Genomic DNA, 92,843 nt, shown 5'->3' on the forward strand with positions numbered 1-92,843 from the left:
GATCGGCCCGAAGCGGGATGACCCCCGCGCCATTGGCCCGAAGCAGGATGACCCCCGGGCGATCGGCCCCAAGCAGGATGACCCCCGGGCCATCGGCGACCCAGCCGACGAAGGCATCATCGTGCAGGGCGGCATCATCGTGCAGGGCGGCCGGGTCGCCGGAGGCGGCGGTGGGGACGATCCTCGGGCCATCGGGCCCAAGCAGGACGACCCCCGGGCGGTGGGTCACGGGATCATCGTTCAGGGCGGGCGTACCGGCCACTCGAAGAAACCGCGACCGAGGAGGGCCGCGAAGCCGAAGCTCCTCGCGTTGATCATCGGCGGCGTGATGGTGGTTGCCGTCGGCGGCGTGGTCGTCGGGCAGCGGCTCGGCAACGACCCGGCCGCCACCACGCCACTGGGTGTGGCCAGCCCCTCCAGTGGCGTCTCAACCAGCCTGTCTGGCGCCTCTGCCGCCCCGGCCGCGAGCCCGGCGTCCACGCCCAGCGCGAGCGACTCGCCCAGCAGGGCGCACTCGCCCACGGCCGACCTCTCCACCCCGCCCGCCGAAAGCGACAGCCCCGATCAGGGGACCACCGAGTCGCCGAACCAGGCGCGGCTGCCGAGGCAATCGAACCCGCCTTCCCCGGCAGCCGTGGGGGTGCTGGCGCTTCGTTCGACCGACGTCCAGGAGTACTGCGCCAACGGCGAGTGGCCGAACAAGCTGGTCGTTCTCAACACCGGCAGCGGCAATCTCGACTGGACGGCCGGCGGGCTGCCCGCCGGGGTCACCCTCAGCCAGAGCGGAGGGTCCCTCGCCGGGAACGCCTCGCAGGAGATTGCGCTGGACGGCCGGACCGAGCAGCAGCCCGGGAACGGCCAGTTCACGATCAGCTTCTCCAGCAACGGCGGCAGCGCCCAGGTGACCGTCCACTGCTCCTGAACGGCATGCGGGGCTCGCGGTGCGGCTTCCTGCCACCACGAGCCCCTCGCGTCCGCTGGATGCCGTCGATGATCAGAGGGTTCGGCTACTTCTTGTTGATGCAGGAACCGGGTTGGTGGTCGAACAAGGCGTCCTCGATACGCGCGATGTGTTCCCCCCAAAGCCGGTTCGAAGCCAACCGTGTGATGGCCCGTGAGCATCTGCCGGTGCAGCTGGCCTGCCGGGTGCTGCATGTCGCCGAGTCCGGGTACTGCGCCTGGCGGGACCGGCCGCCGTCGAACCGCCTGGTCGAGCACACCTGGCTGACCGAGGCCATCGTGGGTGATTCCGGGCCTGTCTTTCGCGGAAACGAATCGAGATAATCTGAGCCGAAAGATGCGATTGGCTTTTCTCAGGCAACGAAAGGGTCGTGGAGGCCTAGGGCCTCATGCCACGGCGAAAGTAGTGCGGATGCCTGCGCCATGCTAAACTTGGCTGTAGTTGCAGTTGTGGTTCCCGAAACTTCAAGTGCCTTGGCGGCTGTATGTCGTCGGGCATTTTTGTATCTCCGGTGCTTATCCGGACGGGGTTCATTGTGGCAACGCAGGGGTTCACACGGCGTGGACCCGCGGGCACTGCCCCCAAGGAGATGTGACATGGCTACTGGCACCGTCAAGTGGTTCAACGCGGAAAAGGGCTTCGGCTTCATCGAGCAGGACGGTGGCGGCCCTGACGTCTTCGCCCACTACTCGAACATCGCCGCCCAGGGCTTCCGTGAGCTGCAGGAAGGCCAGAGGGTGAACTTCGACGTCGTGCAGGGCCAGAAGGGTCCGCAGGCGGAGAACATCACTCCCGCCTGACGCCGAGGCGTATGAGATAGCTGGAGCCCCGCCTTGCGGTGGGGCTCCAGCTTACTGTTTTTTGCATTCCGATGGAATTCTTTTAGTCTCACATCCGGCTCGTTCTTGCAATTCATCCGGCTCGTTCCTGTCGGGAATTCCTCGATGCGCGCCCTGTCGAGGAAGGTTCTCCATGAGCCGTTCAGCTCGCACGAACGACCGTTTCCGTCCACGAGGTCAGGGCCGCCCCGGCGCCGGTCCAGGTGGCACCGGGCGCCGTCCCTCCGCACCACAGGGGGAGTTCGCGCTGCCGGTCACCGTCACCCCGCCCCTCCCCGCGGCTGAGACCTTCGGTGAACTGGACATGCCGGTCGAGTTGCTGAAGATGCTCACCAGTCTCGGCCTGAACGAGCCGTTCCCGATCCAGGCCGCCACGTTGCCGAACTCCCTCGCAGGGCGCGATGTCCTGGGCCGCGGGCGCACCGGATCGGGCAAGACGCTCGCCTTCGGCCTGGCGCTCCTCGTGCGCACGGCCGGGCAGCGTGCCGAGTCGCGAAAGCCGCTGGCCCTGATCCTCGTCCCCACGCGCGAACTGGCCCAGCAGGTCACCGATGCGCTCGCCCCGTACGCCCGGTTGCTGAAGCTGCGGCTGGCCACTGTGGTCGGCGGCATGTCGATCGGCAGGCAGGCCGGCGCACTGCGTGCCGGGGCCGAGGTGGTCGTCGCGACCCCTGGCCGCCTCACGGATCTCATCGAGCGCAAGGACTGCCGTCTGGACCGGGTGAACATCACCGTCCTGGACGAGGCCGACCAGATGGCGGACATGGGCTTCATGCCGCAGGTCACCGAACTGCTGGACCAGGTACGCCCCGACGGCCAGCGCATGCTGTTCTCGGCCACGCTGGACCGCAACATCGACCTCCTGGTCCGTCGTTACCTCCATGACCCGGTGGTCCATTCGGTCGACCCCTCGGCGGGCGCGGTCACCACGATGGAGCATCACGTGCTGCAGGTGCACGGCGCCGACAAGTACGCCACCGCCACCGAGATCGCTGCCCGCGACGGGCGCGTGATCATGTTCCTGGACACCAAGCATGCCGTCGACCAGTTCACCAAGCACCTGCTGAGCAGCGGCGTGAAGGCCGCGGCGCTGCACGGCGGCAAGTCGCAGCCCCAGCGCACCCGCACCCTGGCACAGTTCAAGACCGGCGACGTCACGACGCTGGTGGCCACCAACGTCGCGGCTCGGGGCATCCACATCGACGACCTCGATCTCGTCGTCAACGTCGACCCGCCCACCGACCACAAGGACTACCTGCACCGCGGCGGCCGTACGGCCCGCGCCGGCGAGTCCGGCAGTGTCGTCACGCTGGTTCTCCCCAGCCAGCGCCGGGACCTGGCCCGTCTCCTGTCCGACGCAGGTATCAGGCCGCAGATCACGCAGGTCCGCTCCGGCGAGGCCGAGCTGAGCCGCATCACCGGCGCTCAGGCTCCCTCCGGTGTCCCCGTCAGCGGCAGCGGGACGGTCGCGGAGCGGCCGAAGCGCGGCGGTGCCCCCTTCCGCGGTCTGGGCACCCGGCCGGGGAGGGCCGGCGGCGGCGAGTCTCGCCGGTCTGCTGAGGCCCGCCAGATTGCCGAAGCCCGTAAGGCCGCCCGGGTCCGTCGTGGCGGATAGGTCGACAATGGCCTCCGTACAACCGCGAGCCCTGACCGTCACGTCGGCGGCCGTCACCACGTAGCCGATGGCCCAGCCTCCGACGCCCTTGCCGAGGCCGGCATCCGCTGGTCCTCATCCGCTGGGACCTCGAGGAAACGAGGCTCTGGAACGGGGAGTCCGAGGCGGGCCGGGGAGCGTCCGCGAACCTTGCCGCTGGCGCGCCGCACGCTCATAAACACCCATGAGCGCCAAGGAAGCCGGCGGCCATCGTTGTGTGCGTGACTCAGGCAGGCCTGCGCCACACGGCGATGTGCTTCGTGGAGTTCTGGGTGAACGGCGCCCCGTCCCAGTCCGCAACGCGCCGTTCCAGCTCGAGCCCCGCGATCCGTGCCATCAGGTCGCGCTCAGCCGGCCACGCGTACCGGTGACGGGAGTTGCCGCGGCGGTAGCGGCTGTCGTCGTCGCGGGTGAAATGGCGCGTGGATGTCGAGGTGGGACGCCAGTCTCCGTACCCGGAGAAGTTTCGGAAGGACGCTGTCGTACACCGCGGCGGTCGAGCGCTACCTCACCGGCGCGGGCATCGCGAAGTCCTTCGCGCGGATCTACCGGATCTCGCTGACGACTTGGGGATGGATGCTCGCCGGCGAACCCGCGCCGACCGGATCCGCCGGGGCGCAAAGCCGCCGTCTTCCCCGTCACCGTGATCGACGACCCGGCACTGCCGGAGGCCCTGGCCGAACTGGCGGCAGCGCGGGCGGACGAGATGGACGCCGACACCGTCAACCGTGAACTGTCCATCGCCCGCAAGGCGATGGGCTGGTGGCAGCGCCAGGGCTGGATCGACTGCGAGCCGACGATCGGCATCGAACGGCGGCCGGCACCGCCCGACCGCACCAAGGCCCTCGCCGAGAACCAGATCACCGAACGAGGTGCTGTGCCTGAACGTGGAAGACCTGTACCCGCTGGACAAACGCGGGAAGATCACCGCGAAGGGCGGGGCCACGGAGTGGATCCACTGGCAGTCTGGCACCGCCCAACTCCTGCCTCGCCTCATCGCCCCCGTACCCGCGGCCCGCTGTTCCTCACCGACGGCAAGGCTCCTGCCGGGACGCCGACATTGGACGTGTGCCCCGAGACCGGCCGTGCCCGGCTCTCCTACCGCCGGGCCGAAGAGATCTCCGAGGACCTCAAGAACTGCTCGGCCTCCGAGGTCGCCGCGATGATCGAGGGCGTGCTGCGGCACTGCACCGAGATGGTGGTGGACCGGCAGTACACCGACACCCACGGCGCGTCCATCGTCGGGTTCGCGTTCGCGCACATGCTCGGCTTCAACCTGCTGCCCCGGTTGAAGAACGTGGGCTCGGCCCGGCTGTACCGGCCGGCCGCCGGGGAGGGCGAGACGTGGCCGCACCTGGTGCCGGTGCTGTCCAGCAAGACGATCGACTGGGAGCTGATTCGCCAGCAGTACGACCAGATCGTCAAGTACACCACCGCGCTTCGCCTGGGCACGGCCGAGGCCGAGCAGGTGCTGCGACGGTTCACCCGCGGCGGCCCGAAGCACCCGACCTACCGGGCGATCGAGGACTGGGGCGGGCGGTGCGGACGGCGTTCGTCTGCGACTACCTGGCCGACCCGGAGCTGCGGCGGGAGATCCACGAGGGCCTGCAGGTGGTGGAGAACTGGAACTCCGCCAACCACGACCTGTTCTACGGCAAGGACGGGGATCTGACCGGCGCCGACCGGGAGAGCCAGGAGATCTCGATGCTCGCTCTGCACCTGCTGCAGGCCGCCCTGGTCCACGTGAACCCCCTGCTGCTGCAGGAGGTCCTGGCCGAGCCGAAGAGGGTCGAGCGCCTCGGCGACGCCGACCGGCCCGCGTTGTCCCCGCTGTTCCGGACACACGTCAACCCCTACGGCCGGTTCGACCGTGGTCATCCCCGGCCAGCGGGCGGACGCACGGCAGACGGCGCCCGCCCAGGAGAGCACCGGGCAGTGGTAGGACAGCGGTTCGGGGTCGAAGCCGTCTGCCGCGGCTTCGACCCCGAACCCCTTGGTCACGGCCGGGCGGTTGGAGGGCCGGGCCGACGCCGAGCCAGCGGCCGACGTCGATGGTCGGCTGGCGGGCCGGCCGCCCATCGACCAGGCGGTGTCGATTGAGGACCGGGGGCTCTTCAGGCTCCGTGCGGTGAGTCCGATGAGCGTTGTTCTTCTTGCAGGGGAGCCTCCCAGGTGGCGGTGATGTCGCGGGCGACATCACGTAGGAGGTCGATCAGCATGTCTGCGAGTGGTGTGAGGCTGGCGTCGGCTTTGGTCACGGCGTAGAGCTGGCGGTAGGGCCTGGGGTGGGCCAGTTCGCGATGGGTGGTGCCGGGCGCATGGGTCAGGGCCAGGCGCGATACCAGAGCCACGGCGCTGCCTGTGCCGACGAGGGCCTGGACAACGTCGTAGGACTCGGTCTCGAACCGCACGGTGGGGGTGAAGCCGGCCCCGCGGGCAGCGTCGTGGAACTGTTCGCGGGCGGCATGGCCAGCCAGGATGGAAACCCACGATTCGTCGCGCAGTTCTTCCAGGCGAAGTTCGCTGTCCACAGGCCGCCCCGTGGCCAGTGAGTGGTCATCGGGGAGAACCACGACCATCGGGTCCAGCAGGAGCGAGTGGGCGCGTAGGTGCGGGGGCGGCGCGAGCGGCGTGCCCCAGGACGCGACGATGGCGAGGTCCAGGCGCCCCGCGCTGATCTCGTCCGCTCCGCGTCCGGACACCACGTCTACGACGGAGACGTCGGCGTCCGGATGGCGGTGCCGCAGGGCCGTCAGGGCGGGCGGCAGCAGGTGCAGGGCAGCCGCCTGGAACGTTCCGATGCGCAGCCGTAGGGAGAGGTGACCGAGCAGCGCGGCCAGTTCCGCCTCAGCCTTGTCCGACGCCTCCTCCACGGTTCGACCGTGGGAGGCGAGCAGCGCACCAGCCGCGGTGAGCTTTGCTCCGCGAGGACCACGGATGACCAGGGGCACCTGCCAGTCGCGCTCGGCCTTGGCCACCTGCTGGGTGACCGCCGCGGGCGTGAGCTGGAGGGCGTGAGCCGCCGCCGTCAAGGAGCCGTGCCGCTCGATCAATGCAAGAAGCCGGAGCTGTCCCGGATCCACGAGCATTCAATAATGCTAACACTGCACCCTTCTTCTTTAACTTCTCTTATAAGTGCGGGAGAGGAAGCCTGGTGGTGCACCCATCGACGCGATCCCTGGAAGGGGTCTTTGCCCATGCCTACGCATGTGCCCGTTTTCATCGCCACCACCTTGCTCCTGGCGATGCTGCCAGGCGCGAGTCAAGCCATGATGATCCGGCAGGTCCTGGAAGGCGGGCAACGTACAGTCCGAGGCACGCTCGCGGGCAACGCCACCGGCTTCCTGCTGTGGTCCACGGCCGCTGCGGCCGGGCTGTCCGCTGTCCTGCTGGCCAGCCCGCGCGCGTACGCGATACTCCGGATCGCAGGCGGCATCGTGCTGATGATCCTCGGGGTGAACACGCTGCGGACCGCGCTCACCACCGCCTCCACCTGTCCGCCCCGCGAGGGCGGGCGCCGCACCGGCTTCGCGGGTGGATACCTCACCGGCCTGAGCACCAACCTCGGCAACCCGAAGGCCGGCGTGTTCGCCGTCTCGGTCCTGCCCCAATTCGTGACGGCGAAGGGCCCGGTGTTCCTGTCGACCGTCGCCCTGGGAGCCCTGTGGGCCCTCGTCAGTGCCTCCTGGTACCTGCTGCTCACCTGGGCCGTCGGACGAGGGCGCGCCTTGGTATCGCGGCCGACCGTCCTGCGGGGACTCAGCGTGACGACCGGCGTCGTCCTGCTTGGGCTGGGGGCCGCGGTGGCAGCCGGTGTCTGAGTGCCGGGCCGGTACTTCTTCCGGCAACCGACCGCGCGGGCCATCTACCGCCCTTGTGTACCGGCAGCCATGCAGTTGCCCTGCACGGCCGGTGGCGACGAAGCGCACCAAGACGGTCGCCCCGGCTTCACCGCCCACTCAGGCCCGGATAGATCCCACGCGGGAGCGAGGAAGCCGATGACGCACGCGATGACACCGGACGGAACCCGCATCGCCTACCAGCTCCAGGACCAGGGGACGCCGCTGGTCCTGCTGGCGGGCCAGGCCAACAACCACCACTGGTGGGACGCGATTCGCGCCGACTTCCATCCCGCTCGCAGCACCCTCACGATCGACTACCGCGGCACCGGCGACAGTGCCAAGCCCGACACCCCCTACAGCACCGAACTGTTCGCTGAGGACGTCATCGCCGTCCTCGACGAACTCGGCATCGACCGGGCCGACGTCTACGGCACGTCCATGGGCGGACGGGTGGCCCAGCAGCTTGCGGCCCGCCACCCCCATCGGGTAGGCGCCCTGGTCCTCGGCTGCACCTCACCCGGCGGCACGCACAGCGTCGAACGCGGCAACGACGTCCGCCAAGCCCTGACGCAACCTCAGCCCGGAGCCGCGAGACAGGCCCTGCTCGGGCTGATGTACACCCCCCAATGGCTCGCCTCCCACCCCGGCCCGCACCACACCCTCGGCGACCCCGGCATGCCTGCCCACGCCCGGCGCCACCACCTCGCGGCCAGCAACCGGCACGACGCCTGGGACCTCCTGCCGGACATCAGCGCACCCACCCTGGTCCTCCACGGAAGCGACGACCTGCTCAACCCCACCGCCAACGCACACCTGCTCGCCGACCGCATCCCCAACGCCCGACTCCATCTGATCCCCGAAGCCCGGCACGCCTACTTCGAGGAGTTCCGCACCCACGCCAGCCCCCTCGTCCTGGACTTCCTCACCACCGCGTACAAGCCGTAGAACAGCGCAGCCGATACTCGGACACCCTGCACCCGGGATACCTACCGTGCACCGGCGACACCCCGGCCGGACTCTCACAAACGGTCCTTTCCGGGAGCAAGATCGGAAACGGTCGTCGGGGCCGACGCGGATGCCCGATCGGTTCTCAGAACTCGTTCTCACGCAACTGGCGCCCGACCCCTGTTCTGGGAATAGTTTGTGAGGCATTTCGGGTGTGACGGGCCCTCAGGACACCATCGAGAGCGACGCCGACGACGTCGAGCGCCACGACTGCCCGCGCTGTGGCGTCCAGCCCGGTTCGCCCTGCGGCCCGCGCTCGGGTGCGGTCGCCGGGCTCTACCACACCGGCCGCTTCAAGAAGGTGGCCCGGCTCGCCAAGCTGCTGCGGGTGCCGACCCCGGTCGACCGCGGCCCCGGACAGCCCTGGCGGCCCGGCACCCCGCCGCCGGCCGCGCCCGAGACGGACACCCCGGGCGCGGAGATCCGCATCGGGTACGCCCGTTGCGGCCACCTCACGCAGGAGCTGCAGTCGCAGCCGAACGCGCTCAGCGCGCACGGCATCCGGCGCGACAAGATCTTTTCCGAGAAGATCAGCACCCGCGTCCGGGTCCGCCCCCAGTTCGAGGCCACCCTCGCCCTGGCCCGCGAGATCAAGGCCCATGCGCCGCACTGCCGGGTGCTGTTCACCGTCTACGAGATGAGGCGGCTCGGCCGCGACGCTGCCGAGCTCACCGCGCCGGCCGACCACCTGACCGCCCACGGCTTGGTCCTGGAGATGCCGGCCGGCCCGCTGCCCGGCATCTACGACCCCTCCGGCCCCGGCCGGATGCTCTTCGGGTTCTTCGCCGCGATGGCCGAGACTGAGCGCGAGAGCATCCCTGAAGCCACCCTCGAAGGACTCGACGCCGCCGCCCACAATGGCAAGCACGGCCGCCGGCCGCCCGTCATCAACGACGAGATGCTGCACACCGTGCTTCGGCGCCGGGCGGCGGGCGAGTCCGTCGAACAGATCCGCCCCGACCTGATCGTCCCCACCGGCAAGCGCAAGGGCCAGAATCCCGGCCTGGCCAGCATCTACCGGGCGCTCGCCGAGCACGAGAAGCGCCAGGCATGCCCCGAAGCCGTCGAAGCGGCCCACGCCGACTTCGCCGCCCTCCAGACCGAAGGCGCTGCCCGGTCACTCTGAGCTACTTGTCACTTCGCCGGAGCTACGGGAGGACAGGACCTTCTCACCGGCACCCCGACATCGCCGAGATTGTCCGCCAGTTGCAGGACGAAGGGCAGAAGGTCGACCCGGAGGGCCTGGCGCAGGTCTCGCCGTACCTGCCCGAGCGCATCCGCCGCTTCGGCGAATACTCCACCCACGAGCTCGCCGACAAACCCGACGCCTACGACCCGCACCTGGACGTCGACTCCACCCCGATCCGCGGCGACGGCCCGCCGGCCGACGGATTCAGCCAGGCCGCGTGAGCCGGCCAAGGGCCGGATGCCTGAGCTGGCCTGGCGCGTGTCGGCGAGCACCTCGGGGAGCCCTGGCACCGCGTCCGAGGGCTGATCGCGGGAACCGGGTTGAGGTCACAGCAATCGGTCGACCAGCCCGTCGACGTAGTCCGGGGTGAGCGGGACCATGCCGAACAAGACGCGGATATACATCGGGGCCAGGATGTGGTCCAGCACGTCGAACGCGTCGAGTGCGGGCTCGCCACGGTCGCGGGCGCGATCGAGCATGGACTGCAGTTGCCGGGTGCGTTCGGCGCGGAGGTCGGCACCAGCCTGCAGGCCCTGCTGACCGCTGCTCGACAGGGCGAAGGCCAGGTGCAGCACCGCCGGACCGTCGGGTCCGGTGATCTCGCGGGCCACTTGGGCCGCGTACGTGCGCAGGTCGCCGGCGAGGCTCCCGGTGTCGGGCATCGGCGACTGTGCATTGAGGCGGGTGAGCGCCACCTCGCTGAGCAGGGTCTCCAGGCTGCCCCACCGGCGGTAGATGCTGCTGTCGGCCACGCCCGCGCGGGCCGCCACCTCGCCGACGGTGAAGTTGCCGTAGCCGCGCTCGCTGATCAGTTCGGTGACGGCCTGGTGCACCTGCGCACCGACGCGGGCGCTGCGCCCGCCGGGCCGCCGGGCCCGCTCCTTCTCGTTCATACCCCCACCTTAACGCAGCCAATGCTTGCGTTTACGGGTGACGCCCCGTACAGTCGCCTAACGCAGTCACTGGCTGCTTTAAGGCGCTCAGGTGCACCACCGGCCCCGTCGGCCATGGCCGGGCGCGACCAACGATCGAGAGGAATCCCCATGGCGGCTTCGCCTGCGGCCGTAGGCAGTCGTTCACACCGGGCCGTGCTGCTCACGGTGACCTGCCTGGGCCAGTTCATGGTCCTGCTCGACAACACGATCGTCGGGGCGGCGCTGCCCGATATGCAGCACCGGCTGCACACTCAACTGACCGGTCTGCAATGGATCGTCGACGCGTACGTACTGCTGGTCGCCATGCTGCTGCTGTCCGGCGGTGTCTTCGCCGACCGGTTCGGCCGCAAGCGGGTGTACCTGACCGGTGTGGCGATGTTCACCGCCGCGTCGCTGCTGTGCAGCCTCGCGCCCTCGCTCGGCTGGCTGGTCACCGGCCGGGTGCTGCAGGGCATCGGGGCCGCGGCGCTGAGCCCGGCCTCGCTCGCCCTGCTCGCCGCCGCCTATCCCGTGCCGCAGGAACGCGTCAAGGCGATCGGGCTGTGGGCCGGACTCAGCGGAATCGGCCTGGCCGCGGGACCCGTGGCCGGCGGTGCGCTGACGGACGCTTTCGGCTGGCCCGCCATCTTCCTGGTCAATCTGCCCATCGGCGTGGTCCTGCTGCTGGCCGGTCTGCGCAGCCTCGAAGAGACCCGCAATCCCGGCGCCCCCGCGATCGACGTCCCGGGGACGGTGCTGTCCGTTCTGGGTGTGGGGACGATGACCTACGGGCTGATCGAGGGCGGTGCCCGCGGCTGGACCTCGCCGCTGATCCTGGGCAGCTTCACCGCCGCGGTGATCCTCCTCGCCGCCTTCGTCGTCGTCGAAGCGCGCCGGTCCGCGCCGATGCTGCCGCTGCGGCTGTTTGGGCAGCGCCTGTTCACCGTGTCCAACACCGCCATGGTCGTGGTCGGGTTCGCGCTCATGGGCTCGTCGTTCTTCTTCTCCCAGTTCTTCGTGTACGTCCAGGGCAGCTCGATCCTGCGCGCCGGCCTGCAGACCCTGCCGGTGTCCCTCGCCATGGTGATCGTCAGCCCGTACGCGGGCCGGCTCGCCGCCCGGTACGGCTACCGCATCGTGGTCACCACCGGCCTGGCCCTGGCCGGCCTGGGACTGCTGGCGCTCGGCACGGTGCACGCCGACACCGGCTACGGGAACGTGTGGTGGCGGCTGGCAATCGTCGGCACCGGCTTCGCCCTGACCATGTCTCCACTGACGGGAGCCGCCATCCAGGCAGTCAGCCCGCAGGAAGGCGGCCTCGCCTCAGGCATCAGCAGCACCACGCGGCAGATCGGCGCGGTGCTCGGCGTGGCGGTACTCGGAGCCATCGTCCGCACCCGGCAAGCCGACGGCGCCTCCTTCGAGACCGGCCTCGACAACGCCTTCCTCGCAGCCGGAGCCGTCACCCTGGCCACCGCCGTGTTCACCGGCCTGTGGCTCGCGAGGTCCAAGGTTGTGGAAGGCTCCACGGCCCCGCAACGGGCCACCGATCCAGGTGCGGTCACCACCTTGAACGAGGCATCCGCGAACAGCCCGCACTAGGCCAAGATCATCCCATGGCCCGTTTTCTGCCGTATCTGGGACACACCCCCACTGGAGAGGAACCGCCTCCACGATGCCGCCCACTCCCGCTGACCCCACCGTGCTCCACCCGATGCCCGAGCACCCGCGCGTGATTCTGCTCAAGCAACTGGTGAAGTCGCCGCTGATCGAGGTCGGTGACTTCACCTACTACGACGATCCGGACGACCCGACCGTGTTCGAGACGCGCAACGTCCTGTACCACTACGGGCCCGAGCGGCTCGTCATCGGCAAGTACTGCGCGCTGGGGACGGGCACCCGGTTCATCATGAACGGCGCCAACCACCGCATGGACGGTCCTTCCACCTTCCCGTTCCCCACCATGGGGGGCTCCTGGGCGGAGCACTTCGACCTGATCACCGACCTGCCCGGCCGGGGCGACACCATCGTCGGCAACGACGTGTGGTTCGGCCACGGCGCCACGGTCATGCCGGGCGTACGCATCGGGCACGGCGCGATCATCGCCGCCGGCGCCGTGGTCACCGGCGACGTCCCCGACTACGGCATCGTCGGCGGCAACCCCGCCCGGCTCATCCGCACCCGCTACGACGCTGCGGACATCGCCCGGCTCCTCGCCGTGGCGTGGTGGGACTGGCCGCTCCAGCACATCACCGAACACATCCGCACGATCATGTCCGGCAGCATCGACGACCTGGAGAACGCGGCGCCCGGGCACGTGGAAACGGAGCGTCTGGACCCAACAGCCCCCAGTGCCACGGACCGTTGAACGAACCCGGCCCAGGACGACCTGCGCGGTGACCCGCTCCCCTATCCGCGATCCACCATTCCAGCACCGAGAATCGAGCTGTCAGCATGCCTGCTTCGCCCCACCACAACCCGTTCGCCGACTGGCTTCGCACCCACGCCGTCCCCCTCGACCACCTCGACCCCGAGGCACCACTCGACGATCTGGAGCCGCTGCGCGCCATCATCGGCGACGCACGTGTCGTCGCGATCGGCGAAAGTTCCCACTTCATCAACGAGTTCGCATCCATGCGCGAGCGCATCCTGCGGTTCCTGACCGAGCGCTGCGGATTCACCGTCCTGGCCTTCGAGTACGGCTTCAGCGAAGGCTTCCCCCTTGACGCATGGGCCCAGGGTGAGGGGACGAACGACGACCTGTCGGCGCACCTTGCCGGGACGATCCCCGTGGGAGTCGACGAGCCGCTGCGCTGGATACGCCGGCACAACCAAACCGCCTCAACACCGGTGCGCTTCATAGGCATCGACATCCCGGCGGCCGGTGGTTCCTTGCTTCCCGCCCTGACCCCGGTCGCCGACTACCTTCGCCGGATCGATCCCGAAACCCTGCCGGTCGTCCAGGAGGCGATGCGGATCGCCGAATCGTTCGCCGGTGGCTCTGCGGCCGTCGCCGCGCCCGCGTGGGCACGCCTGGCCACCGCCGAACAGGACGCCCTCAGCGCGACCCTGACACGCCTGCTCATCCGGTTCCGCTCCGTCGAACCGCTGTATGTCTCCCGCGCCGACCAGCACAGCTACGACATCGCCTTGCGCCGACTCGAAGGCGCCTGCCACGCCGACTACACCTTCCGCGCCATGGCCGACCTCTTCGCCGGTAAAGGGCTGACCGCCGACACCTCAGCCCGCGACGTCTACATGGCCGAGTCGGTCCTGTGGCACCTGGACCGCTTCCCACCCGGCACCCGCGTCGTGCTGGCGGCTCACAACGCCCACATCCAGAAGACACCGGTGTCCTTCAACGGCCACCTCACGGGGCTCCCCATGGGACAGCACCTGCACCGCGCGCTCGGCGATGATTACTTCGCCCTCGGCCTGGCGAGCACCACCGGACATACCGCAGACATGCCCCGCGACGAGAACACACCCTTCGGCTTCACCATCGACGCCACCGCCCTGGAGCCGGCCGAGCCGGGAAGCATCGAAGCCGCCTTCGCCGACGCCGAACTCGGGCTCAGCATCGCCGATCTCCACCAGGCACGCCCGCAGGAGGCCCATGGAAACGCCGACCTTGCCCCGGGCCCCGACCGCATCCGGATCCAAAGCGCATACCTCCACACCCCCGTCCTTGAGGCGTTCGACGCCATCCTCCACACCCCGACCTCCACCGTTGCCGACAACCTCGAAAACATGTGAGACGGGCCAATGACCCGGGCGGTGAGGCCAAGCCAGGCTCCCGAGGCGGTTGGGCCTCCAGTGCGGCCGGGTCAGTGACCCGAGTGAACGCATAGAAGGGCACTTGCTCAGCCCCGTCAGAATCCGTGTCTGCCGGACCTCATTCGGGAAGGTGCGCCCTTCGCGCGCCCGGCCCGAGGCCGATCCACAAGTCATGAGCATTGCTGCGCACGACGGCGCCACTGTCAGTGGTGCGAACTAGTGTGCGGGAAGTGGTCGGAACTCTTCCCTCCACACCACAGACAAAGGGAGACTCGTATGCCCGCCGGTCGCTTGACCCGCAGAAGAGCACTGCCCGTCGTCCTCCTGTCCGCCGTCGCCCTGCTGGGCGCCGGGAGCGCCCCCGCTGTTGCGGACAGCAGCGTCCCGCTGCCGATCTCCTCGGCCTCGGACATCGTGGTGGACAGTGTCCATCAGCACCTTTTCATCAGCGACCCTGCTGACAACAGTGTCCTCGTCACCAACTACGACGGCTCCGTCGTCACCGAGATCCCTTCGCAGTCCGGCGCGGCAGGGCTCGCGTTGTCGGGGGATTCGCGGGATTTGATCTACGTCGCGTTGCCGGATGCCAACGCCATCTCGGTGATCAACACGTCCACACTTCAAGAGATAACCCGCCGTTCCACCGGCGTCGGCATCCAGCCTCGGCACCTGGCCTTCGTGGCCGGCAAACTGTGGTTCGGCTACGACACCTCACTTCAGGGCAAGCTCGGCTCCCTCGACCCCACCGACTGGTACGTGGCACTCAATCAGGACGGAACCCATTCGTGGAAGTCGGCGCCGCTCCTCGCGTCTTCTTCGGGGGCTCCAGGAACGTTGGCGGCTGGAGCCACCGGACCGAGCTCGACCGAGCTGCAGGTCTACGACGTCTCGTCCGGCACCGCGGTATCGACGGCATACGCCTCGGACCCCGGCGGTCAGGGCAGCGGCAACCTGTCGGACATGGCCCTCACCCTCGACGGCAAGCAACTCGTCACTGCCGGTACTTCGCCCCAGTCCGCCCCCGTTCTCCGAACCTCGGACCTGAGCGTGGACGGCACTTACGCAACCAGCGGCTCGCCGAACGCCGTGGCCCTTTCCCCGGAAGGCAGAGTCGCCACCGGCATGGCCGGGCCGGCGTCGCCGGACCTTTCCGTCTTCCTGCCCGGCAACTCCAGCGCCCTGCAGAACACCGATCTGTCCGACGACCTGGTGCCTGCCGGGCTCACGTGGGATCCGTTCAACAACCGCCTCTTCGCCCTCACCCAGCCCAGCGGCGGAGGCCCCGTCACGCTGCACGTGGAAACGCCCGCGAAGGCCGACACCACAATGGCGCTCCAGGTTCCCGCCACGGGCAAACGCGGCAGGCAGCTGACCCTGAACGGTACGCTCAGCTCGCCCATCGCCATTCCGGACGCAACTGATGTCAGCGTGACTCGCACGGACTCGGCCTCGCCCAACGGCGTCACGGTGGGCACGGCCAGCGTCAGCAGCCTGAACACCTTCACGATCACCGACACCCCGCCGGTGGCAGGGGTGGTCACCTACACCGTCACCTACACGGGTGACAACGCCCACAACGGAACAACCGCTACAGCTACGGTCCAGGTCTCCAAGTAAGCATGTACAGCACTCGCAAACCGATCAGGTAACCGGACGTCAGACGTGCTGCCCGGGTGTCATCGAGACCGGGCAGCACGCTTTCCGGATTCAGTTCTGGTTCACAGGCCAGACCGCTGCCGGGTCGCAGTGGGCCGGGCACGCCTGCAGGTAGACCTCGTTGCCAAGAAACAGTGAGTACGTGTCGGCGCCGACGCTGTAGGGCTGCTCTGGTTGGCCGGGGTGGACGGCGAACTCCATGTCCTCCGGCACCTGGCAGAGGTACACCAGCTCGGCGCCGCATGCGCACCTGTAGTACTCGGGATCCTGCGCCCAGGACGGCGTACCGCCCACCTTGAACGTCTGGGCTCCGAGCCCTCGCGAGTTGGGGGTGTCCGTGAATGGGTGCAGCGCAAGCGGCAGTGCGCGCAGGGACGGTTCGGCTTCCGCCGCCGGCAGCGCCGCGTGGCGCTGGAGCAGCGCGCGCCAGAAGGGGCGCGGGTAGGGCGGCTGCGGAGCGTCCCAGTACCGGGGTACGAGCCGGCCATTGGCCAACTCGGGGTTGGATGCGTCGTTGTGCGCACGGCAGTGGAAGACCAGCAGGTGGTCGCCACTGAAAAACTCCACGTCCTGGGGTATGTCGAGTTGGAAGAACAGAGCCATCCGCTCGCCGCAGAAGCACTCGGGCCATTCCTGGGTGTCGTCGAGGAAGGGCCAGCCGCCCACTGAGTTCCGCATCGGCCGGTCCAGCGGCTCGGTCCCGACCTCGACCACGTGGGCAGGCAGCACCGCACGCACCTTCCTCACATCACGTTCGACCACCCGCTCACCCTAAGGGCTGTCCAGCGCAGTGTCGGCAAGTTGGTGACCATGCTGCGGCGTGAAGGCTCGGACACGGTCCGGCGGGGCCGGCCATGGGGCCTGCCGCTGGAAGACCGGGTGCTACGGGTCGCGGCGTACTGGCGCACGAACCTCACACTGCGCCAGCTCGCCCTGCTCTTCAGGGTCTCGAAGTCCACGGCCGACCGCATCAGACGGTCGAGCATTCCAGAAGTCGCCCGTCGGTGGTGCCAATGAGCAGTCGGCCAGGTTCGGCGACGGTCAGCGCGGTCGCCACGACGGGTATTCCGGCAACAGCCAGGTGCCGACGCCAGCGGACGTTGCCGTCACGAAGATCGAGCCCGACGATCTCGCCGTCGTCGTACGTGACGTAGACGGTCTCCGTGTCGTGGTCGAGGGCCGTGGCCTTCCGGTCTGTCCGAAAGACCCAAGTCGGTTCTGTACGGGCCATCGCGCGCCGTACGACGAACGAGCCGCCGGGCTGCAACCCGTGGCCGTGATAGACGGTGCCGGCATAAATCAGGTCACCGTCGGAGGTCTCCACGCCGGGGCCGGCGAAGTGTGTCTCACCTGGCTGCCAGGAGTAGGGAAACAACTGATGGACCTCCGCCTCCCTTGGCTCACGCGGACGTTCGGCAACCGGTATGGACCCCAGTTCCGCTGCTGTAAGCCAGGCTTCACCTGGCCCAGGGTTCTGTCCGCCCTGGGTGCAAACGGTCTCCCGAAAGTAGATCCGGCTGCCACGCCGGATACGCAACCTGCTCCGCTCCCCGTTGCGCCCAGCAGGTGCGAGGGCGGGCAGGCCGTCAGCACATCGCACCAGGGACACCGAGCCGGAGGGAGTGAGGTGGTCGAGCTGCGCCCCGTCCTGGAGTGCGAGCCGGACCACGGCCTGAGCACGCTCCTCCCACGGAGGCCGCACCAGACCAACCCAGGCCGATCGCTCATCTGCGGCGATGACAATGTCACGGCCGCCGTCGCCGTCGTCCAGGACAGCCCACTGCCGTCGCCCCGAGGGCAGCCAGGACTCCAGCCGGATCCCGTCGAGCGTCGCCACGATCCTGCCGTCGGACAGCTTCTCGACCGCGCGGAGGTTGCGCCGCGGATCCCAGTTCGTACTCAGACCGGAGACCGTCCGGCGGGCATCCTCTCGACGGTCGGTTCGCGGGGCCGCCACCCGCGGTCCGGCCAGATCATGTCCGGTGATCGACCGGGGCGGTACGACCCTCCAATCGGGCCGATGCACCACCGCGACGTGCCCCGCGCTCCACGCACTTTTGTCCTGCCAGTCGTCCGGCGGTGCCATCAGCACGCGCAGTTCCTGTTCGCTGAGCCATTCCAGACCCAGGACCTGGCGGCCGAGCTCGTGTTCGATGAGGGACGTGGCGCTGCCCGTCTCCAAGTCCAGTAGGAGCAGTTCCCCTTCGAAGAAGTAGCCGCCGTCGTAGTCGCCCGTGCCGGCTGCCAGGAGGGGGAGCCTGGGGTGGAAAGCCATCGCGTGCACGGGATAGCGCGCACGGAGAAGGGCACGGCAGGCCAGATCATCGGTGCCGTAGACACCAACCGGCGCAGTACTGCCGAACTCTTGCACGCCCGCCACTGCCACGTGCGTGCCTGCCACTGCCAGCAGGCCGCGGCCCTCGTCGTCGACGGCGAGGACGGGATCACCGACCTCGGCGAAGGGACGGTCACCGAGGATTCGGTCGATGCGGAACGAGATGGTCATGGTGGTGATCTTCTCAGCGGCCAAAAGCTGCGTGAAGCTACGGACTTCAAGAAGCCGAACAGAAGAACTTGACGGGGAACGCAACGAACATCAGCCGCGATGCCAGGGCGCCGCTGGTCACCGCCGCCAAACGGCACGGCATGCCCGCCGTCGCCGTCTTGGAGGGCTTCACCCAGCAGCAGGTTCAGCCCGGCCAGGGTGTACTCGATGCCGAGCCGGCGGCGCACGACCTCGGCGATCCCCGCCGGCGTCCGGCACTGGTCACTTCAGCCGGACGTGGCCGGGCCTGCATCCAACACCGATGGCAGAAGGCGGAGTTGTCCCGCATTCGAGCTTGCACCGAGCACCGCCGGGGCCCTTGGAGGTCAGAGCCTGCCGACCGCCCGAAGCCAACGCCCGCCGCCAGCGGTTCGCCGACATCCGTGTCACCCTGAACCGCCGGGCCACCACCCGGTCAGTGGCCCCCGCTTCGATCAGGTCAGTAGCCGCGAGCCGGACTCGTTCACGTCGAGCCCGTTCCTCGGCCGTCATTCCACCGCCATCGGCACAGCGCGGCCGACACCAACCGTCAGATCTCTAGCTGTTGAGGGACAGGAGGTTGTTGACGTCCGAGCGGGACTTCACTTCGTCGTAGCAAGTACTGGAAGATCGCGGTGCGCCCAGACGTTGCCTCCAGATATGAAGATCAGCGAAGCCTCCAGAGTCAGCGGCGTGAGTGCGAGATCGTTGCGGCACTACGAGGATGAGGGCTTGATCGTCCCTGGCCGTTGCAGCAATGGGTTCCGCGACTACTGCCAGTCCACTATCGACCGGGTCTTCGTCATCCGCTCGCTGCTGGAGTCCGGGCTGCCCGTGCGGCTGATCAGGGAAGTTCTGCCCCACCTCACTGACGGCCCCGATGCCGGCACGGATGCGGTGTGCGCGGAGTTCCTGCACGAGGTGCAGAGCCATCGCGATCGGCTCGCTGCACGCATCGCCATTCTCAGCAATCAGCAGGCGGCACTCGACGCCTACCTGAGGGAGGCCCGCCGCTCTGATCTATAACCGCCACTTGACCTTGACGTAAGTGTCAGACTCCTACGTTCGGCGCATGGAGATCAACGAGCAGCAGCACACCGCTGAGCAGACGGTACGAGCACTGGTCCAGAGGTCGCACCGGGGACCGAAGGATCTGACCCTCACGACCGATCACCGCCACCCCACCCCAGGGCCCGGCGAGTACCTGATCCGCGTCGGCGCCGCCGGGGTCAACTTCGCAGACGTCATGCAAACCCATGGCATCTACGGAGGAGGCCCGCAGGCGCCCTACGTGGCAGGCTTCGAAGCCGCCGGCGCCATCGTGGGTGTCGGCGCGGGGATCGAACGCCCATTGCCAGTCGGCACGCACGTCGTCGGAGCCGGCCCGGGCGCCTTCGCGCAGTACATGACGATGCCGGCCGCGGGTGTACTTCCCGTGCCTTCCGGCTGGAGCGACGCCGAAGCCCTCGGCCTGGTGCTGAACTGGGCAACCGCATTGGCGGCGCTGAAGCCGTTGGGCGAGATCAAGACGGGTGATGTGGTGCTCGTTCATGCCGCGGCCGGAGGCGTGGGGCAGGCCGCCGTCCGACTCGCCCGCCACTACGGTGCGCGCGTGATCGCCACGGCGACACCGGCCAAGCACGACACCGTAAAAGCGCTCGGCGCTGAAGAGGTCCTGGACAGCCGACGCCCCGATCTGGCCGCGGAGATCACCCGCCTGACCGGCGGTGTCGACCTGGTGCTGGAATCGGTGGGACAGGCCACGTTCGAGGTCAGTCTTTCGGTCACGAAACCCTTCACCGGACGCATCGTCGTGTTCGGCGCCGCTTCCGGCGATGCCAGCCTCAGCACGCACGACCTGGTCTTCACCCACCAGGTCCAAGTCAAGGGCCTGCACATCGGTGCGCTGGCGGCCGCGGCCCCGTCCATCTATCGATCGTTGCTCGTCGAGATCGAGGCACTCATCGCTCACGGCGTGTACCCGCCCGGCACCCCCCAGGTTCACCCCCTGGCCGAGGGGCCAGCGGTGCTGCAGCAACTCGAAGCAGGCCATACCCGCGGCAAGCACGCACTCGATCCCTGGCGATAGGAACGCCTGTGACGCACCGCAATGCCCCACTGTCCCCCGAGGGTCGGCCGGGCCTCGTGCAACGTTGCCAGCACCGCGACCGGCGCTGACCTCGGGGCCAGGATCGAGGCACTCCGCCGTGCCGAGAAGTGGTCGGCGTCCCGGATCGCATTTGAACTCCAGGCCGAGGCCGGTTCCTCGACCCCGACGGCGACACGAACCAAGACCCGCGGAAGACCACCGCTCGTCGTCCCGGCCACGTGGTCCACATCGACGTGAAGAAGGTCGGCCGGATCCCAGACGGCGGTGGCCGGCCAGTCCACGGACGCGGAAGCCAACAGGCCATGAATGGCTGCGTTCACTTTCAGGGACAGCGTTTGTTGATGAGTTTCAGCAGCAGCTGGTGATCTTCGCCGAGATTGGATCTTCGGCACTTTCCGTGATGCCGGGCCCGGCGCTCGGCGCCGGGCCCGCGCCCCGGACTGCTTTGGCTCAGCCCAGCGGGTCCATCAGGGCGGTGACATAGGCATCCAGCCGCTCCTCCACGGCTCGCGTCGTCAGCTCTGCCCTCCCTGCCTGGCGCCATGCCTGCGCCACCGACTGCACTTCTTCTGAGCACGCCAGTCCGTCCCGCACCCACCAGTACAGCCGCTCGCTCGCGTCCGCGGCCAGCACCCCACCGGCCTCCTCATACGCCTCGGCGAACCGCAGACCCCACGCCGGGCCGTGCAGCAGCGCGAGATTGGTGGAGCAGTGCGCCACATCGAGATCCGCCGGGCCCCAGGAGGTAGCCGCCCAGTCGACGACGCCGGTGATCCGCGCACCCGCTGACCTTGAGGGCAGCACGTCGAACAGCACATTGCCGGGTTGGAAGTCCCGGTGCAGGAACCGCCCTTCATAGGGCGGCGCGGGCCCCCGGATCACGTCGATCGCCGCGGCCCATACCGCCGCGTCGGCACCCTTCGGAACCACGACGGTGTCGGCGGTCGTCAACGCCACATACTCCCGGGGCCGCTCGGCGGGCCGCAACGCGTGGATCGCCACGAGTTGACGGGCCAGCAGAGGGACGCGCGTCTCCAATCCCTCATCGTCGAGGACCGTCCGGCCCGCCAGATGTGTCATAAGGAGCGACGGATACTCGCAATGCGCGGCGGTCGGATCAACCGCGACCAGCCCCGGAGCCGGCACGCCAGTCCCCGCCAGCAGGTTCAGGGCGCCGGCCTCCCTGCTCAGCCAGTCCTCGGCGCGCGCCACGTAGAACGGGTCGACGAAGGTCCGCAGCACCAGGTCACGGGTACCTCCGTCCTGCGTGCCGATGGTCAGCCTCCGCATTTCGGCAGTGATGCCGCCGTGCAGCGCCTCGATTCTGACGATCCGTTCGCCGACCTCCAGATGCCGGCTCACCCAAGCCAGTGTCAACGGTCGGACGGCCGCCGCCCCATCGTGGTTGGTCACCGTGCCACCTCATCATCCGGACGGCAGCACGCGCAAAAGCTTTCAGCGGCATGACCAACACCTTTCCCTGGACCATCTTGATGCTGGCCGGTCAAGCACTCAGGTGCTGTCAAGACTCGTGGACGGCCCAGGGAGCCGTAGCGGCCGATGTGCAAGGTGAAGGGCGGCGGCCCGCTTCCAAGCTTCGCCCAGTCACCCGTGAAGACCGGCTACGTCGTCCAGCAGAACCAGCAGAACCAGCAGAAGGCAGCTCACGGCCGATACGCCGCACGAGACTCGGCCCACGTTCCGCCAGAAACTCGACCGTGACCACCGCGGGCGCGGCCATGTCGAAACGGAACGTGGCCCGCATCGGCAGCCGGGTGAATTCATCGAGCATCTGGACCAGGTCCAGACACAGCGACGGCACCTGCTCGGCAACCGAACACACCGGCAGTTGCGCCTGATCAGGATGCATGACGGGAGTTCCCTCTCCGTGGGACGAAGCCTGCGCCATCAACTCTTCGCCAGGTGTCCAGCCGCGCACATCGGTCACTTGATGGCCGAAGAAGGCAGGAAAGGAGGGAAGTTGACGGTGCGTTTGGCACCGCCGCGGGCCGTGCTCGTGCGAGCCGAAGATGAGGATTCCGCCACCGACTGGCACCGCGCGGAACGTGACGTAAGTCAGCAGGACATGACCTAAGTCAACAGCGAACCCTCATCCCGGAGCCACGAGCCGGTGCCCGTGATGGGCCGTTTTGCCGACGTCCAGGTGGAGGAAGACGCCCACGTCGTCGATGTTGTACAAACCGTTCTCCCGAACGAGGTTCGTGCGGTGCTGGCCGGGGCGATGGTGCCGTCCACGCGCATCCACGTTATGCAGACCTGCCGCCCGCAAGCGGCCGGGGGTTGCGCCAGGCCAGGCGGTAGTCGGACCTCTTATCAGCGTTTCAAACGGCGCCCCACGGGCCCGGTGACACCACCCTCCAGGACCGCGTCCGAATGGCCCACTGCACTGGCCCGCAACAGGCGCAGGCCGGCGGTAACGCCTACCGTCGCCAGGAGCAACAGTTGAAGCGCTGCAGACGGAGACAGGGCCGTAAGGAGACGGAGCATGGCGGAACGCCAGCCAGGGGCGCGCGGTGCTAAAAGAGGCCTGAGCCGCACCGCAGGGACCTGCGTGATCGCCGTGGGGTTCGCTTTCGCGAGCTGCCCACCCCCCGCCGCCGCGGGTTCACGACCGGACCGGGCGCACCTGTGCGCGACGAAGCCCGCGCCCCCGACCGGCAGTGCGACCACCCCGCGGCCGATCACTTCGGGCAGCCACGTATGGAGCTTCGTCTCCGAGCCAGGCCTTCACCCCCAGCGGGTCACGGTGACTGCGCACAAGCCCGGGACGGCTCGCGGCAAGATCTTCGTCGGCCCCTATGCCATCGGCACCGCGGTGGTCGGTCAGACGGGGGCACTGATCTCTGACAACTCCGGCGATCCGGTCTGGTTCCGCCCCCTGCGCTCCCCTGACCTTCAGAACGCGGACTTCAAGGTTCAGACCTATCACAATCCCAGGACCGGGAAGGCTCAGCCAGTGCTGACCTGGTGGCAGGGCTCCATCGCCATTCCGCCCACCTATACGAACCTGCCGGGTGGCGCTCCCGAGCCGGGCGGGTGCTACTACATCGTCGACAATCACTACCGCCTGCTCAAGACGGTCTTCGCGCATCACGGCTTCTATCCGGACGAGCACGAGTTCCTGCTGACCCGCAGGGGGACCGCACTGTTCATCGCGACCAAGCCGGTCCGCATGGATCTCACCCGCTACGGGGGGCCGAAGGACGGAGCCATCCTGGACAGCGAGATCCAGGAAGTCGACCTGGAAACGGGAAAGCTCGTCTTCTCATGGGACCTGCTGGATCACCTGAACCCTGCCGGTTCCGAGGTGTCGGCCTCCGACGCGGCAACGTCAGGCGGGGTCTGGGATGCCTACCACTTGAACTCGATCGACGAGGGACCCAGAGGGGAGCTATTGATCTCGCTTCGGAACTTTTGGGCGATCTATGGCATCTCCAAGAAGACCGGAAGGATCCGGTGGCAACTCGGCGGCAAGAAGAGCAACTTCACCTTCGGCCGCAACGCGCACTTCTACTGGCAGCACGACGCGCGGTTCGGGGGGGACAACAAGATCAGCTTGTTCGACGACGGCTGCTGCAACCAACCGGACGGCACACCGGAACAGGAGTCGCACGGCCTGATCCTGAACCTGGACTTCGACCACCGCCGCGCGACCGCCGCGCGGACCTACTACCACCAGCCACCGCTCTTCTCGGCGTCCCAAGGGAACACCCAGGCCTTGGACAACGGCAACAAGTTCATCGGATGGGGCCAGAGCTCGTACTACTCGGAATACGCCAACGGGGGAAACACGGAGGGCAGCGGCTCGAAGAACCTGCTCTACGACGCGAAGATGCCAGGCTCTAACATCTCGTACCGGGCCTTCCGGGACCAGTGGGTCGGCAAGCCCTACTATCCACCGAGCGCAGCGGCGAAGACCGACGCAGGGAACAGCGTCGTCTACGCTTCCTGGAACGGTTCGACGCAGGTCAGAGCGTGGCGGGTGCTCGCAGGACCAGACCCCAATTCTCTGTCGGTGGTCGTGCGACACGCAGGACGGACCGGGTTCGAGACGGCGATCCCGACGGGCGATCCAGGACCGTACTTCCAGGTCAAGGCGTTGGACGAAGAGGGTCACGTCCTCAAGTCCTCCGATGTCGTGACCCTGTCCCACTGAAGGCCGGCCCATGACCGAGCCCATGACCGAGCCCATGACAGAACCACGTCCCGATCCCGACCGTCGGACCCACCTGGGAATGCGGCCTGGCGAACTCGACGGCAAGTGGTATGCGAAGTACTGGAACCCGGTGATGGCTCCACTGCCGGAGCACATCAAGGAGGCGATCGATCTCGGTCCGCAGGCGCCCCCTCTGTGTCTGAACCTGGACGACGCGGGAACACTGAGCGAGTCCGGCCATCAGGATCTCGAGAACGGATACAGCCTCTTCGACGACGGCTCCATGCACATCGCCGTATCAACTCATATGCCGAGGGTGTCCCCGGACATGATGGACTGGTGGTTCTGGTGGCACACCAGGGAGACCGAGCGGTACAAGCTGTGGTACCCACGTGCCCACCTGTACGCGGAATGGTCCGGCGGCACCGCGGACCGGAGCGCTTCCTACCGTGAGAGGTATGTCGGCGGCACGTCGTTCGTCGACGAGTACGTCGGTAACGTGCTGGGTGAGCTCGCTATTCGCTTCGTCCGTCCCAGCAGTCCGGGATTCAGCGAGGACAGGCTCGATCCGGAGAAGGCGACTGCGATCTGCGCGAGAGTCGGATTCTCGCATGTCCCACTCGACTGGGGCCATCTGGTCCATTACGTGCGCCGGGTGAACGATGGCGCCGAGATGCGTTCGCGCTTCTGGATGGGCGGGAATCACGTCGCCTGCCGCGGAGGAGCCTCCCTGACCGGTGAACTCGAAAAGGCCGCGGAAGCCGTGAGAAATCTCGGAGACGGGCAGGCCCGCGCCATGGTCGTGCACTGCTCGCAGGAGATGAACCACCTCGCCGTGTTCCTGCCGGACATCTTCGACGAGTTCAAACGCCGTGAACAGGTGTGAAAAATGGCTAATCATATCGAGGGCAGGGTGCTGCGACGCGGTGACTACCGCTACGAGAGCCTGCGCCGTGAAGCTTGCTGGCACTCGGGGGTCCCGGACCGCTGTCCCGAGGTGATCGTGCTGGCGAACAACGAGGACGACGTCGTCGGAGCGGTGAAGCTGGCCAGGGAGGAAGGCCTGCAGATCGCGGTGCGTTCCGGCGGCCACAGCTGGTCCGGGTCGCACCTGCGCGACGGCACGGTGCTGATCGACCTCTCGAATCTGCGCCATGTGACCGTCGACATGGAGGCGATGACCGGCACTGCCCAGCCCGGCGTCAAGGGGTCGGAGCTCAACTCGCTGCTGGCGGAGAAGGACCTGTTCTTCCCCACGGGTCACTGCACGGGCGTCGCCATCGGCGGTTATCTGCTGCAGGGCGGATTCGCCTGGGCCGGGCGGGACTACGGACCGGCCTGCATGTCGGTCATCGGCATCGACGCGGTCACTGCCGACGGGGAGCGGATCCACGCCGACGAGTCCCGGAACGCCGACCTGCTCTGGGCCGCCCGAGGCGCTGGTCCGGGCTTCTTCGCCGTCGTCACCCGGTTCTACGTCAAGCTCCACCCGCGCAAGCGGATCACGATGAACAGCGGCTACTTCTGGCCTGCCTCGGCCGCGCGTGACGTCTACGGCTTCGTGCACGAGATCGGCCGTCGGGCGCCTGCAGAGATCAATCTCATGTGCAACCGCGATCCGATGACGAACGACGAGCCGCTCATCTCCCTCAACGTCACCGCCTTCACCGACACCGAGGAGGAGGCCAGGGAGCAGCTGTCGGTCTTCGAGTCCTGCCCGTCACGCGCTCAGGTGCTGACCACGCGGCTCAACGAGGTGACGGACACCGGCACCTTGAGTCGTTTCGGCACCGATCCGCACTACGACGAGACCAAGCGCTATCTGGCCGACAACATGTGGACCCATGCCTCCTTCGACGACCTCTGGCCCAACTTCGAGGCCATGCTGAAGTCCTGGCCTCCGGCACCCTCGCACATGGTGCTGTACAACTGGGGAGGATATGAGGGACAGCCCGAACGCCCGCCGATGGCCTTCTCGGTGGAAGACGAGCTGTACTACGGGCTGTACGCGGCCTGGTCCGATCCGGCCGACGACCGGAAGTACACGGACTGGGTGACCGAGCACATGCGAGTCTGGGAGCCGTACGCCAGCGGCATCCAGCTGGCCGACGAGAACCTGATCAACCGCCCCTACCGCTTCGTGACCGACGAGAACCTCCGACGCCTCGACGACCTCCGCGCCACCTGGGATCCGGACGGCCTCTTCATCTCCTGGCTCGGCCGCCCCGAGCCGGGCACCAACGCTCTTGGCTGAACTGGTCGAGGCGGAGGCCGTGTTGGAGCGGCGGGCCATCGCGGTGTCGGAGACTCATGTCATCACTCTGCCGAGATGGCCGTACGAGAGCCATCCACCCACGGCATGGCGTGGTCTTCCCCCCAACGGGGGACCGGCCGCCGCCTTCGCGGACCTTCTGGGTCAGCGCATCCACCCGGACAAACGCGTCCGGCGCGTCCTGGCAACGCTGTCGCACGCACTACGCCCGCAACCTGCTGAGCTTTGGGAAACCCCGCAGCAGCGAGGCCACCCAGGGCTGGGCCGATTTCGATGACCAGCTGGAGGGTGGTCAGGCCGCGGGCGACGAGCGAGCGCAGGAAGGCGAGCCAGCCGGCCCCGTCCTCGGCGGTGGCGGTGGCGACGTCGATGCCGAGGATCTTGCTGCCCGGGCACTCACCTCGCCCAGATCGCCGGCTGCGGAACCAGCAGACCTCGCTCCACTCCCACACCATCGGGCGACAACAGATCCGGCCGAACGCTCACGAACCGCCCTGTCAGACCTGCCTGGCATCCTTCGGGTATGGAGATGACGCTGCAACTGGTGATCGACTGTGCTGACCCGCAGAGGCTGGTGAGCTTCTGGGCCGAGGCTCTGGGGTACGTTCCAGAGCCTCCGCCGGGCGGGCACTCCACGTGGCGGGAGTATTGGGCCGGGATGGGGGTGCCCGAGGAGGAGTTGCCCGCCGGTGCCGGGGAGGTGCCGGAGTCGATCATCGATCCTGCGGGACAGGGGCCGCGGGTGTGGTTCCAGCAGGTCCCCGAGCCGAAGGTCACCAAGAACCGGGTGCACCTTGACCTGAAGGTGGGCGGAGGGCGTGAGGTCCCGTTGGCGGTCCGCGCTCAGCGGGTCACCGCCATGGTGGAACGGCTCACCAAGGCCGGTGCCACCGTGCTGCGGATCATGGATGAGCCGGACATGGAGCACTACGCCGTCGTTCTGCAGGACCCCGAGGGCAACGAATTCTGCGTCGTCTAGAACCCCGTGACGCGAGTTTGTCATAGCGGGGCGCCACGGCGTGGTGCCGCCTCAGACGGTTGATCCCGACGTCCTGCACCGACCCTCAAGAACGCCGTCTGTGCCGGCATCACCACCCTGCAGGTCACCGGAATCGGTTAGGCACCTGGCCGAAGCCATCGTGCGATACGAGCGCGCTGGCCGAGGACAGAGGGCGGGACGCCAATCCTGGCGCCCCGCCCTGGGCGGGACAATACGCTCTTTCAGAAGGAGTTGGTCCGGTAGCGGCTGCGGAATTCGGCCAGCAACTCCTCCGTGGCCTCGGCTCCGGCGCTCACCGCGGCGTGGACGTCACGGAAGTAGTCTTCGTAGCCGGCCGGGGTGTAGAGGCACAGGGCGCGCGCCGGGGCCGTGCCGGCGTTGCGAAAGCCGTGCGGAGTACGCCGGGTCGCCGCCAGCAGATGCCCGGCGCCTGCCGTCACCTCTCCGTCTCCGGTGTGGAGGGTCAACTCGCCCTCCAGGACGTAGAAGTACTCGTCGTGTCCTTCGTGCACGTGCGGTCTGGCACCGATGGTGCCGGGGGCGAGGACGAACTCCTCGAACGCGAAGCGCCCGTCCGTGTGCTCGCCGGTGAGCCGGAAGAAGTGTGCGACACCGGCAACGTCTATCAGCTCACCGTCCTCGGGACGGCGCAGCAGCGGACGGGTGCGTATGAGGGACTGATCATCGGTCATGGACGCATTGTCCCTGTGTGCAATGCCAGGTGGCCCGGAATGCCGCGGTCAGCGCGGAGGCACCGGCGGTCTTCCCAACCGGCGGCGTAATGCGCCATGCCTGCCTCATCCGTATAAGGAGGCATCCTGGTGGCCAAGGATCGCAACCAGCACGCATCGGGTGCGCCACGCAGATGACCCGCTTCGACGACATCTAGAGCCGGCCGAACCCGCGGTTGTACTCCGGCTCGTGAAGAAGTTCATCGGTGCAGTGCTGGCTGCCGCGTTCGCTGTCACCGCGCTCGTCGCCGTGGGGGCGGCTATCACGGGCGGTGAGACCGGCGTCCAGGCCGGCACCATCATCAACCGCCTGTAACCGAGGGCGCGCAGGCGCGGGTACATTCAATGTGACTGAGCCCCACAGTTGGCTGCTTTCGCCAACTGAATGCTCAAGAGGGCCTGGTACAGAGGAAACACCCGTCCCAGTACGGGAGCGCGCCAAGGATCCGATGCCGTGAGCATGCGGCCACCGCACGTTCCTCAGGTCCGGGGAAGCCTCCCGCGCGGCGAGGGGTGCCGACCGGTACGAATCCCGCACATCATTAGCAAGATCAGATACAGCCAGCATCAGCACGTCGATGAACACCTCCGTGCCGCCGTCGGACAGGTACAGACTTTGTTCCCCACAACCGAATACGCTGCCGCTCACATCCGCCAGGCGAAGCGCTCGGCCGCCAACTGCAGGGCTCACTCACGTCCAACCGCCGCAACCCCTCCGGTCTCGTCACGACGCGGCTGCGCGCGAGGCCCTCCTCTGACGGAGCAGGGCCCGTCGGTGCCGTCCGGCACCCTCGCCGTGTTACGCCCCTGTGACACCGAACGAACCGTTCCAAGATCGAGGCGTGACAGGCTCTGCTTGCGAACAGAGCGGCAGGCTGCTGTGTGGCCCTCACGGCCCCGGGGGAATGGCGGATCGGCTCTGGCGTTGATGGACCGACCCACTGTCGACGTTCCTGGGGGAATCAGTCATGACCACACGCACCCGTACCACCGCTGCTGCGATCGCCGTGGCCGCGGCCGTCACCGGCACCGCCCTGCTGGGCACCTCCGGTGCCGCCTCGGCCGCCACCGGCGCCTCGCACGGCACCCTGACCATCAGCAACGGCACCAAGTACGTGCTGATCAACGGTCACAAGGTCAACTTCGGGGTACCCGTCCGGGACCTCGCCTGGTCTCCGAGCGGTACCAAGGCCGCCTTCGTCGACGGCTCCGGCAACCTGGACGTCGCCAACCCCGACGGCAGCGGTCGTGTGGTCGTCGCCAAGAACCCCGGCGACCAGAACTGGTCCCACCCCACCTGGCAGGTGACCGCGAAGGACACGCAGACCGGCATCCCTGCCAAGAACAACCTCATCTTCGCGGCGCGCGCCAACGGCGTGTCCCGCCTGAAGTACGTCTCCGCCAAGGCCGTCCACGGCACGCCCAAGCTGCTGCCCCTGTCGGCCGAGCTCGACTCGCCGGCGCTGCCGCAGACCGGCAACGTCTGGCCGAACGCCGCCGGCCACTACGGCACCTCGGTCTACGCCAACACCAACACCGGCGACGTCTACATCCGTGACGACTACATCCGCCAGCAGGGCGGCAAGCTGACCAAGGGCTCCCAGCCGGCCCTGTCGCCCAACGAGGAGGAGATCGTCTTCGTCCGCTCGGTCGCCGGCCACGACCACCTCTTCGTCGAGAACTTCGACAACGGCGCCCACATCAAGGACCTCACCCCGCACGCCACCACCGACTACACCGAGCCGGCCTGGTCCCCCGATGGTAAGACGCTCGCGGCGCGCACCCCCGCCGGGACGGTGACCCTGCCCTCCGACGGCACGGGCCACCCGACGAAGGTCACGACGACTGTCGGCCTGGCGGCGTACCGACCCTGACCTCGGCCGACAGGGTGGGCCGAGCGAGTCCGCGCAGCGCGGTGCGAGTCACCGCGCCGTGCGGGCAAGCTCGGCCCGCAGTTCTTCCAGGTGCGCGTCGGCCGTGTCGTGCGGCAGGAACTCGATGACGTCGAGGAACCGGAACAGCACCTGGCTGCTGGTGATGGCGTACTCGTACTCCGCGAACCCCACCACCGCGCCCATGGATCCCCGGGCGGCACCCCGCACCACATGCGAGGTCAGCTCGTCCGGCCGGTCCGCCGACAGCCCGCGCCGGGCGTTGGGCCGGGCCAGGTACGGGCACACCATCGAGGCGTACAGCATGCACGCGCGGTGCCCCGGACCCTCCAGAGTCGGCGCGAGATTGCGATACGGCTGCCCGGCAGCCAAGGCCTCGCCGATCGCCGCACTCTCCGCGGCCCCCAGCACACGCCACACCGGCCCCTGCGGCATGCCCTGGTTGCACACCGAGCACAACCGCTTCCCCGCGCACTGGGCGCTGCGCTCGTAGTCGGTCAGCGCGAACTGTGGCTCGTCCCCCTCCCACGGAGTGATCGCCGGCACCGGATACCCCCGTATGTCCCTTGGCCGCGCCGCAACCCCCGCCGGCATGGGAACACTCTCGAATCGCACAACCCATCCCTACCAGGCCCTGCTTCATGGCACCACAACGGGGTCGTTCCCGCGGCGGGTCGACTGCCGTCGGGCACGCCGTAGTCCCCACCCGCGCAGCCGGGCCAGGACGCGATCCGCGACGGCGCGTCGGCTTCGGGTAGTCGCGTGATTTCTGTTTGGTCATCACGTGAGCCCAAGCAGTGCGGGTGGGCGGTGTAAGTTGCGGGCGCTGCGGCGGAGACGGGAGGCGACGTTCGTGGCGCCGGCGAGCTTGAGGGCGCCGAGGGCCAGGTGGCCACAGGTGGTCTTGGCGCACGCCGGAAGCGCTCCAGCGCAAGGGGCAGTCGGCCGCGGACTGCGTCGATGCGGTCGTGATCTGAGCTCGCGACCCCGTGGGACGCGGACCGCCCCACGATGTACTGCGAGACCGGATGGCGGGTGTAGCGGTCCGCCTCGCACAGCCGCCGGAGACGGTTGTCGAGCTTGCGCACGACTTTCGTGGCCATCCGTTTCATGAACAGCCTGGAGGACGACGCTGCGTCGTGTGTGCTTGAAGACCTTGACGAACGAGATCCAGTCGGGGTCCAGATCCTCGCCGCCGGCCAGTCGCATGATGATCCGGTTCAGACGGTGATGGGCGCAACCAGAACGCCGAGCCGCTCCCCGCCAAAGGCGACGCCGGCACCCCTCACCGGCTCTGTCCGCAGCATGCGGGCCCGCTGACGCCGCCGGGCCGTGCGTGCCGCCGGGTGTAGAGCTGCTGAGGCACTCGACGTTGCTGCTCCATGTCGGCTGCATCACCGCCCGAGGTCCGTTACGTTGGTAAAGCACCTGGCCAGAGGGGGGCAACAAGCCGTAATCCACCGAGGACGCTCCATGACCGGCTTGATCGTCGTCTTGCTGCTGGTGGTCGTGGCCACAGCCGTGGCGACCGGTGCCCGGCGCTGGAGCCTGCCCGCCCCCTCGCTCCTTGTGGTGGTGGGTCTGGTCGTGGGGCTGATGCCCTGGGTTCCCGAGGTGCGCCTGCCGCCTCACGTGATCAACGTGCTGGTGCTGCCACCGCTGCTCTACGCCTCGGCCGGCGAAATCTCCGTCCGCGACCTGCGCACCGTGTGGCGGCCTGTGACCGGCCTGGTCTTCGGCCTGGTCCTCGCCTCGGCCATCGCCGTCGGGTACGTGGCCCGCGCGATCACCCCGCTCACGGCCGCGACCGCGTTCATCCTCGGCTCTGTGCTGGCCAGCACCGACCCCGTGGCCGTGACCGCGCTCGGCCGACGCCTGTCTCTCCCACCGCGCGTGCAGGCCATGGTGCAGGCGGAAAGCCTGTTCAACGATGCCACCTCACTGGTCCTGTACAAGGTCGCCGTGGCCACCGCGGTGTCCGGCAGCGCCATCAGTGTGCCCGGGACCGTTGAGGAGTTCCTGGTCCTTGCAGGCGGGGGAGCCCTCATCGGGGCGGCGGTCGCCGCAGTGGTGACCCTGATCCACAGACGGACCGACGACCCCATGCTGGAGACCGTGATCGCGTTGGTCGCTCCGTACGCCTCCTACGTCATTGCGGAGCAATCGCACACCTCCGGCGTGACCGCCGTCATCGTGGCCGGGGTCGTCCTCGGCAGCACCGGCCACAAGCTCAGCAACGCCCGCGTCCGCCTCCAGGTCCACGCCGTCTACGACACCTTGACCTTTCTGCTGGAGAGCGTCGTCTTCGCCCTGATCGGCCTCGAGCTCCCTTGGGCGGTCCGTCATCTCGCGCGCGACGAGCACGGCTGGCCGCTGTGGGTGCCGGTGATCGCCTTCACTCTGCTGGCGATCCGCCTGCTGTGGATCTTCCCGCTGTCCGCCCTGATCCACCACCGGCACATGGAGGGTGACAACCGCCTGTCCTGGCGCGTTCCGGCCGTCCTGTCCTGGGCGGGCACCCGAGGCGTCATGCCGCTGGCAGCCGCGCTCTCCATCCCCCTGGTCACCCACACAGGGGCGCCGCTGCCGCACCGGGCACTCGTTCTCACACTCACCACGGGGACCGTCGCGCTCACTCTCATCTTCCAGGGTTTCACCCTGGCCCCTGTCGTCCGCCGCTCCGGCATCGCTCTGGAACCGGAGCACACCGCCCGCGAGGAGGCCCGGACCCGCCGACACATCGCCAAGGCCGCTCTGGACGAGCTCAAACTGCTGGGCGATCTGGATCAGCTCGCCGATCTGGGTACCGCCGCCGAGGCCGCCTTGATACAGGCCCGTCGTCATCTGGAAGCGCGCATCCACCAGGTTGAGGACGCCCACTACAGCGACCCGGACGCTCGTCCTGCCGACGCCTACCGCGAGATACGCCGGACACTCATCGCCATCGAGCTGGCCGAGCTCCAGCGCCTCTACGAAGCGAACAAGATCAGCAACGCCACCCGGCGCCGGATCCAACACGAACTCGACCTCGAAGAAGCCAGCCTCCGCCCCCGAGACTGACTGCCGGCTTCAGTAACCGCATCCATACACTGACGGGGGCCACCATGCACCTCATGTGCTGAACTCGCTGACACTGCTCCTCGTAGCGAAGATCATGCGGGCGTACTCCAGCCGACGATGAATGGACCGGCGCACCGGTCACCCTCGCCCAGGCCCAGTCCGGCGTCTACAAACTTGCCGTCCGGATGGACGAGCACCGGCACCGCATCGACGGGGCAGCGACCACCGTCGGCGAGCTCGCCGCGGTCGAGCCAATCCTCGACATCCCCGGTCAGCACCCCCTGGCCGGACGAGCGAGGGCCGTGTGGACGGGCTGACGGCAGACTGGCGGTGCAACGGGGCCTCGGAGGGTCCCGCCTGACTTCGCGGCCTTGATGACACGACCTCTAACGGCGGCGCATGGGCGGCTTGCCGGTGGCCAGGAGCGGTCCTGCCATTTTGAGCGTGCGCAGCACGGGCGCGGTCTCCAGGGTCCGGATCGCCTCCAGGGTGCCCAGGCGTTCGGTCAGGTAGCGGTGCAGCGCCGCCGGGTCGGGGCACAGGGCATGGGCGGTGAGATTGTGGGGGCCGGTGACGGCGGCCACGTAGGCCAGCTCGGGGTGCCGGGCCAGGGCGCGGGCGACCTGGTCGAGGTGAGCGGGGGCGACGGCCATCCACAGGAGCGCCTGCGTGGCGACGCCCAGCAGGGTGGAGTCGAGTTCCACGTCGAAGAAGAGCTGGCCGTCGGCCCGCAGTTGCTCCAGCCGGCGCGCGACGGTGGCGGGCGACCAGCCGGTGGCCGCGGCCAGGCTGCTCAGGCTTGCCCGACCGTCGCGCTGGAGGGCAGCGAGCAGGTCGGAATCGGCATCGGTAAGAGCCGCCCGCACCCCAGAAGCGGCGGTGACAGGAGCCGTATCAGCTACGGCGGTGCGCAGGCGGCACTGCTGCGTGGCGTCGAGGGCTTGTTGATGGCCGGACCAGGCGGTGGGCCCACCGAGGTAGGTGTGCAGCACGCAGTGTGCGGAGACCGCGGTGATGCCGGCCGTGCGCGGGATGTCGTGCAACAGCAGCGCGTGTCCGGCGGGCCCGTCGGCGGTGGAGGTGTGCACGATCGCGACGATCTCGGTGCCGCCCGAGGCGAGCTTGACCCAGGAGGTGTCGGCGCGGCGGGCCAGCGCGTCGGCAAGGTCCTGGGCGGCGCGCGGGCCCGTGGTCAGCCGCAGCAGCCACTGGGTGAGGCCGCTGCGCTGCGGCTCGGCCAGGCCGACCACCCGCAGCGCAGCGTCTGCACACAGCCGCCGGTATCGGCGGGAGGCCGTCTGCGCCGAGACGCCGAGGACGTCGGCGATCGCGCTGAACGGCGCCCGCCCGTCGATGCGCAGGGCGTGGATGAGACCACGGTCGATGTCGTCCAACATGTGAAAATCATGCATGAGAGACGTTCCAATGGAATGATTCAGCAATCCAGCCGCCCAAAGTGGAGGTGCCCCGGCGGCAGCGCGCACTCTCGGGCGCATGTCGTACTCCACCACCACCCCGTCCCCGCAGCGGCGCTGGGCCGCACTCGCCGTGCTGCTGGTCGCCGAGGCCATGAACCTCCTCGACGCCACCATCATGACCGTCGCCGCCCCCGTGATCCGCGCCGGTTTGGGCGGCCCTGCCGCCAGCATCCAGTGGTTCAGTGCCGCGTATACCTTGCCGTTCGCCGTCTTCTTGATCACCGGCGGGCGGCTGGGTGACATCGTCGGCCGGCGGCGGGTGTTCCGCCTCGGCATGGCCGGCTTCATCCTGGCCTCACTGGGGTGCGCGCTCGCACCGTCCACGGCGGCGCTGATCGCGCTGCGGGCGGTGCAGGGCTCGGCGGCAGCGCTGATCATCCCGCAGACCATCGGCATGATCCGTGCCATGTTCGCCGGCCCAGAACTGGCGCGGGCCATGGGCACCATCGGCCCGGTCATGGGGCTTGCCGCGGTCACCGGCCCGGTGGTCGGCGGCGCGCTGACCCAAGCGGATGTGCTGGGTTCCTCCTGGCGCGCGGTCTTCCTCGTCAACGTTCCGCTGGGTGCCGCCGTGCTGGCGGCCAGCCCGTTGCTGCACGAGGACCGTGCCGCGCTCCGGCCGCGGCTGGACCACACTGGCACGGTGCTGGCGGTCCTGGGCAGCAGCCTGCTGGTCTATCCGCTCATCCAGGGCGGCGCATATGGCTGGCCGGGCTGGTCTTGGGCCATGCTCGCCGCTGGCGGCGCGGTGCTGGCGGGCTTCGCCGCACATCAACGGCGGCGGGCCCGCAGGGGCCGCAGCCCGCTCATCGAGCCGGGCCTGTTCGTCGACCGCGGCTTCACCGCCGCGCTGGTGTCCAGCGTGCTGTTCTTCTCTGTGGTGGGCGGTCTGATGCTGGTGGCCGTGATGCAGATGCAGCTGGGCCTGCACCGCGACGTCCTCTCGGCCGGCTTCACGCTGCTGCCCTGGTCCGCGGCGATGGCGCTGTCTTCCTGGGCCGCCGGCGCCTGGCTCATACCCCGGTACGGGGCCCGGGTCATGAGCGCCGGCCTGCTGGCCCTGCTCGCCGGAGTCGTATCGGCCGCCGCGGTGTACGCCACCAGCCCGCCCGCCTCCTACCCCTGGCTGCTGCTGCCCGCGCTGGCCATGGCCGGGATCGGTCAGGGCCTGTACGCCGTGCCGTTCTTCACCACCGCCCTACATCGAGTCCGCCCACACGAGACGGGCTCCGCCGCCGGCCTGCTCAACGCGGTGCAGCAACTCGGCGGCACTCTCGGCGTCGCCCTGCTCGGCAGCCTCTTCTTCCATGACGCCGCGCCCGGCGACCCCACCCCGGCCGCCGCCGCGCTCACCGGCGCCCGCAACGCCTTCTGCCTCGCCGCCGCGCTCATCCTCGCCACCGCAGTGACCACGGCCATGATGCTCCCGCGGCGGCGCCCATCGCCCACGAGCCCGGATCAGCCCGTCGTTCCCGATGCCACGGCCAGGTGACAGCTTTGGAGCGGAGGGCCGTAACCCCATCAGGGCTTCGTGACCACGACCTTCTTGGGCTGACGGGGGACGGTCTTGGCCTTGTCGAGGCGCCCGTACACCGTCGATCGCGGGACGCCGAACATGTCGGCGATCTGTTGGACGGTCTTCTCCCGCTCGGCGTAGAGCCGTTGGGCGAGCGCGGCTTGCTCCTCGGTGAGCTTCGGGCGGCGCCCGCCGACCCGCCCCGGGCCCGCGCGGAGGTGAGCCCGTCCTTGTCGACGGCGGTTTCTTCGCCGAAGTGCCTGGACAGGGCCGCGTCGACATCCGGGGTGCAGGCTGCGAAGAAGCCGTGCAGCTCGGACAGCAAGCGCGTAGTTGACCTTGGTCGACAGGTCGGTGGCGTGTGCGCGGTCGATCGGCCCGAGGTAGTCGATGCCGGTCGTCGGCTTGGGCAGTTCGGCCGGGACCTCGGACTTGGCCTTGGGGGTGGTTGTTGCGCCTGATCCGGAGCGGCAGCGCGGTGCCGGCGTCGGCGCCGTCGACGCGGACCTGGAGGAAGGTCAGGTCGAACGGGTCGAAGACCAACTCGACCTTGCGGCCGACCAGTTGCGGGTCGACCTGGTAGCGGTTGCCGTGCAGGGAGACCGTGCCGGTCTTGGCGACCGTGCGGTGCTCGGACCAGCGGAAAGCCTCCACCAGATCGGACGGGTGTTTCCGGCGGTGGTAGCCGTTCTCTGTCTTCGGCGAAGCCCCAGCGGTGGCCGACCACCGCCCGGGAATGGTCGTCGATGAAGGCGAAGAGGTAGGTCTTGAGGCCGTCGATCCGCGGCCCGTGCAGGGCATCGCCCGTATAGAGCTCGTTGGGGCGGTCGGCCTCGAACCGGCCGCCTGACGGCCTGGCTATCGGACTTCTCCGGGAGCGTGTGCCGGATGCCCCGGCGCCGCAGGTACTCGCGGCACGGGCCAGGCCGTTGCTGTATTCCTTGTCGGCCGCGATGCTGTCGGGCTTCGTGCGGGGCCGGCCCGGACCGACCCGCGGCACGCGGATCTTCGCCAGCACCGTCTGAAACTGTGTGCAGTCCGCCCGCTGTCCGCCGGTGCCGACCAGGGACAGCGGGCGCAGCGGCCGTTCGCGCTCAGGTGGAGTTTGCTGATGAACCCGCCTCGCGAGCGGCCCAGGCCCTCACCTCCTGCACCACCTCCACCACCCGGGCGAGCAGGCTTTGCCACGGTGTTTCGCCCAGTCGACCTCGCCCGCGACGTCGGCAGCGGCCTGGACCTGCTGCAGCAGACGCTCCCACGTGACGTCGGCCGACCACAGCCGGTGGCGTTGATAGACGGTCTTCCAGGGGCCGAACCGCTCGGGAAGATCCCGCCGATGCACCCCACTTCACACCCGGTGCAGGATCCCATCGATCACCTGTCGATGATCCCGCCATCGGCCACAACGGCCATTGCTCACCGGCAGGAACGGCCGCAACCGTTCCCACTCGGCATCTGTCAGATCGCCGCGCCCCATGCGCACAACAACGACCGCGGCACGGGGCGGTCACGGTGATCGCCCGGACAGGTCCCAGCAGTCCGCCACGGGGCTTGCCCAATACGGCCTTGCGCGGGCCGCACACCCCGTCGGCAGCCCGTCACAGTCCCGGCCCGCTTGCTGAACACGGGCCGCTCCACAGGGATCCCCGACCTGGTCGGCAGACTCTCTTCCGGCGCCCCGAAGCATCACAGTCCCCCAGGGGGACAAGACGTCGGCCATTAAGAAAGGATCTTGCACAGCGGGTTCCCCTTCCGCTTGCGCGTTGCTGACTTGGGATGCGTGCCTTGGATGCGGTACGGCAGTCAAGCGAAGCGGTCCCGAGGGAGGCAAGCGTGTGCGACGGGCACGCGCGAGGCGTCGGTTCCCACCCCATGCCCTCCGTACGCGCCCCCCTGTGAACCGCGCACACGGGTGCGGCGTCGGCCGGAACGCTGGAGTCCGCAGCGAGTCGGCGTGCCCGTCCACCGAGGGCCGGTCGGCCGCAGGCAGCCGGTGCACCCCAACCGGCATCGGGACCACCGTCGCGCGTGGCTCGCTCGCCGTGTCCGGGCGGGACGGGGATCGCCTTCGAGCGGGTTGGGAGAGCCCTCGGTAGCGTCCTCAAGGCTCCGGGCTACCGAATTTCACAGGCTCACAATCTTGCTCCTTGTGCATGTGACTGCCCGCCTCGTTCCTCTCGACGGCGCTGCGCCAGCCTGGTGTTCTTGGGGCGCGGTCGAAAACCTCTGACCTGATCGCTCATGCAACGGAACAGGTCATGGCGCCCATGCCGCCCCTGCACCGGTGCGCCAGTTCGACGGCACTGCCACCGACGGACACGCCACCGTGCTGCTGCACGCCGGCGCAGGCTCGGTGCACCTGGCATCTCCATCGGACGGCGCTCATGGAGGTGCCGCTCGATTCCACACGAATGGCGGAGCATGATGAGTAACCTGATCGAATTTCCCGCAGACATCGCTCAGCACGCCGACCCCTATGGGTTCATGAGCGACCTGAGGGAACAGGCGCCCGTGGTACCCGTGTTGTGGCGCGGCACCCTCCAGACCTGGCTGGTGACGCGTTACGACGACTGCTGCGAAGCCCTCGCCAACCCCGTACTCAGCCACGAGACGCGCTTCGTGCAGACCGAACTGTCGGCACACTTCGGCAACGATGTTGCCCCGTTTCTCAAGCTGGAGAGCAACGATCCGCCGGAACACACACGTCTACGTCGGGCTGTCTCCAAGTTCTTCGCGGCTCGCTGCACCGAGGGCCTCGCACCGGCCGTCGAGCGGATCGTCACCGACCGGATCGACAGCATCGATGAGGATGAGGTCGACCTGATCGGCATCCTGGAGAAGCCACCGTTGTTCGTGCTCGGTGATCTGTTCGGCGTGCCCGTGGAGGACCGCGGAGAGCTGTACGAACTGACAGCGTCCTTCTTCCAGCCCTTCGACGATCCCGAATCAGGACATGCTGCAGCCGACGCGGCCCGCCGGATGACCGACTACCTCTCGGAGTTGGCCGATCGCTACCAGCGGGAACCGGATGACAACCTGTTCAGCGCCATGGTGAACGACACCGACGTCATGGCTCGGTTGTCCTTGGGCGAACTCGCCGAAATCTGTACGGAGCTGATAACGGCGGGAATTCATGGCGCGATTTCCATGATCGGGAACGGCGTGCTGGCACTGCTGCGCAATCCTGACCAGATGGCGGTGTTGCGTCGTCGCCCCGAACTTCTTCCGCCCGCGATAGACGAGCTCATCCGCTACGACGGCTCCCTGCTGGAGAAGTACAAGTTCACCAAGGAAGCCGTCGACATCGCCGGCACCCGCATACCGGCCGGACGGGTCATACTGCTATGTCTCGGAAGCGCCAACCGCGATCCAAGGAAATTCGATCACCCTGATCGGCTGGATGTCGAACGAGGCGAGGTCAGCCATCTTGGATTCGGGTACGGAATCCACCACTGTCTGGGTTACCGGATGGGCAAACTCATCGGTGAAGTCGTATTCCGCACTCTGCTCGACCGCTACTCGGAAATCACACTGCAGGAGTCTTCGCAGCAACTTCGCCACAGCAGGACCACGCTGCGTCGCCTTGCGGAACTGCCGGTGAGGTTGCAGCGGCGATAGTCCGTGTTCTGCGACGAACAGAAAAGCCCCTGGGCGAAAGCGTCTATCGGAGGACGGTGGAGAATCATGCGCCGCAGTGGACTCGTGAGTAGTCGACGCAAGGAGATCGACACTGCGGCCACTCTGGTCAGAGACCGCCCGACCTGGCTGTTCTACGGCCAGTTTGCGGTTTGGGGATATTTCGGGTATGGATTCGGTCCGGCAGTGCCGATGATCCGCGACGAATTTCACCTCAACCGAGCCGCCGCCGGGTTGCATGGAAGCGCCATGGCAATCGGCACACTCGCCAGCGGTGCCGCGTTGCCGTACCTGGTCCGGCGCCTCGGACGGGGGCGTACATTGTGGCTGGCATTCGCCGGCATCGCCGTTTCCGTCATCGTGCTGAGTTTGGCACCCAATCTTGCCGGCACGTTGTCAGGTGCGGCTCTGGCGGCTCTGGCGGGCTCGACCCTGAGCGGGTGTGTCATCGCCTTCCTCGCCGACCACCACGGCAAGGCCGGCCCCGCGGCGATCAGCGAGGCGATGGCGGCGAACGTCGGCATGGGACTGCTCGCGCCGCTCATGCTCGCCGCCGTCGGATGGCGGGCGGGCCTTGGCGTCACCGCCGCACTGGTGGTCGTGGTCGCTGTGCTGGCGAAGGCCGGGGGAGGGGCACGCACCCCTGCGACGTCTGTGACGTCTCAGGGCGCGCGTGCTCACGGGAGGCTGCCCAAGCAGTACTGGTTGGCCTGGTCGGTGATCGTCCTGTGCATCAGCACCGAAGTGTGCTTGTCGCTGTGGATGTCCGATGAGTTGCGCGTGCAGACTGGTATGTCGGCAAGCTCTGCGGCGGCCGCTGCGTCAGCGTTGTTCGGCGGGATTCTCGTCGGCCGATTGATCGGTGGTCAGATGGCCGGCCGGTACGGCCGCAGGCGACTCCTGCTCGCCGTCATGGCCGTAGCCGCTGTGGGGTTCGTGGTTTTCTGGGCCCCGAGCGTTTCCTGGTTGGCGGTGAGCGGGCTGGGGATTACCGGCCTCGGTATCGCACTCCAGTACCCGCTGGCCGTGGACCTGGCGGTTGAGGCCTCGGCTGGCCGTCCCGACCTCGCTGCCGCCCGGACGCAATACGCCTTTGGGCTCTCTTTCGGTGTTGCGCCCCTGGCCCTTGGCGTAATCGCCGAGAAAATCGGCATGCATCACGCCTTCCTGCTGGTACCGACGCTCTTGGCGGCGGCAGCGAGCGGCGTAGTGCTACTGGGAACTACGGGCAGGACCACGGCGCTTGGGGCGCCGGGACATACACGTGAGGCTGACACCGCCGCTTCGCCTTCCCCTTCTTCGGCTCGGCGGTCTTCCGTCATCAGGGAGGCCGCGGGAACTGACGTGCAATCTGATGAAGCGCACTGACAGCGGATCCCGGCAGAGACGCATGAGGCAGAGCGGCGGAGGTGGTCATGAGGGGCCATCGATCACGGCTGGCGCCGCCCGCTCCGGCCTCTTCATCCGCCCGCCTCCTCCTCGCCACCGCCACACGCCGGCTCACGCCGGCTGCGGCCCCACCGCAGCCGCCGGCCTCGACCTCGCCGGATCGCGGGTGACTGCATGCACCGCCGCCGACCGCTCCCGGCGGCCCGTCGCACGGCCTGCACCGTGCCGGCCGCACGGCCCCGACCAACCAGCCCGGCCCAGTGTGCACACCGGGCTTCCGGACCCCGGCCGCACCCTTGCGGGTGTCACGACCGGCAGTCGGACCGACGCCGCGGCCACGTGCGTGGCCCGCACCCACCATCCGTACAACGCCGGTGTACCACGCGCTGTCTTCACCATGGGCAGCCGAGCAGCCGAGCAGCCGGCATCACCCACCGCCGCGCCAGACCGCAGTATGCCTCCCGTTGCTCCTACGACCTTCGCACTCGTCCGGCCGCCGTGGCTATGACGGTCGCGGTCCCGCCGGCACGCGCGCGCTAATCCGCGCAGGAGTGGCGACCTGATGGCACGCCATCACTACGGCTGACACCCAGCGCTCCTTCTACCGGCGCGGTACTACCGGACCCGCTGACTCCGATCTGTGCCGACGGCCGTACCACACAAGACTCCGACAGGGCATGACCATGACATTTCGCGAAAGAATCCATCTGATCTGGGACTGGAACGGGACGCTCCTCCAGGATCAGCAAGCCAGGCTTGTGGCATGCAACGAATCCCTCGCCGCCGCCGGACTGCCCGCCATCGACATGGACACCTACCGGCGAACCTACCGCGTCCCCGTACCCGACTTCTACGCCGTCCTGATGGGGCGTCGGCCTACCGCAGTGGAATGGCAACTCCTCGACAGCGTGTACCAGGAGAGCTACGCCCGCCAGCTGCCGCACTACCGCCGCCTGATGCCCGGCGCACGTCAGGCCCTGCTCAACTGGCAAACCGCAGGCGGCACCCAGAGCCTGTTGAGCCTGCACACACACGACCTTCTCCTCGCCGAGATCACCGCTCTCGGCGTCGGCAGCTTCTTCCGTCCCGCCGAAGGCCGCCTCGGCCCCACCGGCGGAACCAAGGCACGCGCCATGCGACGGCACCTCCAGCGCCTTGGTGTCGAACCGGCGGACGCCATCGCGATCGGCGACACCCTCGACGACGCGTACGCCGCTCAATCCTGCCAACTTGCCGGTGTCATCCTGTTCACCGGAGGCTCACAGCACTCGGAGAACCTGAAAGCCGCCGGCGTTCCGCTGGCCGGCACACTGCCCGAGGCTGTCAGCATGGCCCTGGAACTCCGGGCCACCCACAGCGTGAGCGAGCCACACGCCGCGACCTCCACGGGGCCGACAACCGTCGAATGGACTCCGAGACACCCCCACTCAAGTTGACGACGCCGTCGATTGCCTCTCTCGGCTGTTTCTGAGCGCATCCCATGCCGTCGGCACATCGGCGGGGTCGAGCTCGCGCCAGAATCGGTGAGCCACGATCTTCCCGACGAGTTCGGCTGCCCGCGCCCGCAGCCGGGCGACCGTGGCGGCGTCGTCTGTGTTCCTTGGTTCGACTGGCCCTGGAGGACTGCCGAAGCAGTTCTTCAAGGCGTCGTGGACCTCATCCAGTTCCGTCTGGGCATCGATCAGATCTTGAGGGTATTTGTACGAGATCACCCCTCGAACAGTTGTGCATGGTTGCCGTAGATCAACAGTACGTCCGCCCTCTTGGGTCATCCTTCGTGACCTCTCCTGCTGTCGACCGTCACGGCCACCACGTCGATGCAGGCGGCAACCGCGCCTATCGGCACCCTGCCCCGACGGCGAGCCCTTATGCATCTTTTTCGGCTCTGACCGTTCTTCAACCTGCCCTGCATGTAATGGGGGGACGGCGGGACGAGTTCGTGCAGACCGAGGCGGGCCGTGCCCCGGCGAGCGAAATACCCCTTCTTCGCTGGTTGTGTCCTGGTGCGGATGCGAATGTTTTGTGGATTATGTAGAGATGCAAGATCCTTTTGATGTTACGGAGTCCTTATCTGGACGGAAGATCGGGGCGGCGCCGCCTGGTGACCGGGTGTCAGATGAGGAGCGTCGACTCGGCCAGGAGTGCGGCGACCTGGGGGTGCCGCTGATGGGGCCGCAACTGCTCACGAAGCGTGTGGAGATGGCGGGTGGCGCGGGCGGAGTGGAGGGTGGGGTAGGCGGTGAGGAATGTCCCCCAGTGGGGGAGGGCTTGATCGAGGTGCCCGAGACGGAGGTGGGTTTCGGCGAGGTACGCCCGGGTCAGGATGGTGGCGCGATGTTCGGCTGGTGTGCGCAGGCGCAGGGAAGTGGCGAGGGCGCGGACGGCGCCTGCGGGGTCGCCGAGGGCTGTGAGGGTCCGGGCGCGCTGATAGTGCAGGGCACCGGGCGGGTAGGCGGTGAAGGGGCCGGGTGCCGCGTCGGCCCGGGAGAATAAGGATTCCGCCCGAGCCAGGGCGGCCAGGGCGGCATAGCGGTCGTAGTGGGCTTGCACTACCGCCAGATGGGCTTGGGCGTAGGCCTGGACGGCGGGCGCGGCGCGGCGGGCATAGACAGCGGCCTGGTCGGCAAGGTTGAGAACTGCCGTGCTGTGGTGGCCGAGGTCGTAGGCGTGGGTGGCCATAGCACGCAGGATGATGGCGAATGTGGCGGAATCGCCGGCATCGGCGGCTAGCTGGGCCGCGACCTGGTGGTAGTGCTGCGCGGTGCGGTCGTGCCCGCTGTCGGCGCACATCGTGGCGAGCAGCAGGGTCAGCTGAGCGGCGGCGGACAGCAGATCTCGGTGGAAAGGTTCGCGTAAGCGCGTATACAGCAGGGGGATGACGTCGTGAGCCAGGCAGGCGGCCAGTGCAGAGCGCACAGGCTGCCCGCCGTATTGCTCGGCCGCGCTGTGGAACAGATCGGTCATACCGCGTATGCGCCCGGCTTCGGACGGTCCGAGAGACAGCGCCCCGGGGCCGGCTTCCGGCTGGCGCGGAGGGCGACGAGTGGGCGTGATCTGGTCTGGGAGGGTCAGGGCGGCCAGACTGAAGACGCGGGCGTCGAACGGCATCGGACGGGTGGGGTCGAGTTCGGCACGGGTGAGCCGGGTGAGTTTGTGGACCGGTTCGGCCTGCCAGGAGAGGGCCACAACGCCAGCGGGGGCGTCGGTGAGGCCGGCCTCCTGTGCTGTGATGGGCCTGCCCAATTGGCGGGAGAGACATTCCAGCAGCAGTGCGGGGGCGGGTGGTCTGGGCCGCATACCCTCCAACCAGCGCCGCACTGTGGTGTGGTCGTATGACACCGCTAGGCCCTGCTCGGCGGCGACCGCGCGCAGCGCGCGGGCGAGCTGGGTGGGACTCCAGTCGGCTGACCGTACGAGCGCCTGCAGACGGGTGTTAGGTATTCGCGGCATATGCCTCACCCCCATGGCGGCAACACCACTGGACCACCACCGCACCGGCAGCCATCGCCCTGCGCGCCTGCCGCGCCGGATCCGTGGGCGCGGTGGTGCTCTAAGGGGAATACCCCCGGCGCACAAGTTGCTAACGGCTCATTTCGCTCGGTGTGACCTTGCTGCAGCGGGTGGTGCCGCTGGCTCCGGTGCCACCCGTCAGTACGGACTGGGCACCGGGATCACCTCTGTCCGTCATGGATCTACTTCTGGCCAGTTCTTCAAAAGTGTCCGATTGGGAGTAGCTGCGTCGCTACTGTGACTTCGGGCGTTGAGGGCTGGGCCGGTTCGCCATCGGCCGGGGCTGCGGGGGAATTGGATGGCCGAAATCGGTGAGCTGTTGGCAACCGTCTGCCGCGAACTCGGCGGGGGCGGGCTGCGGGCGATCGCCGTTGATGCCGGGGCGGCCGAACCCCTGGACCGAATCCTGGCCGAACTGCGCGGCGACGTAGGGCAGGAGCGCCTGGCCGCCGCACTGCTTGAACTCCACGCGGCGTTGATCCGGTACGGAGTCGCGGGCGGGCTTGCCCCGACTGTCAGACGGCAGTACCGGGCCTCGCCTGCCTCCTCTGCCGGGAGCCTTCCGACGATCGAGGTCTGGGCCTGCCCGGCCGGCCGGTGCAGCCGCTGGCACGCTGTCGCCGACGCTCTCGACGAGCCACCCACGTGCGAGGTGACGGGTACGGCACTGACGCGTAAGCACATTCGATGGTGACATCCCTGCTCTCCGAGCTCGGCAAGAGGCTCGCGGAGCGCTGGGTGAGCGTGCTGGTGGGCCCGGGACTGCTGTTCGTCGGCGCCACGGCGGTCGCCGGGGCACTCGGGCACCGGCAGGCACTGGACCCCGGTGCTCTGCGGACGTGGATGACCGGTCGGGCGGGTTCCCCGCACGCCCGCGACACGGCGACTGTCGTCCTCGTCGTGTGCGCAGTGCTCGCCGCATCCGCTCTGGCCGGGCTGGCCGCCACCGTCCTCGGAAGCGCCGTTGAGCTCCTGTGGTCGTTGGAAGGCGACCGCCGGCCACTGCGTTGGCTCGCCGACCGGCGGCGCCGGCGGTGGGAGGCAGCCGGCCGGCGACTGGGGGCAGCCGTCTCCGCTGCCGTCGGCCCCGCTGCCCCCGAGACCGCGGCCGATCACGTACGGTCGATGATGGTCGCGCGGGACAGGATCAGCCTCGTGCCGCCGCAATACCCAACCTGGACCGGGGATCGGTTGCACGCACCGGACACGCGCGTGCGCGACGCTTACCATCTCGATCTCGGTACCGCCTGGCCCCGGCTGTGGCTGGTGATGCCGGACACGGCCCGGACTGAACTGGCTGCCGCCCACGATGCCTACACGGCATCCGCACGCCTGTGGGGATGGGCGGTGCTCTACGCCGCGCTGGGCACACGGTGGTGGCCCGCGGAGCTGGTCGCCCTCGTCGCCGCCACCACGGCATGGTTGCGTTCCCGTGCCGCTGTCGCGGCGCTGGCCGAACTGACCGAGTCTGCAGTCGACTTGTACGGCAAGAACCTCGCCACCGAACTCGGCGTCCCGCACGCCGGTGCGCTCACCCCCGAGGTCGGCTTCGCCGTCAGCCAACGACTCCACAAGGGCCACATCTCCCTCGCCGACGCCGAGCCCCCGCCGATCGCAGGAAGGACACCGCTTCAGTGACAGAAGAGCCTTCGCCAGCACAGCGGCAACCGGACATCCTCGGCGCGCTGGTGGACGACCTGTGGAAACGCATCGACGTGTGGCGGGAGTGGCAGGACCCGAGACCGATCCTCGACCCCCAGGTCGTCGAAGCGACCCGGCAGGTCAGGAGACTCGCCGACCAGGCCGAGGACCCGGTAGCGGCGATCACGGCGAGGCACGCCGTCGGCTGGATCCACTACTACCGTGCACTGGCCGGCCCGGAAGGCGACGATCGCGGGCAGGACACCTTTGAGGCGCTGAGGGTGTTCACCTGGCTTTGGGACAATGCTCCGGAGCACATCGCCCAAGGGCTGGTACCACCGGAACTTGTGGAGCTGCTGCGCCAGAGCGCCGAAGCACACCGCGGAATGCCCGAGGCGCCGGAGGCGGCCGCACACGTGGCAGGCATCATCCTTGAGGAGGGGACCGGCCGGAACGACCCGACGGCCCTCGACAGAGCGATCGGCCAGATGGCAGCCCTCGCTGAACGCATCACCGTCGGCCACCCTTACCACCCGCTGTGTCTCGCCTACTCCGCCGTTCTGCTGCGCACCCGGTACGAGCGGGTGGGCAACCCGGAGGATGTAGAGGAAGCAGTACGGCTCGCACGGCGGTCCCTGAACGAGGGCACCACCTCCGACCTGAAGATCACCTGCCTGTCCGCCCTGGCCAACGCGCTCACGGCCCAAGGGCGTACCCAGGACGATCTCCGGGGCGTCGAGGAAGCCGTCGAGCTGCTGCGGGAGGCAGTCGCCTTAGCCGAAAACACCGGCTACCCGGACATGACGGCACTGCTGGGGTCACTGGCGGCCGCGCTGGGGACCAAGGCCGAACACACGCAAGCCATGGCCGACTACCAGGAAGCCGCTGAAGCTGGCGAACGCGCCCTGCACAGCGCCGTCCCCGGAACGTCCGTACACCATGACCTGGCCCGGAACTTGACTCGCACGGCTCACCACCTGGCACGGCTGACCGGTCGGACGACGCTCCTGGACCGCTTGGCCGAGACGCTGTCGGCGGTCGGTGGCGAGGGACCCGACCGTGCCCGCCCGCTCGATGCGCTGGCCCATCTGCTGATCCAGAGGTTTGAGACGACGGGAGATCAGGGTCATCTCGACGCAGCCGTGAGCGCGGCCCGGGAAGCCCGGAAGGCAGCACGCTCGGCGGCCGATTGGCTGGAGTTCACCCTCACTCTCACCATCGCCCTGCAGATCCGCACGGACCACGTCCAGGAGCAGCAGGACATCGACGAACTGGTGACCCTGGCTGAGCAGGTCGTGCACCACATGCCGGCCGGCGAGGGCCGACGTGCCATGGCGCTGTCAGTCCTGTCGGTCGCATTGCGAACCCGCTTCGAGCTCGAGAAGCGGTGGAGCGACCTGGAAGCCTCTGTCAGCCGCGGACGTGAATCCCTGGCCGCTGCGGGGCCCGCGGTCCGTGAGGGATGTCTCAACAACTTCATGCTGGCGCTCAAGACCCGCTACGAGGCGCGCGGCACACTCACCGACCTCACCGAGGCGATCGAGCTCGGCAGACAGGCCGTCACGGCCAAGCGGTGCGGCCCCGCGGTCAGATACACACTCGCCCATGCACTGATGACGATGTACCAACGGACCCTGGACAAGGATCACGCCCTGCTCAACGAAGCCATCGAGGAAGCCGGAGCGTCGCTCGAGGCAACCGAAGAGGGCTCCCCGGCCTGGGCACTGCGGGCGTCAATGTTCGGCACGCTGCTCCGCAACCGATACCAGCGCGATGGCAGTCCCACGGACGGCACCCGCGCTCTCGCCCTGACCCAAGAAGCCTTGGACCGCACGCCCCCGACACACCCGGACCGCTGGCGCCGGATCATGTCGGTTGCGAACACGCTGCATGCCCTTGCCGGCGCCTCGTCGTCGGCCGAGACGATGGCCGAGGGAATCGCACTCGTCCGGCAGGCGCTGGAGGCCGCCCCGGAAGGGGCGTACGAGCGCCCCAAGGCGCTGCTGAATCTGGCCCTGAGGCTGTGGGATCTCTTCCAGCTCGACGGCTCTCGGACACGGACGCGCGAAGAGGCCATCGACCTGTGCCGCACCCTCACGGGCATGTCCGACGCGCCCACGCACATTCGCATGGAGGCCGCGCGGAACTGGGGCGTGCACGAAGTGCTGCGCAGTGGGAATCCGGCCACCGCCCTGGAGCCGTTCGCAGCGATGATCGACCTGCTGCCGACGTTGGTCTGGCGGGGCGCAGGCCGGCGAACCCAAGAGCGTCTACTGAGCGAATCCGCCGGACTGATCAGCGCGGCGGCCGCCGCCGCGATCGCGGCCGGTGACCCTGCCCGCGCGGTGGACCTTCTCGAACGAGGCAGAGGGATCCTGTGGGCGCAGCGGTCACAGGACCGGTCCGAGCTGTCGGCGCTGCGCGCGGCCGCACCCGAACTGGCCGACGAACTGGAAGCGGTCCGACGGGAGTTCGCAGACTTGCCAGATGACGACTCGGGTGAGGAGCTGGGACCGACACGCGTCGGGACGTCAGACCGCCGGGTCGCTCTGGCGATGCGCTGGGACTCCGTCGTCGCCCGCGTGCGCGCCGGGCCGCGTTTCGAGACCTTCCCCCACGTCGCCACCGCGGAGCCGGGTACGGCCGCCGCCGCAGGCCCCGTGGTGATGATCAACCTGCACCACGGCGGCTGGGGGAACCACGCCATCCTGGTGACCGCGGACGGCATCAAGGCGGTAGAGCTTCCGGTCGACGATGCAAAGGCCGTGGAGCGGATCACGGAGTATTTGGGCACCCTTCATGACGCGGACCGTGATGCGGGGATAGCCGTTCAGCACCGGCTTGAGAAGACCATCACCGACACCCACAAGTGGATGTGGGACACGATCGCGGAACCTGTTCTGACCGCCCTCGGGTTCGACCGGGCCCCCGCAACTGGCGAGCCGTGGCCCCGTCTGTGGTGGTGTCCGACCGGAACGACCACGTGGTTGCCGCTGCACGCAGCCGGCCACCACGGTCCGCAGGGCGGCGGACGGACGGTCATGGACCGAGTCGTCTCCTCATACACGCCGACCCTCGCCGCGCTCGCCGCGGTCCACCGCGGCCAGGAGGCCGCGTCCGACGCGGAGAAGGACACCGCGTCCGAACACCGCCGGGAACGCATGCTGATCACGAGCGTGGTGCAGATCGGCGCTGAACCGCCGCTGCGCGGCGTGGCCAGGGACCGGGACGGGCTCGCGGCGCTGTTCGGGGAGGGGCGCACGACCGTCCTCGACGGCCCGGACGCCACGACCCACGCCGTCGTCTCGGCGGTCCGTCAGCATCCCTGGCTCCACATGGGCTGCCACGGCGCCTGGGATCCGTGGCAGCCCGCACGAAGCGGTCTGCGACTGTGGGACGGCATGCTGACCATCGCCCACCTGGCGGCTCTGAACCACCCCCACGGGCAGTTCGCCTTCATCGCGGCCTGCCAGTCGGCCGTCGGCAGCATCGGCGTGCCGGACGAGATGATCAGCTTCGCCACGGCCCTCAGCCACGGCGGATTCCGCCATGTCGTCGGGACCCTGTGGACCGTCGGAGACGAGGATGCCTCGCTGATCACCCGCGGTCTCTACCCGCGACTCATGCCGGGCGGCGAGTTCCACCCGTACGAGGCCGCGGAGGCCCTTCATCATGTGGTGCGAGGGTTGCGTGACAAGATGCCGCAGCTGCCCAGTTGCTGGACACACTTCGTCCACCTGGGGCCATGAGGCGCGCAGCCGCTGGCCGGCGTTCGCACGGGCATCCCTCCACTCCACCACCCCCGCCCTCGTCGAGGCTGTCCCTTGGGGCGTTCCACTGAGCACTTGCCAAGGAGCCCGCGTGCGCCCCTAGGTGAGGCGGTGGGCGGCCGGACCTGGGCCGTCATCGGCGTCGGCGGAGTTCCCGCACGAGTTCAACGACGGCGTGCGGGATGCCGGCGCGGTCCTGCGACGCGGTGTCCTTCAGCGCCAGGTCGGCGATGGTCACCGCGGCGATCGCGAGGATCGCGAGCCCTGCCAGGAGCACCGCTGCCCACCGGATGTCCATGTGTCAGTCCTTCCCCAAGCGGCCTCGACCGCCCCGGACGAGGCGGCCACGAGCACTGTTGCTAGGACCCCGGGGGTCGGCAATGGATGCTGGATCGCCGGATTTCCGGCCGCAAGTCCCCAGGCCACAGCGCCGTCCGGTCCTGGGCCGCCGGATTGCTCCGGATCGGATCAGCACCCGAGTAGAGGAGGGGGAGGGAAGTGAGCACGACGGAAGAACCTACGGGCCGGCGAGCTCTGGAGAGGCAACTCGAGCTGCTCCAGGCCGAGCTGAAGCGGCGGGGGAGGGGGGAAGGCGGCAGGGACCTGTCCCACAAGACGGTCAACGGCTGGTTCCACAAGAAGAGGGGCGCTCGCAGGAGCCCAGGGTGCAGAGCCGTCACGGGGCGCGGCGTGCCCGTGCCGGCCGAGGAGATCAGCCTCGCCGCAGTGATCCGCACGGTGGACGGCCCGTTGGCCAAAGTACGGGACCTGAGCCTGTCGAGCCTCAAGTATCCGGGGGCGGCGGCACTCCCGGACGTGTGGCGGGCGGTGCGTACCAGCCTGCGCCAGGTGTTGGAGACCACTACGATCGCCGATCTCGCCCGCGGCGAACTTCCAGAGGTCGTACGGCACCGAGTGGAGGAGTACACCGCCGATGTCCGCCGTTACGGGAAGTGAACTCTTCTCAACCGTGTTCATTGCAGAATCCGTTGAGCACAGGCCCCGGGGACATGGAGCCCCTTGAGGGCGGTTGATCCGCCTGAGCCCCGAGCTCCCGCCCGAAACCACGGACGGATGTCCATCGCGCTGCCGAGTGAGATGTCGAGCAGAGCCGCGAGCATCCAGGCCCGGTACTCGATCGTGGGCAGCGGCATGAGCAGGGCGAAGCCTCGCTGGAGCTCCACGCCGCGCGAGCAGGGTGACTGGCAGCTCCATCACTGCCTCCAGACCCGACAGCATGACCGGCTGACCATGACGCCGGTGATCCTCGCGAGGACGTGACACCGGGGGAAGGCTGTCGGTGGCAGCTCGGGCAGTGGGGCGAGGCGAGCAAAGCGGTCAGGACGAGGAGTCCGCTTGCCCACAGCGGCCCACGTTTCCCCACACTGGCGAGAGCGGTCGCAGCAATGAGGGAGCCGACGGCGGCGCCGACGTTGAGTGCCGCCGTGGCATAGGCCCCAGCCAAGGTGGGAGCTCCGGCCGCCTCATAAAGGACCCGCGTGATCAACGTACTGCCCACCGCATCCCCCTGAGATGCCTTGGCAGCCCTCGTTCCGGCCGTCGATCAGACCGTGGTCAAGGGGGTGAGTGATCAGCGATGCTCGGGGCGCGGACCTGTGGTTGATGGGGACATTTGAATCTGGCTCTGGCCGCAGTTCCGTGAAAGCGGAGGTCAGCGAGGGGAAGACACCATCCGTCCTTGGGTGCCCGTACCGTCGCGATCAATGCGCTCGGGGACTTAGGGACAGTGGGCGGCTGTCTTGTGAGGATCGACGGCTCGGCCGGTTCATGCCTGGAACTCGGTGAGGTCGATGGCGTGAATGCGAAGCGGGTAGCCGTACACCGGGTGTGTCGTCTCCCGCTCGGGCACCATGCCGAGCTTGCGGATGACGTTCTCGGAGGCGTTGTCACCCACCCGGTTGATGCTGATGACGCGGTCCAGGCCGCGGTCCTGGAGAGCGAACTCCAGTGTGGCGTGGGCGGCTTCGGACGCGTATCCCTGGCCCCAGAACTGTGAGCCGATACGCCAGCTGATCGCCACGGCGGGCATCACCTCCGGCAGGAAGTCGGGCACGGACAGTCCCGTGAAGCCGATCAGTTCGCCCGAGGCCAGCAGCTCGACGGCGAAGAGTCCGAAGCCCTCCTCGTCCCACTCCTCCTCCCACCGCTCGATGTCCTCGGCCGTGTGGTCCAGGTCGCGCACCGAGCCGTCGTCGATCCAGCGCATGACCCGTGGGTCCGCGTTGATGTCCGCCATCGGCGCGAGGTCGTCGTCGTGCCAGCTACGGAGGAGGAGGCGGGGTGTGCGGATCTCGGTCATGCGCCCATCCTGCCAAGACAATGGCCTGATCCGTAATCCGGCGCTGGCCCGCGCTGCCGCTGCGGAACCACGAGGCGTCAAGCCGCCTGCACCGCACACCGTGACGGGTGACTGTCTTTCCTGCGGTGGTCGAGGTCGGTCACGTTGCTCCGAGGGGGTGATGGCTCCATCACGACCTCGGGCCGGACCAGGACGACATCGACAGTTTCCTGCGCTCCCCAGCCTGCGGAAATCGTCCATCCCTCCCGCGGGTGCGCACCCGCCGACGGGGTCAGCCGGCCGGCCAGGGCACGGCCAGCGGCCTGGGACAGGGCGGTGCTGCGGCCGATGTACTGCCGACGGCCTGCGGTGTCGTAACGGCCCAGCAGCACCGTCCGGGGCGCAGCGAGGGATCCGGTGACCGCGCCGATCACCGCCTCGGTGGTGAAACGCACCCTGCGCTTCCGCCACGACCGCACACCCCCGCGGTAGGGCTCGTCCAGCCGCTTGAAGCACAGCCCCTCCAAGCCGGCCGCCGCCCAGCCCGGCCGCTGCTGCGCCATGGTCGGTCGGTGGTCGACGGGCACAAGGTGAACGGGCACCGTCAGGCCGTGGCCGGCGAACAGTTCCTCCAGCGCCCCGCGCCGGCCATTGGCGCGCCACCTCTACCGCAGCCGCCCCGCGCCGGGCGAGGCGCTGCTGAAGGCGTTCGAACGCCGGCCGGTCCCGCTCCCGCACCACCAGCCGTCCAGGCCGGTATCCGCCGGCAGTTGCGCGAGGGCCGCCGCCCGGATCTCGGGGAACGAGGCCGTCATGTCCGTTCTCTGGGCCACGTACCCTGTCGCGGCAAGGACCAGGCACGTGGACCCGGTTGTGGGCGAAGTTCCGGCTCGGGGAGTCAGCGTCGGGGTGTCTGGGATGTTCTGCCGCGAGGGTCGGTTCCTGGGGCGGGCGGAAGAGCCGAGACGCACCGCTGTCAGGAGGCGGCTGGGGAGACGTGGCGGGCCAGCTCCGTGGCCAGCCGTCGCATGACCGTGCGGTTGGCGCGCCGCATCGTGGCCCGGACCACAGGTGCCAGCAGGCGGTCGGCGAGAGGGGCACGTGCCCAGGCGTACATGAACGAGACGCGGGTCCGACCGGTTCGCAGCGGTTCGATGGTGTAGATGCCGTGAGCCAGGCGCCGACCGGCCGCACTGACGTTGCGTTCGACGATGCGCCGCGGTGCGTCGGTTTCGACGACCTCGATGGTGACGCTGGTCTTTGCGCCGGCCAGCGCGGCGGTGACCGTGGCGCACGATCCGACGCCGCGACCGGGGCCGCTGTAGCGCCAGTCGGTCAGGTAGTGGTCGGTGAATCGCTCGTGGTGAGCCATGACATCGAGGAAGTCGTAGACCTGCTCGGGCGTCTGCGGTACGTCGATCGACACGGTGACAGACTGCATGTACCACACGGTACATGCCTCATGTACCAATTGGTACACTCGCGACGTGATGGATGCGGATGACGTGCGATCAGAGGCCGCGCACGGTACGGAGGGGGACCGGCGCGCCCGGCTGGTGGACGCCGCCGTCGACCACGTCGCAGCACACGGCATCGCTGACCTGAGCCTGCGCCGCCTGGGCGCTGCGATCGGCGTCAGTCACCGCATGCTGATCCATTACTTCGGCTCCAAGGAACAGTTGCTTGTCGAGATCGTCAGGACGTCGGAGCGGCGCCAGCGCGATCTGCTGTCCCGGCTGCGGCTGGAGCCCGGTCTCTCACCCGCCGATGTCGCGCGGCGACTGTGGCAGCAGTTGACGGATCCCGGGCTGGCCGGTCAGGAGCGGCTCTTCTTCGAGATCTGCGGGCACGCACTACGGGGCCGCCCCGAGGCCGTCCCGGTCCTCGAAGGGCTCGTGACGGACTGGCTGGAGCCGCTGGCGGCCGCCGAGATGGCCGCAGGGACGGATCCTGCCACGGCCCGCAGCCGCGCCAGGCTGGGGCTTGCCACCGTCCGCGGTCTGTTGCTCGACCTGCTCGCCACCGGTGACCGCCCCGGCGTCGACGCGGCAATGGAGGAGTTCCTCCGGCTGTACTACGGCTCGCAGTGACGGAGTCGCCGATCAGGCTGAGCAGTTGGCCCAGAAGACGCATCGCCTTCGAACAACGGCCGCCGAGGTGGACGTACGACGCTCCGCAGGCTTCCTGAGACACATTTGAGCGTCTGGAGAACCGTCCCCCTTCGGCTCGCCGGCCCACCTGGCGTGCAGTGAGGGGCAGTCCACGGCCACGGTCAGCATCGGCTCGGGCAGGGACCACGTCATGCCGTGATGCCTTCCACGCCGACAGCCCGGCGAACAGCGCACCGCCACCCGGCAGTCGACCGACGCCGACCGGGACTAGATGGATGAGTCCGATGTCCTCAGTGGTCATACGCGATCAGTGAGCGCTTGATCGTGGCGTTGGTGGTCCAGTTGTGCCGGATGGCGGCGGCGAGGGCGAGCAGTCGCTGACCGGTGCGGGCGAACACGTCGGCCTCGGTTCGTGCGCTGTGTTGCTCCAGGCTGAGGTGGCCCTGGTCGCGTGCCCTGGGGCGCATGACCTGGCCCGCTGGTCGGCGCCCGGGAGCGCTGAGCGATCAGAACTGCGAGCGCAGTGCGTCTGGTACCGTCCGGCTCGTTGATCATTTTCAGGGGTGGGGGAGACGACATATGCGTGCTCGGAACTTCGGCGGGTCCGCGGTTGCGGCCGTGATCGCTCTGGCGGTCACCGGTTGCAGCAGTGGTTCGGGTGATTCGAAGGGGTCCGAGGACAGTGGCGCCTCCTCCGCCAGTTCCCCGAGCGCCGTGGCCAAGGCGATCGGCGCTCCCGGGACCGTCACCGTGTCGTGGTGCGACGTGAAGGGCGGCACCAGCGGCGCGCCGAACACCCAGCAGCTGACGCTCGCCTCGTACTCCGTGACAGACGGACAGGAGGTCGCCCGCAGGGTGTCGGTGCTCCCTCCGGGCGCGGACACCGGGATCCTCTGCGATTCCACTCCCACCGGCCAGACAAGCGTCCCGAGCGCCCTGAGGGGGGCCTTCAACAAGGACTTCACGCTGGTCGCTGGTGTGATGCCGGCCCTTCAGCAGTCGGCAGGAAGTTCGGACGGCCCCGCCGTCGCGTTCTCGCTCAAGCCTCAGAGCACGCCGGTCGGGGCCCCGTCCGCCGATCCCGTCACAGCCGGTGCCAAGGACCGTACGCCGGTCTTCCAGAGCGGCACGTCGACGCTGTGGTACGAGAACGGCGACCGGCACGTGATGAGCCGTGACCTCGGCCGGCGGGGCGCCGCCGCCACCGACCGCGGGGTCTCGCACAACTGGGGCTTCGTCCTCGCCGGCGACCAGCCCTGGTCCCGGCTGCCCCTGGGCAGCGACTTCAAGGACGTGATCGTCAACCCGTCCGGCACGGCCGCGGCAGCCGGAGGCAGCTTCGGCAGCGGGATCTGGCTCAAGGATGCCGCCGCGCCCTCATCCGGTGATGAGTACGTCGAGCCGCTGCGCTTCGGTCCGAACTCCTCCGGCACTGGCGACAAGGCTCTGCCCGGGGGCGGCACCGTCCCCCAGTGCACCCCGAAGTTCTGGATCGACGACCACAGCCTCTTCTGCGCCGGCAAGGGCTTCTCCCGCGTCGTGCTCTCGAACTCCCTCGACTCCGTGCAGAAGGTCGAGCAGCTCCTGCCCGACAACGACCGCGACAACCGTGCCGTGGCCCCCTCGCCCGACCTGAAGTCCGTTGTGTTCCTGTCCCGGCAGGGCCAGGACGTCGCCGAGCTGTACCGCCTGGACCTCACCCCCGGGGCCGCCCCGAAGAAGATCGGCACCATCACACCGAACAGCCCCGGCGTGCAGTCGGAACTCCGCCTGGTCGCCTGGCAGTAGCCCTGTCTGTTCCGTGGCCTTGGGCCCCGGGGACCGGTACAGGGGCCCCGGGGTTCCCCGAATGCCACCGCAGGCAGCCTGTGCACCAGGCCAGGCTGCTTGAGATCTGCGACACTGGGCTTCACCGAGGAGAAGTAGCACGCATCTGGCGTTGGCCCCGAATGAGTCCGATGTCCTCAGTGGTCATACGTTGGCCCTGTTCCTGGTGTCGCTCGTGGGCTTCATCCCGGCATATGTACAAGGTGAACTCGCCGGCCTGGCTGCCCTGTCGCCACCCTCCACGGTGTGGGGGATCCTTCAGGCCGTCGGCATCGACCCCGCTCCGCAGCGCTCCGGCCCGACCCGGCGCCAGTTCCTGACCGTCCGGCCCAGGGCATCATCGCCGCCGACCTGCCTCACCTGCACTCCTTCGCGAACGGCTTCGAACTCGACCGCGACGCCGGCGACGCCGGACTCATCGAGGTCGGCCGATGCGGCCAACTGTGAGGCACAGAGTGGCCATGGAGATCGTTCAGGAAGCCGTCGGGCCGTCGGTCGTTCGGGCGTTGTGGCCGGGCATCAAGGGGCGTCGTCGTGCGCCTCCGCTGCGAGTGCGACGCGCCGCAGCAGGTCGGAAAGGGTGCGGCGTTCGTCTTGGGTGAGGGCGCCGAGCAGTCGATATTCCTCGTGGCCGATCACGTCCATCGCACCCAGCCAGGTTGCGCGGCCCGGTTCGGTCAGTTCGACGTCGACGCGACGCCGGTCTGTCTTCGACGGTGTACGGCGCACGAAGCCGCGGCGCTCCAGGGCGTCGAGGCGGCCAGTAACCGAAGCCGGGGCGAGGTCGAGGTCGGCGGCGAGCTCGGACGGGGTCGCCCAGCCCGCGCGGGCGGCGAGCTTGTGCAGGGTGTCGAACTCGTGCCGTTCCAGTTCACAGTTGACCAGCGACCGCTCGCGGACCTTGCTCAGGTGCGAGGTGATCTTCTGCATGCGGGTCACCGCGCCCTCGATGTCCGGATCGAGATCGGGCAGCACCGTCTTCCAGCGGGTGACGTGCTCATCCGTCCAGTCCTGCCCCGTGGGCGCGATCCGCTCCATGACTCCAGGATACGGCGCGACGCTTCAGCCTCTTATATTTCGACACCAGATATTTCGTTGACGAAAGTTCGATGCCGAAATACATTCAGGTGTATGTCACACCGACTGCTGCGCAACCGTCCTTTCCAGCTGCTCTTCCTGGGGCGATCGCTGTCCCTCGTCGGCGACGCCGTCGTGCCCGCCGCGCTCTCCCTCGCCGTCCTGCGGGCCACCGGCTCCACATCCGCCCTCGCACTCGTCCTCGGTTGCGCGATGGTCCCGCGACTTCTGCTTCTCCCCCTCGGCGGAGTCGTCGCCGACCGGTTCAACGCCCGGACCGTGGCACTCACGACCGACCTCGTACGCGGTGCCGCACAACTCTGCATCGGCTTCCAACTCCTCGACCATACGCCGGTGTTGTGGCAGATCGCGTTCGCCGCGGCGGTCGGCGGGGCTGCTTCCGCGTTCGCCATGCCGACCCTGCCGCGGCTGATCACCGGCACGGTGCCGGACAAGGACCGGCAAGCCGCCAACTCCGCGCTCGGCGTGGTCAGAAGCGCCACCGGCCTCGGCGGCCCGGCCCTTGCCGGCGTACTCATCCTCGCCGCGGGACCCGGATGGGCGTTCATCCTGGACGCCATTTCCTTCGCGGCCAGCGCATCCCTGCTCGCCGTAATCCGCATCGCGCACGTCCCAGTCGGGCACCGCCCCCTCCGCACCGACCTCGTGGAAGGCTGGCAGGAGGTCCGCAGCCGTGACTGGTACTGGACGAGCCTGATCGCGCACGCCGTCTGGAACGGCGCCGCGGCCGTGCTGACGACGCTTGGACCCGCATTGGCCGTACGGCAGTTGGGCGGTGAGCAGACCTGGGTGGAGATCCTCCAAGCCGGCGCAGTCGGACTGCTGCTCGGCTCCCTCCTGGCCGGACGCGCCCGCCCCCGCCGTCCGATCCTCGTGGCCAACCTGGGCCTCGCGACGTATGCCCTGCCCCTCGCTCTCTTCGCAGCCGGCGCCCCGGCCGTTGCCGTTATCGCCGCCTACGGCCTCGCCCTCGCCGGCCTCGGCTTCCTCAATCCTGTCTGGGAGACCTCCGTCCAGGCTGCCATCCCGCCCGGCGTGCTGGCCCGCGTCACTTCGTACGACTGGCTCCTGTCCCTGGGCGCCATGCCCCTCGGCTACGTTCTCGCCCCGCTCGCGGCGAGCGCGTGGGGCCCGCAGGCTCCGCTGTGGGCCGCAGCGGCCGTGGTGGGCGTGGCTTGCGCCGGAACCGCAGGCGTACCGGGCGTCCGCCGCTTCACGGCCACGGACAACGTGGCCGACCCCCTCACACCGGCGACCGCATCCAGTGGCCAGCACAGGGACGAGCACTCGGCCGAACCGGCGCGCACATCAACTGGTCACAGCACTAGCCAAGGCCCGTCTGATAATTGATCTTGACAGACGGGGTGTGGGACCGGATGCGACGGCTCGGCCGCAGCTTGGAGGTCATTGGTCACCATCACCTGAGCCAGTCTGGCCGCGACGGTGATCACGATGCCCCACCCCGGAGCATCGAGATAAGCCTCATCTCGGGCGCAGCGACCCACGGACTCTTGCACCGCCGAGTAGACCGTTCCCAACTCTTGCATGAGCGTGACCTCCTCCTCGGTCCGAAGGCTTTTGCCCAACCATGGAGCGGGGTCGTCAGCGTTGCAGAAGTCGTCGAACAGCACGTTGATCACGTAGTCCAGGTCCTCATGCTCCTCCGGCTGCAGCCACACGTCGCGTTGCCACGAGGGACTCGCCAGAGCGAGAACCGCCGGAACGACATGCAGACGAAAATCGGGGAACTCAATGCCGTGATCAGTCACCCAGCCAGGCTACTGAGGCGGTGAGGGACGCAGCGTTGTCCGATCACGGAACTGCGGACAGAGCCTTGAAAATCCCCACCTCGTACTGAGGGACTCGCCAAACCTGCTCAGATGATCTCCCCACTTGGCGATCTGCGGCGGCCCCCTTGGCCGCGCCGGTCGTGGCTGCCAGACTGCGGCGGTGAACATTCGGGGGGATGGGCGGGTTGGGCCGCAACCGTTCGCGTTACGGCCGGTCGCGTTCGTGGCGGCTGCTCTCGCCGCAGTGTTGATCGCGCTGTCTGGGCGGTACGGCTTTCATCGCGACGAGCTCTACTTCCTGCTCGCCGGCCGACATCCGGCCTGGGGCTACGTCGACGAGCCGCCGCTGACCCCGTTGCTCGCCCGGGCCGGCGCCGCCGTATTCGGCGCGAGCCCGACAGGACTGCGGGTCATACCCGCCCTGCTCTCCGCATGCTCCGTGGTGCTGACCGCCCTGCTGGCCCGGGAGCTGGGAGCCGGTCGTGGCGGGCAGATTTTCGCGGCTGGGTGCTGTGCCTGCTCGGGGTATGTCCTGGCCATTGGCCACTTGCTGTCCACCAGTACCTTCGATCTGACCGCCGAGCTGGGCGTCCTGCTCCTGACCCTTCGGCTGCTGCGGACCAGAGACCCCCGCTGGTGGCCGGCCCTGGGCGCGATGATCGGGGTGACACTGCTGAACAAGCAGCTCGTCCTGTCGCTGCTCCTCGCACTGCCGCTGGGTCTGCTGGTGGCCCGCCCCCGGCGCGAGCTCGCGCGGCCCCCTCGGCCCGACAGTGCAGGGCTGCTCCTCGGACCGCTGCTCGCGCTGTTCCTCGCGCTCCTCATATGCGCACCCACACTCTGGTGGCAGGCCACGCACGGCTGGCCCGAGCTGAAGGTGGCCCGGGTTCTCAGCCACGTCCAAGGCGTGTCGGGACGGCTGCTGTTCCTGCCGCTCCAGTTGCTCCAGTTCTCCCCGGTCCTCGTTCCAGTCGCGATAGCCGGCCTGCGTCGGCTGCTCCTCGATGACGAGCTGCGCTGGGCCCGGCCGCTGGCGCTCGCCTACCCGGCGCTCTGCATCCTGGTGCTCCTCGGCGGCGGCAAGCCGTACTACCCGCTCCCGCTGCTGCTCGCCGTGACGGCGGCCGGCTGCGAACCCGTCGTCCACCGTGCCCGCCGGTCCTGGCGAACCCTCACACCCTTTCTTCTCCTGGCGGCGGCCACCAGCGCTCTGGCCGCCCTGCCAGTGCTGCCGGTCTCGGCGGTCGCCGTGACCAACGCCATCGACGTCGACCAGGGCGAGCAGGTCGGCTGGCCCCAGTTCACTCGTGCCACAGCGGCCGCCTGGACCGCGATCCCCGCAGCACAGCGCGCCCACGCTGTCCTGCTCACCTCGAACTACGGCGAGGCGGGCGCCCTCGCCCGCTACGGGCCCGCCTACGGGCTCCCCATCGCCTACTCCGGTCACATGAGCCTGTACGACTGGGGCCCGCCCGCGGACAACCACGACGGCCCCGTCCTGCTGGTCGAACAGGCCGACGGTCAGCACCGCCTGGAACGACCCTTCACCAACTGCCACACCGTTGGCCGGATCGACAACGGCCACGGCATCAGCAACCAGGAGCAGTACGCAGAGGTCGTGCTGTGCGAAGGCATGCACCAGCGGTGGTCCGTGCTCTGGCCGTCACTGCGCCAGTACTGACCCGCCGTCAATCATCAGGGCCGGTCGACCGCCGGTCGGCGCGCTTCGCACGCACTTCTCGTGCAGCAACGGGAGTCCGGCCCGGTTGAACATCTGCCTCGGTTGAACTCCTCGTGCCGGTCCAGGACACGCTGGACGACCAGAGTCGGCGGCAGCGCGCCGAGCAGGGGTATCTGCACGGGCTGGTCCCGTCCGAGCTCGGCGTGCTTCTCCAGACAGCCGCGGTGCTGGTGCCAGACCTGCTCGACGGCCCGGGACAGGCTCTGGAGCAGGCGCCGGCGATCAGCGACTTGGACCGCGTCCCGGCAGGCCGTGGTCTCGGTGCAGCTGTAACTGCTGTCGCGGTCACGGCAGATGACCTCGGCGCCGGGGTACTTGGCGAGCCACGCGATGAGGGTGTCGGAGGAACGGTCGGGCAGCAGGTCGATCACCGTGGAGGCGTCGACGTCGACCAGGACGGTGCCGTAGGCCTTGCCCTTGCGGAAGGCGAAGTCGTCCACGCCCAGTACCCGCGGGCTGCGTGCCGATCTGGGGGAACGATCGCCTGGCTACACGGCTTCCGCCGCCTGCGCATCCGCTGGGAACGACGCGACGACATCCACGAAGCCTGAGGCATGGCTGTCGTTGGATGCGGCGCATGCCGCTTCGGACGGCTCTGACGAGGTGGTCTCGGTCGGCGAAAACCACGTTGGCCGTGGCAGAGCGACGGAGTACGACCAGATGCCCTCGGGTTGGATCACGGTTCAGGAGGCCGGGTCCAAGGGAACAGAGTGGGGTCGCTTGCCGAGCCTGACAGTCTGGGCCACCGGGTCCACGCCGGTGACCTGCAGCATCCGGACCTCGGAGCTGGAGGCACCATGAACCGGCGTTGCTGTCAGAAGTTTTGACTGTGTGTGATCTGAACGGTCAGGGTGTGCGTGTGAGTGATGACCCGAGGATCGGTTTCATCCAGGCGGACGTGGCCCGGTTCTGCGCGGCACCGCCGAGCTGACCACGCCCAGCTGACCCGGCCGAACGGGTGAACGGCCAGGCCATGATGCACCCGACCACAGCGGAACGGGAAGCCATCCAAGCACCGATTCCGTGAGGAAAGGACTGCGCTGTGCGCCGAGCACTGATCGTCGTCGATGTTCAAAAGGACTTCTGTGAAGGCGGCAGCATCCCCGTGAAGGGCGGCGCCGACCGGGCCCGCGCCATCGCCGACCTCGTCCGGCGCTCGGCCGGCGACGGCTACGCGCACGTCGTCGCCACCCGCGACCACCACATCGACCCGGGCGGCCACTTCTCTGACCACCCGGACTTCCAGAACTCCTTCCCCGTGCACTGTGTCGTCGGCAGCGAAGGCGGAGACTTCCACCCGAACTTCGCGCCGACCGCCGCCTCCGGGGCCGTCGACGAGGTCTTCTACAAGGGTGCGCACTCCGCCTCGAAGAGCGGCTTCGAAGGCTCGGCCCAAGACGGCACATCCCTGGCCGAATGGCTTCACGCGCGCCGCGTCAGCGACCTCGACGTCGTCGGCATCGCCACCGACCACTGTGTGAAGGCCACCGCGCTGGACGGCGCGAAAGCCGGCTTCGCCGTCCGCGTCCTGCTTGACTACACCGCTGGCGTCGCCGCCGACACCACCGACAACGCCATCGACGAAATGCACCAGGCAGGCATCACACTGACCGGCGAACCCGTCGTCCTCGGCTGACCGTTCACCTGCGGATGACGCCTTTCGCCTACGCGGACATCACCCTCGAGTAGTGCCAGCCGGTCGAGAGGAGCAGCACCGATGGACAAGAGGCCCCTCGCGTGCCTATGTCACCGAGAGGTCCAGCGGCGTACGCATGATCGTGGAGGCGGGGACGTCGGCCCCTGCGTTCCTCGGGTACACCGAGGCGCCGAGCAACGACGCCAAGGAACGGTTTACCTGCCCGTTCGGCGCGGGCGAACGGGTCGTTCCGCAGCCGATCCACGGCTGGCAGGAGTTCACCGACCGCTACAGCATCGTCGAGCTGGGCGGCGAACTGGCCGTCCTGCTGAAGAAGCAGAGCAACAATCAGGACCTGACCCCCGTGGAGTTCAAGCGGATCCAGGTGCTCCAGCGGTGCTTCACGCTGGCCGAGGCGGTGTATGGGTTCTTCGCCAATGGCGGCGGGTCCTGCTACGTGGTCGGGTTCCTCAGCCCGTACCAGACCGTGACCGAGACGGCACTGGCCGGTGACGCCGGCGAGCGTACGGGGCTGGGCGGGCTGGAGACGGTCCCCGAGGTGACCATGGTTGGCCTCTGGGACATGACCGTGGCCGCCACCGAAAGCGCGACGCCGCCACAACCGGACCCACCGACCGGCAAGAAACTCATCGACAAGGTACTTGCCCACTGCGCCGAGCAGCGCAACAGGCTCGCAGAGGTCGACACGCCGCCCGCCCCGTCCGTCGACTTGCTCAAGCAATTCGTCGACACGCTCGCCTCACGCGACACGAACGAGGTGGCGCGGGCAATCGGTCACCAGTTTCCTGGCCGACCAGTGGCGGCAGGGGGGCGCTTCTGGGGCGTAACCTCGAAGAGGCGTTCTACGTGATCTGTGACAACACGAACAACACGCAGACGACGATCGACGCCGGTCAGCTGGTCTGCGACATCGGCGTCGCACCCGTGCGACCCGCCGAGTTCGTGCAGTCCACCGTCACCCTGGTCGCCGGCCAGCCCGGCGGGAACGTCTGAGGCCACCCATCGACGGTGCACATCGGCAGTCAGGACCTCAACAGCGGCATAGCCAACACTGCCTAACCTCGCCGGGCCGCCTGCCGGTACGCCGACGGCGTGGTCGCGTAGTGGTCAGCGAAGGCCTGGCGGAGGGTCTCGGTCGTGCCGAGACCACAGCTGCGGGCGATCGCGGACAGTGGCAGCCCGGTGGTCGCCAGGAGCTGGGCGGCCGCTTCGGTGCGCAGCGCGCGAACGTGCCGGGCCGGGGTGGTGTCGAGCTGGGCGGCGAAGAGCCGGGTGAGATGACGGGGGCTCACTCCGGCTGTCCGGGCCAGCGTGGCGGCGTCCAGCTTGGCGGCGAGGTTGGCGGTGATGTGCGCGCAGACGTCGCGGACCAGCCGGTGCTCCGCAGGCGGCGCGGCGGCGAGATGCATGCTGACCTGCGCCTGGTTGCCGGGGCGCTGCAGGTAGGCGACCAGCGAGCGGGCCACCTGGCGCGCCAGTTCCGGGCCGTGGTCCTGTTCGACCAGGGCGAGCGAGAGGTCAAGTGCACTGGTGACGCCTGCCGAGGTGTGGACGTTGTCGTCGGTGACGAACAGTGGCGCCGGGTCTACGCGGACGGTGGGGTAGCGGGCGGCCAGCTGGGCCGCCCACATCCAGTGGGTGGTCGCGCGGCGGCCGTCGAGCAGCCCGGCGGCTGCCAGCACGGTGGCGCCGGTGCACACCGACACCACCCGGCGGCTGAGCCCAGCCAGGCGGCGCAGATGGGTGAGCACCCGGGCGTCCTCGGCAGCCGCCTGGTGCCCGAGCCCACCCGCCACGAGCACGCTGTCGAGCGGGCCGGCGACCTGTTCCAGCGCCCCGGCGGCCAGCGTCAGGCCGCAGGTGGTCCGCACCGGGCGGCCGCCGAGCGAGACCAGCTCCACCTGGTAGCCGGGGTCCGCGCCCCAGCGGCTCGCCGCGTCGAACACGTCGGCGGGGCAGGCGATGTCCAGGAGTTCGGCGTCCGGGTATCCGATCACGACCACGCGGCGCACGAGCGGCTCCTGGATCCAAGGGGCGGTGTCCGAAAGACAGGGATCACAGGATTTCAGACCGGACCGGCCCGCAGGCCTCCGCCCCGGGCGAAGCTGACGGCATGACCGCAACCAGGACCTTCGCCTTCGTGCTCTACCCCGGCCTCACACCGCTCGACTTCGTCGGGCCGCTCCAGGTGCTCGGTGCCCTGCAGGAGTTCGGCCTCGGCTTCGAGGCCGTTACGGTCGCCGCCGATGTCGAGCCGCTGCACACCGACGTCGCGGTGTCCGTTACCGCCTCGCACACCTTCGCGCAGGTGCCCGAGCCGTTCGGTCTGATCGTCCCAGGCGGCGGTGCCGCGACCTTCGCCGCCCTAGCGGACGAATGCCTGGTCGGCTACGTCCGGCGGGCCGCCTCCACGGCCGAACTGGTGGGCTCGGTCTGCACCGGCTCGCTGGTGCTCGGCGCCGCCGGGCTGCTCGAGGGCCGGGAGGCGGTCACGCACTGGGCCGCCATGCCGATGCTGCGGGCGTTCGGCGCGACGCCATTGCCGCGGCGTTGGGTCGCGGACGGGCCGGTCCGCACTGCCGCGGGAGTGGCGGCCGGCATCGACATGGCCCTGCAGCTGGTCGCCGAGCTGGTGGGCGAGGACGCCTGCCGCATGATCCAGTCCGCCATCGAGTACGACCCCCAGCCGCCGCTCGGTCCGATCGACTGGCCGGGCCTGGACCGCGAGCCGATGGAGTCCTGGCTGAGATCGCAGGCGCAGAGGGGACTGGCGGCCCATGCCGAGCTGCGTAGCCGCCTGCTCGCTCACTGAGCGGCCCTGGGGAGCCCGCCAGGGCCTGTCCAGGCGATCCCGGGCCGACGGCGAGCGGATGCGGGCGCGGGGTGACCGCCTGTTGGTCAGCCCCCGCGCGCCGATGGTGCAACGTCGCCCGCCTGCCGAAGATCGGCTGGACAGGCCCTGGCACGGTGGTGGGTGGCTGTCAGGTGTGCGCTCATTCCTGTGTGTGGGGTGTCGGGTTCGGGGTGTGCTGGCTGGTGTGAGCGAGGGTGTTCGGCTGGCGCGTGGTGTGGTGGTGCGTCGGTTGTTGGCGGTGGATGAGGCGTCTGGTTCTGTGTCGTCGCTTCATGTGCAGGTGATGGCCGAGGCTGCCGGGGTGACCGGGCGGACGGTGTGGCGGTGGTTGTCCGAGGCCCGGGCGGGGCGGTTGGAGCTGGCGCCGCGGCAGGACAGGTTAGTGCTGAATGATGAGCTGGGGGCGCGGTTGGCGGAGGTGGGTGGGAACGTCGCGGCTTGCACCGGCGGATGAGGGACGACGGTGCGGTGGAGGGTGTGCCATCACTGGGTACGTTGCACCGTTCGGTGAGCCGTGATCTGCGCGCGGGGCGGGTGCTTCAGGTGGCGCGGTCGGCGCGGGGACGGGTCGAGGCCGGCCGCTATGACCGGGTCCTGGATGTGTTGAAGCTTCAGCGGGCGGGTGAGGGCCTGCCGGTGGTCGACGTTGAGCCGGGAAAGGCGGCCGCTGCTGTGCCGGATGAGGATGGCGTCCCGCCGTCGCGGGGTGGGGTGCGGTTGTTCGTGCCGGGTGCGCGGTTGGTGTCGACAGCTGGGGTTGCCGCGGTGGTGGAGGCGGTGGGGCATACGGTCGCGGCGCGGGGGATCGGGTGCGTGTTCGGGGAGCCGGGGGTGCCGGTGGCGGTGCAGCAGGCGCTGCATCTGTTGCCGTCGCGGTTGCCGGTGTGGCGGGCAGTGGTCGGGGTGAAGCCGGGCCTGGCTCAGATGCGCGCGTCGCTGCTGGAGGCGTGGGGGTTGCCAGCGGGTTCTCCGGCGCACCGGGCGGGGTCGGCGGACCGGGCTTTGGGGGGAGGCATTGCGAGCGCCTGGGGTGCTGTTCTTCGATGATGCGCAGCGTCTGTCGCCTCCGTTGCTGGACTATCTGAGGCTGCTGTGGGACGAGCCGGGGACGGCTGCGGCGCTGGTGCTGTGCGGGGCGGGTGCGAAACGGACGATCGCGCGGGCGCCGGCTTTGCGGTCGAGGGTACTGACCTGGAACCAGGTCGCAGGGGTGGAACAGGACCGGCTTATGGAGACGCCGGCCATGTTTCACGACGTGTGGCAGGGCGTGGATCCGGCGGATGTGGAGTGGGCGGATGCCACGGTGGCGCGGGGCAACTTCCGCACCTGGGAGAGAGCAGCGTGCTGCTGGCGACGAGAGTCACGAGCCGACTGCCAACCGCAGCTGCAAATGGGGCAATGCCGGGAAGGCACGTCTGCCAGGCGGTGGTCAGACCCCGGCGTGCGGGTGCGCAGCCCATGGCGATGGTGTGCGCGGATACTCATTGCGAAGCCTACCGGCTGCCGCCTCATTGCGGCCCGGCGCGGCGCGGGCAGCACAACGGGGGCCAGCCGGTCCGGCTGGCTCACCGGCGGCGGCCTGCCACCTGCACGGGCTGATCCGGCGCTGGGCGGGCCTGGAGGACGGCTCGGACCTCGCCACACAGCAGGGGACGCGGCTGCCGGAGGTGGAGGCGCTGACCGAACTGGCGTACCCGGTGTGCTGGTTCCCCGTCCCGGCATGTACGGCGGTTTCCAGATCGAGCTGAGCGGCCGGGAACTGACCGTGGACAGCTGGATCCGCGTCGTCGGGGGCTCCGGGCGAACGGACGTCGTCACGGTCGACGGGGTGAACCTCCAGGAGGCGGGCAAGTGCAGCGGGCCCGGCTCACGACGGGGGAGGTCCGTCGGTCGGGGCCGGGGGCAGCGCGAGATGGGCCAGGTCGTCCGGCGGGGGAGTGGTGACCGGCCACAGGGGAGCCGCCCATCCGTCGGCCAGCGCGGCCGGGGCGTCGGTGAGGTTCATGCGCTCGCGGAGGCGGCCGTAGAAGTCCATCGGGCCCAGCCGGGCGGCCTTGAGCGGGCGTGGGGCCGCGTACACGCCGATCCAGTCCCCGGGGTCCAGCACCCCGCGCAACTGGCCGTCGATGCTCACGGCTGCCTGGCCCGAACGCTCCAGCACCCGTAGCCCGATGGGCTCGTCGGGAGCGGCTACGACCGAGCGGTTGAACGCCATGTGCGGGGCGACCGGCGTGAAGACGAGCCCCTCCGCGCGCGGCGAGACCACCGGACCGCCTGCCGCGAAGCTGTACGCCGTGGACCCCGTGGGTGTGGCCACCAGCAGCGCGTCGGCGGAGTACGACGCGAGCAGCCGGCCCGCGAGATAGACGCCGACGGACACCTGGCGGTTCCGGGCCAGCTTCTCCACGACGATGTCGTTCAGCGCCGTGACGTTCAGGGCGACGCCCCACTCGTCGCCCGTCTCGCACTCCGTGCGCACCCGGGGCGGCGGCAGCATCGGTCCGCGCCCGTACCGCAGCAGCGCCTCCATCTGCGCCGGCACCTCCAGCCGGCAGGAGGCGCGCATGGTCAGCAGCATCCGGTGCTCGACCGTGATCCGCCCGTCCCGTACGGCGTCCAGCGCCACGCGCACCGCCGAGGCCGGCATCTCCGTCAGAAAGCCGACCCGGCCGAGGTCGACGCCGAGGACCAGGGCGTCGTGCTCGGCCGCCAGCCGGGCACCGCGCAGAAAGGTGCCGTCGCCGCCGAGCGTCACGATCAGGTCCGGATCGCCCGCGGCCTCGACCTCCTCCAGGGCGCTGTGCCGGGCGCCCTCCTGCCATACGTCGATGTCGGTACATCCCACCGCGTGCTCCGCGCACCACTCGCGCACGGCCCGCGCGGCGGCCCCCGCCTCGGCCCGCCCACCGTGCACCACCAGGCCGACACGGTTCACCGCCATACCCGCCTCCGCCTCCCGACCGGCTGCTCCGCCCGCCATCCTCGCCGCGCGCCCCACTGCCCGGCACGCGCCACGCCGCCGGTTGCCGCGACCGGACGCGCCGGGATACCGGGGCACCTGTTGAGCCGGGCCCGACTCCTCAGGCGCCGCCACGGGCACCGGCCGAAGAAGCCGCCGACCGAAGGGTCGGCCGGACCGGTCTGGGGCTTCATGGCCCGCTGGGCCGCCGGTGGCGTGATCGGCCAGATCCGCGACCATCTTGCCGGGCGAATCCGGCGCGAGATGGGCAAAGACCCCCGGGCGGTGGCCACGATCATCGACTCCCAGCTACTGCCCCCTGGGCTCGCTTCCGGTATCTGCTCGACCTGATCCGGCTTCGTCACCCTTCTCACCGTCCATGGCGGGCAGTGCCCCAGAGCAGGTGGGGCGGCCGAACCTGCCACGGTCCGCAGGTGATAGCCGTGCATACGTCCCGACAGTGCCCCGCAGTCCGGCTACGGCGCCATCTCCTGCGGCGTCCGCGTCCACACGACGATCCGCTTCCCTCGTCGACGACGTCCTCGATGACCAGCGGGGTCAGCCCCGAAAACACCGTCTGAACAAGCTCGTTGACATCCTTCACGCGGACATCAACAACACCTCACGACGCTCCGTCACCACAAGAGGGACGCAGGATTAGCCGCCGTTCGCGCCAGCGTCACCTGCTTCGCCGGAGCCGCCCCCCTCGCATTGCCGGCGAGTAGTCACCCAGCACCGCCGCGTCCGCCGAGGCGCCACCGGCGAAGTCGGCGATCTTCAACGGCGGAACATCGCCCCACCACGCCCGCGCGTCACCGAACCCGTCCACCCACGTCAGGTGCTCCAATCGCAACCGTAAGTCCGTCCACGACGGGCGCCGCGCGGTGCGCTTGAACCAGTTGAACTCGCTCTTGCCTCCCACCCCACCGCTAGCAGCCCTTCCATCCGCGCCGCCCCGAACCGGGCCATCACCCGGGCGAAGATCTAGTCGTTGACCCGGTCGCGAATCGCAGTGGCCAGGTCGTTGTGCGTGCAGAACGCCGGCAGCTCGAACGAGCCCGCCACCAGCCGTTCGAACGCCATACGGCGACGCCATCGCGCGCGGTACGATGCCGCTCCGCCGTGCGTTGTTTGGAGACTTCCGTGTCAGCAAGCAAGCTCCGCTTATCAGGACTGTCCAGGTCCGATGCCCTCGAGCTGGGCGAGTTCGTCGACCGCGGGGCGATCGCGTTCCACCACGAGCCCGTGCCGGAGGGAAGCTTCGGTGATCTCGGCGTGGTGACCGTTGAGTTGGTCGCTTCCGCCATTGCGCTCAAGGGGATGGTCAGCTATCTGCTGTACCGACACCGGGGCAAGTCGTTCGAGCAGGTTGTTGAGATCGAGCATCCCGATGGCCGGATCGAGCGGAGGACCGTGAAGTGGCGGGACACGTCAAGCGAGCCCATCGATTCCGCGTTGGTGAAGGAGCTAGCCTCCGCCACCGGAATTCCCTGGGACAAGATGGTCGGTGACGAGAACTGAGCGAGCACTTCGCGTCGGCGCTGAGCGGGCGCAGCTTCATCAATCCCATCACCAACGAGACCGCCATCTCGTCCTTCCGGGCAGGCAAGCACGTCCAGGGCCTGATCCAGCGGCACATCTCGCCCGACTGCCTGCCGGCTTTCCTGCACGAGGCGACCCACCACTGGTGCTTCATGAACGCTGTCGGCGTGGCGGTGAGCCTGCTGCACCAGCGCGCGCTGACCGATGCGGCGGCTTACCGCGGCGGGCGTCGGGACAAGGATCTCGCGCGTCGGATCACCGGAGCCATGATGCGGTACGAGGCCTTCATCGCGCTCCAGCGCCCGCTCGCCGAGGGACTGGCGCTGTTTGCCGAGTTCGACCTGACGTCGCACGGCACGCTGCCCCGGCTGTGCCCGGTGTTGGCTCGGGTCGCCGACTACTTCGGCCCCGGCGTGATCGCGTCCTTCGAACCGGAGGAGCGCCGGGACGCGGTGACCCGCAATATGCTCGACTTCGTCCTCGGTTCGACGCGTCGGCAGCGGCAGGTCGTGACCCGCCGTTGCGATGTCCTCGTCCGGCCGACCGATCCCGAGGACGGCGGCTATCTGCCCGGCTATCTCCTGGTGAAAGCGCTGTGGAGCGCCAGCATGGGCGTCGACGCCCGCCTTGGTGACCCCGAGCTGTTCTTCTCGTACGCCATCGAGTACTTGTACACCGACCTCGGATTGATCGCCCATCTACTCGACGAGGACGACAGCCAACGCGCGGTCGACCAGATGATCGAGTACTTCGTGCGGCGGGTGATCGACTTCGGCCGCGCGGACCACGCCGCGAACCTCGATGAGTTCCTCGCGAGCAACCGGGACCGGAAGATGTACACGGAGTTCGACGCATGGGCGCGCCACGGCAACCGGCGGTGGGAAGTCGACGACGCCACCGCCGACCTGGGTGCGGACCGGCTCATCGCGCTGCACGACGAAACGCTTGAACGCGCTCCGGACGAGGACCTCGTCCGGAACGTCGCGCTGATGTTCCAGCGCACGGTGCTGTCACTCGGCCGCCACCCGGTCACGGTCGCCGTCGGCGAGGGCGACCGGTACACCGTCACCGAAGGCGAGCAGGTGGTCATGACCGGCACGTACGCGTTCGGACTGCCCATCGGGACGGTGGTTGATGGCCACGTCAACGTCTCCATCGACGCCCACAGTGGCTGTGCCGCGATCGAGCTGTCGATCGGCGACGACACGCCCGTGTACTGGTTCTCCGACGACGCGAGCGAAGACTGGCGGCACTCCTTCCACAGCACGCGGGCCGCCCTGTCCCGGGCGCAAGGTGAGGCCCAGGAACTGCTCACGCTGCTGCGCGACGTCGCCACGCAGGCGTCCGGCGTGATCTATCCCCTGGAGATCGCGCGGGATCGTGCCACCGGCGCCACCGAGGTGTTCACCCAGCTGGCGGCCGCGGTGCTCATCGCGGCGATGGAGCACCGCGCTCCCGACCTCGATGCGGTCGCCAAGTCCGTCGCGATCCTCACACCTGCCGGGCTGGCCGGCGTGTTCGACCGGATCCGCTACGTCCGCGCGCTGGCCTGGGGCGGTCTGGTCATGTCCATCGGTGCGCTGCCAGACCTGGACACCGCGCGCCGGCTGTTCGAGGAGGACCGCGACATCCACGGCGTCGCCGAGACGTTCGACGAAGCGATGGACCTGATCCGCCGCACCGGCGTCGACAAGCTCGGCAACCCGCTGTACACCGTTCGCGACGGAAGGCCACTGTTCATTCTGTAGGCCAGTCCAGGTCGAGCAAGGACCTGGTGTCGCCGAAACGAAACCCGGTCGCGGCGATGGCCTCCACTCGGTCGTCCAGCACCGCGTGATCCGACTGCCGGGCCAGCAGGCTGTGGATCCGGGGTGAACGCTCAGCTGCCTCGACCCCTTCCCCGATCGCGGAGGCCGCTCCCCTGATCACCCGGGTCAGGGCGTCTTTCAGCTCACTCTCACTCCCGCGCGGGCTCACGATCGTGGCGACACAACCGCCCTTCACACCGTCAACGGGGTCGGTGACCAACGTGATCCCGAGATCGGAGAGATCACCTCGCTGCCCATTGACCACCATGTGCGCGAAGGACGTCCAGTGCTTCACCATCTCCATGGGCAGATGCTCCTCGGCGCCCTCCCTCATCGCGGCCAACGTCGAGTCGAACGCGTTGCCGCAGCAGGCCAACAACAGGGACATCGACGACGTCATCCTGGCGTGGTAAAGCACAAAAGCAGGCAAACCAGGACGTAGCCGCCATTCGATCTCGTTGAGTCCACCGGGCCGCTCCCGCAACCACAGCGGCCCGGCGAATCGCTCAGTGGACGGCGGACCCGAGACGTGATCGGCGAACAGACGCACTGCAGCACCTTTCTAAGGATTTACCGGCATTGGGTGAGGTTCGTCATATCGGATCTTCGAATTTAGTGGAGGTGTGCTTCTCGTCGGCTATGGCGGGTGGTTGCAAACCATTGCGCATCGGCTCGTCAGCGCGCCTTTGGTGCGCGCCGGGGGCGTGAGGTGGCGACTTTGTGCGCCCTGCCAGCTGGCCATGGTGACGTGGCCCTCCACCCAAGACCCCCTGACCCACGCCGCCAATCCTGCGCCCTTGCTCGACAGTTGGCGCCCTTCGATCGGTTGGTGGCTGGTCAGCTCACTGCAGTGCATGGCGGTTGGCGAGTCCGTTCCCCGCTGGTTGGCGAGATTCGCCGCAAGGTGGTGACGCAGCGCTATGTTGCTCGGTCGTCGATGAGTCGAAGTGGCACGCTGTCACCTTGAACTGAAGGCCGGCCGCCCGGCGTGCAGGCTCCGCGCGCCGGGTGGCCGTTGAAACGAGGCCGAAGCCGGTCCAGAACGGCGCGGAGTGGGGTGTGGGGGCGTCGTGTGTGTGAATGACGCGGGCGAGCCAGGGGAGCACGGTGGCGACGAGGAGCGGCCCCAGCAGGGTGATCGGCTCCCATGTATCGGTGACCGCCTCATGGATGGCCCGGCGGGTCGCGGCCCGGGCGGCCTCCTCACCCCCTGCCCGGCGTTCCGTCACGGCCGCATTTGGCCGTACGCGCCGCCGCAGCACGCAGTTCCCGCAGTAACACCCGCCCGACATCCGGTAGTAGAGGCAGCAGCTGAGCCGGGCGAAGACCGCGCCCAGCCCTGGTGCCCTGGCGCCGAGCAGGACGCGCAGGGCGCCAGACCGGGTTCTTTCGGGCGTTCCTTCCGGGTGAGGAGCCGGAGCCTCCTTGGCAGTTGCGGGGTGCCGGACGGCGCGGCGAGGCTGCACCGTGCGCCTTCCCTGCGCCAACACTCCAACTCCTGCTGGTGCGGACGGAAATCAGGCCGTTCGGGTTCTCCTCCGTACGTCCTTTTCTGTGTACGCCGGGAGTCGTAGCAAGACCGCCCTGCAGGTGGATTCGCCCGCCCCCGCGGACGCGAAATGGTCGTTCCGTCCTGGAAGTTGACAGAAAGGAACGGCCATCGTGCGGATAGGACGCATCGCGCCCTTGCTCGCCGTGGGGATCACCGCAACGCTGATCCCCGCCCTAGCCCCGGCGCAGGCATCCGCGGCAGAACCGCTGCAGAGATTCGAGAACCAGAAGCCCGCGTGGCACCGGTGCGACGCATCGCAGCCCGCTGCGTTCCAGTGCGCAACGATCAAGGTTCCGCTCGACTACAGCCGCCCCGACTCCAAGACGATCAAGCTGGCCATCTCCCGCTTCAAGACCAGTGTCCCCGGCAAGCGGCACGGCGCGCTCCTCTTCAACCCGGGCGGTCCGGGCGGTTCGGGCCTGGACATGCCGGCCATGATGAAGGGCATAATGCCCAAGGAGGTCCGCGAGCAGTACGACCTCATCGGTTTCGACCCGCGCGGCGTGGGTCGCAGCAGCCCGCTCACGTGCGGTCTCACAAACACCGAGCAGAACTTCGAACACCCTTACAAGCCCGAGACGTTCAGCCATGACGTCAAGTGGGCCCGGACCGTCGCCGACAAGTGCCGCACCAGGAACGGCGACAGGCTTCCGTACATCACCACCCGCAACACCGCCCGCGACATGGACGTCATCCGCGCCGTTCTGGGCGAGAAGAAGATCTCCTACCTGGGCTACTCCTACGGCACATACCTGGGTGCCGTCTACTCCCAGATGTTCCCCTCGCGGACCGATCGCTTCGTGCTGGACAGCGCGGTCGACCCCGCGCGGGTCTGGCGCGGCATGATCCAGGTCTGGGCGGAGGGTACCCAGCCGGCGTTCACCCGCTGGACGAAGTGGACCGCGCAGCACCACCGCACCTACAAGCTCGGCGACTCCCCGGCCAAGGTGAAGAAGACGTTCTGGGACCTGATCGCCCGGGCCGACCGCACTCCCATCGACGTCGGTGGCGACAAGCTCACCGGGGACGACATCCGTGCCACCCTGCGCCCCGCGTTCTTCAGTCCCAAGTACGCGGCCCAGGCGGTCGCCGACCTCAAGAAGGCCGCCGACGGCCATAGGGTCTCCCGCCTGTCCCCCGGACCGGACGTTCAGCGGACGCCACGCCGCTTCGCGGCTTCCGGCGCGGCGGCGCCGGCCGACAACGAGACCGCCGTCTTCTGGACCGTGGTCTGCGGCGACACCGCCGCCTGGCCGCGCGACCCCGAGCAGTACCGGCGTGACGCGATCCGGGACAAGGCCAAGTACCCGCTCTACGGCGACTTCGGCTCCAACATCACGCCCTGCGCCTTCTGGGACAAGCCGGCCGAGCCGGTCACCGTGGTACACAACAAGGTCGGCCTGCTCACCGTGCAGAACCAGTGGGACTCCCAGACACCCCTGATCAGCGGCCTCGGCATGCACCACGCCCTGAAGGGCTCGCGCATGGTGTACGTCAAGGGCGGCGAGGGCCACGGCGTCTACTCCGGAAACCCGCGCGCCTGTGCCGACCGCACCGTCAACGCCTACCTGAGCAACGGAAAGCTTCCGGCGCACGATGTCACCTGCCAGGCGTCCGGGCGCCAGGGCCCCGGCGTGACCCAGCGCATCGTCCCGACGCCGCAGCACACACCGCAAGCGCCCCGCTTCTGACGCGCCTTCCCTAGCCCAGTAGTTGCTGCCGTACGGGTGGGGCCTCCTGAACCACATCAGGAGGCCTCACCTCGTTCCGCCACCGACGGGCGTCTCAGTCGTCGTGGAGGGTGAGGTCTCACGCGGCCGATCGCCCGGGCGCCCACGCCGAGAATCGACAGGCCCCCCGGGGCCGGGTGGCCGGACGTTGCTCACCGGGTCCAGGCCTGCCCCGCCGTCGCGTACGTGGTGGATGAAGCCGCTGCCGTCGAGGCCGGAGTAGCGGGCCAGGAATCGCGGGCCTTGCTGAACCAGCCGACCTCATTGGTCATTGGCCCGTGGTCGAGCCGTTTGTTGTTGATGACGGCGAGGAAGTGGCTCACCGAGCGGAGGCCGGGCTGGCTCCACACGAACTTCTTCACGGCGTCACCGTCGCCGTAGGTGGCGCGTTCGATCTGCTGCCCTTGGAAGGTGTCCGGGCTGAACAGGGCGCCGAACGCGGTGCCGAAGGGGGTCACGGCGGGGCCGGTGTGAGGATGAGGAGCCGGATGGTGGTTCCGGAGTTCGCCGACTCTTGCGGACCTTGACCATGTTCAGGAGCGGCCTCAGGTCGGCATGGCTGAACGGCGGGCCACGAGCAGCCGTTTGACGAACGTCGCCACGCCGGTGTCGAAATCCTTGAGTTCGTCCCGCGTATATCGGCAGTTCGATAGCTCCGGTGTTGGGGCGGGTTGACGGCAGGTCGGGTTGGTCATAGCCCGGTGGACGGAGTCAACTGGCTTGCTGCGACCTCTTCTTCAGCCTGGCGCAGGGGCGGGGCTTTCGCGAGTACCTGGCCGGACTGCTGGCGCCACGGGAGCGGAACAAGACCAACACCTGTCTAGCAGGGGCGGAGCCGGTGGCGGGTGCGGGGATGCCGGGGGTGCAGTTCTTCTTGTCCGACTCTCCCTGGGAGGTCGAGCAGGTCAGCGACCGGCGGCTTGAGCTGCTGCGCGAGCAGCGGGCGACGGCTGTGCAGGTCGGTGTGCGGCGCGTCCTGGCCGAGGTACTGCCGGAGCACAAGGACGACGAGATCCGCCGCCTCCAGGTCGAGGGCCGAATCATCGGCATGGTCGGCGACGGCATCAACGACGCCCCCGCTCTCGCCCAGGCCGACGTGAGTCTCGCGATCGCCACCGGCTCCGACGTCGCCATCGATGCTGCCGAAATCACCCTCATCTCCGGCTCGCTCGCGAGCGGCGTGACCGCGATCCGCCTGTCCCGCGCGACCATGCGCAACATCAAGCAGAACCTGTTCTTCGCCCTCGTCTACAACGCCGTCGGCATCCCGATCGCCGTCGGCGCCCTCTACCCGCTGTGGGGCATCCGCCTCAGCCCGATGATCGCCGCCGCGGCCATGGCCCTGTCCTCCTGTCCGTGGTCACCAACGCCTCCCGGTTGCACCGCTGGCGCCCCGAACCGCTGTCGGCCACCGAGGTGGTCGAGGTACAGCCGAGCGTCGACGCTGCCCCCGACCGTTAGGCCGCCCACCAGAACCGCCGAACTGGCAGCCGGTAACGGGGCCCATCGGCGTTTGCCCCAGCTGGTGTCACCGCGCGGCCAGCCGTACGGCCGTGACCTTGTGCTCGGGACGGGACATGACGGTGTCCGCGTGGACGGAGGTGAGACGGTTCAATCCGCTCGCGGGGAAGGGAAAGGAGTAGAAGACCTGGCCGGGGACCGTCTGTTCGCTGATCCGGGCGATGAGCCGGGCCTTGCCGTGTCGGCTCTCCACGGTGAGCTGTGCGCTGCGAGGCTGGCTCGCCCGTCCGGCGTGGCGAACCGTTTCTCGTACAGCTTGGCCTGACCCGGGCGGTCGGGGTGCGGGCAGCGCCACGGTACGGCGCCCTCCCGGTCCAGCCGTTGATGGGAAAGACCGGGCGGGGTGATCCGTCCGCACTCGGCGAGGACGTCGGCCGGAGTGGGGCAGAGCAGGTCGACGCGCATGGCCGCCGATCGGCGGTGACGAGGTCCAGGGGAGCGGACGGCGGCCGCGATGCCCGGGTTGGCCGTGCCGGAGCCGTGAGTGCCGGTGGCGCAGGCGCCCGCGACGGAGATGTGCCCCCAGTGGGCCGTTCGTCGAGACGGAAGGCTGGGCCGACCAGCAGATAGCGACCCTTCGCGCCGCCGGGTATGAGGCGGGGTGCGATTCACATCAGCGACAACGGATGCGGGATGACCGGCTGGTTCATCGTTGTCGGCCCGCACCGCGGGGAACTCTGTGACCGGGACTGTGCGGTCAACCCGCCCTTCGAGCCGTACGTTGATGCAAGGGGAAACCGCCACACCTACCGCCTGGACCGGCCAATGCATTGCCGACGACGACCACGCACGCTGCGAACCGACACCATGCTTACGACGGGTCGCTTGGCCAGGCCACAGCGACCCTTCCCTTGAAGGGACCTGCGCCCAACGCCAATCGGATCCCACTCATTGAGCAGATGCCGCAGGCCGTTCTCGGTACGGGGCCTCAAACGCGCACAGCACAAGGGTGGCAGGCTTGGCGATGCGAAGGGTCGTGGAAACCGAAGAGCGTCTTCAGCAGGTTATTCAGCGGTGTCGGGCTGTTCCTCAGCCTCAGGGGATGCCGAGGGTTCCGGCGTGTTGTGCGCGGTGTAGAAGACGGAGCGGCCCTGCTTGGTGCGTTGGGCCTTGTTCCTTGCCACAAGGTTTTCCAGAGTGGTGCGCACGACCGTCGCCTGGATGTCCCGGTCCGGGTGTGCCTGGCTGAGGGCTGCGGTGATTTCGGCTGCCGAGCGCGGTTCGCTCTGGTCGGCCAGATGCTGGTCGATGAGTGTCACCAGGGTGGGCTGAGCAGGTCGTCCGGACTGCGCTGCAGTCGCGGCCTTCTTACGAGGCCGCTTCGCAGCGTCGGGCTGCGCACCTGTGCCGTTCTTCGTCTGCTGGCGCCTGCCGGTGGCCGTGGTGGCCTTCTTCCGGGGCGAGGGCACCGTGGAGCCGGCCGGCTCAGCAGCCGGTGCAGTGTGGGCCGGGACGCCGAGTGCCTTTCGCATGGTGTCCAGGACGCTGTGGTCATGCTGCAGGACAGCCAGTTGCTGCTGCAGCGCGGCGATTTCAGCCGTGATGCGTTCCTGTTCCTTGGCGTTGCGTTCGAGGTCGCTGGTCACCTGGCTGATGTACTGCGATGTCAGTTCGGTGGCTGTGGCGTTGCTTCCAGACATCATGTCCTCCTGTATGGCCGAATTTTCCGGGTCCTGGTGGCTGGTGTATCAGGTCAGGTAGATCCTCCTGATAGGGAACGCGCGGAAGCTGAAGCAGTAACGCCTGGAGCAGTGATGGTACGGGTCGCAGGCCCTGTTTTGCTGTGGCAAGCCTGTCATGTGACCCTTTCGTTCCCGCTGCACCTCGCTAGAACCTCGGGCGCTCGTACAGGCATTCGTGGTCCAGGGGAGACCCGCCGACGCGTCCTGGGGCCACCACCGTGACGGCGGTGAGCGCCACGGCGGCGGCCACCGCCGCTGACACGGCTGTGGGTCCCATCAGCCGGTAGCCCGGCGGCCTCTCTCGGCACCCTGACGGTCGCTCCCACCTATCGCGGACCACGCCCAGCCCTAACCAGCAGTGGTTCGTCTTGAGTGAGACGCGGTGCGGCCCGGTCTCACTCAATCTGAGCTCTGTGGGTCCTGCGCTGCCTCGCGCTCAGCAGCGAACTCGTTGAGCAGCTCGAACAGAACCTTGATCGCATGCTGTTCGTCCTCTTGTTCAAGGTTCCAGATGTCGTCCCAGCCGTTCGGGAAAGCGATGTGGAGGACCTGGCCGGGCCAGGCGTGGTTGCAGTCGTCTCCGCGACGCGCGACGAGCCATTCGTGCCAGCCGTCGAGGCCGTCTCCGCCGTGGCGGGTGGCGTGCTGGTCATAGCCGGTCAGGAATGCGGTCAGCATGTGGAAGGAGCTCTTGCCGACGAACATGCCGGGACGTTGGCCGACGCTGGCGAAGTACTCGCGCTCAGTCATCTCCGAGAGGGATTTCATACGTCCCCGCCGCCGTGTTCGCCGGTGCCGTCGTCTCGTGGTGGACGAAGTCTGCTGCGGGCCGCTTCCAGGCGCTCGGCATGGTCCGCTGCAAAGATTCCGGGCAGCGACTTGTCGAGCGTTGCTGCAATGTGGTGTAGGGGCGCCCAGACCGCCGCATCGTCGATGAGACGACTGAGGTTTGTCATCTGCACCTGCTCCAGCCAGTCAGACAGGACAAGCGCCTCGACCGGGGTGAGTCTGATGAGGATCTCCGGATTCTCCACCGCTCGAACATAGTCCGTCGAAAATGCGTTGTCAGAGGTGCCTGGCACAGTGCCGCCGTGAACATTGATTCTTTCTGGGAGCTCATCGAGGAGTGCCGGCGTCAGGAGCGGGGGTCGGACGAACGGCTCGCGTGGCTGCGCGGTGAACTGTCGCGCTTCGCCTTGATGAGCGACGTGCAAGTCGCAGTGGGTGGCGACAGTCTTCTGCACCGGGTGTGGGGAGGACGGCTGCTGGTCGTGGGACTGTGTGGGGTGGTGTAGGGGGCGTTCTCCTGGTGCAGGTGGCTGTCGTTTCCCGCTGAGGGTCTGCGTCGCCGGCGGAGCCCACTTTGTCCTCGCGCCTGCATCGGATCGGCCGACCGAGGGGTCACGATGCCTTCAGGGCCGCTTGGCGCGGCTCGGAGCCACCAAGGACGGAGCCGAAGCCTTGCACGAGACCGTTGATCCGTACCCGACCGAGGTTGCACACGCCGCCAGCACCCTGTCCGAGAGGAACCGGCACAACACACCGCAGAACCGAGTGGTGATCGCTTTTCTCCTCTACGACGGGATGACCGGGCTCGACCTCCACGGACCGTGGGAGGCCATCAGCGTGGCAGCACGAATGTCGGGAGGCGACGTGACACGTCATCTGGTAGCGGCGACGCGCGATCACGTGACCACCGACGCGGGCATGCTGCTGCAGCCGACGGCGACACTTGCCGACGTGCCGGCCCCGGACATCCTCATCGTCCCCGGCACCGGGACACCGCACGTACCGATGTCGGACCGGCGGATCACCGACTGGGTACGGACTGCCGACCGGACGTCCACCTACACCGCCTCGGTGTGCACGGGCGCACTCGTTCTCGGCATGGCCGGGCTACTGCGCGGTCGCCGTGCGACCACCCACTGGGCCTTCCGGGACTACCTGCGGTGGGCCGGCGCCAGCGCCATGGAGGACCGCTGGGTGCAGGACGGCAAACTCCTCACCTCGGCGGGCATCTCTGCGGGCATCGACCTCGCACTCGTCCTGGTGGACAAGCTGTGGGGCCGCGATGTGGTCGCCCGTACGCAGGCGGTCATGCAGTACGAACCGCAGCCGCCCTTCGACTTCGGCTCCGGGGACAAGCTGCCGCCGCAGGTGCTGCACCAGATGCAGCAGGGCATGACCTACGAGCAGCAACTGATCCGGAGCGCGCTGACGTCAGCCCACGCGAACTGACGCCCCGCCCACACGCGCCGTCCGATCACAGGAGGGAGCCGGGGTGCACTCCATGCAGAGCACATGAGGCCCAGCGCCGATCACCGGGAAGAATCCTCCGTTGCGCTAGCCGCTTGATCAACCCCCGAAGGACTTCGGGGTCGACCACTCAGTACTCAAGCAGTGCTGCGTGCCCAGGCTGGGCTGCACTCCACGATCTCTCGTGCTGCACGCAGTCTGCTCGGGTGGTCATCCAGCAGTCTGGTGGTGATCAGGATCGCTTGGATGATGCCGATGCCTTCGTCTTTCAGATGTTGCTGAACGGCGTCCATGCCGACGTTTGTGGCCAGTAGCCTTCTGCATTCATCGATCTGATCGCCGATCTGTTGCGCGCGTTCAGGGGTCAGTCCTTGAACGCTGGCAAGGAGTTCTTCCGCGGTGTGGCTTGGCATGTCCGGGATTCTCTCAGTGGCTCAGCGCCGTTCGCAGGAGGTTTTTCTCCGGCTCGCCCGGTCACGCTCGGCTGCGAATCTGCATCCCGGTGCTACTCGGTGATGGGCTGTCACCCGATGGGATGGCTGCCCGGGAGCGGTGTTCCCTGCGCGGGACCGGTTGTCGTACGGTCTCAACTGCGTCGTACGGTCTCAACTGCGTGTTCCGCAGATGGGGGAGTGGGGCGGGCCGGTTCGGGAGAGGGGACGGCATCGGGGTGGGCGCGGATGAGGAGTGGAGCGAGCATGCGGCGTGCCGTGCGGCCGATCCGGACGAGCTGTTCGTCGAAGGAGCCGCGCAGCACGGAGCGAAGGCCGTGTGCACGGGCTGCGTGGTGCGGACCGAGTGCCTTGCCTACGCCCTCGACAACCGGATCGAGCACGGGATCTGGGGCGGGATGACGGAGCGGGAACGGCGGGCTCTGCTGCGACGCCGGCCGACGGTGAGCTCCTGGCGCAGGCTGCTGGAGGCGGCGCGTGCGGAGCATGACCGGTCGGCCCGCCCGGGCGACGACGGGCTCTCGGACGCAACGGGCTGAGTCTGCGGTCCGCTGTCAGCGGCCGGTCTTTCTGCGCGGCGAGTAGGGCTGTGAGCTGGGATTGTGCAGATGGACTGGTTGGCCGACCGTTCTTGATGACCCAACGAAGGTGAGCCGACGAGTAGCTGAGTGTCCCTCTGGCCTGGGGTTCTTCCGGTTGAGGAGGCTGGCGGCGCAGGTTCACCGGATATTGCGCAGTTCCAGTGGTTGGCGACACCTGGCATCTGCCATTGGACCGCCCTGCTCTGACGGGACGGCAGGGAATGGGGCGACCTCTGCCGCTGCGCCCTGCTGTGGGCCGTCCCCACCCCAGGGCAGGGCCGGGCAGCACGGCGGGGTCGTTCGGCCGTCGCAGCGCAAGCGGCGGCGATCCAGACGGTGCTCTGCGTCCCGTATCGGATCGGCGCGCTGCAGGGTGCTCATACGGCACGTTGCACAACGCGATCGTGTGGGCATCTCGACGCCCGCCCCGCCAGGCGAGCAGCGTGGGCGCAGTTGGCCCCAACTCGCCACCGTGATCTCATGATCGGCCGAGGGTGCCGGTTACGGACCTGGTGGACCCTGACCGCAGCAGGCGTGGCCGTCGGCCAGCGGCCCCAGCTTGCCGCCTGCCTCGCCGCCGCCCTGAACACCCGTGTCCTTCGTGACCCGAGGAGGGGAAAGGGCTGGTCAGAAGTAGGCGACGTGTGGCCCGAGCCCTACTCCCGTTCCCCGATCGCGCACTCCAAGGACGGAGTGGAGATGAAGCTGAACGTTGTTTGCGCCGGCGCCGTCACCCTGTCCGGCGCCCGCGGTGCTGTCAGGACCAAGTGGACCATGGCCCTGCAGGTCACCGGCATCGGCTGGCCCAGTCCCACCGCCGGGACATGCAGGGCCACACGGGCTGCATGTCCCAGCGGAAGTGTCCGGAGGTTTCCCAACGACCTTTGAAGCAGAGCCGGTTACCGGGGAAGTTCGGCGGCGTGATGGATGCCGGGTCGGTCCGAGCCGTGGTTGGCGTTGGTGACCGGTGCGAGAACTCGGTCGACGTCGATGTCGTCGTTGTCCCCCTCCGCGAGCAGTGCGGCATCCAGGTGGTCGAGCCGGAAGGACTGCCGGCCGAGGGATGGCGCGCCTTGGAGAACCACTGAGGGCACGTACGTTCCGGCTTCCGGCCGCACCGTGATCCGGACCCGCGCCGTCGCCCGCACGGCCAACCGCGAGCTGATGGCCCAGCTCGACCGCGGACGCGAAACGCCCCCGCCTCCGGGATGGAAGCCCCGGCATCGCGTCGTCGAGCGACGGATCCCGGTCGGCGGTCTTCCCGTACAGCATCGTCTCCTACAGCCGCCGCCCCAGCAGGTGGACGCCGGCCTCCCGGAACTCGGCGGTGACGAAGCCGAAGACCTCGTCGTCGGGCGCCGTCCAGCCGAAGTTGCCGTCCGGGCCGACGATATAGCCGTCGAGCGAGACGCTCATCGAATAGGTCACGCTGCGCATGGGACGCCCTCCTCGGTGACGGCCTCGACGGTACGGCCGCTGGGCCGCATCGAGCCTCGGGAACCGAGCACCGCGCGGATCCGTTCCGCGGTTCCGCGCGGGCGGAAGACATATCCGTTGTGGCCGCCGGGAAACGTCTCCAGGCGCGTCCCCAGTTCGCCGGCGAGCATCGCGGCGCACGTGTGCGGCCAGACGTGGCCCGAGTTCTCACCGGCGGCGGGCACGACACGGGCGGGTGAGCCCTTGAGCGCGGCCACGTCGAGGACGTGCGCCCTGATGGCCGGCATGTCGTGCGTGAGGAGAACCTCCGCGTTGCGCAGGTGATCGGGTCCCGGAGCGCGTGCCGGGACGTCCGGCTCGCAGTCGTTCGGGTCGATGTCGATGTCGGCCGCGAACCTGCGCATCGCGGGGGCCGCGCCCTGCGCCCTGAAGGTCTCCTCGACGGTGAGCAGCTGCCCGAGGGCGAGGGCGCGCCCGGGTTCCGGCAGCAGGTGTGTGACGGGCGGTTCGTGCGCGACGACCGCCGCGACCTGCCCGGGGTGCCTGACGGTCAGCTCCAGCGAGATCAGGGCGCCGATGCTGGTGCCGTAGACGAGTGCGGGTTCCGGGGTGAGGGCGCAGAGCAGGCGGGAGACGTCGTCGGCGTGCGTGGCGAGCGTCGTCGCGGGGGCGTGGGTGGTGCTCCCCGACATGCCGCGCCGGTCGTAGGCGAGGACGGTGTACCGGTCGGCGAGGTGGCGCGCGAGCGGTTCGTTCGCGTCGACACCGTGGTGGCCCCCGGCGACGAGCAGGAGCAAGGGGCCCTCGCCGCGGACGGTGTAGCGCAGGCGCGCGCCCGGCACTTCCAGCACGGATTCCCTCATGATGCGACCACCGATCTTCTCGTCGGACAGGCCTTGGACGGCCATGTGCCGATCGTGCCGCCGCCGGCCGGCACCGCGGAAGCGGAGCGCTTTTCCTAGGACCGGGGGTCCCAGGATGCGCTTTCACGACACCGATATCCTGAGAAGGACATGACACTGAACCGTCCCGACCTCGCCGATTTCCTGCGCCGGTCCCGGGAGCGGCTGACGCCGCGCGACGTCGGGCTCGTCGAAAGGCCGAGGCGGCGGACCCCGGGCCTGCGTCGCGAGGAGGTCGCGATGCTCGCCGGGATGTCGGCCGACTACTACATGCGGCTCGAACAGGCTCGCGGCTCCCAGCCCTCGGTCCAGGTGCTCGCCGCGCTGACCGGCGCGCTGCGGCTGACCGAGGACGAGCGGGACCACCTGTACCTGCTCGCCGGGCACCGCCCGCCGGAGGGCGCGCGGGCCGGGGAGTACCTGCGGCCGGGTCTGCGGTACCTCCTCGACCGCCTGGACGGCGTGCCCGTGCAGGTGGTGAGCGATCTGGGCGACCTGCTGGCGCAGAACGACCTGGCGCTCGCGCTGTTCGGGTGCGTGTGCACGGTCGCCGAGGAGGACCGCAACATCGTGCTGAGCTGGTTCACCGACCCCGGCGTCCGCGGTCACTTCGCGGTCGAGGAACACGAGGTGCAGGCCCGGCAGTTGGTCGCCGACCTGCGGGCCGCGACGACCCGTCGCGGTGACGACGCGGCGTCCCGCTCGCTTGTGACGCGGCTCCGGGGCGTGAGCCCAGAATTCACGGCGTTGTGGGACCGGCACGAGGTCGCGGTGCGCAGGTCGCACCCGTACCGGCTCGTGCATCCCGACCTGGGCAGGATCGACCTGGACTGCGAGGTGCTGGCGACGCCCGCGGCGGACCAGCGCCTGCGGATCTTCACCCCTCCGCCCGGTGGCACCACGGTGCTGGACGAGTTGCGCGTGCTCGGCCCGCAGCACCGGCACGACACCACGCGGCGGGCGTGACAGCACCGTAGGTCCCGGGACCGCCTGTGCCGGTTGCGGGTCACTTGTGGCGTTTGCCGAGGACGCAGAACTCGTCGTCTTCGGGGTCGGCGAGGACGCCCCACGGCTGGCTGCCCTGACCGCACTCCCGAGCGTCACCGATCGCCGCTCGTTCTCCGGCTCCACCACCACCCAGGTCGAACCCCTGACCCTCAACGTCCTGGCCACGATCGTGCGCGAGGCCGTCGAAGTCCGCCGCGACATGGACGTCCTCTGGCAAGCGATCGCACGTGAACCCACCGAACGGCAAGCCTTCATCGACCGGCTGAACAACCGGACATGAGCCCGATCATCGCAGCCGGTGAATCTCGCGCGGGCTTCGTGCACCACACCTGTTGCACCCGCTACGGTCCTCCTGACCGTTTCTGAGCTGCGTAAAGCCGAACCGCACGCTCGTGGCGCTCCGGGGGAACTGCGGGGACTTCGACTGTTCCGGTGAGGACGTCGAACGCGACTGGGTGGCGCGCACGGGCTGCTGGAGCCGGGTGAGGCGCGTACTGCTCACCGACGACCAGGTCCAGCGCCTGGTCATCGCCGCTGTCGGCCTGTACGTCGACCGCGACGTCCTTGCCGAACAGCAACGCCGCGCCCTGTCCGACTTTCTTGCAGGCTGGGGCGCGGCGGGCGGGACGTCTGCGTGAGCGGGCCCGAGAGGGGGAGGGCGGCGGCCGGCTACCCGGAGGCGTTTCGCTGCTGGCGCGCCCTGCCGACGTGTTCAGGGCCCACTGGAGCACCCGCCGGGGGGCGCGCTCGCAGGGCACGAGATACCGGCCGGTGAGCGGGTTCCGGCGGGCACCGACGCGGGCGAGCGTGTCCTGCGGGGAGAGTGGCGCCCACTGCCGGATCGCTGCGACACAGTCGCCGCCGACCACCAGCGTCGCGCCAGATCGGCGAGCTGGTCAGCAACGGGGTTCGTCAGGGAGGATACGGACACGAGCACGACTCCTCGAAGATCATCCGGTCTGGAGAACTGGAAGATCATCAGAACTGGGGCCGTGCCCCTGATCCCCGCTCCACAGTCAACGGGAAGCCCATTGAGAACGAGGCAGTTTGGATTCATCCTCGCTTTCGCCGTCACACTCCTCGCCTCATTCATCGGCTACCAGGTCAATGGCGGACATCCGAGCATCCCGTTTGCACTCTCAGGAGCAGCTGCGGGCACGGCCATCTCCTTCGCGACACGCCTCATCCGAGGCAAATGAAAGCTGGCTGTTACGGCCTGCAGTGATGCTGTGACTGGGCAGCGACAACCTGCAGGCCGCCCACTCCGCCAAAGACATGGTCGCCCGTCAGACCCTGAATGACCGCCGGCCCCGGCAAGGAGCCGGACCCACCAAAACCATGTCTTCGCCGTCTACGGCATCTGATCAACCACTACGACGTCGGACACAACGGAACAACGCCGGGGCCGTGACCGTAGCCAGGGATGATCGGCGACAGTCGCAAACCCAGGGCTCCTGACGTCTGAGTCAGGAGCCCTGAGCTGCTCGGGGATCAGAGCAGGAACTTATCGGCTGACGAATACGCGATTCCTGATTGCGTGAGGTCGTCAGTTCGATGGCCCTTCTAACCCTGCGCTGCCACTGTCGTCGACATCTTCACGATGACCCGCTGATTGCTCTCTTCGAAAACCGGCAATTGCACGAGGCCGGTTCCAATATTGTTGAACGGAATTCTGATGTCTACACTGCCAAGGTTATCGTCGGGGCCGAAGGTGTCCTGTTCGCCAACGTGGCCGGTGATCTGCAGGAATTCTCCGTCGAAAATGTCCAATTCGGCGGAGCTCTCCACGATGAACGCTGTTCCTTCTACGATGTCCTGGGCGTTGTCGCCTGACCTGTCGAACAGGTTGAACGACGCCAGGGGAACGACTTCCCCGATGTCGGGGTTGAAGGCGAGGCGTGCGACATCGAAACGGCCAAAGACTTCAAGCTCGTTTCCGGGGTCGTCCCCCGTGTTGTCGTTGAGGAGGTTGTGCAGCTTTACGACGACTTTCTTGAAAGCCATTTTCTTCACCTTATCTCGATCGAAGTCGATGCTTTGCCTAGCCACCCACAGGGGTGGATGGGCTGCCGATCGGCGCTATGTGCCTTCGACAGTGGGACTCATGTCCCCTGAAACGCGCCACCCTGGCTTTTCTGGATGGTGCGGGCGGGCCACTTGGTCTGCGTGAACCCGTGCTTCAAGTAGGCCTTAGGCGAGCAGCCCCGTCATGCGACTGAATCTCGGGACTTGACAGGCCGCCTGTCCATCCGGGAGGGGGGAGGGCCTCGGCTGCCCCGATGACGCTGCCCGCTTGGCCGGGCCGCGCCCTGGTCGTCATGGGCGGCACCGCCAGGCAGACGCGGGGCCCCTGAAGAAGAACGAGGGCGAGCAGGTCGAGTACGACGTCACCCAAGGGGCCCAAGGGGCCGCAGGCGGAGAACGTCGCCGGGATCAGCTGACCAGCGACTGGCCCCGTCCTGCCGGCCGGAGCCGGCAGGACGCTCTCGCGAGCGCCCGCCATCCCCGCGCCCGGACGGGATCGCTCAGCGTTCAATTCGCCTGCAGGGCTGTGCTGCTGCAGTCAGGGCACACCGGAACCCCTTCTGCAGCGGTCCGCCTGCCGAATCCGTACGGTCGAGGGGGCAGGCAGCCGGGTCCGGCCTCGTCAGCGGGCCGTTGTGCAGGGCCCGTGTCCGCAGCCCATGTTCTGCCGCTTGGCCGCGCTCTTGGCGAGGAGGTCTCGCGTCCAGGGACATTCCGCCAACCAGGCCGGGTGAATGCGGGAGGTGCTCAGCTGCGGAGCCAGCCGTCGGCGTCGTCAGCGGCATCAGATCACAACCCCGGACAGCACCTCGTCCCCCTCGAACTCGGCGGCGCGCCGCGCGACCCTGGCAACCTGTGGCCCGAGCCCTACTCCGGCTCCCGGACCGCGCACTCCAAGGAGGCAGTGGAGACGAAGCTGAAGAACGCCGTCTACGCCGGCAGCATCACCCTGTCCGCCGTCCCCAGCGCCATCAAGACCAGCTGGACCACGGCCCTGCAGGTCACCGGCATCGGCTGACCCTGTCCGCCGCCGCGACATCCAGGCCCCTGCGGGCTGCATGTCCCAGCAGAGGTGTCCGGAGGTTTCCCAACGACCTTTGAAGCAAGGCCGGTTACCGGGGAAGTCCGGCGGCGTGATGGATGCCGGCCCCCGGCACCGGCTGGGTGACCTTCATGAGTACCGGCACTCCGGACTCACGCACTCCCAGGCAGGTCGCCGGCGCCTGGGGCGGTTGTACTGCCACGAGGCGGCGTCTGGGCTCGACTGGCGTTGCCTCGAAACCGGCACTTCGCAACTGGCGAAGCCCCTCGCCCAGTTCACGGCGCCGGATCCGGCGTCTGCCACGCCGCCATCTGCTCTCGGAACTTCGGGCATCTGACGATGTCCTCTTCGCTGCATTTGAGGGCATGGGTCAGGAGCTGATGGGCGTGGTCGAGATCGACCAAGCGCTGCTCGATCTCGGTGATCTTGGCGCGGATCATCGCCTCTCTGCGTGGCTGCTCCCGCTGGAACTCGCTGATCTCGGCCAGGGTCAGCCCAGCTTGCTGACACTTGCGCAGCACCGTGATCCGCTCGGCGGCTTCCGGCGGATAGCGCCGCTGGCCGCTCTCACGCTCGGGCGCCGGCAGCAGGCCGTGGCGCTCCCAGTATCGGATGGCCGAAGCGGGCACTCCGGTGATCTCGGCGAGTCGGCCGATCGTCATGCGCACGTTCCGCTCCTCCTGCCCCTTGTCGATCCTGGCATTTGACTTAAACCTTAGTTCAAGTTGAAGAGTGGTCGGCACGTGGACAGCGGCGAACGAGCGGCCGCTGGCAGCACACTTGGAGATGCCGCTATGAGCGACACATACGTACGGAAAGAGCGGGCCGACCAGCTGGTGGAAGCCGCGGAGAAGCTCTTCGTGGCCGGGGTGATGTCCCACTCCGGGCACGCCAACCTGAGCGCCAGGCTTGACGGTGAGCGCCTTCTGCTGACGCCGGGATTCGTCCGCGGCCTGCGGCCCGAACAACTGGCAACCGTCGGTTTCGACGGGCAGGTCCTGGAAGGCGAGCTGCAGTCCGTCAGCGCCGAGATCATCGCCATGCACAGCGCCGTGTACAAGGCCCGCCCCCACGTGGGCGCGATCATCCACACCCACTCACCGTCCGCGACCGCCTTCGCCGTGGCCCACCGGCCGCTGCCCTGCCGCACGGAGCCGATGCTGCGCTTCGGACAGGCCGAGGAGGTCCCCGTGGTTCCCTGGGGACCTCGCGGATCGGACGTGTCGGTGCGCGGTATCGCCGACGTGCTGGAACGGTGCCCGACAACGGCCGCGGTTCTTCTGGCCAACCACGGCCTCTTGGTGTTCGGCCCGGATTCGGCGGCCACCGCCCACCTCGTGGTGGCGATCGAGGAGAGCGCCGAAGCCGAGATCGCTGCCGCGGCGATCGGCGGCGCTGTGGACTTCCCCCCAGGCGCCCAGGAGGCCGTGCGTGCCGCGATCGCGCGGGTCAGGTCATGACGGACGACACCCTCGCCTCCCGTACGGAGGCCATACGCGACCGTTACCGCTCCACCCTCGGAACCGTCCCCGGCGGGGTGCAAGAGAGGCTGCGCCTGGCCCAGGAGTTCGGCCGACTGCCGACCGAAGAGGCGATCGCGGCACTGCGCCACATCGTGCTGACCGACAATCCGCTGGGAGCGCGAGTGCAGCAGCTCGTCCACTTCGGGCAGCTGCTGGCCCTTGGCCGGGCACACCCCGCCCGGATCCACGCCCAGGGCGCGCTCCACGCCGGAGCCGGCATCGCCGACCTCATCGGCGTCGCCGAGACCGCGCTCATCACCGCGGGCGTGCCGGCGTACGCACTCGGCACCGAGATCATCGCCGAACTCCTGCCGCACGGAGACGACGGCGAAGAGCGGCCATCGGATCCTGCGGGCGGCCCGGGCCGACTCTGAGACAGAAGTCCAACTCGGCCCCGGCCCCGCCGCATCGCCGGCGGGAATGACGGACAGTTGTTCCACGAGCTCGGGCTACAGTGTCGAGGCTCTTCCTGGGCCCTCGGAGGTGCCCCTCGCGTTCGTAGAACTGTCGGGTGGCGGTGTAGTTGATGGCGCATCGGTCGGCCTGTGTTGCGGGGTGGGGAGTCCGATGCCGCGACCTGGCCCTCCAGGTTTCGTTGCCCGCGTTGTACGAACAGGTCGACTGTCGCACTGCTGTCCGGTGCTGGCGGACGGGCCTGCGTGTCAAGCTACGGGGTCCGTCCGCGATGCTGTGCGTGGCGATCATGTGGACGTGTGGCTTCCGTCTGGGTGGGTGCGTACTGTGTCCGTTGTTGATCATCGATCGGGCCGTTGAGCGGGCCCGGAGTAGGGGGAGTCCAGTGAAGAAGTTCATCGGTGCAGTGCTGGCTGCCGCATTCGCTGTTACCGCGCTCGTTGCTGTGGGGACGGCTGTCACGGGCAGCGGGACCAGCGTGCAGGCCGGTACCATCACCAACCGTCCGTAGCCAGGGGACGCGCAGGCGCTGGTTCAGGCGCATGACAGCGGGGTCGGGCAGGATCGCTCCTGCCTGACCCCGCTGTCCTTTCGTACGCTGTTAGGTCCATCGCATGCCGATGTCGGCCGCCGACCGGCTGTGAACCAGCGGCCGTCCATGCGGCCGTGCCATGCTGATCACGACATCGGGCAGCACGCGCACGGGGAGGGTTCAGTGGCTGCCAGGTACTACTGCGCCCTCAGCGAGAACGGCGACCACGTCGACGACCCGTCCGAGGAGGCGCTGTTCATACTGATCAGCGACCTGAACGACTCCGACAACACCTTCGTCGTCGTTCAGCCGGACCAAGACGACCCCGTCTGGTTCGCCTCAGTCGCCGTCGCGGACGAGGGCGGATACGAGAACGTCCGCCGCGACACCACCCGCCGGGAAACGACGTGACCCTCGAGATCAGTACAGACCGCATGGCGGGCGACCTCACCAAATGGCTGGCCGCCCGCGCTTCCTGGAAAACGGTGTGAGTGGGTGGTGTGGTGGCAGCGCTTGGTTGTCAGCGGGTGGGGACGGTTCCTGACGGGACGGTCAGGTTGTGCCATGTGTGTCCGCAGGTGCCCTTGCAGTACGTGTGCCTGCGGCGGGTGTCGGCGATGGCGAACGCGGAGACGAGGACACGGAATGCCTTGATGTGCTCGCCGGCGGGCAGGCCTGCGAACCCGTAGCGGAACCGATGCCTGGACTACTGCGCCGAGGGAGCGCGCTGTGCGGTGAGCACGGGCTGGTAGTACCCGCTGGAGGCCGGACTGTGCCAGGTGATGTTGGTGAAGCCGGCTTCAGTCACGAACTCTGTCAGCTGCGGGCGCGTCAGCGCCCAGTAGGTGCTCCGGCGGACTCGGACATGCCAGGTGTTCTCCGCGGGGGTGAGCTGGAAGTGCTCCAGGTCGTAGCGCTCGCCGTCCTCATGCCAGTGCCACAGCTGGAAGGTGACCACGTGGCCGTCCTGTGTTTCCGAGACCTGGGGAGGTGTCGCCGTGGGTCTGGTCCGGCGCGTCTCGTCATAGGCCCGGACAGTGATCACCAAAAGTCCGTCGTCTCGGAGCACCCGTCTCATGCCGAGGAGTGCCGCCCGGAGATCTCGCCCGGAGAGCAGGTGCGGGAGCGAGTTGTCCGCGCAGAGCACGACGTCGAATGACGTCTCTGTGAACGGCAGTTGGCGCATGTCAGCCGCAGCGGCCGGAAGCCGGCTGCCCCGGGCCGCCGCCTCGGCGGCGGCGCGCGCGGCGGCGACCGGGCTCAGGTCGCTGCCGACGACCTGGTGCCCGGCCAGGGCCAGCCCGATGGCCTGGGTGCCGATCCCGCACGAGCAGTCCAGGACGGTGTGCGGTCCCGCGCCGAGAAATTGACGGACGAGCCCGCCCAGTACCTCGGCCTGGTAGGCCATGCTCGCGTCCCAGTCCCGGAACATCAGGTGGTAGTCGTGGGCCAACTCGTCGTAGAAATCCCGCACGGAGAGCTCGGACATGTATCCCACCGTAGTGCGTGGCCGCCAGGGAGGACGGGCAGTTCAGGCGGCGGCTGCCTGACTTCGGCCGCCCCGGCGGATGCCCTCTCGCTGCGGATACGGGCGCGTTCGCGACGTTGGGCGGCCGGCACGTCGGGGTGGCGGGTGTTCGCGTTCCGCCAGCGGAGGTAGGCATGGAGGGCTCGGGTCTGGGCGGTGAGGTTGCGGTGGTTGGAGTTGGCGATGGTGAACTGTCGCAACGGTCCGAAGTGGGCCTCGATGGTCGGGTGGCCCGGAAGGGTCTCACCTCCGGGCCACCCGACGACCTCTTCCCCCACACTCCCCCCAACTCAACTCAGCCCGCGATCAGCTGGGTAGGAAAAGGCGCATTGTGAGACGCCATCCGCTTATCGATCACGGGGCTGGCCCGGTCGAACAGGGTTCCTGATCGGGTGATCGCGCGAGGGCCAGCGCATGGCAGCAGGGCCT

Annotated in this window: 88 protein-coding genes and 15 pseudogenes; 58 read left to right on the plus strand and 45 right to left on the minus strand. The window is 68.6% G+C overall.

All coding sequences use genetic code 11. The annotated features are described in order from the left end of the window. The 4 genes and pseudogenes from ACWD3E_RS27720 to ACWD3E_RS27735 all read left to right on the plus strand — a co-directional run. Positions 1-922, plus strand: a pseudogene (locus ACWD3E_RS27720) (hypothetical protein); the annotation flags it as partial. A 59-nt stretch (positions 923-981) separates the two neighbouring features. Beyond that, complete coding sequence (locus ACWD3E_RS27725; RefSeq protein ID WP_451390285.1) at positions 982-1,284, plus strand: hypothetical protein; 303 nt, start codon at positions 982-984, stop codon at positions 1,282-1,284. Between the two features lie 273 nt (positions 1,285-1,557). After that, positions 1,558-1,761 (plus strand): cold-shock protein, encoded by a 204-nt coding sequence (locus ACWD3E_RS27730; RefSeq protein ID WP_451355274.1) that lies wholly within the window; start codon positions 1,558-1,560, stop codon positions 1,759-1,761. A gap of 172 nt (positions 1,762-1,933) precedes the next feature. Beyond that, positions 1,934-3,415 (plus strand): DEAD/DEAH box helicase, encoded by a 1,482-nt coding sequence (locus ACWD3E_RS27735; protein WP_451390286.1) that lies wholly within the window; start codon positions 1,934-1,936, stop codon positions 3,413-3,415. 265 nt (positions 3,416-3,680) lie between these two features. Here ACWD3E_RS27735 and ACWD3E_RS27740 read toward each other — a convergent pair. Then, positions 3,681-3,878, minus strand: a pseudogene (locus tag ACWD3E_RS27740) (SAM-dependent methyltransferase); the annotation flags it as partial. Between the two features lie 738 nt (positions 3,879-4,616). On the opposite strand from ACWD3E_RS27740, the pseudogene ACWD3E_RS27745 reads away from it, so the two are divergent. Further along, a pseudogene (locus ACWD3E_RS27745) lies at positions 4,617-5,554 on the plus strand (Tn3 family transposase). Between the two features lie 14 nt (positions 5,555-5,568). On the opposite strand, the gene ACWD3E_RS27750 reads toward ACWD3E_RS27745, so the two are convergent. Beyond that, positions 5,569-6,543, minus strand: coding sequence for a LysR family transcriptional regulator (locus tag ACWD3E_RS27750; RefSeq protein ID WP_451390287.1), 975 nt, complete (start codon positions 6,541-6,543; stop codon positions 5,569-5,571). Between the two features lie 108 nt (positions 6,544-6,651). Here ACWD3E_RS27750 and ACWD3E_RS27755 point away from each other — a divergent pair, with 108 nt between their 5' ends. The 4 genes from ACWD3E_RS27755 to ACWD3E_RS27770 all read left to right on the plus strand — a co-directional run bounded on the left by ACWD3E_RS27755 (position 6,652) and on the right by ACWD3E_RS27770 (position 9,711). Beyond that, entirely contained in the window at positions 6,652-7,275 is a 624-nt protein-coding gene (locus tag ACWD3E_RS27755; RefSeq protein WP_451390288.1) for a LysE family translocator, read from the plus strand. A 177-nt stretch (positions 7,276-7,452) separates the two neighbouring features. After that, the gene (locus ACWD3E_RS27760) at positions 7,453-8,241 is read left to right on the plus strand and encodes an alpha/beta fold hydrolase (RefSeq protein WP_451390289.1); all 789 of its coding nucleotides are present in this window, start codon (positions 7,453-7,455) and stop codon (positions 8,239-8,241) included. Between the two features lie 214 nt (positions 8,242-8,455). Next, positions 8,456-9,427, plus strand: a complete 972-nt coding sequence (locus ACWD3E_RS27765) for a recombinase family protein (RefSeq protein ID WP_451390290.1) — start codon at positions 8,456-8,458, stop codon at positions 9,425-9,427. Positions 9,428-9,507: 80 nt separating this feature from the next. Further along, the gene (locus tag ACWD3E_RS27770) at positions 9,508-9,711 is read left to right on the plus strand and encodes a hypothetical protein (protein ID WP_451390291.1); all 204 of its coding nucleotides are present in this window, start codon (positions 9,508-9,510) and stop codon (positions 9,709-9,711) included. 105 nt (positions 9,712-9,816) lie between these two features. Here the strand turns inward: ACWD3E_RS27770 and ACWD3E_RS27775 are convergent, their stop codons facing one another. After that, positions 9,817-10,383: a TetR/AcrR family transcriptional regulator gene (locus tag ACWD3E_RS27775; protein WP_451390292.1), complete on the minus strand. Its 567-nt coding sequence runs from the start codon at positions 10,381-10,383 to the stop codon at positions 9,817-9,819. 150 nt (positions 10,384-10,533) lie between these two features. On the opposite strand from ACWD3E_RS27775, the gene ACWD3E_RS27780 reads away from it, so the two are divergent. The 4 genes from ACWD3E_RS27780 (at position 10,534) to ACWD3E_RS27795 (ending at position 15,798) form a co-directional block, all read left to right on the plus strand. Further along, positions 10,534-12,006, plus strand: a complete 1,473-nt coding sequence (locus ACWD3E_RS27780) for an MFS transporter (protein ID WP_451390293.1) — start codon at positions 10,534-10,536, stop codon at positions 12,004-12,006. Between the two features lie 73 nt (positions 12,007-12,079). Next, positions 12,080-12,772, plus strand: a complete 693-nt coding sequence (locus ACWD3E_RS27785) for a CatB-related O-acetyltransferase (RefSeq protein WP_451390294.1) — start codon at positions 12,080-12,082, stop codon at positions 12,770-12,772. Positions 12,773-12,858: 86 nt separating this feature from the next. Beyond that, positions 12,859-14,160 carry an erythromycin esterase family protein gene (locus tag ACWD3E_RS27790; RefSeq protein WP_451390295.1) on the plus strand — a complete coding sequence of 434 codons (1,302 nt, stop codon included), beginning with the start codon at positions 12,859-12,861 and terminating at the stop codon, positions 14,158-14,160. A 297-nt stretch (positions 14,161-14,457) separates the two neighbouring features. Continuing rightward, positions 14,458-15,798 (plus strand): hypothetical protein, encoded by a 1,341-nt coding sequence (locus ACWD3E_RS27795; RefSeq protein ID WP_451390296.1) that lies wholly within the window; start codon positions 14,458-14,460, stop codon positions 15,796-15,798. Between the two features lie 90 nt (positions 15,799-15,888). On the opposite strand, the gene ACWD3E_RS27800 is transcribed toward ACWD3E_RS27795, so the two are convergent. Further along, positions 15,889-16,566 carry a hypothetical protein gene (locus tag ACWD3E_RS27800; RefSeq protein WP_451390297.1) on the minus strand — a complete coding sequence of 226 codons (678 nt, stop codon included), beginning with the start codon at positions 16,564-16,566 and terminating at the stop codon, positions 15,889-15,891. 81 nt (positions 16,567-16,647) lie between these two features. On the opposite strand from ACWD3E_RS27800, the gene ACWD3E_RS27805 reads away from it, so the two are divergent. Continuing rightward, positions 16,648-16,854, plus strand: a complete 207-nt coding sequence (locus ACWD3E_RS27805) for a helix-turn-helix domain-containing protein (protein WP_451390298.1) — start codon at positions 16,648-16,650, stop codon at positions 16,852-16,854. Here ACWD3E_RS27805 and ACWD3E_RS27810 read toward each other — a convergent pair. Both ACWD3E_RS27810 and ACWD3E_RS27815 read right to left on the minus strand, forming a co-directional pair. Then, positions 16,808-18,343, minus strand: a complete 1,536-nt coding sequence (locus ACWD3E_RS27810) for a PQQ-binding-like beta-propeller repeat protein (protein WP_451390299.1) — start codon at positions 18,341-18,343, stop codon at positions 16,808-16,810. The genes ACWD3E_RS27805 and ACWD3E_RS27810 overlap by 47 nt on opposite strands. Positions 18,344-18,516: 173 nt before the next feature. Then, positions 18,517-18,874 (minus strand): annotated as a pseudogene (locus ACWD3E_RS27815) (helix-turn-helix domain-containing protein); the annotation flags it as partial. A 147-nt stretch (positions 18,875-19,021) separates the two neighbouring features. Here ACWD3E_RS27815 and ACWD3E_RS27820 point away from each other — a divergent pair. The 3 genes and pseudogenes from ACWD3E_RS27820 to ACWD3E_RS27830 form a co-directional block, all read left to right on the plus strand. Then, positions 19,022-19,387 (plus strand): MerR family transcriptional regulator, encoded by a 366-nt coding sequence (locus ACWD3E_RS27820; RefSeq protein WP_451390300.1) that lies wholly within the window; start codon positions 19,022-19,024, stop codon positions 19,385-19,387. Between the two features lie 46 nt (positions 19,388-19,433). Then, the gene (locus ACWD3E_RS27825; RefSeq protein ID WP_451390301.1) at positions 19,434-20,450 is read left to right on the plus strand and encodes an NADPH:quinone oxidoreductase family protein; all 1,017 of its coding nucleotides are present in this window, start codon (positions 19,434-19,436) and stop codon (positions 20,448-20,450) included. A gap of 12 nt (positions 20,451-20,462) precedes the next feature. Next, a pseudogene (locus ACWD3E_RS27830) lies at positions 20,463-20,770 on the plus strand (hypothetical protein); the annotation flags it as partial. Positions 20,771-20,921: 151 nt separating this feature from the next. Here ACWD3E_RS27830 and ACWD3E_RS27835 read toward each other — a convergent pair. Then, positions 20,922-21,884, minus strand: a complete 963-nt coding sequence (locus ACWD3E_RS27835) for a phosphotransferase family protein (RefSeq protein WP_451390302.1) — start codon at positions 21,882-21,884, stop codon at positions 20,922-20,924. A 1,093-nt stretch (positions 21,885-22,977) separates the two neighbouring features. Here ACWD3E_RS27835 and ACWD3E_RS27840 point away from each other — a divergent pair. From ACWD3E_RS27840 to ACWD3E_RS27850, 3 genes are read left to right on the plus strand one after another with little or no spacing between them, the layout of a single operon-like run. Further along, positions 22,978-24,648, plus strand: a complete 1,671-nt coding sequence (locus tag ACWD3E_RS27840) for an arylsulfotransferase family protein (protein WP_451390303.1) — start codon at positions 22,978-22,980, stop codon at positions 24,646-24,648. A 10-nt stretch (positions 24,649-24,658) separates the two neighbouring features. Then, entirely contained in the window at positions 24,659-25,534 is an 876-nt protein-coding gene (locus ACWD3E_RS27845; RefSeq protein WP_451390304.1) for a DAPG hydrolase family protein, read from the plus strand. 3 nt (positions 25,535-25,537) lie between these two features. Continuing rightward, positions 25,538-26,902 carry an FAD-binding oxidoreductase gene (locus tag ACWD3E_RS27850; protein ID WP_451390305.1) on the plus strand — a complete coding sequence of 455 codons (1,365 nt, stop codon included), beginning with the start codon at positions 25,538-25,540 and terminating at the stop codon, positions 26,900-26,902. Positions 26,903-27,156: 254 nt separating this feature from the next. Here the strand turns inward: ACWD3E_RS27850 and ACWD3E_RS27855 are convergent. After that, positions 27,157-27,303, minus strand: a pseudogene (locus ACWD3E_RS27855) (transposase); the annotation flags it as partial. Between the two features lie 140 nt (positions 27,304-27,443). Here ACWD3E_RS27855 and ACWD3E_RS27860 point away from each other — a divergent pair. After that, positions 27,444-27,899 (plus strand): VOC family protein, encoded by a 456-nt coding sequence (locus ACWD3E_RS27860; RefSeq protein ID WP_451390306.1) that lies wholly within the window; start codon positions 27,444-27,446, stop codon positions 27,897-27,899. 242 nt (positions 27,900-28,141) lie between these two features. On the opposite strand, the gene ACWD3E_RS27865 is transcribed toward ACWD3E_RS27860, so the two are convergent. Next, positions 28,142-28,612 (minus strand): cupin domain-containing protein, encoded by a 471-nt coding sequence (locus tag ACWD3E_RS27865; RefSeq protein WP_451390307.1) that lies wholly within the window; start codon positions 28,610-28,612, stop codon positions 28,142-28,144. A gap of 229 nt (positions 28,613-28,841) precedes the next feature. On the opposite strand from ACWD3E_RS27865, the gene ACWD3E_RS27870 reads away from it, so the two are divergent. Then, the gene (locus tag ACWD3E_RS27870) at positions 28,842-28,967 is read left to right on the plus strand and encodes a hypothetical protein (RefSeq protein WP_451390308.1); all 126 of its coding nucleotides are present in this window, start codon (positions 28,842-28,844) and stop codon (positions 28,965-28,967) included. Between the two features lie 652 nt (positions 28,968-29,619). Beyond that, the gene (locus ACWD3E_RS27875; protein ID WP_451390309.1) at positions 29,620-30,525 is read left to right on the plus strand and encodes a TolB family protein; all 906 of its coding nucleotides are present in this window, start codon (positions 29,620-29,622) and stop codon (positions 30,523-30,525) included. Positions 30,526-30,573: 48 nt separating this feature from the next. Here the strand turns inward: ACWD3E_RS27875 and ACWD3E_RS27880 are convergent, their stop codons facing one another. Then, positions 30,574-31,089, minus strand: a complete 516-nt coding sequence (locus ACWD3E_RS27880) for a hypothetical protein (protein WP_451390310.1) — start codon at positions 31,087-31,089, stop codon at positions 30,574-30,576. A gap of 927 nt (positions 31,090-32,016) precedes the next feature. Between ACWD3E_RS27880 and ACWD3E_RS27885 the strand changes: the two genes are divergently transcribed. Both ACWD3E_RS27885 and ACWD3E_RS27890 read left to right on the plus strand, forming a co-directional pair. Continuing rightward, entirely contained in the window at positions 32,017-33,603 is a 1,587-nt protein-coding gene (locus tag ACWD3E_RS27885; protein WP_451390311.1) for a Na+/H+ antiporter, read from the plus strand. Positions 33,604-33,788: 185 nt separating this feature from the next. Further along, a complete protein-coding gene (locus ACWD3E_RS27890) occupies positions 33,789-33,920 on the plus strand; it encodes a hypothetical protein (RefSeq protein WP_451390312.1) in 132 nt (43 codons plus the stop codon). A gap of 69 nt (positions 33,921-33,989) precedes the next feature. On the opposite strand, the gene ACWD3E_RS27895 is transcribed toward ACWD3E_RS27890, so the two are convergent. After that, complete coding sequence (locus ACWD3E_RS27895) at positions 33,990-35,000, minus strand: Lrp/AsnC family transcriptional regulator (protein WP_451390313.1); 1,011 nt, start codon at positions 34,998-35,000, stop codon at positions 33,990-33,992. A 97-nt stretch (positions 35,001-35,097) separates the two neighbouring features. On the opposite strand from ACWD3E_RS27895, the gene ACWD3E_RS27900 reads away from it, so the two are divergent. Continuing rightward, a complete protein-coding gene (locus tag ACWD3E_RS27900; RefSeq protein WP_451390314.1) occupies positions 35,098-36,573 on the plus strand; it encodes an MFS transporter in 1,476 nt (491 codons plus the stop codon). Positions 36,574-36,602: 29 nt separating this feature from the next. Here ACWD3E_RS27900 and ACWD3E_RS27905 read toward each other — a convergent pair whose 3' ends face one another. From ACWD3E_RS27905 to ACWD3E_RS27915, 3 genes and pseudogenes are all read right to left on the minus strand, one after another. Beyond that, positions 36,603-37,010, minus strand: coding sequence for a helix-turn-helix domain-containing protein (locus ACWD3E_RS27905; protein WP_451390372.1), 408 nt, complete (start codon positions 37,008-37,010; stop codon positions 36,603-36,605). Positions 37,011-37,155: 145 nt separating this feature from the next. Beyond that, positions 37,156-37,398: pseudogene (locus tag ACWD3E_RS27910) on the minus strand (hypothetical protein); the annotation flags it as partial. A 340-nt stretch (positions 37,399-37,738) separates the two neighbouring features. Beyond that, the gene (locus ACWD3E_RS27915; protein WP_451390315.1) at positions 37,739-37,939 is read right to left on the minus strand and encodes a transposase; all 201 of its coding nucleotides are present in this window, start codon (positions 37,937-37,939) and stop codon (positions 37,739-37,741) included. A 1,082-nt stretch (positions 37,940-39,021) separates the two neighbouring features. Here ACWD3E_RS27915 and ACWD3E_RS27920 point away from each other — a divergent pair. From ACWD3E_RS27920 to ACWD3E_RS27930, 3 genes are all read left to right on the plus strand, one after another. Then, on the plus strand, positions 39,022-40,215 hold the full coding sequence (locus ACWD3E_RS27920) for a cytochrome P450 (protein ID WP_451390316.1): 1,194 nt from the start codon (positions 39,022-39,024) through the stop codon (positions 40,213-40,215). An 84-nt stretch (positions 40,216-40,299) separates the two neighbouring features. Beyond that, positions 40,300-41,601 (plus strand): MFS transporter, encoded by a 1,302-nt coding sequence (locus tag ACWD3E_RS27925; protein ID WP_451390317.1) that lies wholly within the window; start codon positions 40,300-40,302, stop codon positions 41,599-41,601. A 704-nt stretch (positions 41,602-42,305) separates the two neighbouring features. Continuing rightward, entirely contained in the window at positions 42,306-43,058 is a 753-nt protein-coding gene (locus ACWD3E_RS27930) for an HAD family hydrolase (RefSeq protein WP_451390373.1), read from the plus strand. Here the strand turns inward: ACWD3E_RS27930 and ACWD3E_RS27935 are convergent. Continuing rightward, complete coding sequence (locus tag ACWD3E_RS27935; RefSeq protein ID WP_451390318.1) at positions 43,050-43,334, minus strand: hypothetical protein; 285 nt, start codon at positions 43,332-43,334, stop codon at positions 43,050-43,052. The two genes, ACWD3E_RS27930 and ACWD3E_RS27935, sit on opposite strands and share 9 nt — an antisense overlap. A gap of 400 nt (positions 43,335-43,734) precedes the next feature. Next, the gene (locus ACWD3E_RS27940; RefSeq protein WP_451390319.1) at positions 43,735-45,072 is read right to left on the minus strand and encodes a hypothetical protein; all 1,338 of its coding nucleotides are present in this window, start codon (positions 45,070-45,072) and stop codon (positions 43,735-43,737) included. Between the two features lie 358 nt (positions 45,073-45,430). On the opposite strand from ACWD3E_RS27940, the gene ACWD3E_RS27945 reads away from it, so the two are divergent. The 3 genes from ACWD3E_RS27945 to ACWD3E_RS27955 are packed head-to-tail and all read left to right on the plus strand — an operon-like array spanning position 45,431 to position 50,522. Continuing rightward, entirely contained in the window at positions 45,431-45,826 is a 396-nt protein-coding gene (locus ACWD3E_RS27945; protein ID WP_451390320.1) for a hypothetical protein, read from the plus strand. Further along, complete coding sequence (locus tag ACWD3E_RS27950) at positions 45,820-46,770, plus strand: hypothetical protein (protein ID WP_451390321.1); 951 nt, start codon at positions 45,820-45,822, stop codon at positions 46,768-46,770. The genes ACWD3E_RS27945 and ACWD3E_RS27950 overlap by 7 nt, the downstream gene beginning before the upstream one ends. Next, entirely contained in the window at positions 46,767-50,522 is a 3,756-nt protein-coding gene (locus ACWD3E_RS27955; RefSeq protein WP_451390322.1) for a CHAT domain-containing protein, read from the plus strand. The genes ACWD3E_RS27950 and ACWD3E_RS27955 overlap by 4 nt, the downstream gene beginning before the upstream one ends. Before the next feature lie 154 nt (positions 50,523-50,676). Here the strand turns inward: ACWD3E_RS27955 and ACWD3E_RS27960 are convergent, their stop codons facing one another. Further along, the gene (locus ACWD3E_RS27960) at positions 50,677-50,841 is read right to left on the minus strand and encodes a hypothetical protein (protein WP_451390323.1); all 165 of its coding nucleotides are present in this window, start codon (positions 50,839-50,841) and stop codon (positions 50,677-50,679) included. 392 nt (positions 50,842-51,233) lie between these two features. Here ACWD3E_RS27960 and ACWD3E_RS27965 point away from each other — a divergent pair, with 392 nt between their 5' ends. Continuing rightward, complete coding sequence (locus ACWD3E_RS27965) at positions 51,234-51,500, plus strand: Rrf2 family transcriptional regulator (RefSeq protein ID WP_451390324.1); 267 nt, start codon at positions 51,234-51,236, stop codon at positions 51,498-51,500. 364 nt (positions 51,501-51,864) lie between these two features. Here ACWD3E_RS27965 and ACWD3E_RS27970 read toward each other — a convergent pair. From ACWD3E_RS27970 to ACWD3E_RS27990, 5 genes and pseudogenes are all read right to left on the minus strand, one after another. Beyond that, positions 51,865-52,065, minus strand: a pseudogene (locus tag ACWD3E_RS27970) (Cmx/CmrA family chloramphenicol efflux MFS transporter); the annotation flags it as partial. A 264-nt stretch (positions 52,066-52,329) separates the two neighbouring features. After that, positions 52,330-52,863: a GNAT family N-acetyltransferase gene (locus tag ACWD3E_RS27975; RefSeq protein ID WP_451390325.1), complete on the minus strand. Its 534-nt coding sequence runs from the start codon at positions 52,861-52,863 to the stop codon at positions 52,330-52,332. Between the two features lie 77 nt (positions 52,864-52,940). Further along, positions 52,941-53,405, minus strand: coding sequence for a hypothetical protein (locus tag ACWD3E_RS27980; protein WP_451390326.1), 465 nt, complete (start codon positions 53,403-53,405; stop codon positions 52,941-52,943). 102 nt (positions 53,406-53,507) lie between these two features. Next, positions 53,508-53,657: a hypothetical protein gene (locus tag ACWD3E_RS27985; protein ID WP_451390327.1), complete on the minus strand. Its 150-nt coding sequence runs from the start codon at positions 53,655-53,657 to the stop codon at positions 53,508-53,510. A 161-nt stretch (positions 53,658-53,818) separates the two neighbouring features. Next, positions 53,819-54,283, minus strand: coding sequence for an SRPBCC family protein (locus ACWD3E_RS27990; protein WP_451390328.1), 465 nt, complete (start codon positions 54,281-54,283; stop codon positions 53,819-53,821). A gap of 49 nt (positions 54,284-54,332) precedes the next feature. Here ACWD3E_RS27990 and ACWD3E_RS27995 point away from each other — a divergent pair, with 49 nt between their 5' ends. Beyond that, entirely contained in the window at positions 54,333-54,932 is a 600-nt protein-coding gene (locus ACWD3E_RS27995; RefSeq protein WP_451390374.1) for a TetR/AcrR family transcriptional regulator, read from the plus strand. Between the two features lie 311 nt (positions 54,933-55,243). Here the strand turns inward: ACWD3E_RS27995 and ACWD3E_RS28000 are convergent. Continuing rightward, positions 55,244-55,399: pseudogene (locus ACWD3E_RS28000) on the minus strand (IS982 family transposase); the annotation flags it as partial. 133 nt (positions 55,400-55,532) lie between these two features. Between ACWD3E_RS28000 and ACWD3E_RS28005 the strand changes: the two are divergent. Together ACWD3E_RS28005 and ACWD3E_RS28010 are read left to right on the plus strand one after the other, a co-directional pair. Beyond that, positions 55,533-56,741, plus strand: a complete 1,209-nt coding sequence (locus tag ACWD3E_RS28005) for a hypothetical protein (RefSeq protein ID WP_451390329.1) — start codon at positions 55,533-55,535, stop codon at positions 56,739-56,741. Between the two features lie 285 nt (positions 56,742-57,026). Then, complete coding sequence (locus ACWD3E_RS28010) at positions 57,027-57,227, plus strand: hypothetical protein (protein ID WP_451390330.1); 201 nt, start codon at positions 57,027-57,029, stop codon at positions 57,225-57,227. A 72-nt stretch (positions 57,228-57,299) separates the two neighbouring features. Here ACWD3E_RS28010 and ACWD3E_RS28015 read toward each other — a convergent pair whose 3' ends face one another. Continuing rightward, a complete protein-coding gene (locus tag ACWD3E_RS28015; RefSeq protein WP_451390331.1) occupies positions 57,300-57,818 on the minus strand; it encodes a MarR family winged helix-turn-helix transcriptional regulator in 519 nt (172 codons plus the stop codon). Between the two features lie 93 nt (positions 57,819-57,911). Between ACWD3E_RS28015 and ACWD3E_RS28020 the strand changes: the two genes are divergently transcribed. After that, complete coding sequence (locus tag ACWD3E_RS28020; protein WP_451390332.1) at positions 57,912-59,228, plus strand: MFS transporter; 1,317 nt, start codon at positions 57,912-57,914, stop codon at positions 59,226-59,228. On the opposite strand, the gene ACWD3E_RS28025 is transcribed toward ACWD3E_RS28020, so the two are convergent. After that, positions 59,195-59,647 carry an SCO4402 family protein gene (locus ACWD3E_RS28025; protein WP_451390333.1) on the minus strand — a complete coding sequence of 151 codons (453 nt, stop codon included), beginning with the start codon at positions 59,645-59,647 and terminating at the stop codon, positions 59,195-59,197. The two genes, ACWD3E_RS28020 and ACWD3E_RS28025, sit on opposite strands and share 34 nt — an antisense overlap. 265 nt (positions 59,648-59,912) lie before the next feature. Here ACWD3E_RS28025 and ACWD3E_RS28030 point away from each other — a divergent pair, with 265 nt between their 5' ends. Continuing rightward, a complete protein-coding gene (locus ACWD3E_RS28030) occupies positions 59,913-61,349 on the plus strand; it encodes an ArnT family glycosyltransferase (protein WP_451390334.1) in 1,437 nt (478 codons plus the stop codon). A 14-nt stretch (positions 61,350-61,363) separates the two neighbouring features. On the opposite strand, the gene ACWD3E_RS28035 is transcribed toward ACWD3E_RS28030, so the two are convergent. Then, complete coding sequence (locus tag ACWD3E_RS28035; RefSeq protein ID WP_451390335.1) at positions 61,364-61,849, minus strand: transposase; 486 nt, start codon at positions 61,847-61,849, stop codon at positions 61,364-61,366. A gap of 602 nt (positions 61,850-62,451) precedes the next feature. Between ACWD3E_RS28035 and ACWD3E_RS28040 the strand changes: the two genes are divergently transcribed. Together ACWD3E_RS28040 and ACWD3E_RS28045 are read left to right on the plus strand one after the other, a co-directional pair. Continuing rightward, positions 62,452-63,045: an isochorismatase family protein gene (locus ACWD3E_RS28040; protein WP_451390336.1), complete on the plus strand. Its 594-nt coding sequence runs from the start codon at positions 62,452-62,454 to the stop codon at positions 63,043-63,045. 788 nt (positions 63,046-63,833) lie between these two features. Continuing rightward, positions 63,834-64,059: pseudogene (locus tag ACWD3E_RS28045) on the plus strand (hypothetical protein); the annotation flags it as partial. Positions 64,060-64,121: 62 nt separating this feature from the next. Here ACWD3E_RS28045 and ACWD3E_RS28050 read toward each other — a convergent pair. Further along, the gene (locus ACWD3E_RS28050; protein ID WP_451390337.1) at positions 64,122-65,078 is read right to left on the minus strand and encodes a GlxA family transcriptional regulator; all 957 of its coding nucleotides are present in this window, start codon (positions 65,076-65,078) and stop codon (positions 64,122-64,124) included. Positions 65,079-65,179: 101 nt separating this feature from the next. On the opposite strand from ACWD3E_RS28050, the gene ACWD3E_RS28055 reads away from it, so the two are divergent. Continuing rightward, on the plus strand, positions 65,180-65,878 hold the full coding sequence (locus ACWD3E_RS28055) for a DJ-1/PfpI family protein (RefSeq protein WP_451390338.1): 699 nt from the start codon (positions 65,180-65,182) through the stop codon (positions 65,876-65,878). A gap of 549 nt (positions 65,879-66,427) precedes the next feature. After that, entirely contained in the window at positions 66,428-66,967 is a 540-nt protein-coding gene (locus ACWD3E_RS28060) for a hypothetical protein (RefSeq protein WP_451390339.1), read from the plus strand. Positions 66,968-67,787: 820 nt separating this feature from the next. On the opposite strand, the gene ACWD3E_RS28065 is transcribed toward ACWD3E_RS28060, so the two are convergent. Beyond that, the gene (locus ACWD3E_RS28065; protein ID WP_451390340.1) at positions 67,788-68,861 is read right to left on the minus strand and encodes an NAD(+)/NADH kinase; all 1,074 of its coding nucleotides are present in this window, start codon (positions 68,859-68,861) and stop codon (positions 67,788-67,790) included. Between the two features lie 198 nt (positions 68,862-69,059). On the opposite strand from ACWD3E_RS28065, the pseudogene ACWD3E_RS28070 reads away from it, so the two are divergent. The 3 genes and pseudogenes from ACWD3E_RS28070 to ACWD3E_RS28080 all read left to right on the plus strand — a co-directional run. After that, positions 69,060-69,188: pseudogene (locus ACWD3E_RS28070) on the plus strand (IS5-like element IS4811 family transposase); the annotation flags it as partial. A gap of 834 nt (positions 69,189-70,022) precedes the next feature. Next, complete coding sequence (locus tag ACWD3E_RS28075; RefSeq protein ID WP_451390341.1) at positions 70,023-70,400, plus strand: hypothetical protein; 378 nt, start codon at positions 70,023-70,025, stop codon at positions 70,398-70,400. 173 nt (positions 70,401-70,573) lie between these two features. Beyond that, positions 70,574-72,169, plus strand: coding sequence for a hypothetical protein (locus tag ACWD3E_RS28080; protein ID WP_451390342.1), 1,596 nt, complete (start codon positions 70,574-70,576; stop codon positions 72,167-72,169). Here ACWD3E_RS28080 and ACWD3E_RS28085 read toward each other — a convergent pair. Both ACWD3E_RS28085 and ACWD3E_RS28090 read right to left on the minus strand, forming a co-directional pair. Then, on the minus strand, positions 72,159-72,779 hold the full coding sequence (locus ACWD3E_RS28085; RefSeq protein WP_451390343.1) for a hypothetical protein: 621 nt from the start codon (positions 72,777-72,779) through the stop codon (positions 72,159-72,161). The genes ACWD3E_RS28080 and ACWD3E_RS28085 overlap by 11 nt on opposite strands. 292 nt (positions 72,780-73,071) lie before the next feature. Further along, the gene (locus ACWD3E_RS28090; RefSeq protein ID WP_451390344.1) at positions 73,072-73,719 is read right to left on the minus strand and encodes a (2Fe-2S)-binding protein; all 648 of its coding nucleotides are present in this window, start codon (positions 73,717-73,719) and stop codon (positions 73,072-73,074) included. Positions 73,720-73,891: 172 nt separating this feature from the next. Here ACWD3E_RS28090 and ACWD3E_RS28095 point away from each other — a divergent pair, with 172 nt between their 5' ends. Continuing rightward, entirely contained in the window at positions 73,892-75,472 is a 1,581-nt protein-coding gene (locus ACWD3E_RS28095; RefSeq protein WP_451390345.1) for an alpha/beta hydrolase, read from the plus strand. A gap of 191 nt (positions 75,473-75,663) precedes the next feature. Here ACWD3E_RS28095 and ACWD3E_RS28100 read toward each other — a convergent pair whose 3' ends face one another. Together ACWD3E_RS28100 and ACWD3E_RS28105 are read right to left on the minus strand one after the other, a co-directional pair. Further along, positions 75,664-75,969: a hypothetical protein gene (locus ACWD3E_RS28100; protein ID WP_451390346.1), complete on the minus strand. Its 306-nt coding sequence runs from the start codon at positions 75,967-75,969 to the stop codon at positions 75,664-75,666. A gap of 87 nt (positions 75,970-76,056) precedes the next feature. Further along, positions 76,057-76,206 carry a hypothetical protein gene (locus ACWD3E_RS28105; RefSeq protein ID WP_451390347.1) on the minus strand — a complete coding sequence of 50 codons (150 nt, stop codon included), beginning with the start codon at positions 76,204-76,206 and terminating at the stop codon, positions 76,057-76,059. Between the two features lie 158 nt (positions 76,207-76,364). Here ACWD3E_RS28105 and ACWD3E_RS28110 point away from each other — a divergent pair. Further along, positions 76,365-76,745: pseudogene (locus ACWD3E_RS28110) on the plus strand (HAD-IC family P-type ATPase); the annotation flags it as partial. 294 nt (positions 76,746-77,039) lie between these two features. Here the strand turns inward: ACWD3E_RS28110 and ACWD3E_RS28115 are convergent. From ACWD3E_RS28115 to ACWD3E_RS28130, 4 genes are all read right to left on the minus strand, one after another. Further along, positions 77,040-77,390 (minus strand): molybdopterin dinucleotide binding domain-containing protein, encoded by a 351-nt coding sequence (locus ACWD3E_RS28115; protein WP_451390375.1) that lies wholly within the window; start codon positions 77,388-77,390, stop codon positions 77,040-77,042. Between the two features lie 646 nt (positions 77,391-78,036). After that, on the minus strand, positions 78,037-78,672 hold the full coding sequence (locus ACWD3E_RS28120) for a hypothetical protein (protein ID WP_451390348.1): 636 nt from the start codon (positions 78,670-78,672) through the stop codon (positions 78,037-78,039). Between the two features lie 441 nt (positions 78,673-79,113). Beyond that, positions 79,114-79,464: a hypothetical protein gene (locus tag ACWD3E_RS28125; protein WP_451390349.1), complete on the minus strand. Its 351-nt coding sequence runs from the start codon at positions 79,462-79,464 to the stop codon at positions 79,114-79,116. Between the two features lie 14 nt (positions 79,465-79,478). Beyond that, positions 79,479-79,748, minus strand: a complete 270-nt coding sequence (locus ACWD3E_RS28130) for a hypothetical protein (protein ID WP_451390350.1) — start codon at positions 79,746-79,748, stop codon at positions 79,479-79,481. Between the two features lie 57 nt (positions 79,749-79,805). Here ACWD3E_RS28130 and ACWD3E_RS28135 point away from each other — a divergent pair, with 57 nt between their 5' ends. Both ACWD3E_RS28135 and ACWD3E_RS28140 read left to right on the plus strand, forming a co-directional pair. After that, the gene (locus tag ACWD3E_RS28135) at positions 79,806-80,009 is read left to right on the plus strand and encodes a hypothetical protein (RefSeq protein ID WP_451390351.1); all 204 of its coding nucleotides are present in this window, start codon (positions 79,806-79,808) and stop codon (positions 80,007-80,009) included. Positions 80,010-80,175: 166 nt separating this feature from the next. Next, complete coding sequence (locus tag ACWD3E_RS28140) at positions 80,176-80,952, plus strand: DJ-1/PfpI family protein (RefSeq protein ID WP_451390352.1); 777 nt, start codon at positions 80,176-80,178, stop codon at positions 80,950-80,952. A 155-nt stretch (positions 80,953-81,107) separates the two neighbouring features. On the opposite strand, the gene ACWD3E_RS28145 is transcribed toward ACWD3E_RS28140, so the two are convergent. After that, positions 81,108-81,383, minus strand: coding sequence for a hypothetical protein (locus tag ACWD3E_RS28145; RefSeq protein WP_451390353.1), 276 nt, complete (start codon positions 81,381-81,383; stop codon positions 81,108-81,110). 257 nt (positions 81,384-81,640) lie between these two features. Between ACWD3E_RS28145 and ACWD3E_RS28150 the strand changes: the two genes are divergently transcribed. Further along, the gene (locus ACWD3E_RS28150; protein ID WP_451390354.1) at positions 81,641-81,961 is read left to right on the plus strand and encodes a WhiB family transcriptional regulator; all 321 of its coding nucleotides are present in this window, start codon (positions 81,641-81,643) and stop codon (positions 81,959-81,961) included. Between the two features lie 941 nt (positions 81,962-82,902). On the opposite strand, the gene ACWD3E_RS28155 is transcribed toward ACWD3E_RS28150, so the two are convergent. From ACWD3E_RS28155 to ACWD3E_RS28165, 3 genes and pseudogenes are all read right to left on the minus strand, one after another. Then, the gene (locus ACWD3E_RS28155; RefSeq protein ID WP_451390355.1) at positions 82,903-83,097 is read right to left on the minus strand and encodes a hypothetical protein; all 195 of its coding nucleotides are present in this window, start codon (positions 83,095-83,097) and stop codon (positions 82,903-82,905) included. A gap of 187 nt (positions 83,098-83,284) precedes the next feature. Beyond that, positions 83,285-83,440 (minus strand): annotated as a pseudogene (locus tag ACWD3E_RS28160) (dihydrofolate reductase family protein); the annotation flags it as partial. Then, on the minus strand, positions 83,428-84,348 hold the full coding sequence (locus ACWD3E_RS28165; RefSeq protein ID WP_451390356.1) for an alpha/beta fold hydrolase: 921 nt from the start codon (positions 84,346-84,348) through the stop codon (positions 83,428-83,430). The pseudogene ACWD3E_RS28160 and the gene ACWD3E_RS28165, both read right to left, overlap by 13 nt. 105 nt (positions 84,349-84,453) lie before the next feature. Between ACWD3E_RS28165 and ACWD3E_RS28170 the strand changes: the two genes are divergently transcribed. From ACWD3E_RS28170 to ACWD3E_RS28180, 3 genes are all read left to right on the plus strand, one after another. Continuing rightward, entirely contained in the window at positions 84,454-85,308 is an 855-nt protein-coding gene (locus tag ACWD3E_RS28170; RefSeq protein WP_451390357.1) for a helix-turn-helix transcriptional regulator, read from the plus strand. Positions 85,309-85,354: 46 nt separating this feature from the next. Next, a complete protein-coding gene (locus tag ACWD3E_RS28175) occupies positions 85,355-85,630 on the plus strand; it encodes a hypothetical protein (protein ID WP_451390358.1) in 276 nt (91 codons plus the stop codon). Between the two features lie 112 nt (positions 85,631-85,742). Next, positions 85,743-85,988, plus strand: coding sequence for a hypothetical protein (locus tag ACWD3E_RS28180; protein ID WP_451390359.1), 246 nt, complete (start codon positions 85,743-85,745; stop codon positions 85,986-85,988). Positions 85,989-86,913: 925 nt separating this feature from the next. Here ACWD3E_RS28180 and ACWD3E_RS28185 read toward each other — a convergent pair. Beyond that, complete coding sequence (locus ACWD3E_RS28185) at positions 86,914-87,354, minus strand: hypothetical protein (protein WP_451390360.1); 441 nt, start codon at positions 87,352-87,354, stop codon at positions 86,914-86,916. Between the two features lie 751 nt (positions 87,355-88,105). Between ACWD3E_RS28185 and ACWD3E_RS28190 the strand changes: the two genes are divergently transcribed. After that, positions 88,106-88,393 carry a hypothetical protein gene (locus ACWD3E_RS28190; protein ID WP_451390361.1) on the plus strand — a complete coding sequence of 96 codons (288 nt, stop codon included), beginning with the start codon at positions 88,106-88,108 and terminating at the stop codon, positions 88,391-88,393. A gap of 299 nt (positions 88,394-88,692) precedes the next feature. Here ACWD3E_RS28190 and ACWD3E_RS28195 read toward each other — a convergent pair whose 3' ends face one another. Continuing rightward, entirely contained in the window at positions 88,693-89,079 is a 387-nt protein-coding gene (locus ACWD3E_RS28195; protein ID WP_451390376.1) for a MerR family transcriptional regulator, read from the minus strand. Positions 89,080-89,211: 132 nt separating this feature from the next. On the opposite strand from ACWD3E_RS28195, the gene ACWD3E_RS28200 reads away from it, so the two are divergent. The 4 genes and pseudogenes from ACWD3E_RS28200 to ACWD3E_RS28215 all read left to right on the plus strand — a co-directional run bounded on the left by ACWD3E_RS28200 (position 89,212) and on the right by ACWD3E_RS28215 (position 91,377). Next, the gene (locus tag ACWD3E_RS28200; RefSeq protein WP_451390362.1) at positions 89,212-89,877 is read left to right on the plus strand and encodes a class II aldolase/adducin family protein; all 666 of its coding nucleotides are present in this window, start codon (positions 89,212-89,214) and stop codon (positions 89,875-89,877) included. Continuing rightward, the gene (locus tag ACWD3E_RS28205) at positions 89,874-90,314 is read left to right on the plus strand and encodes a carboxymuconolactone decarboxylase family protein (protein WP_451390363.1); all 441 of its coding nucleotides are present in this window, start codon (positions 89,874-89,876) and stop codon (positions 90,312-90,314) included. Before ACWD3E_RS28200 ends, ACWD3E_RS28205 begins: the two co-directional genes overlap by 4 nt. Positions 90,315-90,739: 425 nt before the next feature. Continuing rightward, positions 90,740-90,865: a hypothetical protein gene (locus tag ACWD3E_RS28210; RefSeq protein ID WP_451390364.1), complete on the plus strand. Its 126-nt coding sequence runs from the start codon at positions 90,740-90,742 to the stop codon at positions 90,863-90,865. Positions 90,866-91,012: 147 nt separating this feature from the next. Continuing rightward, positions 91,013-91,377, plus strand: a pseudogene (locus ACWD3E_RS28215) (hypothetical protein). A gap of 29 nt (positions 91,378-91,406) precedes the next feature. On the opposite strand, the gene ACWD3E_RS28220 reads toward ACWD3E_RS28215, so the two are convergent. From ACWD3E_RS28220 to ACWD3E_RS28230, 3 genes and pseudogenes are all read right to left on the minus strand, one after another. Next, positions 91,407-91,559 carry a DUF5958 family protein gene (locus ACWD3E_RS28220; protein ID WP_451390377.1) on the minus strand — a complete coding sequence of 51 codons (153 nt, stop codon included), beginning with the start codon at positions 91,557-91,559 and terminating at the stop codon, positions 91,407-91,409. 33 nt (positions 91,560-91,592) lie between these two features. After that, positions 91,593-92,375, minus strand: coding sequence for a class I SAM-dependent methyltransferase (locus ACWD3E_RS28225; protein WP_451390365.1), 783 nt, complete (start codon positions 92,373-92,375; stop codon positions 91,593-91,595). Between the two features lie 42 nt (positions 92,376-92,417). Next, positions 92,418-92,635 (minus strand): annotated as a pseudogene (locus ACWD3E_RS28230) (IS630 family transposase); the annotation flags it as partial. Positions 92,636-92,843: the final 208 nt, after the last annotated feature.

Source organism: Streptomyces sp. NPDC002676 (genome assembly GCF_053592455.1).

Bases quoted from the DNA above. Each gene is read 5' to 3' on its own strand.
- ACWD3E_RS27725 (WP_451390285.1), top strand. From the start codon at position 982: ATGCCGTCGATGATCAGAGGGTTCGGCTACTTCTTGTTGATGCAGGAA.
- ACWD3E_RS27730 (WP_451355274.1), top strand. From the start codon at position 1,558: ATGGCTACTGGCACCGTCAAGTGGTTCAACGCGGAAAAGGGCTTCGGC.
- ACWD3E_RS27735 (WP_451390286.1), top strand. From the start codon at position 1,934: ATGAGCCGTTCAGCTCGCACGAACGACCGTTTCCGTCCACGAGGTCAG.
- ACWD3E_RS27750 (WP_451390287.1), bottom strand. From the start codon at position 6,543: ATGCTCGTGGATCCGGGACAGCTCCGGCTTCTTGCATTGATCGAGCGG.
- ACWD3E_RS27755 (WP_451390288.1), top strand. From the start codon at position 6,652: ATGCCTACGCATGTGCCCGTTTTCATCGCCACCACCTTGCTCCTGGCG.
- ACWD3E_RS27760 (WP_451390289.1), top strand. From the start codon at position 7,453: ATGACGCACGCGATGACACCGGACGGAACCCGCATCGCCTACCAGCTC.
- ACWD3E_RS27775 (WP_451390292.1), bottom strand. From the start codon at position 10,383: ATGAACGAGAAGGAGCGGGCCCGGCGGCCCGGCGGGCGCAGCGCCCGC.
- ACWD3E_RS27780 (WP_451390293.1), top strand. From the start codon at position 10,534: ATGGCGGCTTCGCCTGCGGCCGTAGGCAGTCGTTCACACCGGGCCGTG.
- ACWD3E_RS27785 (WP_451390294.1), top strand. From the start codon at position 12,080: ATGCCGCCCACTCCCGCTGACCCCACCGTGCTCCACCCGATGCCCGAG.
- ACWD3E_RS27790 (WP_451390295.1), top strand. From the start codon at position 12,859: ATGCCTGCTTCGCCCCACCACAACCCGTTCGCCGACTGGCTTCGCACC.
- ACWD3E_RS27795 (WP_451390296.1), top strand. From the start codon at position 14,458: ATGCCCGCCGGTCGCTTGACCCGCAGAAGAGCACTGCCCGTCGTCCTC.
- ACWD3E_RS27805 (WP_451390298.1), top strand. From the start codon at position 16,648: ATGCTGCGGCGTGAAGGCTCGGACACGGTCCGGCGGGGCCGGCCATGG.
- ACWD3E_RS27810 (WP_451390299.1), bottom strand. From the start codon at position 18,343: ATGACCATCTCGTTCCGCATCGACCGAATCCTCGGTGACCGTCCCTTC.
- ACWD3E_RS27820 (WP_451390300.1), top strand. From the start codon at position 19,022: ATGAAGATCAGCGAAGCCTCCAGAGTCAGCGGCGTGAGTGCGAGATCG.
- ACWD3E_RS27825 (WP_451390301.1), top strand. From the start codon at position 19,434: ATGGAGATCAACGAGCAGCAGCACACCGCTGAGCAGACGGTACGAGCA.
- ACWD3E_RS27840 (WP_451390303.1), top strand. From the start codon at position 22,978: ATGGCGGAACGCCAGCCAGGGGCGCGCGGTGCTAAAAGAGGCCTGAGC.
- ACWD3E_RS27845 (WP_451390304.1), top strand. From the start codon at position 24,659: ATGACCGAGCCCATGACCGAGCCCATGACAGAACCACGTCCCGATCCC.
- ACWD3E_RS27850 (WP_451390305.1), top strand. From the start codon at position 25,538: ATGGCTAATCATATCGAGGGCAGGGTGCTGCGACGCGGTGACTACCGC.
- ACWD3E_RS27860 (WP_451390306.1), top strand. From the start codon at position 27,444: ATGGAGATGACGCTGCAACTGGTGATCGACTGTGCTGACCCGCAGAGG.
- ACWD3E_RS27865 (WP_451390307.1), bottom strand. From the start codon at position 28,612: ATGACCGATGATCAGTCCCTCATACGCACCCGTCCGCTGCTGCGCCGT.
- ACWD3E_RS27875 (WP_451390309.1), top strand. From the start codon at position 29,620: ATGACCACACGCACCCGTACCACCGCTGCTGCGATCGCCGTGGCCGCG.
- ACWD3E_RS27885 (WP_451390311.1), top strand. From the start codon at position 32,017: ATGACCGGCTTGATCGTCGTCTTGCTGCTGGTGGTCGTGGCCACAGCC.
- ACWD3E_RS27890 (WP_451390312.1), top strand. From the start codon at position 33,789: ATGGACGAGCACCGGCACCGCATCGACGGGGCAGCGACCACCGTCGGC.
- ACWD3E_RS27895 (WP_451390313.1), bottom strand. From the start codon at position 35,000: ATGTTGGACGACATCGACCGTGGTCTCATCCACGCCCTGCGCATCGAC.
- ACWD3E_RS27900 (WP_451390314.1), top strand. From the start codon at position 35,098: ATGTCGTACTCCACCACCACCCCGTCCCCGCAGCGGCGCTGGGCCGCA.
- ACWD3E_RS27920 (WP_451390316.1), top strand. From the start codon at position 39,022: ATGAGTAACCTGATCGAATTTCCCGCAGACATCGCTCAGCACGCCGAC.
- ACWD3E_RS27930 (WP_451390373.1), top strand. From the start codon at position 42,306: ATGACATTTCGCGAAAGAATCCATCTGATCTGGGACTGGAACGGGACG.
- ACWD3E_RS27940 (WP_451390319.1), bottom strand. From the start codon at position 45,072: ATGCCGCGAATACCTAACACCCGTCTGCAGGCGCTCGTACGGTCAGCC.
- ACWD3E_RS27945 (WP_451390320.1), top strand. From the start codon at position 45,431: ATGGCCGAAATCGGTGAGCTGTTGGCAACCGTCTGCCGCGAACTCGGC.
- ACWD3E_RS27950 (WP_451390321.1), top strand. From the start codon at position 45,820: ATGGTGACATCCCTGCTCTCCGAGCTCGGCAAGAGGCTCGCGGAGCGC.
- ACWD3E_RS27960 (WP_451390323.1), bottom strand. From the start codon at position 50,841: ATGGACATCCGGTGGGCAGCGGTGCTCCTGGCAGGGCTCGCGATCCTC.
- ACWD3E_RS27975 (WP_451390325.1), bottom strand. From the start codon at position 52,863: ATGACCGAGATCCGCACACCCCGCCTCCTCCTCCGTAGCTGGCACGAC.
- ACWD3E_RS27980 (WP_451390326.1), bottom strand. From the start codon at position 53,405: ATGGCGCAGCAGCGGCCGGGCTGGGCGGCGGCCGGCTTGGAGGGGCTG.
- ACWD3E_RS27985 (WP_451390327.1), bottom strand. From the start codon at position 53,657: ATGACGGCCTCGTTCCCCGAGATCCGGGCGGCGGCCCTCGCGCAACTG.
- ACWD3E_RS27990 (WP_451390328.1), bottom strand. From the start codon at position 54,283: ATGCAGTCTGTCACCGTGTCGATCGACGTACCGCAGACGCCCGAGCAG.
- ACWD3E_RS27995 (WP_451390374.1), top strand. From the start codon at position 54,333: ATGGATGCGGATGACGTGCGATCAGAGGCCGCGCACGGTACGGAGGGG.
- ACWD3E_RS28005 (WP_451390329.1), top strand. From the start codon at position 55,533: ATGCGTGCTCGGAACTTCGGCGGGTCCGCGGTTGCGGCCGTGATCGCT.
- ACWD3E_RS28015 (WP_451390331.1), bottom strand. From the start codon at position 57,818: ATGGAGCGGATCGCGCCCACGGGGCAGGACTGGACGGATGAGCACGTC.
- ACWD3E_RS28020 (WP_451390332.1), top strand. From the start codon at position 57,912: ATGTCACACCGACTGCTGCGCAACCGTCCTTTCCAGCTGCTCTTCCTG.
- ACWD3E_RS28055 (WP_451390338.1), top strand. From the start codon at position 65,180: ATGACCGCAACCAGGACCTTCGCCTTCGTGCTCTACCCCGGCCTCACA.
- ACWD3E_RS28065 (WP_451390340.1), bottom strand. From the start codon at position 68,861: ATGGCGGTGAACCGTGTCGGCCTGGTGGTGCACGGTGGGCGGGCCGAG.
- ACWD3E_RS28080 (WP_451390342.1), top strand. From the start codon at position 70,574: ATGAACGCTGTCGGCGTGGCGGTGAGCCTGCTGCACCAGCGCGCGCTG.
- ACWD3E_RS28105 (WP_451390347.1), bottom strand. From the start codon at position 76,206: ATGACCAACCCGACCTGCCGTCAACCCGCCCCAACACCGGAGCTATCG.
- ACWD3E_RS28120 (WP_451390348.1), bottom strand. From the start codon at position 78,672: ATGTCTGGAAGCAACGCCACAGCCACCGAACTGACATCGCAGTACATC.
- ACWD3E_RS28125 (WP_451390349.1), bottom strand. From the start codon at position 79,464: ATGACTGAGCGCGAGTACTTCGCCAGCGTCGGCCAACGTCCCGGCATG.
- ACWD3E_RS28145 (WP_451390353.1), bottom strand. From the start codon at position 81,383: ATGCCAAGCCACACCGCGGAAGAACTCCTTGCCAGCGTTCAAGGACTG.
- ACWD3E_RS28165 (WP_451390356.1), bottom strand. From the start codon at position 84,348: ATGGCCGTCCAAGGCCTGTCCGACGAGAAGATCGGTGGTCGCATCATG.
- ACWD3E_RS28170 (WP_451390357.1), top strand. From the start codon at position 84,454: ATGACACTGAACCGTCCCGACCTCGCCGATTTCCTGCGCCGGTCCCGG.
- ACWD3E_RS28185 (WP_451390360.1), bottom strand. From the start codon at position 87,354: ATGGCTTTCAAGAAAGTCGTCGTAAAGCTGCACAACCTCCTCAACGAC.
- ACWD3E_RS28195 (WP_451390376.1), bottom strand. From the start codon at position 89,079: ATGACGATCGGCCGACTCGCCGAGATCACCGGAGTGCCCGCTTCGGCC.
- ACWD3E_RS28200 (WP_451390362.1), top strand. From the start codon at position 89,212: ATGAGCGACACATACGTACGGAAAGAGCGGGCCGACCAGCTGGTGGAA.
- ACWD3E_RS28205 (WP_451390363.1), top strand. From the start codon at position 89,874: ATGACGGACGACACCCTCGCCTCCCGTACGGAGGCCATACGCGACCGT.
- ACWD3E_RS28225 (WP_451390365.1), bottom strand. From the start codon at position 92,375: ATGTCCGAGCTCTCCGTGCGGGATTTCTACGACGAGTTGGCCCACGAC.